This is a genomic window from Planomicrobium soli (assembly GCF_003014655.1).
Taxonomy (GTDB): Bacteria; Bacillota; Bacilli; order Bacillales_A; family Planococcaceae; genus Planococcus; species Planococcus soli_B.
The window spans coordinates 288,357-403,495 of the sequence record NZ_PYAT01000002.1; the positions used below are offsets into that span (position 1 = coordinate 288,357).

Annotated in this window: 106 protein-coding genes, 1 tRNA gene, 1 rRNA gene and 1 pseudogene (1 of these 109 only partly in view); 24 read left to right on the top strand and 85 right to left on the bottom strand. The window is 45.4% G+C overall.

The features are described 5' to 3' along the window. On the bottom strand, window positions 1-779 hold the 5' portion of the coding sequence (locus tag B0H99_RS03590) for an RCC1 domain-containing protein (protein ID WP_106532262.1). 97 nt of this gene lie to the left of the window's left edge; 779 of the gene's 876 nt are visible here — the first part of the coding sequence; it begins with the start codon at window positions 777-779; the stop codon falls past the left edge of the window. A gap of 163 nt (window positions 780-942) precedes the next feature. On the opposite strand from B0H99_RS03590, the gene B0H99_RS17750 reads away from it, so the two are divergent. The 3 genes from B0H99_RS17750 (at window position 943) to hutG (ending at window position 2,462) form a co-directional block, all read left to right on the top strand. Further along, a complete protein-coding gene (locus B0H99_RS17750; protein WP_181313558.1) occupies window positions 943-1,101 on the top strand; it encodes a hypothetical protein in 159 nt (52 codons plus the stop codon). Between the two features lie 23 nt (window positions 1,102-1,124). Further along, window positions 1,125-1,388, top strand: a complete 264-nt coding sequence (locus tag B0H99_RS03595) for a hypothetical protein (protein ID WP_106532263.1) — start codon at window positions 1,125-1,127, stop codon at window positions 1,386-1,388. Window positions 1,389-1,526: 138 nt separating this feature from the next. Next, a complete protein-coding gene (gene hutG, locus B0H99_RS03600) occupies window positions 1,527-2,462 on the top strand; it encodes a formimidoylglutamase (protein ID WP_106532264.1) in 936 nt (311 codons plus the stop codon). A gap of 73 nt (window positions 2,463-2,535) precedes the next feature. Here the strand turns inward: hutG and B0H99_RS03605 are convergent, their stop codons facing one another. Further along, window positions 2,536-3,030 (bottom strand): aspartyl-tRNA synthetase, encoded by a 495-nt coding sequence (locus tag B0H99_RS03605; RefSeq protein ID WP_146137239.1) that lies wholly within the window; start codon window positions 3,028-3,030, stop codon window positions 2,536-2,538. Window positions 3,031-4,080: 1,050 nt separating this feature from the next. Here B0H99_RS03605 and B0H99_RS18195 point away from each other — a divergent pair. Further along, window positions 4,081-4,383, top strand: coding sequence for a TIGR04104 family putative zinc finger protein (locus B0H99_RS18195; RefSeq protein ID WP_106532266.1), 303 nt, complete (start codon window positions 4,081-4,083; stop codon window positions 4,381-4,383). A gap of 261 nt (window positions 4,384-4,644) precedes the next feature. Here the strand turns inward: B0H99_RS18195 and B0H99_RS03615 are convergent, their stop codons facing one another. From B0H99_RS03615 to B0H99_RS03655, 9 genes are all read right to left on the bottom strand, one after another. After that, on the bottom strand, window positions 4,645-6,264 hold the full coding sequence (locus B0H99_RS03615; protein WP_106532267.1) for a glycoside hydrolase family 13 protein: 1,620 nt from the start codon (window positions 6,262-6,264) through the stop codon (window positions 4,645-4,647). A 593-nt stretch (window positions 6,265-6,857) separates the two neighbouring features. Next, window positions 6,858-8,477, bottom strand: a complete 1,620-nt coding sequence (locus B0H99_RS03620; protein ID WP_106532268.1) for a glycoside hydrolase family 13 protein — start codon at window positions 8,475-8,477, stop codon at window positions 6,858-6,860. 13 nt (window positions 8,478-8,490) lie between these two features. Beyond that, entirely contained in the window at window positions 8,491-9,510 is a 1,020-nt protein-coding gene (locus B0H99_RS03625) for a LacI family DNA-binding transcriptional regulator (RefSeq protein WP_106532269.1), read from the bottom strand. Window positions 9,511-9,525: 15 nt separating this feature from the next. Further along, entirely contained in the window at window positions 9,526-10,341 is an 816-nt protein-coding gene (locus B0H99_RS03630) for a carbohydrate ABC transporter permease (protein WP_106532270.1), read from the bottom strand. Further along, window positions 10,341-11,201, bottom strand: coding sequence for a carbohydrate ABC transporter permease (locus B0H99_RS03635; RefSeq protein WP_106532271.1), 861 nt, complete (start codon window positions 11,199-11,201; stop codon window positions 10,341-10,343). Before B0H99_RS03635 ends, B0H99_RS03630 begins: the two co-directional genes overlap by 1 nt. Window positions 11,202-11,294: 93 nt before the next feature. Next, window positions 11,295-12,596: an ABC transporter substrate-binding protein gene (locus B0H99_RS03640; RefSeq protein WP_106532272.1), complete on the bottom strand. Its 1,302-nt coding sequence runs from the start codon at window positions 12,594-12,596 to the stop codon at window positions 11,295-11,297. A 278-nt stretch (window positions 12,597-12,874) separates the two neighbouring features. Continuing rightward, a complete protein-coding gene (locus B0H99_RS03645) occupies window positions 12,875-13,216 on the bottom strand; it encodes a hypothetical protein (protein WP_106532273.1) in 342 nt (113 codons plus the stop codon). Window positions 13,217-13,385: 169 nt separating this feature from the next. Then, window positions 13,386-14,981 carry a glycoside hydrolase family 13 protein gene (locus B0H99_RS03650; protein ID WP_106532274.1) on the bottom strand — a complete coding sequence of 532 codons (1,596 nt, stop codon included), beginning with the start codon at window positions 14,979-14,981 and terminating at the stop codon, window positions 13,386-13,388. 149 nt (window positions 14,982-15,130) lie between these two features. After that, window positions 15,131-17,161, bottom strand: coding sequence for a penicillin-binding transpeptidase domain-containing protein (locus B0H99_RS03655; protein WP_106532275.1), 2,031 nt, complete (start codon window positions 17,159-17,161; stop codon window positions 15,131-15,133). 247 nt (window positions 17,162-17,408) lie between these two features. Between B0H99_RS03655 and B0H99_RS03660 the strand changes: the two genes are divergently transcribed. Next, complete coding sequence (locus B0H99_RS03660; protein WP_181313559.1) at window positions 17,409-18,266, top strand: CPBP family intramembrane glutamic endopeptidase; 858 nt, start codon at window positions 17,409-17,411, stop codon at window positions 18,264-18,266. 15 nt (window positions 18,267-18,281) lie between these two features. On the opposite strand, the gene B0H99_RS03665 is transcribed toward B0H99_RS03660, so the two are convergent. Continuing rightward, on the bottom strand, window positions 18,282-19,058 hold the full coding sequence (locus B0H99_RS03665; protein ID WP_106532277.1) for an alpha/beta fold hydrolase: 777 nt from the start codon (window positions 19,056-19,058) through the stop codon (window positions 18,282-18,284). 265 nt (window positions 19,059-19,323) lie between these two features. On the opposite strand from B0H99_RS03665, the gene B0H99_RS03670 reads away from it, so the two are divergent. Beyond that, a complete protein-coding gene (locus B0H99_RS03670) occupies window positions 19,324-20,160 on the top strand; it encodes a DUF817 domain-containing protein (RefSeq protein ID WP_106532278.1) in 837 nt (278 codons plus the stop codon). Between the two features lie 511 nt (window positions 20,161-20,671). Here B0H99_RS03670 and B0H99_RS03675 read toward each other — a convergent pair. Genes B0H99_RS03675 through B0H99_RS03690 form a run of 4 tightly spaced genes read right to left on the bottom strand, consistent with a single transcriptional unit; the run spans window position 20,672 to window position 25,060 of the window. Then, the gene (locus B0H99_RS03675) at window positions 20,672-21,016 is read right to left on the bottom strand and encodes a hypothetical protein (protein ID WP_106532279.1); all 345 of its coding nucleotides are present in this window, start codon (window positions 21,014-21,016) and stop codon (window positions 20,672-20,674) included. Continuing rightward, a complete protein-coding gene (locus tag B0H99_RS03680; RefSeq protein WP_106532280.1) occupies window positions 21,013-22,866 on the bottom strand; it encodes an ABC transporter ATP-binding protein in 1,854 nt (617 codons plus the stop codon). Before B0H99_RS03680 ends, B0H99_RS03675 begins: the two co-directional genes overlap by 4 nt. Further along, the gene (locus B0H99_RS03685) at window positions 22,863-24,587 is read right to left on the bottom strand and encodes an ABC transporter ATP-binding protein (protein WP_106532281.1); all 1,725 of its coding nucleotides are present in this window, start codon (window positions 24,585-24,587) and stop codon (window positions 22,863-22,865) included. Before B0H99_RS03685 ends, B0H99_RS03680 begins: the two co-directional genes overlap by 4 nt. 5 nt (window positions 24,588-24,592) lie before the next feature. Further along, the gene (locus B0H99_RS03690; RefSeq protein WP_181313560.1) at window positions 24,593-25,060 is read right to left on the bottom strand and encodes a MarR family winged helix-turn-helix transcriptional regulator; all 468 of its coding nucleotides are present in this window, start codon (window positions 25,058-25,060) and stop codon (window positions 24,593-24,595) included. A gap of 217 nt (window positions 25,061-25,277) precedes the next feature. Between B0H99_RS03690 and B0H99_RS03695 the strand changes: the two genes are divergently transcribed. Further along, a complete protein-coding gene (locus B0H99_RS03695; protein WP_106532282.1) occupies window positions 25,278-25,892 on the top strand; it encodes a DUF7010 family protein in 615 nt (204 codons plus the stop codon). 69 nt (window positions 25,893-25,961) lie between these two features. Here the strand turns inward: B0H99_RS03695 and B0H99_RS03700 are convergent, their stop codons facing one another. The 4 genes from B0H99_RS03700 to B0H99_RS03715 form a co-directional block, all read right to left on the bottom strand. Continuing rightward, a complete protein-coding gene (locus B0H99_RS03700; RefSeq protein WP_106532283.1) occupies window positions 25,962-26,897 on the bottom strand; it encodes a phosphotransferase family protein in 936 nt (311 codons plus the stop codon). Window positions 26,898-27,019: 122 nt separating this feature from the next. After that, window positions 27,020-27,271, bottom strand: a complete 252-nt coding sequence (locus B0H99_RS03705) for an RNA polymerase sigma factor (RefSeq protein ID WP_106532284.1) — start codon at window positions 27,269-27,271, stop codon at window positions 27,020-27,022. A 159-nt stretch (window positions 27,272-27,430) separates the two neighbouring features. Further along, the gene (locus B0H99_RS03710) at window positions 27,431-28,318 is read right to left on the bottom strand and encodes a TIGR01777 family oxidoreductase (RefSeq protein WP_106532285.1); all 888 of its coding nucleotides are present in this window, start codon (window positions 28,316-28,318) and stop codon (window positions 27,431-27,433) included. A 298-nt stretch (window positions 28,319-28,616) separates the two neighbouring features. Then, on the bottom strand, window positions 28,617-29,642 hold the full coding sequence (locus tag B0H99_RS03715) for an asparaginase (protein ID WP_106532286.1): 1,026 nt from the start codon (window positions 29,640-29,642) through the stop codon (window positions 28,617-28,619). Window positions 29,643-29,805: 163 nt separating this feature from the next. Between B0H99_RS03715 and B0H99_RS03720 the strand changes: the two genes are divergently transcribed. After that, on the top strand, window positions 29,806-30,315 hold the full coding sequence (locus tag B0H99_RS03720) for a GNAT family N-acetyltransferase (RefSeq protein WP_106532287.1): 510 nt from the start codon (window positions 29,806-29,808) through the stop codon (window positions 30,313-30,315). Window positions 30,316-30,355: 40 nt separating this feature from the next. Here B0H99_RS03720 and B0H99_RS03725 read toward each other — a convergent pair whose 3' ends face one another. From B0H99_RS03725 to B0H99_RS03740, 4 genes are all read right to left on the bottom strand, one after another. Then, window positions 30,356-30,802, bottom strand: coding sequence for a DUF4385 domain-containing protein (locus B0H99_RS03725; protein WP_106532288.1), 447 nt, complete (start codon window positions 30,800-30,802; stop codon window positions 30,356-30,358). Between the two features lie 468 nt (window positions 30,803-31,270). Beyond that, a complete protein-coding gene (locus B0H99_RS03730; protein ID WP_106532289.1) occupies window positions 31,271-31,762 on the bottom strand; it encodes a GNAT family N-acetyltransferase in 492 nt (163 codons plus the stop codon). 276 nt (window positions 31,763-32,038) lie between these two features. After that, complete coding sequence (locus tag B0H99_RS03735) at window positions 32,039-33,022, bottom strand: ornithine cyclodeaminase family protein (protein ID WP_106532290.1); 984 nt, start codon at window positions 33,020-33,022, stop codon at window positions 32,039-32,041. 27 nt (window positions 33,023-33,049) lie between these two features. Next, window positions 33,050-34,354: an MFS transporter gene (locus tag B0H99_RS03740; protein ID WP_106532291.1), complete on the bottom strand. Its 1,305-nt coding sequence runs from the start codon at window positions 34,352-34,354 to the stop codon at window positions 33,050-33,052. Window positions 34,355-34,520: 166 nt separating this feature from the next. Between B0H99_RS03740 and B0H99_RS03745 the strand changes: the two genes are divergently transcribed. Then, window positions 34,521-35,036: a helix-turn-helix domain-containing protein gene (locus B0H99_RS03745; protein WP_106532292.1), complete on the top strand. Its 516-nt coding sequence runs from the start codon at window positions 34,521-34,523 to the stop codon at window positions 35,034-35,036. A gap of 38 nt (window positions 35,037-35,074) precedes the next feature. Here B0H99_RS03745 and B0H99_RS03750 read toward each other — a convergent pair whose 3' ends face one another. The 3 genes from B0H99_RS03750 to B0H99_RS03760 all read right to left on the bottom strand — a co-directional run bounded on the left by B0H99_RS03750 (window position 35,075) and on the right by B0H99_RS03760 (window position 38,893). Further along, window positions 35,075-35,530, bottom strand: coding sequence for a GNAT family N-acetyltransferase (locus B0H99_RS03750; protein WP_106532293.1), 456 nt, complete (start codon window positions 35,528-35,530; stop codon window positions 35,075-35,077). A 216-nt stretch (window positions 35,531-35,746) separates the two neighbouring features. Further along, entirely contained in the window at window positions 35,747-38,059 is a 2,313-nt protein-coding gene (locus tag B0H99_RS03755) for a glycoside hydrolase family 3 C-terminal domain-containing protein (RefSeq protein ID WP_106532294.1), read from the bottom strand. Between the two features lie 69 nt (window positions 38,060-38,128). After that, the gene (locus B0H99_RS03760) at window positions 38,129-38,893 is read right to left on the bottom strand and encodes a class I SAM-dependent methyltransferase (RefSeq protein ID WP_106532295.1); all 765 of its coding nucleotides are present in this window, start codon (window positions 38,891-38,893) and stop codon (window positions 38,129-38,131) included. Window positions 38,894-39,330: 437 nt separating this feature from the next. Here B0H99_RS03760 and B0H99_RS03765 point away from each other — a divergent pair, with 437 nt between their 5' ends. From B0H99_RS03765 to B0H99_RS17985, 4 genes and pseudogenes are all read left to right on the top strand, one after another. Further along, window positions 39,331-39,612 carry a hypothetical protein gene (locus B0H99_RS03765; RefSeq protein WP_106532296.1) on the top strand — a complete coding sequence of 94 codons (282 nt, stop codon included), beginning with the start codon at window positions 39,331-39,333 and terminating at the stop codon, window positions 39,610-39,612. Between the two features lie 180 nt (window positions 39,613-39,792). After that, a complete protein-coding gene (locus B0H99_RS03770; protein ID WP_106532297.1) occupies window positions 39,793-40,107 on the top strand; it encodes a hypothetical protein in 315 nt (104 codons plus the stop codon). A 271-nt stretch (window positions 40,108-40,378) separates the two neighbouring features. Beyond that, complete coding sequence (locus B0H99_RS03775; protein WP_106532298.1) at window positions 40,379-40,627, top strand: hypothetical protein; 249 nt, start codon at window positions 40,379-40,381, stop codon at window positions 40,625-40,627. A 305-nt stretch (window positions 40,628-40,932) separates the two neighbouring features. After that, window positions 40,933-41,412: pseudogene (locus tag B0H99_RS17985) on the top strand (SMI1/KNR4 family protein); the annotation flags it as partial. A gap of 1,447 nt (window positions 41,413-42,859) precedes the next feature. Here B0H99_RS17985 and B0H99_RS03785 read toward each other — a convergent pair. Both B0H99_RS03785 and B0H99_RS03790 read right to left on the bottom strand, forming a co-directional pair. Further along, window positions 42,860-43,321: a hypothetical protein gene (locus B0H99_RS03785; RefSeq protein ID WP_106532300.1), complete on the bottom strand. Its 462-nt coding sequence runs from the start codon at window positions 43,319-43,321 to the stop codon at window positions 42,860-42,862. A gap of 264 nt (window positions 43,322-43,585) precedes the next feature. Further along, entirely contained in the window at window positions 43,586-44,137 is a 552-nt protein-coding gene (locus B0H99_RS03790) for a GNAT family N-acetyltransferase (RefSeq protein WP_106532301.1), read from the bottom strand. A gap of 150 nt (window positions 44,138-44,287) precedes the next feature. On the opposite strand from B0H99_RS03790, the gene B0H99_RS03795 reads away from it, so the two are divergent. Both B0H99_RS03795 and B0H99_RS03800 read left to right on the top strand, forming a co-directional pair. After that, on the top strand, window positions 44,288-44,614 hold the full coding sequence (locus tag B0H99_RS03795) for a four-helix bundle copper-binding protein (RefSeq protein ID WP_106532302.1): 327 nt from the start codon (window positions 44,288-44,290) through the stop codon (window positions 44,612-44,614). Between the two features lie 90 nt (window positions 44,615-44,704). Beyond that, window positions 44,705-45,241 (top strand): TVP38/TMEM64 family protein, encoded by a 537-nt coding sequence (locus B0H99_RS03800; protein WP_106532303.1) that lies wholly within the window; start codon window positions 44,705-44,707, stop codon window positions 45,239-45,241. Between the two features lie 3 nt (window positions 45,242-45,244). Here the strand turns inward: B0H99_RS03800 and B0H99_RS03805 are convergent, their stop codons facing one another. From B0H99_RS03805 to B0H99_RS03885, 18 genes are all read right to left on the bottom strand, one after another. Further along, window positions 45,245-46,228: a BadF/BadG/BcrA/BcrD ATPase family protein gene (locus B0H99_RS03805; RefSeq protein WP_106532304.1), complete on the bottom strand. Its 984-nt coding sequence runs from the start codon at window positions 46,226-46,228 to the stop codon at window positions 45,245-45,247. A 296-nt stretch (window positions 46,229-46,524) separates the two neighbouring features. Beyond that, window positions 46,525-47,259, bottom strand: a complete 735-nt coding sequence (locus tag B0H99_RS03810; RefSeq protein ID WP_106532305.1) for an SIS domain-containing protein — start codon at window positions 47,257-47,259, stop codon at window positions 46,525-46,527. 18 nt (window positions 47,260-47,277) lie between these two features. Then, window positions 47,278-48,015 carry a creatininase family protein gene (locus B0H99_RS03815; protein WP_106532306.1) on the bottom strand — a complete coding sequence of 246 codons (738 nt, stop codon included), beginning with the start codon at window positions 48,013-48,015 and terminating at the stop codon, window positions 47,278-47,280. 12 nt (window positions 48,016-48,027) lie between these two features. Next, the gene (locus B0H99_RS03820; protein WP_106532307.1) at window positions 48,028-49,020 is read right to left on the bottom strand and encodes a phosphotriesterase family protein; all 993 of its coding nucleotides are present in this window, start codon (window positions 49,018-49,020) and stop codon (window positions 48,028-48,030) included. Between the two features lie 75 nt (window positions 49,021-49,095). Beyond that, complete coding sequence (locus tag B0H99_RS03825) at window positions 49,096-50,391, bottom strand: PTS ascorbate transporter subunit IIC (protein ID WP_106532308.1); 1,296 nt, start codon at window positions 50,389-50,391, stop codon at window positions 49,096-49,098. Window positions 50,392-50,451: 60 nt separating this feature from the next. Continuing rightward, window positions 50,452-50,724, bottom strand: a complete 273-nt coding sequence (locus B0H99_RS03830; RefSeq protein ID WP_106532309.1) for a PTS sugar transporter subunit IIB — start codon at window positions 50,722-50,724, stop codon at window positions 50,452-50,454. Continuing rightward, window positions 50,724-51,164, bottom strand: a complete 441-nt coding sequence (locus B0H99_RS03835; RefSeq protein ID WP_106532310.1) for a PTS sugar transporter subunit IIA — start codon at window positions 51,162-51,164, stop codon at window positions 50,724-50,726. Before B0H99_RS03835 ends, B0H99_RS03830 begins: the two co-directional genes overlap by 1 nt. Window positions 51,165-51,201: 37 nt before the next feature. Next, a complete protein-coding gene (locus B0H99_RS03840; RefSeq protein WP_106532311.1) occupies window positions 51,202-53,310 on the bottom strand; it encodes a BglG family transcription antiterminator in 2,109 nt (702 codons plus the stop codon). 566 nt (window positions 53,311-53,876) lie between these two features. Next, a complete protein-coding gene (locus tag B0H99_RS03845; protein WP_106532312.1) occupies window positions 53,877-54,143 on the bottom strand; it encodes an HPr family phosphocarrier protein in 267 nt (88 codons plus the stop codon). Between the two features lie 192 nt (window positions 54,144-54,335). Beyond that, on the bottom strand, window positions 54,336-55,058 hold the full coding sequence (locus B0H99_RS03850) for a GntR family transcriptional regulator (protein WP_106532376.1): 723 nt from the start codon (window positions 55,056-55,058) through the stop codon (window positions 54,336-54,338). Window positions 55,059-55,063: 5 nt separating this feature from the next. Continuing rightward, window positions 55,064-55,804, bottom strand: coding sequence for a glucosamine-6-phosphate deaminase (gene nagB / locus B0H99_RS03855; protein WP_106532313.1), 741 nt, complete (start codon window positions 55,802-55,804; stop codon window positions 55,064-55,066). Continuing rightward, on the bottom strand, window positions 55,801-56,970 hold the full coding sequence (gene nagA / locus B0H99_RS03860) for an N-acetylglucosamine-6-phosphate deacetylase (RefSeq protein WP_106532314.1): 1,170 nt from the start codon (window positions 56,968-56,970) through the stop codon (window positions 55,801-55,803). The genes nagB and nagA overlap by 4 nt, the downstream gene beginning before the upstream one ends. Before the next feature lie 59 nt (window positions 56,971-57,029). Beyond that, a complete protein-coding gene (gene nagE, locus B0H99_RS03865) occupies window positions 57,030-58,964 on the bottom strand; it encodes an N-acetylglucosamine-specific PTS transporter subunit IIBC (protein WP_106532315.1) in 1,935 nt (644 codons plus the stop codon). A 197-nt stretch (window positions 58,965-59,161) separates the two neighbouring features. Continuing rightward, window positions 59,162-60,754: a beta-N-acetylhexosaminidase gene (gene nagZ, locus B0H99_RS03870; protein ID WP_245894374.1), complete on the bottom strand. Its 1,593-nt coding sequence runs from the start codon at window positions 60,752-60,754 to the stop codon at window positions 59,162-59,164. Window positions 60,755-60,985: 231 nt separating this feature from the next. Further along, window positions 60,986-62,194, bottom strand: a complete 1,209-nt coding sequence (locus B0H99_RS03875; protein WP_106532316.1) for an RtcB family protein — start codon at window positions 62,192-62,194, stop codon at window positions 60,986-60,988. A 20-nt stretch (window positions 62,195-62,214) separates the two neighbouring features. After that, window positions 62,215-62,346 carry a hypothetical protein gene (locus tag B0H99_RS18125; protein WP_281258858.1) on the bottom strand — a complete coding sequence of 44 codons (132 nt, stop codon included), beginning with the start codon at window positions 62,344-62,346 and terminating at the stop codon, window positions 62,215-62,217. Between the two features lie 132 nt (window positions 62,347-62,478). Then, a complete protein-coding gene (locus B0H99_RS03880; protein WP_106532378.1) occupies window positions 62,479-63,948 on the bottom strand; it encodes an aldehyde dehydrogenase family protein in 1,470 nt (489 codons plus the stop codon). A 376-nt stretch (window positions 63,949-64,324) separates the two neighbouring features. Next, complete coding sequence (locus B0H99_RS03885) at window positions 64,325-65,065, bottom strand: SDR family oxidoreductase (RefSeq protein WP_106532317.1); 741 nt, start codon at window positions 65,063-65,065, stop codon at window positions 64,325-64,327. A 217-nt stretch (window positions 65,066-65,282) separates the two neighbouring features. Between B0H99_RS03885 and B0H99_RS03890 the strand changes: the two genes are divergently transcribed. Continuing rightward, window positions 65,283-66,308 carry an NADP-dependent oxidoreductase gene (locus B0H99_RS03890; protein WP_281258859.1) on the top strand — a complete coding sequence of 342 codons (1,026 nt, stop codon included), beginning with the start codon at window positions 65,283-65,285 and terminating at the stop codon, window positions 66,306-66,308. Window positions 66,309-66,501: 193 nt separating this feature from the next. After that, on the top strand, window positions 66,502-66,972 hold the full coding sequence (locus B0H99_RS03895; RefSeq protein ID WP_106532318.1) for a hypothetical protein: 471 nt from the start codon (window positions 66,502-66,504) through the stop codon (window positions 66,970-66,972). 188 nt (window positions 66,973-67,160) lie between these two features. Here the strand turns inward: B0H99_RS03895 and B0H99_RS03900 are convergent, their stop codons facing one another. The 4 genes from B0H99_RS03900 to xylA form a co-directional block, all read right to left on the bottom strand. Next, entirely contained in the window at window positions 67,161-68,159 is a 999-nt protein-coding gene (locus tag B0H99_RS03900; protein WP_106532319.1) for an LLM class flavin-dependent oxidoreductase, read from the bottom strand. A 298-nt stretch (window positions 68,160-68,457) separates the two neighbouring features. Next, window positions 68,458-69,441 (bottom strand): aldo/keto reductase, encoded by a 984-nt coding sequence (locus B0H99_RS03905; protein ID WP_106532320.1) that lies wholly within the window; start codon window positions 69,439-69,441, stop codon window positions 68,458-68,460. Window positions 69,442-69,526: 85 nt separating this feature from the next. Next, complete coding sequence (gene xylB, locus B0H99_RS03910) at window positions 69,527-71,026, bottom strand: xylulokinase (RefSeq protein ID WP_106532321.1); 1,500 nt, start codon at window positions 71,024-71,026, stop codon at window positions 69,527-69,529. Window positions 71,027-71,058: 32 nt separating this feature from the next. Continuing rightward, window positions 71,059-72,393 carry a xylose isomerase gene (gene xylA, locus B0H99_RS03915; protein ID WP_106532322.1) on the bottom strand — a complete coding sequence of 445 codons (1,335 nt, stop codon included), beginning with the start codon at window positions 72,391-72,393 and terminating at the stop codon, window positions 71,059-71,061. 263 nt (window positions 72,394-72,656) lie between these two features. Between xylA and B0H99_RS03920 the strand changes: the two genes are divergently transcribed. Continuing rightward, window positions 72,657-73,289: a YesL family protein gene (locus B0H99_RS03920; protein ID WP_106532323.1), complete on the top strand. Its 633-nt coding sequence runs from the start codon at window positions 72,657-72,659 to the stop codon at window positions 73,287-73,289. Between the two features lie 139 nt (window positions 73,290-73,428). Here B0H99_RS03920 and B0H99_RS03925 read toward each other — a convergent pair whose 3' ends face one another. The 3 genes from B0H99_RS03925 to B0H99_RS03935 all read right to left on the bottom strand — a co-directional run bounded on the left by B0H99_RS03925 (window position 73,429) and on the right by B0H99_RS03935 (window position 76,533). Then, window positions 73,429-74,250, bottom strand: a complete 822-nt coding sequence (locus B0H99_RS03925; protein WP_106532324.1) for a carbohydrate ABC transporter permease — start codon at window positions 74,248-74,250, stop codon at window positions 73,429-73,431. A gap of 15 nt (window positions 74,251-74,265) precedes the next feature. Further along, entirely contained in the window at window positions 74,266-75,144 is an 879-nt protein-coding gene (locus B0H99_RS03930) for a carbohydrate ABC transporter permease (RefSeq protein WP_106532325.1), read from the bottom strand. A 90-nt stretch (window positions 75,145-75,234) separates the two neighbouring features. After that, a complete protein-coding gene (locus B0H99_RS03935) occupies window positions 75,235-76,533 on the bottom strand; it encodes an extracellular solute-binding protein (protein ID WP_106532326.1) in 1,299 nt (432 codons plus the stop codon). 279 nt (window positions 76,534-76,812) lie between these two features. Between B0H99_RS03935 and B0H99_RS03940 the strand changes: the two genes are divergently transcribed. Together B0H99_RS03940 and B0H99_RS03945 are read left to right on the top strand one after the other, a co-directional pair. Next, a complete protein-coding gene (locus B0H99_RS03940) occupies window positions 76,813-78,009 on the top strand; it encodes an ROK family protein (RefSeq protein WP_106532380.1) in 1,197 nt (398 codons plus the stop codon). Window positions 78,010-78,264: 255 nt separating this feature from the next. After that, window positions 78,265-79,875 (top strand): glycoside hydrolase family 43 protein, encoded by a 1,611-nt coding sequence (locus B0H99_RS03945; protein ID WP_106532327.1) that lies wholly within the window; start codon window positions 78,265-78,267, stop codon window positions 79,873-79,875. An 80-nt stretch (window positions 79,876-79,955) separates the two neighbouring features. Here B0H99_RS03945 and B0H99_RS03950 read toward each other — a convergent pair whose 3' ends face one another. The 12 genes from B0H99_RS03950 to B0H99_RS04005 form a co-directional block, all read right to left on the bottom strand. Beyond that, window positions 79,956-80,786 carry a hypothetical protein gene (locus B0H99_RS03950; protein ID WP_106532328.1) on the bottom strand — a complete coding sequence of 277 codons (831 nt, stop codon included), beginning with the start codon at window positions 80,784-80,786 and terminating at the stop codon, window positions 79,956-79,958. Between the two features lie 19 nt (window positions 80,787-80,805). Continuing rightward, on the bottom strand, window positions 80,806-81,417 hold the full coding sequence (locus B0H99_RS03955) for a hypothetical protein (protein WP_106532329.1): 612 nt from the start codon (window positions 81,415-81,417) through the stop codon (window positions 80,806-80,808). A 94-nt stretch (window positions 81,418-81,511) separates the two neighbouring features. Continuing rightward, window positions 81,512-82,327: a DUF6920 family protein gene (locus tag B0H99_RS03960; RefSeq protein ID WP_106532330.1), complete on the bottom strand. Its 816-nt coding sequence runs from the start codon at window positions 82,325-82,327 to the stop codon at window positions 81,512-81,514. A gap of 126 nt (window positions 82,328-82,453) precedes the next feature. After that, the gene (locus B0H99_RS03965; protein ID WP_106532331.1) at window positions 82,454-83,125 is read right to left on the bottom strand and encodes an HAD family hydrolase; all 672 of its coding nucleotides are present in this window, start codon (window positions 83,123-83,125) and stop codon (window positions 82,454-82,456) included. Window positions 83,126-83,206: 81 nt separating this feature from the next. Beyond that, the gene (locus B0H99_RS03970; protein WP_106532332.1) at window positions 83,207-83,950 is read right to left on the bottom strand and encodes a GntR family transcriptional regulator; all 744 of its coding nucleotides are present in this window, start codon (window positions 83,948-83,950) and stop codon (window positions 83,207-83,209) included. 75 nt (window positions 83,951-84,025) lie between these two features. Next, window positions 84,026-84,841 carry a PfkB family carbohydrate kinase gene (locus tag B0H99_RS03975; protein WP_106532333.1) on the bottom strand — a complete coding sequence of 272 codons (816 nt, stop codon included), beginning with the start codon at window positions 84,839-84,841 and terminating at the stop codon, window positions 84,026-84,028. A 14-nt stretch (window positions 84,842-84,855) separates the two neighbouring features. Then, complete coding sequence (locus B0H99_RS03980; RefSeq protein WP_106532334.1) at window positions 84,856-85,758, bottom strand: carbohydrate ABC transporter permease; 903 nt, start codon at window positions 85,756-85,758, stop codon at window positions 84,856-84,858. A 1-nt stretch (window position 85,759) separates the two neighbouring features. Further along, on the bottom strand, window positions 85,760-86,644 hold the full coding sequence (locus tag B0H99_RS03985) for a carbohydrate ABC transporter permease (protein WP_106532335.1): 885 nt from the start codon (window positions 86,642-86,644) through the stop codon (window positions 85,760-85,762). 70 nt (window positions 86,645-86,714) lie between these two features. Next, complete coding sequence (locus B0H99_RS03990; RefSeq protein WP_106532336.1) at window positions 86,715-87,992, bottom strand: ABC transporter substrate-binding protein; 1,278 nt, start codon at window positions 87,990-87,992, stop codon at window positions 86,715-86,717. A 65-nt stretch (window positions 87,993-88,057) separates the two neighbouring features. After that, the gene (locus B0H99_RS03995; protein ID WP_245894376.1) at window positions 88,058-89,107 is read right to left on the bottom strand and encodes an SIS domain-containing protein; all 1,050 of its coding nucleotides are present in this window, start codon (window positions 89,105-89,107) and stop codon (window positions 88,058-88,060) included. A 368-nt stretch (window positions 89,108-89,475) separates the two neighbouring features. Beyond that, the gene (locus B0H99_RS04000) at window positions 89,476-89,685 is read right to left on the bottom strand and encodes a hypothetical protein (protein WP_106532337.1); all 210 of its coding nucleotides are present in this window, start codon (window positions 89,683-89,685) and stop codon (window positions 89,476-89,478) included. Window positions 89,686-89,784: 99 nt separating this feature from the next. Further along, window positions 89,785-90,300, bottom strand: coding sequence for a YehS family protein (locus tag B0H99_RS04005; RefSeq protein ID WP_106532338.1), 516 nt, complete (start codon window positions 90,298-90,300; stop codon window positions 89,785-89,787). Window positions 90,301-90,542: 242 nt separating this feature from the next. Here B0H99_RS04005 and B0H99_RS04010 point away from each other — a divergent pair, with 242 nt between their 5' ends. Further along, complete coding sequence (locus tag B0H99_RS04010; RefSeq protein ID WP_181313563.1) at window positions 90,543-91,451, top strand: alpha/beta hydrolase; 909 nt, start codon at window positions 90,543-90,545, stop codon at window positions 91,449-91,451. Window positions 91,452-91,551: 100 nt separating this feature from the next. On the opposite strand, the gene licT is transcribed toward B0H99_RS04010, so the two are convergent. The 5 genes from licT to B0H99_RS04035 form a co-directional block, all read right to left on the bottom strand. Continuing rightward, window positions 91,552-92,382 (bottom strand): BglG family transcription antiterminator LicT, encoded by an 831-nt coding sequence (licT, locus tag B0H99_RS04015; RefSeq protein WP_106532340.1) that lies wholly within the window; start codon window positions 92,380-92,382, stop codon window positions 91,552-91,554. Between the two features lie 247 nt (window positions 92,383-92,629). After that, window positions 92,630-94,087 carry a 6-phospho-beta-glucosidase gene (locus tag B0H99_RS04020; RefSeq protein WP_106532341.1) on the bottom strand — a complete coding sequence of 486 codons (1,458 nt, stop codon included), beginning with the start codon at window positions 94,085-94,087 and terminating at the stop codon, window positions 92,630-92,632. Between the two features lie 279 nt (window positions 94,088-94,366). Then, window positions 94,367-94,696, bottom strand: a complete 330-nt coding sequence (locus B0H99_RS04025) for a hypothetical protein (protein WP_106532342.1) — start codon at window positions 94,694-94,696, stop codon at window positions 94,367-94,369. A 123-nt stretch (window positions 94,697-94,819) separates the two neighbouring features. Continuing rightward, window positions 94,820-96,259 (bottom strand): 6-phospho-beta-glucosidase BglA, encoded by a 1,440-nt coding sequence (gene bglA / locus B0H99_RS04030; protein WP_106532343.1) that lies wholly within the window; start codon window positions 96,257-96,259, stop codon window positions 94,820-94,822. A gap of 13 nt (window positions 96,260-96,272) precedes the next feature. Next, window positions 96,273-98,168, bottom strand: coding sequence for a beta-glucoside-specific PTS transporter subunit IIABC (locus B0H99_RS04035; protein ID WP_106532344.1), 1,896 nt, complete (start codon window positions 98,166-98,168; stop codon window positions 96,273-96,275). A gap of 170 nt (window positions 98,169-98,338) precedes the next feature. Here B0H99_RS04035 and B0H99_RS04040 point away from each other — a divergent pair, with 170 nt between their 5' ends. Next, complete coding sequence (locus tag B0H99_RS04040) at window positions 98,339-99,040, top strand: GntR family transcriptional regulator (protein ID WP_106532345.1); 702 nt, start codon at window positions 98,339-98,341, stop codon at window positions 99,038-99,040. A gap of 169 nt (window positions 99,041-99,209) precedes the next feature. Here B0H99_RS04040 and B0H99_RS04045 read toward each other — a convergent pair whose 3' ends face one another. The 7 genes from B0H99_RS04045 to groES all read right to left on the bottom strand — a co-directional run bounded on the left by B0H99_RS04045 (window position 99,210) and on the right by groES (window position 108,013). Continuing rightward, entirely contained in the window at window positions 99,210-99,428 is a 219-nt protein-coding gene (locus tag B0H99_RS04045; protein ID WP_106532346.1) for a hypothetical protein, read from the bottom strand. 220 nt (window positions 99,429-99,648) lie between these two features. Beyond that, window positions 99,649-101,904, bottom strand: coding sequence for a phosphatase PAP2 family protein (locus B0H99_RS04050; protein WP_106532347.1), 2,256 nt, complete (start codon window positions 101,902-101,904; stop codon window positions 99,649-99,651). Window positions 101,905-102,364: 460 nt separating this feature from the next. Next, entirely contained in the window at window positions 102,365-103,225 is an 861-nt protein-coding gene (locus tag B0H99_RS04055; protein ID WP_106532348.1) for a glycerophosphodiester phosphodiesterase, read from the bottom strand. 260 nt (window positions 103,226-103,485) lie between these two features. Then, window positions 103,486-104,460 carry a tRNA dihydrouridine synthase gene (locus B0H99_RS04060; RefSeq protein WP_106532382.1) on the bottom strand — a complete coding sequence of 325 codons (975 nt, stop codon included), beginning with the start codon at window positions 104,458-104,460 and terminating at the stop codon, window positions 103,486-103,488. A 273-nt stretch (window positions 104,461-104,733) separates the two neighbouring features. Beyond that, complete coding sequence (locus B0H99_RS04065; protein WP_106532349.1) at window positions 104,734-105,597, bottom strand: metal-dependent hydrolase; 864 nt, start codon at window positions 105,595-105,597, stop codon at window positions 104,734-104,736. 288 nt (window positions 105,598-105,885) lie between these two features. After that, the gene (gene groL, locus B0H99_RS04070; RefSeq protein ID WP_106532350.1) at window positions 105,886-107,517 is read right to left on the bottom strand and encodes a chaperonin GroEL; all 1,632 of its coding nucleotides are present in this window, start codon (window positions 107,515-107,517) and stop codon (window positions 105,886-105,888) included. Window positions 107,518-107,728: 211 nt separating this feature from the next. Further along, on the bottom strand, window positions 107,729-108,013 hold the full coding sequence (gene groES / locus B0H99_RS04075; RefSeq protein WP_106532351.1) for a co-chaperone GroES: 285 nt from the start codon (window positions 108,011-108,013) through the stop codon (window positions 107,729-107,731). Window positions 108,014-108,205: 192 nt separating this feature from the next. On the opposite strand from groES, the gene B0H99_RS04080 reads away from it, so the two are divergent. Continuing rightward, window positions 108,206-108,961, top strand: coding sequence for a CPBP family intramembrane glutamic endopeptidase (locus B0H99_RS04080; RefSeq protein WP_106532352.1), 756 nt, complete (start codon window positions 108,206-108,208; stop codon window positions 108,959-108,961). Window positions 108,962-108,991: 30 nt separating this feature from the next. On the opposite strand, the gene B0H99_RS04085 is transcribed toward B0H99_RS04080, so the two are convergent. Beyond that, entirely contained in the window at window positions 108,992-109,624 is a 633-nt protein-coding gene (locus tag B0H99_RS04085; RefSeq protein WP_106532353.1) for a redox-sensing transcriptional repressor Rex, read from the bottom strand. Between the two features lie 132 nt (window positions 109,625-109,756). Here B0H99_RS04085 and B0H99_RS04090 point away from each other — a divergent pair, with 132 nt between their 5' ends. After that, on the top strand, window positions 109,757-111,697 hold the full coding sequence (locus B0H99_RS04090) for an ABC-F family ATP-binding cassette domain-containing protein (RefSeq protein ID WP_106532354.1): 1,941 nt from the start codon (window positions 109,757-109,759) through the stop codon (window positions 111,695-111,697). 363 nt (window positions 111,698-112,060) lie between these two features. On the opposite strand, the gene tsaD is transcribed toward B0H99_RS04090, so the two are convergent. The 6 genes from tsaD to rrf all read right to left on the bottom strand — a co-directional run bounded on the left by tsaD (window position 112,061) and on the right by rrf (window position 115,010). After that, window positions 112,061-113,083, bottom strand: coding sequence for a tRNA (adenosine(37)-N6)-threonylcarbamoyltransferase complex transferase subunit TsaD (gene tsaD / locus B0H99_RS04095; RefSeq protein WP_106532355.1), 1,023 nt, complete (start codon window positions 113,081-113,083; stop codon window positions 112,061-112,063). Continuing rightward, the gene (gene rimI, locus B0H99_RS04100) at window positions 113,076-113,531 is read right to left on the bottom strand and encodes a ribosomal protein S18-alanine N-acetyltransferase (protein ID WP_106532356.1); all 456 of its coding nucleotides are present in this window, start codon (window positions 113,529-113,531) and stop codon (window positions 113,076-113,078) included. The genes tsaD and rimI overlap by 8 nt, the downstream gene beginning before the upstream one ends. Next, the gene (tsaB, locus tag B0H99_RS04105) at window positions 113,524-114,222 is read right to left on the bottom strand and encodes a tRNA (adenosine(37)-N6)-threonylcarbamoyltransferase complex dimerization subunit type 1 TsaB (RefSeq protein WP_106532357.1); all 699 of its coding nucleotides are present in this window, start codon (window positions 114,220-114,222) and stop codon (window positions 113,524-113,526) included. Before tsaB ends, rimI begins: the two co-directional genes overlap by 8 nt. After that, on the bottom strand, window positions 114,219-114,671 hold the full coding sequence (gene tsaE / locus B0H99_RS04110; protein WP_106532358.1) for a tRNA (adenosine(37)-N6)-threonylcarbamoyltransferase complex ATPase subunit type 1 TsaE: 453 nt from the start codon (window positions 114,669-114,671) through the stop codon (window positions 114,219-114,221). The genes tsaB and tsaE overlap by 4 nt, the downstream gene beginning before the upstream one ends. Before the next feature lie 136 nt (window positions 114,672-114,807). Continuing rightward, window positions 114,808-114,880: transfer RNA gene (locus B0H99_RS04115), tRNA-Asp, on the bottom strand. 14 nt (window positions 114,881-114,894) lie between these two features. Beyond that, window positions 114,895-115,010: ribosomal RNA gene (gene rrf / locus B0H99_RS04120) — 5S ribosomal RNA — on the bottom strand. Window positions 115,011-115,139: the final 129 nt, after the last annotated feature.

Here is a 115,139-nt window from a genome sequence, read left to right on the forward strand (position 1 = left end):
CCAATTGTATGAGCACAGCCTGCCGATACTGCCACGATGTCCCGCCAATGACTCACATCGCATTGCCCTGCATTGTTCTGGCCCACCGCTACCACAGTGCCATCCTTTTGAAGCCCAATTGTATGATTGCTTCCCGCTGAGATTGCCCTAATATTGCGCCAGTCACCTACTTTACATTGGCCGTCCTTATTCAAACCCACAGCCGAAACCGTGCCAACGGATTTTAAACCGACGGTATGAAGGTAACCCGCTGAAATCTCTACTATATCGTTCCATTCATGTACGTTGCACTGGCCATACCGATTATTGCCTGCACTCGTCACCGTACCGTCCAATTGGAGCCCGACAGTATGCCAGTCACCCGCCGATACCGCCGCAATATCACGCCAGCCGCTCACATTGCATTGGCCTTCATTATTTCCCCCTATAGCCACTACGCTGCCATCTGAACGAAGCCCCACGGTACGACGCCAACCAGCCGCGATCGACGCCATTTCGAGCCAGTCGTTTACATCGCATTGGCCATATTTATTCCAACCTGCCGCCTTTACTTTCCCATCCCTTTGAAGCCCAACCGTATGAGCATTACCCGTATGTGCGCTGCCTGCCGCTACTGCTACCATGCCGCTCCAACCGCCCACATCGCATTGGCCATATTTATTATCTCCTACAGCGGTAACCGTGCCATCCATTTGGAGCGCAGCAGTATGGCGGTACCCCGCCGCTATGGAATTTTTGGGCCATCGTTTCATCTCTAACGCCGCTTCACTGCCCCTCATATTTTACCTCCTTAAAAGCAATGTATTTTTCCATAAGCCTTCTAGTTTGAGAGACTTTCTTTATTTATGATTAATCTACCACATAGACATGAAACTCTCATGATAGTTTAAAAATGAAACGTTTTTCTCCTTATTTCGTATTCTTACTAAGGGGGTTTTGATTATGTCTGAAAGCTTATTTATGTTATTGCCAATTCTTTCAATTTTGTTTACGCTGATTCCGATTGCAGTTGGAATTTATGTGCTTTTCGCTTTTTTGAAACAAGGGAAAGAACGCAATGCGCTGTTAAGAGAAATTGCGGAAGAACTGCGGAGAAAATAAATTTATAAGAAAGAGGTGCTGGTATGGGATTGATCCGTTTTTTGTTTTTCAAGAGAAAATGCTTAGTTCATTCAGCGTTCGGGAACAAGATGTATTTTGAAGCAACAAACAAATTAAACAACCATGGAGTGCCATATGATGCGGTAAGCCGCTTAAGTGCTAATTCGCAATCGGCTTTTGGCGGCTCTACTTCTAGCTTTGTAAGTTTCAAGGAAAGCCCAACGCAATACGATTTTTACGTAGCTAAAGAAGATGAATACCGTGCCCAGCAAGCTCTTCATCGTTGAGCTTGCTTTTTCATTTTAATAGGCATGCCTATGATCAGAAGTTTCAGCAAGATTGTTTTAGGGATTAGTAAAGAGAGCCGAAATTCATTACAATAAACTTAACAAAAGCATAAATTTCATTGATTCGGGGTGTTGGGTTTGTATAAGTTACCGAAAAAGCATTTTTGGCACGGACGCGTGGATAGCGAAACCGACCGCGACAGTTTCCGTTTTCATCAAACAATCGAATTTATGGATACCACTGAAGTTCCGGGAGGCGCATTTTCCCTGATCGGCTTTGAATGCGATGAAGGAGTGCAGCGCAATGGCGGGCAAGCGGGCGCCGCTGATGCGCCGAACGAAATTCGCCGCCAACTTGCCGACCTCCCCTATCACCTTGGCGACCGGCAGACCTTTGATGTCGGTTCGGTAATGTGTAAAAATAACGACCTGGAAAAAGCCCAGCGCGAACTTGGCGACCACGTTAACCTGCTGTTCGCAAGCGGCTCATTCCCTATCATTTTAGGCGGTGGGCACGAAACAGCGTACGGTCATTATCTAGGGCTGCGCCGTTTTGCCGGACCGGATGCAAAGATTGGCATCATCAATATCGATGCGCATTTTGATCTGCGCCAAGCCGATCGCCCGAATTCTGAGACAATGTTCAGGCAGATTCTTGAACAGGACAGCCAATCGGGCTATCTGGTTCTCGGCATCCAGCCGCTCGGCAACACGAAAACACTTTTTAACCAAGCAGAAAAACTGGGCGCATCGTACGTTCTTGCAGAAGCCCTCACTTTGCTGGAATTGCAGAACACGCAAAAACTGATTGATGCGTTTTGCGAAGATTATGATCATGTCATGGTTACACTTTGTATGGACTCCATCACATCGCTTTACGCGCCAGGCGTCCTTTCCCCGTCCCCGTTCGGGCTCGATCCAGCGGTGGTGCGCCGGCTATTGTGGCATATCGTCTCGAATGAAAAAGTCCGGAGCTTTGATCTGTCAGAAGTTGTTCCTAATTTAGATGACAATGGCAAAACAGCAAAGCTCGCCGCTTATTTGGTGGCAGAAGTAATGGCTGCTTTTCATTGATTACTTGCCCAATCCTTGATTGGGCATTTTTTCATTTTCATACAAAAAACATCGCAATTTGCGATGTTTCAAATTAATTTGAAAATGGAGATGTATCTATTTCTTCATTTGTGCTTCGATCAACAAGGCTTAAGCTTGTTAGATTTGAGAGATCATCAGTTTCGTAATACCAAAGGTACAACCCATTCCATTCTTGATTTTCTGATTCATCAGGCAGCATAAGCTCTAGATTAATGGTTATAGCAGGGACGTTATCAACCATAATTACGCGATTGTCTCCGCCTTTCATTAATCCAAAGATTATTTCGTCTCCATGAATTTGATAACCACCAACTCTTTCTTTGGTAATTATACTGTTCATTGAACTCCAAGTACGAAAATCCGTTTTCCAACCAAAAATGTTTTTGTAAACCATAACTGCACCAAGATTATTTTGGTTATCAATGAAAAAGAACAAAGCTTCATCTGGCGTCTTATATGTTGGAATTAGAACTAACTCCTCACTTTCAGCTAGTAGCGCTTCCTGAGGCTCTTCATAAGAAATCTTACTTTCTGAAATAGACCACATGCAAAACAATGTTAGTAATATTATGCTCAATACTATTAACAAAATGAACAATTTAGGGTTTCTTTTTATAATGGTATCCTCCTTTCTTTATCCTTAAATTCAAAAATTGTATTACCATTTAATTTCCTTCTTAGTTTCATTTTACCTTAATGTTCTATAAACACTATTTGTTTTTAGTCATTTGTTGCCTTGTCTTCAGGATATACTCACTTATAAGAGTGACCAAGTTCTGAGGTTCAAAAACCCTGCTTAAATAGACGCTAAAGGGTAATTTATTTTAGATAGTTATATCGGATTTTGCGATTCAAAATTAAACAGCTTATTAAAATGGCTGGAGGTTTTTTTAAAGATAGGTGGAGGTTGGCGTAGCTTGTAATAGAAGAAAATCGTTTGGAAAAATTTTCTTCATGAAGTTTTCAAGTTCTTACATGAAGTATTGAGATTTCTATATGAGTTTTTGCGCTTCTTATATGACGAGTCCAGCTTTCTTCATGAACTTTTCTTTGTTCTACATACCTTTCTAGAAAAGCGTCTCTCCCAAAGTCTAAGATCAATACGGAAGCTGTTCGCCTAGCAAACAGCTTTTTATTTATTGGAGCCACTTCTATAGAAGAAAGTTGGCTGGAAAAATTTGCTTCATGAAGTTTTTAGAGTCTTACATGAAATTTTGCAGTTTCTACATGAACTCCTGCGCTTCTTACATGACGAATTTAGCTTTCTACCTGCACTTTTCTTAGTTCTTCATCACTTTCTAGAAAAGTTTCTCTCCACAATCAAAAAAAGATCAATACGGAAGCTGTTCGCCCAGCGAACAGCTTTTTATTTTTGGCGTTGCTATCTATAGAAGAAAGCTGGCTGGAAAAATCTGCTTCATGAAGTTTTTAGCTTCTTACATGAAGTATCGAGGTTTCTACATAAACTCTCGCATTTCTTACATAATGAACAAAGTTTTCTACCGAATATGTCTCCTCGAACAAACTTTCCTGTAACTTTTTTCCACCTCGTTCGTATCTATACTTATAGAAACAAAAACTCTTTGGAGGTGTTTCCATGCCGATTTGCCAAAATTGCGGCCATACATGGAGCTGGAGAACAACTTTTAAAAAGTCATTTACGTTTAGTACTGGCATGACGTGCCCAGCTTGCGGTGCGACACAATATCAGACAGTGAAGTCCAGAAGGCAGACGAGTTTGTTGAGTGTTATTATTGCTCCAAGTATAATTCTCTCATCCCACTATTTCAGCTTATCTTTTAAGAGCCTTATCATGCTTGGCCTTCCACTTACTATTGGAATCGTTGCTATTCTTCCATTTCTATACAAGTTTTCGAATGAAGAAAAGCCCCTGTGGTGATGGGGTTAAAGCTGTTCGCTTATGCGAGCAGCCTTTTTTGTTGGAATATGTTAGCTGGCAATATTTGCTTCATGAAGTTTTCGCATTTCTACATGAACTTCCCATGTTCCAACATGAACTTTCCCCCTCCCTTCATGCATTCTTCGACCGCCATTATGAACTTCCCCCTCCCTTCATGCACTTGCGCTCCCCCTAGCCAATCACACCCAAACAAAAAACCAGCACCTCCCCAAAGGGAGGTGCCGGTTATCTATCTTCCGTTCATTTAGCTATTTTATAAACCCGTGCTTCGTACGGGAGTAATTGAGTAGAATTCACGTCTTCATAATTGGCCAACAGCAAGGTGGCGTCTTCCGGCGCATCCCATTCGCAGGCAAATTGCGCCAGGTTGGAAACGACGAGCACTTTTTCGTTTTCGTCTTCCCGCGTGTAGGCGTAAACGGCCTCATGGCCAATGTCATGAAGTTCGTAGGTTCCGTAAACTAGAACGTTCATTTGTTTACGGAGCCAAATCATCTGCTTATAGAATGATAGCACTGATCGTGGATCTTGTTGCTGTGTTTCGACGTTGATCTTGTCGTGGTTCGGGTTGACCATCAGCCATGGCCATGCATCGGTGAAGCCTGCGTTGAAGCTTGCGTCCCACTGCATCGGCGTCCGGGAATGATCGCGGCTTTTTGCCTGAAGCAACGTCATGATGGCTTCGTGTTTCATACCGCCCGCCAAATTGTTGTGGTATAAATTATGCGCCTGAATATCGTTGTAATGATCAAGTTCCACAAGCGGCGCGTTCGTCATGCCGATTTCCTGGCCCTGGTAGATAAACGGCGTCCCTTGCATGAAAAAGTACATGCAGGCAATTGCCGTGGCGCTTTCCCGCCAGTATTCAGTGTCATTCCCCCATGTCGAGACGACGCGCGGCTTGTCGTGATTTTCGATAAACAAGGCATTCCAGCCATTGCCTTCGACGCCTTTTTGCCAGCGCGTCAGCACTTCTTTCAATTTCGGCACATTGATGCCTGTCTTTTCATCAGTATCCCAAAGCCCTAAGCTTTCGAACTGGAAGACCATATTGAACTTGCCGTCTTTTTCGCCGATCCATTCTTCGATATCCCCGACATGGACGCCGTTCGCTTCGCCGACCGTCATAATGTCGCGATTTTTCAGCGTTTTGTCGCGCAGTTCAGCTAACAGCGGCTGTATGCCCTTAACATTCATCATTTTCTCCCATGCCGGGGCATATAGTTTTTGTTCAGGGTCAAAAACGTCAGTGTAATCTTTTTTGATGTGGCTGATGGCATCTACGCGGAAACCGTCGATTCCTTTATCGAGCCACCAATTGACCATATCGAATAATGCTTCACGCACTTCCTCGTTTTCCCAGTTCAAATCCGGCTGTTTTTTCGAAAACAAGTGCAAGTAGTACTGTTTTGTTTCTTTGTCGTATTCCCAAGCAGAACCGCCGAAAATGCTTTCCCAGTTCGTAGGGTCGTCGCTCCAAATGTACCAGTCCCGTTTCGGGTTGTCTTTCGATGATTTCGATTCGACAAACCACGGATGCTCGTCACTCGTATGGTTGATCACCAGATCGATGATGAGCTTCATATCTCGTGCATGCACTTCCGCAAGCAAGCGGTCGAAATCTTCCATTGTTCCGAATTCTGCCATGATGTCCTGGTAATCGCTGATATCATAGCCGTTGTCATCATTCGGCGATTTGTATACCGGGCTTAGCCAAATAACGTCGATCCCTAAATCTTTTATATAATCCAATTTGCTTGTCACACCGTTAATATCCCCGATGCCATCCCCATTGGAGTCTTTAAAACTGCGTGGATATACCTGGTAGGCGACTGCTTCTTTCCACCATATTTTCTTCATACCGATCCCTCTCAAAGACCCGTGGCGAATTTCCCCTTCAATCAAGCGGCCTAAACCGAAAATTGTGCCAGAGATGCCAAGTCGTCTGTTATTTTCTATAGTACGAAAAGGTTTGTTCCTGCTATGGGCGCCTGCTTCTTGCTGCCCCATAGTTTTGGAAAAACAATTTGCAAGATGCTAGTGTAGCAGAGTTCGCCAGAATAACCTACAGATTTTATTAATTTTTTGTGTCAATACGTAACTTCCTGTCCAACATTCCCTCCTTTCCCTCAAAAAGGTTTCCTCTTGTATAACCTATGTTGGGTACAAGAAAACCCCGAAACAGACACTTTTTTAAAAAAGTTTCCGTGACTCGGGGTTTTTGTTATTTCTGGATTTTGTTTTAGGTTATTCAGGTCTTTTCTCTTTTAAAACGTCAAATTCTGCTTGCTGCCAGTCCTAACTTTCACCAGCGCCGGTTGCTTTTCTTTCCTCTATTATACACCTGGAAACGATCATACGTTCCCTTTCCAACCTGGAAAATCGGTTTATTTTCGCTTGAAAAGGCTATATGTGACAAAGGTTTGAACATCTTTTTTATTAAGAGCCTTCTTCTAACGCGCCAATTTGTATACGCGGGCTTCATATCGCAGCAGCTGGTTCGGATCGATTTCCTGGTAGTTTGCCAACAACAACTCCCCGTCTTCCGGTGCGTCCCATAGGCAAGCGTGCTGCCCGAGATTTGCAATAACAAGGATCTGCTCGGTCTCGTTTTGCCGCGTGTAGGCGTAAATGGATTCATGGCCGACGTCCAGCAATTCATAAGTACCGTAGACAAGGACGTCCATTTGCTTGCGCAGCCAAATCATCTGTTTGTAAAACGACAGGATTGAATGCGGATCCCTTTGCTGGGCTTCAACGTTGATGGTTTTATAGTTCGGGTTGGTTCTTAGCCACGGCTCCGCGGACGAAAAACCGGCGTGCAAGGAAGTGTCCCACTGCATTGGTGTCCGTGAATGATCGCGGCTCGTTGCCCGAAGCATCGTCATGATGGCGTCGTGCTCCATGCCTTCCGACAGGTTGTAGTAATAAAGATTGTGCGCATGGACGTCGTTGTAATGATCGAGTTCTTCGAATGGCGCGTTCGTCATGCCGATTTCCTGCCCCTGGTAGATGAACGGCGTTCCCTGCATGAAAAAGTACATGCTGGCAAGGGAAGTCGCGCTTTCGCGCCAGTATTCCTTGTCGTTGCCCCATGTCGAGACGACGCGCGGCTTGTCGTGGTTCTCGATGAAGAGAGCGTTCCAGCCGATCCCTTCGACACCTTTTTGCCAGCGCGTTAATACATTTTTCAACTCTGGTACGTTAACGCCTGTTGTTACGTCGAGATCCCATAAACCGAGATCCTCAAATTGAAACACCATATTAAATTTACCGGTGTCTTCGCTGACCCAGTCCTCGATGTGTTCGACAAATACCCCGTTCGCTTCGCCGACTGTCATGACGTCGCGCTTGCCGTAAGTCGAGTCGCGGAGTTCAGCAAGCAGCGGCTGGATGCCGTCGACATTCATCATTTTGTCCCAAGCTTCGACGTACGGTTTGCCTTCCGAATTTTCCATATCAGTGAAATCTTTCTTGATGTGGCTGATGGCGTCGACGCGGAAACCGTCGATCCCTTTATCCAGCCACCAGTTGACCATATCGTAAAGAGCCGTGCGGACTTCCGGGTTCTCCCAGTTTAAGTCCGGCTGTTTTTTCGAAAACAAGTGCAAGTAATACTGTTTTGTTTCTTCATCCCATTCCCATGCCGGCCCACCGAAAATGCTCTCCCAGTTGGTCGGCTCATCGCGCCAGATATACCAGTCACGCTTCGGACTATCGATTGATGAACGCGATTCGATGAACCATGGGTGTTCATCGCTCGTATGGTTGATGACCAAATCGACAATCAGTTTCATCCCGCGTGCATGCACTTCCGTGAGCAGGCGGTCGAAATCCTCCATCGTCCCGAATTCCGCTAAAATCCCCTGGTAATCGCTGATGTCATAGCCGTTGTCATCGTTCGGCGATTCGTACACCGGGCTGATCCAGATAACGTCAATGCCAAGGTCTTTCAAATAATCCAACTTGCTAGTTACACCGTTGATGTCGCCGATGCCGTCCCCGTTTGAATCTTTAAAGCTTCGCGGATAAACTTGGTAAGCGACCGCTTCTTTCCACCATATTTTCTTCATAGCCCGATTCCTCTCAACGACCTTGGCAAGAACCCCGTTCAATCAAACGGGAAGACACCGTGATTTGTCTTGGAGCTGCCTGTTCGTCAGTTATTTTTTCCAGCAGTAGGTTTGCCGCTTCAAAACCCAGTTCGTAGATGCAGATGTCCACAGAAGAAAGCGGCGGTTTCAAATGTTTCGATAAGGCGTGGTTGTTAAAGCCGATAATCGATACATCTTCCGGCACGCGGATCTGCAAATCCTCCAGATAGCCGATCACTTCATACGCCACCAAATCATCATGGGTGACGATGGCAGTCGGTGGATCTTCAAGATCGAACAACCGGCGGATCGCTTTTTTTCCGTCCTGCTGCATAGCATCTTGCTTGACGATATATTCTTCTTGGAAAGAGATTCCGTTTTCAGCAAGCGATTCTTCGTAGCCTTCTAGGCGGTCCAGAGATACAACAAAATCGATGCCGCCGGCAATAAAGGCGATGCGCTTATGCCCCATTCCGATCAAATGCGACATGACTTGCTTGGTGATGCTGATGTTATCGTTGTCGACATAGGATATGGTATCTGCATTTCTATGCGGCCGGCCGACAACCGAGAACGGCAAGCCGCTTTTCATCAAGTAATCCATGATCCGGTCGCCTACCCGGGAATACAGCAGGATAATGCCGTCCACCCGTTTTCCTTGATCCATTGCCACCACTTCGTCATAAATCTCTTCTTCCGTAGCGCCCGTAGATAAATAAATTCCGTACTGGCTATTATGGGCGCTCACCGAAATGCCGCGGAGCACTTCCGGAAAGAACGGATTTTGAAACGCCAATGTTGTGGAGTTCGCCATAATGACGCCAATGGTGCGCGTTTTTTGCGCCACCAAGTTGCGCGCCTGGAAGTTCGGGTAATAGCCCAGGCTTTCCATCGTCTCCCGCACTTTTTGCTTTGTCTTTTCACTGATCCGGGGATTGTCGGCAATCACCCTCGACACAGTTGCGGGCGAAACTTCCGCCTGCTTTGCAACATCTTTGATCGTAATTGCCATATTCTCTCCTCCCTGTTATTTGATGGCTCCGTCCGATACCCCTTTAATGATGGCACGTTGAGCGAAAAAGTAAAAGATGATGACCGGAACAATCGCCAGCGTCAGCCCTGCCATTGCGAGATGCCATTGCTTTGTGTACTCGCCGAAGAAGAAGAACATCTTCAGCGGAATCGTTTCTTTGCCTGGCTGGTTGATGACCAGTGACGGCAACAGATAATCGTTCCAAATCCAGATGATGTTCAGGATCGCCACAGTGACCGTGATCGGTTTTAACATCGGGAAAATGATGTGCCAGAACACTTGCCAGCGGTTTGCACCGTCGATTGTCGCTGCTTCATCAAGCGACCGCGAAATATTGTTCAAAGCGCCGTGATAAAGGAAAATCGATAAACTGGCGCCAAAACCGATGTACATGAAAATGAGCCCGGCCTGGTTAAGCATTTCAAAGCGGCCGAATACTGTAACAAGCGGAATCATTACCGACTGGAACGGAATCAGCATCGCCGCTACGAACAAGTAAAAGAACACGGAACTGAATTTGCTTTTTGCCCGGGACAAAGCATACGCGCCCATCGCCGAAAACAGGACGATCAACAGGACGCTCGTAACCGTAATGAACAGCGAGTTGAACAGCGTCCGCAAAAAGTCCAGCCGTTCATAGGCTTCAATGTAATTCTCAAAATTCCACAAACCCGGCAGCGCGATCGTGCTCGTGAAGATTTCCCGCTTGGTCTTGAACGAATTGACGAACATGAGATAAAACGGAGCCAGCCAGAGAAGCGCAAGAACCAGGCCGATAATCTCCATTTTGAAATTCCATTTTCTCCTCATTACATCTCCACCTCCCGGCGTTTATTCACATACACTTGAACAAGAGCTACAAGTGCCACAATCACGAAGAAGATGACGGCTTTCGCCTGAGCGTAAGCGAAAACGTTTTGCGTAAACGCCGTCTGGAAGATTTCCATCGCCACCATTTCAGTCGAGTTGTATGGTCCGCCCCCTGTCAGCGACAAGTTCTGGTCGTACAGCTTGAACGTATTTGACAGCGTCAGGAACATACTGACGGTGAATGCCGGGGCAACCAGCGGAAAGACGATAAAACGGAAGCGCTGAGTTGAAGAAGCTCCGTCAATTTCTGAGGCCTCCAGCAATTCTTTCGGCATGCCTTCCAAATACGCGATGTAGATGACCATGATATAACCGGCCATCTGCCAGCTCATCAAAATCGTCAGTCCCCAGAAACCGGTATTCGTTGTAGACAGCCAGCCTTGCAGGCTTTCCATTCCGATAATCTGGCCGACGCTCGCAAAAACTTTGATGAAGATAAACTGCCAGATAAATCCTAAAATCAAGCCGCCGATCAAGTTCGGCATGAAAAAGACCGTTCGCAGCAATTTGCTGGATTTTACGTGGGATGTTACGAGCAGTGCCAAGGACAGGCCGATCACATTGATCATGATGACTGAGACGACCGAGAACTTAACGGTAAACCACAACGCGTCCATAAAACGCTCGTCTTTAAAGGCGTTTGTGTAATTTTCAAAGCCGACAAAATTGCCGGTAACAATGCCGTTCCATGACGTGAACGAATAGTAGACACCTAGAAGCATCGGTACGACAACCACCAACGTTAATGCAATTAAGACCGGGGCTAGAAACAACCAGTAAGAGTAACTTTTTGTGCGCATGTACAGCCCTTCCTTTCCTATAGAAGAAAACCGGTGAAACAGGTAAATTTAAAACAAAGCAGCCCGCAGGCTGCTTTGTCGGTTGGCTCGGTGTTAGTTACTCCGGTTCTTTTCCCAAGCTTGTTTAGCCGAGTCGATGACTTCTTCCCAGCTTGCTTCATCGCTCAGGTATTTTTGGATCGAAGCGCCAACTTCGCCTTCACCCCATCCAGTCGGATAGCCCATGAATACCCAGCCGATTGTGTTTCCGGCTTCAGATGCATCATAAATGGCTTTCGACATTGGATCTGTAATTTTCGATGTGTCATACCCTTCATATGCAGGGATGAATTTAAAGTCTTCAACAACCGCTTTTTTCCCGGCGTCAGAAGTGTATAGCCAATCCAGGAAATCTTTCGAAGCTTGAACCACTTCTTCGTCTTTCGCCGAGTTTACGCCCCAGTACATTGGTACGCCAACCGGCAGTCCGCCTTCTTCATAGCCTTCAACCGGAATCGGCATCATGCCAACGCCGCTGTCCGCAAGTTCCTGGTCGATCCCGGCGATAGAGCCGTATACCCAGTTTCCTTGCTGGATGATCGCCACGCGCTCAAGCGAGAACAATTCTTCCACTTGCTGTGAGTAGTCCAAAGAAACGGTCGGCTGGACAGAATAGTCGTTTTGCAGATCAAGGATTTTCTTGAATGCGTCTCCGTATTTGAATTCCACTTTATCGGCTGCAAACGTATCCAACACGTTGTGGTTGAATTCAGGCGCCAGGAACGTGTTCGATAAGTGAAGGCCGGTTACCCAAGCTTCTTTCGCTGGAAGTGCGAATACCGCATCCAATCCAAGTTCTTCTTTTTTCGAATCCAGTGTTTTCACTGCCTCTTCCAAGCTGGCGAAATCCGTGATGGAAACCGGATCGATTCCTGCTTCTTCAAAAAGGCGGGTATTATAGACAAAACCATAGCCTTCTTGGTTATATGGAAGGCCAAGCACATTTTCCTCCACCGTCACGCCGTCAAGTGTGCCATCAAGCGCCGCTTCTGCAGCCGCCGTATCGCTCAAGTTCGATAATTTATCTTTCCAGTCTGCCACATCCTGCGGTCCGCCGATATTGAATATTGCCGGTTCATTGCCGGAAGCAAAACGGGAACGCAGCGCCGCGCCGTAATCTTCGCCGCCGCCGACAGTCGTGATGTCAATGTTGACGTCCGGATTTTCTTTCTCGTAAAGTTCGACCACATCTTCAAACTGGTCTTTAAATTCCACTTTAAATTGGAAAACGTCGACCGTGACTTTTTCGCCTTCTGACTGCGAAGCTTCTTCTCCCCCGCCTCCACAGCCTGCCAATATCCCCGCTGTTACAAACAATGACGCTAAAAGACCTTTGCGAACCTTGAACTCCTTCATCTCGAAATCCCCCTTTGAATGTTTGTGCAATCGTTTGCACAATGTGGCAAATAAAAAAAGGAAACGGTTTAGAAAGCGCTTCCAGTTCTGATTTGATTTGATCGTATCATAGTGTAAACGTTTGCACAATATACAAATTAAAAATTTCTTAAAAAAAGATTAATAGCTATTCTGCAAAACAGCTTCGCTATCCGACAGGAATCTCCGCTGTTTTGCTCTATTAGCTTCTAGTTTATTAGCAATACAAAGCCGCTAAACTACAATTATTGTTCACTTTTTTACCATTCTCTCCACTCTTCAGTAATATCTTCTTCAGATGTAAAACCAACTATTTTTGCACCTTCCTCTATAAACTCCACTAATTCCTCTCTTTCCATTGTTTCAATAAAATAATCATAGTCGTCGTTTAATTCATTTAATCTTAAAACAACTTCTTTGACGCATCCTAAAATAGCTTCCTTTGTCGACGCGTCTCCTAGCCCTTTTAACTGGTTTATGTAAGAATCCAAAACATCATTCGTTGCGCTGATATTTTCATCGGTGAAAATTTCATCTTCTTCATCCATTCTTTGTTTCCATTCTACCGTTGGCTTGCTTTGTATAAGTTCTTCAAAAGTCATGATTTCATCCTCCAAGTATAATCAATATTAGTCTTCAACAATGCCTAAGTTTAAAGCATTTGTTAGCGCCGGCGCGTCCAAGGGCTAGGCGCAGCAAGAAGACAAACGATCTTCCCGGCTTCTTGCTTAAGCCATGCCCAAGACGTCCGAAGCGGTATGCAGACGTTAGTTATTTCACTTCGTCATAAAAAGCGACGGCTTCATAAGGGCGCAGTTCCAGTTCTTCTTCTCCTGCTGGCGGCTCGTAATTGCCGATCAGAAACTCACCCGACGGCCGCGGCAAGGTTCTGGAGTTGGCGGAGAAGTTGCAGTATACGGTCAGGGTATCATCGCCGCGCTTTCTCTCGTAGGCGAAAATGTCTTCATCTTCCCGGTACAACAGCGTAAAGTCGCCAGTTGTCACAATGTCCAATGTTTTGCGGAACGCAATCAATGCCCGGTAATAAGTGTAAACCGAATTCACGTCATGCCGTTGCTCGGCGTTGATCTCCGGATAATTCGGATTGACGCTCAACCACGGCGTGCCAGTTGTGAATCCGCCATTCGGTTCCGCCGACCATTGCATCGGTGTCCGTGCATTGTCGCGCCCCTTAGCGTAGATCGACTGCATGATATCTTCATGCGAAAAGCCCAGCTCAATCCGTTCTTTGTACATATTGTGCGTCTCAACGTCCCGGTATTCGTCTATGGAATCAAACCGGACATTGGTCATGCCAAGCTCTTCCCCCTGGTAAATGTACGGTGTGCCCTGCATAAAATGCAGGCAGGTCGCCAGCATCTTCGCTGACTCCTCGCGAAATTCTTTGTCATTGCCAAAGCGCGAAACGACGCGCGGCTGGTCATGATTGTTCCAGTACAGGCTATTCCAGCCGACTGTATGGAGGGCATGCTGCCATTTTTCTTTGTTTTCTTTCAGGTCGATGAGGCGCAGCGGCTTAAGATCCCATTTCTCGCCTGCCTGATCCAACTCCATATGTTCGAACGTGAAGATCATATTAAGCTCTTTGTTAGCCGGATCTGTATAAATGACTGCGTCTTTTGTCGACGCACCCGGTGTTTCGCCAACTGTGACGATGTCGTAATGCGACAGCACCTTTTCGTTCATTTCCTTCAAATGTTCATGGACTTTCGGGCCGTTCATGTAATGCATGCTGCCGTTTCCTTTATCATCATCCGGGAACAGCGGGTCTTTCGAAATCAAATTGATGACATCCATGCGGAAACCGTCGATGCCTTTATCGAGCCACCAGCGCATCATGCCGTATACCGCTTCCCGGACTTCCGGGTTTTCCCAGTTCAAGTCGGGCTGCTTTTTAGTGAACAAGTGCAGGTAATAACGCGCCCGCTTCTCGTCGTATTGCCAGGCCGAACCGCTGAAGATCGACCGCCAATTGTTCGGCTCATCGCGCCAAATATAGAAGTCCGGTTTCGTCTGAAACCATTCGTGCTCATCCGATGTATGATTGACCACAAGATCCATGATCAATTTCATTTCCCGGTTGTGGACTTCTTCGAGCAATTCATCAAAGTCGGCCATGGTGCCAAATTCGCTCATAATTTCATGGTAGTTGCGGATGTCATAGCCATTGTCGTCATTTGGCGAATCATAGACCGGCGACAGCCACAAAATATCAACCCCTAGCTCTTTCAAGTAATCCAACTTTTGGATAATGCCTCTCAAATCCCCGATTCCGTCACCATCTGAATCCATGAAACTGCGCGGGTAGATTTGATAGACCGTCGCTTTTTTCCACCATTCCTCCATGCTATCCCCTCTTTTCCTCGAACTTTCGTCATTCTAACATAAGACAGAACATTTTAGGAATTGAAAATAATACAAGATTAATATAGATGCAGCAAAAACCCCCGGTCTGCCCCTTATCGACCTGGCGCAATCCGGAGGTGCCGTTTTTTTCATTCGGCTGTTTTCTTGAAGACGTCCGCCGCCATTTTTGCTACGATGTCGCTGCTATCATCACCAATATCTTCGATCATCATTGCGAGGATAAAATCTGGATCCTCTTCGTTATACGCAACAAAATAGCCGTTGTTCTTTCCTTTGTCCCGGGTCGCCGCTTTGATCTCCGCCGTCCCGGTCTTGCCGGCAAGCGGGAGGTTTTTCAAGTTGGCCGATTTTGCAAAGCCATCGGTGACGACGTTGCGCATGCTGGTCCGGAGCAATTCGGCGTTTTCCTCGCTAATCAGCTCTTTTTTCCATACTTGTGCTTTTTCGTCTTCTTCAAATAACACCGGTTTGTATATTACCCCACCGTTCAATAACGGCTCGTACATCGACGCCAAGTGCAGAATATTCGTCAGCATCTGCCCTTGCCCGAACGATGTATCGGCGAGTTGCCCTTCTGACGTGATGTGGCCGTCGTTTGAAATTTGCGAAGTGGCCAGGCCCAAGCCGTCAAACGGCAGCTTCTCCCCGAATCCGAAGTTCTCGAGGCCCTCTACCAAAGCATTGCGCCCCAAATCCAGCGCTTGCCGCGCAAAGTAGATATTGTCCGAATAGACGAGCGCGGTATTCAAGTCGACAGGATTTGGTGCATCGTCGTGCAAACGCGCCACACGGAAGCTGCCCCATGTCGGCTTTTGCCAAGTCTTCCCGTTAATTTCCATGCCTTTGTCCGGGTCGAGCGTCCCAGCTTCCAAAGCTATCGCCGCAACCATGGGCTTGATGGCAGAACCTGGAGCGTAAGACGCTGCAAAGCGGACGAACAGCGGATTGAGCGGATCGTTTTGCAGCTTGCCGTAGCGGCTGCCGCTCATTCCTAAAATAAATTCGTTGGGGTTATAGGCAGGCGAACTAGCAAGCACGAGCGTTTCACCCGTATCCGGATTGACGGCCGCACTCGTTCCCGCTTTGCCATCCATCGCTTGATAGACCGCTTTTTGCAGATCGGCATCGATTGTCAGCTTGACCGTGTCACCTTGTTGCGGCTCTTTTTCGGCAGCGGCAATCTTTTCTGCTCCGCCCCCCGCTTTTTCAATGACAATCCGCATGCCTTCTTCGCCGCGCAGACGCTCTTCAAGCGAACGCTCCAAGCCTTGCCGCCCGATCATGTCGCCTTCGTGATAGCCTTCGCCTTTCAGCTCTTCCAGCTGCTCCGCAGTAATCGGTCCGATAAAGCCGGATAGATGGGAAAGCGCTTTGCCGTATGGGTATTCACGGAGCGGAATTTCCCGGCGCTCGGTTCCCGTAATGGCGAAAATCTTATCAAGCGTCTCTTTATTGCTTTTCGCCACTTTGCCGATCGGCACGTAATGGCCGGGGCGTACCCAGCTTTGATTCAGCTGACGGTCTATGGCATCAGCTGTCGTCTTCAATAGCTTTGCGAGTTCCTCTTTTTTGCCCTCGTCGAAGTTGCCGGGCACCACGCCAATTTCATAGCCCGTGCCATTAACGGCAATTCCTTTGCCGTTTCGGTCCATAATTTCACCGCGTTCGGGTTTGGTGATTTCGGTTTTTACTTGATCGCCTTCTTCAAGCTGGGGAAAAATGAACGACGGATCCCACTCCACAAACCAGTCATCGTTCTCATAAAGCAGCGTCAGCGTTTTTTCGAATTGCACCGGCCCTGCTACCGTCGAGATGTCGACCGCAATCGGAAAGTCCGCGAACTCTTCCCCGCTTTTTTCATTCGGCTTCGCATAATCGATCGAGATGCTGGTTGCATCCAGTTCTTCTTTCAGTTGTTCCTGCCAGCCGACGAAGACCTCTTCCCCGTATGCTTCCTTTGTCCCCTCATTCAAATAATTATCGTACATCTCCTGAAAATTTCCTGCCCGCCATAAACTGACGTATTCTTCAAATCGCCCCTCCGGCGAAGATCGGGCTTCCGCTTTTTCTTGCTCTTTTGGCGCCACTTGTTCTTCCGGCTGGCAGCCTGCTAAGAGAATCACTGCTACAAAAAATAGACCGATCCACGTTTTAATCATGGCAGCCCCTCCGCTTTTCTTTCAGTGTATCATTTGACAGAATTTTTAGAAATATATAACGTGATTTTATGCGTTTCCTGTTATAAAATAAGTAAAAGCTTTGTTGTATAGCCGTTTCACAGTTTATCGCTTATTCGGATGAGTCCTAATAACTTGAGAATACTAGACGATTTTTCCCGTTTTCTCGCTCTTCAGCTTTTGTCTTTCACAACAGATAAGAGAGGCGGTGCGGCAGATGTTCGAAGAAATGCCCGCTCGGCATTTATTTGGATTTCTTGCGTTGGCGATCAGCGTTTCCATCATCGCCATGTTCGAGCTTTCCGCAAGCGACCAAATGATCGAAGTGGTTTTTCAACTAGTCCTGTATGTTTTTGTGCCTGTCCTGTATTTCAGCTATTATTTCCATAAGCAAAAAACCTCTGTTAAAAATGTGCTGTTCCTCCACGGACTCCGCCGCTGGGTGCCGGTTGTCGCCGGCCTCGTCTGTTTGTCGTTCATGTTTTCTGCAGGGATGCTGTGGTTCCAGATGTATATCCTGTTGCCGGTCGCGCCTTGGCTTGTCGACTTTTTTACCGGGTCGATCCCGTTGCCCGGCAATACGTTGTATGCGGTCTTTACCCTTGCCATTATTACGGTGATCGGGCCGATTGCTGAGGAATTCATTTTCCGAGGGGTATTGTTAAAGCGGATTATTGCCAAGACGACGATGTGGAGCGGCGTGTTTATCTCAAGCCTTATTTTCGGCATGCTGCACGCCGATATCGTCGGCGCGTTTTTGTTCGGCGTCCTTTCTTCGCTGCTATTTTTACGGACCGGCAACCTGCTTGTCCCGATTTTATTCCACTCCCTGAATAATTCGGTCGCGTCTTATATGATGTTCGTGCCCGGCGCCCGGCCGGACTGGCTCTACATCATCAATAGCGCGGAAGTCTATTCGGAAGCCGGGCCATACGCGACGATGCTGGTCTGCAGTGCGTTTGCCATGCTGTTAGCCATCTGGGGGCTGTCGCGCGGTTTGGAGAAAAAGCTGAGGGATGAACAATTCACCAAGCTGTTGGAATCGTATAACGAACCAGAAAAAAACGAGCTTAGAGACCCTCTCTAAGCTCGTTTTTCTTTATCACGCCATCAGAAAATCCGTCACCACTTCCAAAAAGCGTTCGCGTTCTTCAACGTTCGGCGCGTGGCCCGAATCTTCAAATTCAACAAACACGGCATCCCCAATCAATCCGGCAAGTTCGCGCCCGCGCTCCGGCGGATTCAAGCCATCGTGCGTGCCGCTGATGACAAGCGTCGGGGAAACGACGGTCGGCAAAGCCGAACGGAAATCGAAGCCTTCAAGCGCTTTATTGGCAGCGGCCTGCTGGACGATGGTCAAGTCCGGATCATTGAGTCCCGATTCTTCCTGCCATTCTTCCACCGCAGCGATGTTGTGGAACATGTATTTGAACAAATGCTTTTGCTGCTGCTGTTCGTCCATGCCTTCAATTTCATCGGCGTAACGGTTGAACAGTTCCATCGTCGATGACGTTTTTCCGTTCGACTTGGAAACGACAAGCACCAATTTCTCGACCCGCTCCGGATGCGCAAGCACCACGCCTTGCGCGATATAACTGCCCATCGAAACTCCGAGCACATGCGCTTTTTTGATATTCAGGTGATCAAGCAGCGCAATCACATCTTCAATATGGTCATTCAGCGTAAAACTCAACGGCTTGTCGGAACGGCCATGTCCCCGGCAATCATACGTGATGACCCGGAAATTCTCCTGGAAATAATCCACTTCCTCCTGAAACGCCCGAGCGTTTGCGGTCAAACCATGGATCAAGACCAGCGGCGTTCCTTCCCCCGCTTCTTCGTAATACAACTCCACTCCATTTGCATCAAACTTCGGCATACCTCTTCCTCCTTTTTCTGAATAAAATCGGTCGAATGCACATCAAGCTTTTTCTTGCTCTAATCCTATACCCCGTTTGGCCAGAGATACTTTGGGAAGTTTGGACGGTTTTTAATTTCAACTAAGAAACTTAAGTAAAATTTGTTTCGTCTTAAATTAAAACAATAACGCGCCGTTTGAAAAAAGATTGCTATTCGGGTTGTCTTTTGCCTGAAATCCGAGTGCGCGCTCAGCCAACCGTTGAAGCGCAACAGGAAGTGGAGGTTTGTTGCCAATGAAGAATCTGTTTTTGTTCGGTTATCTGCAAGCCTTATCCTGCATTTTTCCGGTCATCATTTTCGGGGCACTCGCTGTTTCAAAGCTTATTGAAATCCCCGGATTGCCCCGGTATGACTTTATCCTGCTTGTTTGTTTAGCGGCCCAAGGGTTCATGCTGGCATCGCGCCTCGAAACGGCAGATGAATTCAAAGTGATCTGCTTGTTCCACGTAATCGGCTTGGGGCTGGAATTGTTTAAAGTGCATATGGGATCGTGGACGTACCCGGAAGATGCTTACAGCAAATTTTGGGGTGTCCCCCTCTACAGCGGCTTTATGTACGCGAGTGTCGCAAGCTATATTTGCCAAGCATGGCGGCGGCTCGACCTCCACATTTACGGTTGGCCAAAACCCGTTTACGCTATCAGCATCAGCGTACTGATTTATGCAAACTTCTTCACGCACCACTTTTCGTACGACATCCGCTGGGTGTTGAAAGCTTTATTGTTTGTCGTTTTCTATAAAACGGTTGTCATGTTCCGTTTGAGCGGCAGCGTCTATAAAATGCACGCAATTTTAGCGTTTTTGCTCGTCGGCTTTTTTATCTGGATTGCCGAAAACATCGTCACGTTCTTTGGAGCTTGGCAATATCCGGACCAGCAAGCCGCCTGGTCGCTCGTGCATATCGGGAAAATTTCCTCCTGGTTCTTGCTGGTCATCATTAGCATCATCATCGTAGCGCAGTTGAAACGGGTGAAGAGCGGGCTCGCGCAAAGTGCAGAAAGCAAAGCAGCAAGATTTCCCGGCTTCCGTCGAAAAATGGTGTCTTTGGAGGGTGAAAAATGAATAGGATGAGTAAGCTGATCGCTTAGGCGATCAGCTTTTTTGTGGATTAAGAAGATTGGGTTGGGATTGGGAGGAATGATTGATACTGGTTGGGAGGAAATATTTTCTTCATGAAGTTTTGTCGTTTTATCATGAAGTATGATGGTTTCTTCATGAAATTTTTATCTTCTTACATGATGTATCAAGCTTTCAACATGAACTCCTAGAAGTTCTTCATCACTTTCTAAAAAAGTGACGCTCCAAGACCAAGATCAAAAGACATATGGAAGCTGTTCGCGCGGCGAACAGCCTAAGACCGGCTGGCGTCGCTTGGAACAGGAGCAAGCAGTTTGGAAAAATTTGCTTCATGAAGTTTTCGCATTCTATCATGAAGTATCGTCGTTTCTACATGAACTTTTCACCTTCTTACATAGTATCGATCTTTCAACACAAACTTTTCCCAGTTCATCATCACTTTCTAAAAAAGCGGCGCTCCAAGACCATAGATCAAAAGACATATGGAAGCTGTTCGCTACGCGAACAGCCAAAGACCAAAGTTCAAACCCCATAAGGTTGCTTTTCGCCTTGGCGAAAAGCCATCTATACGTCTTTTATCTTTTCCCTTCGAGATAAGGTTCTCTTCTTTTATTCTTATTCGCATCGACACCAGAATAAGGGTGTCGCTTGCAGGTGGAGCGAACCGTTTGCCAAAATTTGCTTCATGAAGTGTTCGCATTCTATCATGAAGTTTCGCGGTTTCTTCATGAACTTTCACGCCTCTTTCATTACGAACCAACCTTTCTACACACACTTTCACAGCTCCTACATGAATCCCAACAAAAAAAGCTAACCCAAAAAGGGTCAGCTTTTTTCTCATCCAGCCACTTTTTCAGCAAACTGGCTGTTATATAGTTCTTCGTAAAATCCTTTTTGCTCGAGCAATTCCGCGTGTGTGCCTTGTTCGATCACTTTGCCCTGGTCCATGACGAGAATCAGGTCAGCGTCTTTGATGGTCGACAGACGGTGCGCGATAACGAAGCTTGTGCGGCCTTTCATCAAGTGGTTCATCGCTTTTTGGATAAAGACTTCAGTGCGCGTATCGACGCTTGATGTTGCTTCATCCAAAATCATGATCGGCGGATCGGCGAGCACAGCGCGCGCGATGGTCAACAACTGCTTCTGGCCTTGCGAGATGTTCGATGCTTCTTCATTCAAAAGCGTGTCGTAGCCGTCCGGCAAGGTGCGGATAAAGTTATCGGCATGCGCCGTGCGTGCGGCGGCAAAAATTTCTTCATCGGTGGCGCCGTTTTTGCCGTAGGCGATATTGTCTTTGATGGTGCCGTTGAAGAGCCACGTATCCTGCAGCACCATGCCAAAGTTTTTCCGCAAGTCGTCACGCGACATGGCGCGTGTATCCAGCCCGTCGATTTTAATGCTGCCTCCGTTCAATTCGTAGAAGCGCATTAACAAATTGATGAGCGTCGTCTTGCCGGCTCCGGTCGGTCCAACGATGGCGACCGTTTGGCCAGGAAGAACATGGATGTTCATGTTCTCGATCAACAGCTCTTCGCCATAGCCAAAATCGACATCTTCAAATTCCACGGAACCTTCTGCACGCTCAAGTGTAACACCTGTCTGTTCTTTCACTTCTTCCTCTTCGTCGAGCAGTTCGAACACCCGCTCCGCCGCAGCCACCGTCGACTGGACGATGTTGGCGATGTTGGCCGTTTGTGTGATGGGTTGCGTAAACTGTTTGGAATAGGTGATGAACGCTTGGACATCCCCGATCGAAATGGTGCGCTGCGTCACCAAAATCCCGCCGACGACTGAAATCAATACATAGCTGATATTGCCGATAAACATCATCATCGGCATGATGATTCCGGAAATAAACTGCGCTTTGCTTCCGGCTTGATATAGTTCTTCGTTGACTGCGTCAAACTGCTCGCCTGATTTTTTCTCATGGCCGAATACTTTGACGACTTGGTGGCCGGTGTACATTTCCTCAATATGGCCATTCAGCTCGCCGAGGGTTTTTTGCTGCTTGGCGAAATACTTTTGCGAGCGTTTCAATACCGGTCCGATCACAAAAATCGACAGGGGCAATGAAACCAGCGCAATCGCCGTCAACAGCGGTGAAATCGACAGCATCATGATGATGATCCCGACAAGCGTGACAATCGAGGTGATAAACTGCGTCAAACTTTGCTGGAGCGTGCTGCCGATCGTATCGATGTCGTTTGTCATGCGGCTTAATGTTTCGCCGTTAGGCCGGCCGTCAAAATACTTCAGCGGCAGCTTCTCGAGTTTTTTATTCACATCTTCGCGCAAATCAAAGACGGTGTCCTGCGCGACGGTCGACATGATAAATTGCTGGATGTAACTAAACAAACTGCTGATTACGTAAAGTCCTGCAAGCAGCAATAAAATTTCGCCGATGCGGCCAAAATCGATTGATGCACCGGGCGTATTCGTAAATTTGCCGTATGCTCCTTCGAACAGTTCCGTGATGGCGATACCCATGATCTTCGGACCAACGATCATAAAGATTGTACTGAGTATGGCTGCTCCAAATACTGCAAGAAGTTTGTTGCGCCGCGGTTTCAAGTAGACGAGCAAGCGCCGCAGTGTTCTTTTGAAATTTTTCGGCTTTTCGCCTGGCACCATCATCATGCCGCCAGGACCGTGCCCGGATCCGCTGCTGCGTTGAGGTTGTTTTTGGCTCATGCGATTTCCTCCTCTGTCAGCTGGGATAGCACGATTTCACGGTAAACTTCGTTGGTTTCAAGAAGATCTTCATGCGTGCCGATGCCTGCAATTCGACCCTTTTCCAAAACAATGATGCGGTCTGCGTCGACGACGGTGCTGACGCGCTGGGCGACGAGCAGCACCGTTGCGTCTTTCGTTTCACTTTTCAATGCTGCGCGAAGCCGGGCATCCGTTTTGTAATCGAGCGCCGAGAAGCTATCGTCAAATATATACAAATCGGGTTTCCGGATCAATGCACGCGCAATCGACAAGCGCTGCTTTTGCCCCCCTGATAAGTTCGAACCGCCTTGTTCGATTTCCGATTCATAGCCTTCTGGCATCCGCTCAATAAATTCTGCAGCTTGCGCAACGTGCGCTGCGTGTTCGATTTCCGCTTGTGTAGCGTCTTGTTTTCCGAAACGGATATTGTCCACAATCGTGCCCGTAAAAAGAATCGCTTTTTGCGGCACGAAGCCGATTTTCGAGCGCACTTCATCTTGCGAAGCTTCGCGGATATCAACGCCGTTCACACGGATCACTCCGCTCTCAATCTCATAAAAGCGCGGAATCAAGTTAATAAGTGTCGTTTTTCCGGAACCTGTCCCACCGATGATCGCCGTCACTTCCCCCGGCTTTGCCGAAAACGAGATATTCGACAGTGCCGGTTTTTCGGCTCCCGGATAGCTGAACGTCACATTGTCGAATTCGAGTGTGCCGCGTTCACGGTCCGCTTTTTTGATTCCATTATCAACAAAAGAAGGCTCCATCTCGAGCACTTCGTTAATGCGGTTGGCCGATACGGCCGCACGCGGAACCATGACAAACATGACCGAAGCCATGACGAGTGCGAACATGATCAGCATGACGTACTGGATGAAGGCCATCAATTCACCGATCTGTAGAGCGCCGGCATCGATGCGGATGCCGCCAAACCAGATAATGCCGACAACCGTCAAGTTCATGACGAGCATCATGACCGGCATGATGAATGCCATAATTTTGTTCACTTTGATCGATACGTCTGTCAAATCGCGATTCGCTTTGGTCATGCGCACCTGCTCTTCCGTTTCCCGGTTGAACGCGCGAATGACGCGGATACCCGTCAAGTTTTCCCGCAGCACCAAGTTCAGGCGATCCAGGCGGTTTTGTACTTCCTTGAACAGCGGCATCCCTTTTTTGAAGATCAAAATGATCGAACCGGCAAGCACCGGCATTGCCGCCAAAATGACGAGCGACAGTTTAGCATCCTGTGAAATCGCCAGGATCAAGCCACCGACCAGCATGATCGGTGCGCTGATGACCATGCGCAGCATCATGATGACCACTTGCTGCACTTGGGTGATGTCGTTTGTTGTCCGTGTGATGAGCGACGCCGTTCCGACTTTATCAAATTCCTGCAGCGTGAATTTCCCGACGTGATTGAACACCCGGCGACGCAAATCGCGGCCAAGGCCCATCGCTGTTCTAGCCGAATAAAAACTTGCGGCAATCGAAGCGATGACCCCGGCTGCAGACACCAAAAGCATAATGCCGCCGATTTCCCAGATGTATGCAGTGTTCCCGGTAACCACGCCATTGTCGATAATATCCGCCATTAATCTCGGCAAATAAAGGTCTGCCATGGATTGGATGAAGACCAGTAGGACGACAGCTGCAATCAGCCACTTATAAACAGTTAAGTTTTTCAGAATTTTAATCATGTTAACTACTCCTCTATTTCAATCGCTTCAAGCAAAGCAGCGATGCGTGAATGAGTCGTGAGCAGGCTATCAACTTCCCGCGAGTCCAGTGCATCCAGCACTCCTTCAAATATGCGGAGAACACTTCCTTCTCTCAAGTGAAGCTCTTTGATAAATCCGATTCCTTTCTCGCTTACCGACAGAAGTACTTCCCGGCGGTTGCCTTCCACTTGCTGACGCTCAAGCAGCCCTTCTTTCACCAAACCGTCAACGGCTTGGCTGAGCGTACTTTTCGGCAAAAACGTTTTCTCGCCGATTGTTTTCTGCGTCATTGCGGATTCGGAAATCAACGTGATTAAAACCGTGTATTGCGGCACCGACAGGCCGTTGTCCGCTGCCGATTTCTGGACAAAGCGGTACAAGTTTTTTTGGACGCTTGCAAACGACTGCAAAAGCTCGACCGAGCGCATGATGCTTTGATTTTCAGTTGGCACCTTCTATTTCCTCCCCACAAGAACAGTTCTAAATGGAACTGTTCGCTATTGATCCTTTAAATTTACTCCTAAAGATTCCTTGAGTCAACTGGGACCGTTCACTTATGCACAAGCATAATTTCCACTGCATGTCTTCACGGCTTTTCGTGTAACTTTCTTCCCTTTGGTCCGTATTAATACAAAGCATTCATCTAAAAAAGAAAAGGGGCTGCTGTCTATGGTTAACCAAACGGTTTATAAATCCGATGTAAAAGGGATAGCGAACGGCATTACTTTTTTGGGTTTCTTTGGAACGGTGTGGGCAAGCGTCGGCATTATCGGACTGCGTGAACTGGGCAGTTATTGGCTTCTTGGAATAGCTGTTTTTATCGGTATTTCTCTCTTTGTGATGGGAATGCGTGTATTCGCTTCAGCAAAGCGCGCACCTGCTCGCAAAAGCCCAGAAAGCCGAAAACGTGAAAAGGCTCTCCAGCTCGGTTTTAACCTTACATTTCTAGCCGAAATTTTGTTGATTTGGCTGGCAGCCTTTCTTCTATCTAGAAGCGGTCATATGGAGTGGTTTTTCCCTGTCATGTGCTTTATCGTCGGAGCACATTTTTTTCCGTTAGCTTATCTTTTTCGCGAGAAAACGCATTTCATCACAGGTACTCTTTTATGTCTGCTTGCCGTTTGCACGGTCCTCTTTCTTCCTGAAACTGCAACCCTCGGTTCCTATCAAATCACCGTCTGGGCTGCTGCTGTCGGCTTTGGCGCTGCCTTGATTTTATGGGCAACCGCTTATTTTATCTGGCTTTCCGGCTTGCCTCTGATTAAACAATTACGCGGGGAATAAAATAAAATCTGCAGAAAGCGAAAAGTGTTCGCTCCTGCAGATTTTATTTTATTCATTATGCATTTTCAGCTATTTATTTTTTAGCCAGTCTGCTGTCCACCTATCAATTTCCTTCTTATCTTCTTCAGTCATCCTTGCTTCCAAATCCCGTTTCAACCGCTCACCGCTCCATGCATAAAACAAATTCATGGAGTCCCACTGTTCAAACGGACCGGCCAATTCTGCGTATCCCTTTCTCCAGCCCCATTCAAAGTCCGCTAAAATTTGAGGATGCAGCTTGAAATTTCTATGGCCCGCCAACTGAAAGATTGAAAAAGTACGGGCAATGTCAAAACGGCAATCGCCAAAAGTGGCATTTGCCCAATCAAGGACTACTGTAACGTTCCGGCCATCGGTCAATACATTTAATGGATGATAATCGAGATGAAGCAAAACAGCTTTTGAATCAATCCTTGGGATAGCCGACAAAATTTCTGCTTCTTGTCTGGAAGGCGTCAGCCAGGAGCGCGGTTCCCCGTGGCAATCCGGAATTGCAGCCTGATTGATCCGGGCTTGGATTTTGCCGAATCCCATCCCCAATATTTCTGCATTTTCGGGACCTTCCGCAAGCGCCTCTAAAATCGTCTGCCCTTCTCCCCATTCCATCAACATTACCGCCCAGCCATCAATTTTCTGGATTTTTCGGACTTTCGGGACCGGCACGCCGTTTCTTGCGGCAATATCCATCATCTTCTTTTCCTGGATAAACTGATCGTACTTTTGTGAGGGCAAAAGCCGCAATGCGTATGCAGCTCCCGGCGCAGTTATTCTAAACACCCGGCTATCAAACCCACCTTGTATTTCTACGCATGATTCAACTGAGGAAAGCCCCATTTTTTTAAGAATGCCCGTAGTTTCAAGACTTGTCGGCCGAATGGGTGATTCGGTGATTTTTTCAACAGTAAAAGGTATGAGCCGGACTTTTTTATGGCGCAATTCCTTGAACCGTTCGCTGTTCTTATCCATCTTATTGCCTCCTCTTTCCAATTACGCTGAATTTTAATAGCTTCAGTGTAGGCGGCTGCATGATGGGCGTCAATTTTAGCAAAAGAAAACACCTTGCGGGGCAAGGTGTTAAGAGCATTCACTTAAGGCATAGTATCAATGCAATTATAGCAATATTCGACCATAATCAAAGGCAATTTCTTGTTTTGGAACTTTTCCGGGGATGCCCAGACGTCATTGAATATACGGCTGACTATCTCCTCACAGATAGCTTGATCTGGAACAGCGCGATAAGAGATTTTCCATAGCAAGCGAGAATAACGATCATATAACTCGCTTAATGCCTGGTGTTCCCGATTATAAATTCTTATCAACAAAAGCTCATCTGTAGTCAACTTGCCACCCCCACCCTCAAATTACCCGGGCGAAAAGAACTAAAACCTCGAAACTAGGATTTTATCGAATTTCCAATGAATATTTTGATTTTTTTCTGTTTATATTACTTAACATACATCTTTCTAGTGCGAATAACCTATTCGCAATTGTTGATGAGGTCAATGCATAAGGTGAGTTAATGCTTTATCAATCGTATCGTAGCGGAACTCGAAACCTTCTTTTTGCAGTCGTTCCGGCAGAACCCATCGGCTTTTCAGCACCAGTTCCGTCTCGGTGCGGATCATTGCAGCTCCCATTTCAAGAATCCAGGATGGCGCACGGAAACCCATAGGACGTTTTGCTTGTTTGCGCAATTCCTCCATCAATACCTGATTTGATACTGGATAAGGAGCCGAACAGTTAAAGATTCCGTTAAGATGGGGACGGTCTTGAAGAAACAGGACGGTGCGGTAAAGATCTTCAATATGGATCCAGCTGAACATTTGGTCTCCTGGCCCTTGCACACCGCCAAGGCCTAAACGCACCAAATTCAAATAAGGCGTCATGACACCGCCATTTTCTCCTAAAACGATAGCGGTCCGAAGTGCTACTTGACGCGTCCGCGGCAGCTTGAAAGAGAACAGCGACTGCTCCCAGGCTTTTGCAACTTCCACGGAAAATCCCGTCCCAATTTCCCCGGTCGATTCAGTCATCGGCCGGTCTTTCGCATGCCGATAAATCGTCGCCGAACTGGAGTTGATCCAAAGCGGCGGTGCGTTTTCACACGCATACATCGCATTTCCTAAAATCTGCGTCGTCTCAATCCGCGACTCCAAGATTTCTTCTTTATTCCGTTTGTTGTAACGGCAGTTTACCGACTTGCCAGCCAAGTTGATCAACATTTCCGCTCCGTCCAATGCGGCTACAATGCCCGTATGGTCAAGCCAAGATAAATGCTTGTCCTTTCTGGAGATTATGTGTACATCATATCCATCTTCCAAAAACCTTTTCTCAAAATAGCGGCCAATAAATCCTGTCCCTCCGGCGATTACCACTTTCCGTTCCACGCCATCCCCTCGTTTCCAGTATATTCATACTATACTTAACGTTTGAGTAGAAGAAAAGTTACAGGATTTGGAGATTTCTTAGTTAAAATACCTATCTTTTTTTCCAATTTCGCAAGAAGGCTTTTTGTTTATCATAAAAAATTGTGGACTAGCAACAGCTCTGAAACGAAAATGAGTTCTATTCAACTAAATTGGTTTTTTTATTTTCTGTTAGTTGGTTATTAAACAGAGAGAATTATAACCATAATTATCAGCTTCGGTGAAAGGTAAAAGTCAGCCGCTTCCGACTGGTTTTTCATCATTTAGACGCTGCAATATGTTCTTTTAACGTAAATGCTGGACGCAATTCGCCGATTTTTTCTTTCCGGGCGTTTTCAAGCGGCGGGTAATGGTAATCGCGCAATTGTTCTTTTTGTTCATCTGTCAGCAGGCCGAGTTGGGATAGCACTTCCATGGCGACCGCGGACGTCGCACGGGCATTGCCATCTTCGACTTTCAAGGCGATACCGAAACCCGTTTCTTTGTCGCCGATGCAGTAGACGCCTTCCGCACCTGCTTTGGCAAACATCCGACCGTTCAGGATGCGCATGAAGTCGGTACAAAAACGGTCTGTCCCGCCGACCATTTCAGGTTCCGCCATCATTGCTGCTGTAACCCGCTCGACCGCATTCCGGCGCCTTTCCGGTAAACCGCTTGGATTCGCCATTTTTGCAAAACTAAGCGCCAGGTTTTCAATCGGCACGCCATGCACCGGCACGCCGCAGCCATCGACGCCGATGACAATTTTGCTCTCCTGCACTTCCGTCAACTCGCTGATCACTTGAAGGATGCGCTGCTGGACCGGATGGTCGAGCTTATAGTAGTCTGCTGTCGATTCGTTCATATGCTTTGCTGTTGCCAGCATGCCGCTATGCTTGCCGGAGCAATTGTTGTAAATCTCTGTAAGCGGCTCGCCCGACTTGATAAGCGCTCTATACGCCGCTTCCCATTTCGGGTTGTGGGTGCCGCACTTCAGATCCGCTATTGCCAACCCGGTTCTGTCCAGGATTGCCTCCACCCGTTCTGTATGCTGCTCTTCCCCGTTATGCGATGCACATGCCAATGACAAGTCCGCATCACTAAACCGGTAATGGTCGGCTGCCCCTGTTTCCACAATGGGAATGGCCTGCAGCGGTTTCATGGATGACCGGGCGTAAATCACTTTCTGTGGATCCCCTACGCTATACAGCAACTCATGTTTTGCATTGACTACAGCTACATGGCCTCTATGTAGACTTTCAACAAGCGCTCCTCTTGTAACCTCCACCACTGCTTCTGCTGTCATTGGGCACCTCTTCTTTTTTATTTTTGGACGAAACTCCATTGGCAATAAAAGAATTTGGATTGTTATGATAATTTTAATTCATCCTCAAAGGGATTGCACTTTATTTTAGGGAGACTAAATAATTTGCGGTATACTTTTCAATAAAAAGACAAGTGGTGAGAGCATGATCAGATTAGCGAGCGGAATGGATGCAGAAGCGATAATGAACATCAACAACGAAATAACCATGTCGGAAGCCACAACGAAGTTTTTTATTTCTTCTCCAACCGAATTGGCCTACAAGGTCGACGAACAAAAAGAGAAGATTGAAAAGGCGCTTGAGAAAAACAATTTGTATGTGGTATATGAAACCGAAGGGCAAGTGGTCGGTTTTCTGGTCTTCAGGCGCTATGAATATGCCCGTTTGAACCATGCCGGTGCGATGGGAATGGGCATTAAAGAAGGATATAGAAGCCAGGGCATCGGCACGCAACTGATCTGCTTTTTGATTGAATGGGGCAAGCAGCAGGAGAACCTGGAAAAGATCTGCTTGGGCGTCGTTTCAGTCAATGAACGGGCCATCAATGTGTACCGGCGATTAGGTTTTGTCGAGGAAGGCAGGCAGCAGAATCAAATCAAGTACGAAGATGGTTCTTATAGTGACGACATCATGATGGCTTACATGCTGAAGTAAAATAGCAATGCCCCAGTCCGATTGCGGCTGGGGCATCTTTTCATCCAAATTCTTTTTGGTGCTTTTTCTTGCGCGCCAAGTAGTCCTGGTCTTCCCGGATCTCGTCCCACTTCTTTTTGAAGATCGCCGCAGACTCGGCTTTTACCGGATCGATGTTGCGCTCCTTGATGGTGCCGTCCTCGTTGTATTTGCGGCCGCCTTTGTAATTCGTGTAGCGCCGCGCGCGCGTATAGCCCATCTGGATGAACTTCCGGGCCATATCCATTCCCACAAAATCATCCTGCTTGCGGTACTCTTCGAACATTTCATAAATCTTGTCGCACGATTCCTGAGCAATCTCCGGCGTCTTGAAACGCCAATGCGGCAAGATCTCGCCCTTATAAGGCTCTACGAGCAGCACTCCCTGCTCGCCTTTACCTACCCGGTACAGTTCCGGATGCTTCCGCAGATCTAAATTTTCATAATCCAAATCGTAATCAAATGCCATTTAAATGCACCCCTTTTTGGTGCTATACCCGGTTTTAGGGTGGTGCATGCAGGTAGAAATGAGGAAAGTGTGTGTATGAGGGACGATTCGTCATGTAAGAACACCAAGAGTTCATCTAGAAACTTCCATACTTCATGTAAGAACCCGAAAACTTCATGAAGCAAATTTCCTCAACCCGCTTGCTCTCACTCCAAGCGACGCCTACCAGCATTTAGCTGTTCGCTGCGCGAACAGTTCCATATAGCTTTTGATCTTTGCTTTTGGAGAGTCGCTCCTTTAGAAAGTGAAAAAGAACCGGGGAAATTTCATATAGAAAGCTGGGTTCGTCATGTAAAAATACTAAGAGTTCATGTAGAAACTTCGATACTTCATGTAAAGACCCGAAAACTTCATGAAGCAAATTTTTCCAACCGCTATCTTCCAAACGAAAAGGCTGTTTCGCTTAAGCGAAACAGCCCTTACTCTATCTTATCCGATCTCCCAATGGATCAATCCGTCAGCCACATGCGTCTGTTTGAATCCAGACTTTTCGAGCACCTTGATTGAGGGTTGATTTGTCTCAAGGCAATTGGCGATGATTTTTGTGACCGCCTCTTTTTGTTTCAGCCACTCCACTAATCCTTTGACCATTTCGGTCGCATAGCCTTTATTGCGGAAACTTTCTGCAATGCCGTACCCGATTTCAACCACGCCATTAGCGTCCGGACCGCCTTTGCAGCCAATTTCACCAACCAGCTGCCTTGCTTCCCAGTCGACCACGATGCGGCTCCACTGGCTCGCTTCCGGGGTTTGCGTCAGCTTTTCTATCTTCGCTTCCAGCTTTTTCGCGTAGGCCGGGCTAGGCCATTCTTCGGGTACATGGCTTCCGATCATTTCTTCTAGTTCGTTTCGTCCGTTTAGAACAGCCTGTACTTGCTTGAGCGTAAATGGCAATAAATTCAGTCGTTCCGTCCTAATCATGTTGCTCCCCCTAAAAATAATGGTCTATAGGAGATGGATCGCTCGAGCGAATATCTACTCTCCTGTGTTTTACTGCTATCGGTGGAGAGTCGCTTAGAAATACGGGAAGCTCATGAAGAAAGTGAGATTCGTTATGGTACCTTTTCAAAAGTTCATGTATAAACTGCAATACTTCATGTAAAAACCGAAAAAATTCATAAAGAAAATATTGGCAATCCTTACTTCAACTTCTCTAAGAAAACTATAAAGCAGGAACGCCTGCGCCCCGTTTTCTTTCTACATCTCCACGTCTATTCCGACGCCAGTTTTTTGCGCTTTTGCGTAAACACCCTTGGCCACGGCCAAATCGAAATAAGCGGCGCCAACCGATTTGAAGAACGTGATTTCCTCATCTGATTGCCTCACTTTAGACTCGCCGCCTGCAAGTTCACTTAAAGTGCCATAGACTTGATCAAATGACCAAATTCCGTTTTTGGCACTATGGATCAATTCGCCGGCTTCGCCTTTTACTCCGTCCAAGTCGTCGACAACAATTTTGTCAGCGCGCACTACCGTTGCCTCGTCCACTTCGCGCATACGCGGCAAATAAGAACCTACTCCGTTTATGTGGGTGCCTGGCTGCAAATCGGCCCCTTTAAAAACAGGTTTATTTGAACGTGTCGCACAACAAATAATATCCGCCTTTTTCACAGCTTTTGCAACATTGATTTCCACTTCCCACAAAATTTCTATGCCAAACTGGGTTAAGCTCTCACCAAAAGCCTGCGCTTTTTCGGATGTCCGGTTCACCAGAATGATTTTCTCGATCGCCCGCACGGCAAGCACACCAAGCACTTGTTCAAATGCCATCGCCCCCGTGCCGATAACAACCAGTACCCGGCTTTCTTTTTTCGCCAATAAATCGGTCGCAATGCCGCTGAGCGCTCCGGTGCGCAGCCGCGTTAAATAGGATGCGGCCATCAACGCTACGTGCTCTCCGTTGGACGCGTCCGTCAGCAAAATCATTCCTTGGGTCGTCGGCTTTCCTTGCGCCGGATTTTCAGGGAAGATCGTGACCACTTTAACGCCCGCCACATCCCCCGCCAAATCGGCGCTTGGCATGTATAAGGCCGATGCTTCCCGTTCTGGAAACTCGATGACTGTGCGATGCGGGTTGGCGATTTTTTCTTGTTCTTTCGCTTTCAAGATAGCCATTACATCGGCAATAGCATCGCTCATTTTATAAAACTGCTGGATTTGCTTTTCATTGATTGTTAACATTCAATTCCTCCTAAAAAAAGGAGCCGCTTATGCGCGGCTCCCTTTTACTGCTAAATCTTGTCCGGCGTGCTGTTGGCCACGGTCTTTTACCGCCCAAATTGCCACTAAGGAAATGAGGGATGTGAAGACGATGTAGAGCGCGACTGGAATATATGAATTGTTAAATTCGGCCAAAAGAGCCGTTGCTACAAGCGGCGCTGTTCCGCCCGCTACTGCCGCCCCAATTTGATAACCGAGCGAGATTCCGGTATAACGGACTTTCGCTTCAAAAATTTCGGAGAACATGGTTCCAAGTACAGCTGTAATCGGTGCCCAAATAATGCCTAGTCCGATAACCGTTGCAATAACCAATAATACCACAGACCCTTGTTGGATCATCCAGAAGTAAGGAAACGCGAACAGCCCCATCGCCACTGTTCCGATGATGTACAATTTTTTGCGTCCTACTGTATCTGACAAATTCCCCATGATCGGTATTAAGATCGTCGTAACGACTGTTGCTACCATAACAGCTGTCAATGCGTCTGTCCGCGAAAAACCTAAGCTGGTTGTTGCGTAGGACACGATGAATGTACTGAAAATATAGAACGGTGCCGTTTCCACCACTTTTGCGCCGATAGCGATCAACACTTCGCGCCAGTGATATTTCAGTGTATCAGCAATCGGCAACTTTGGAATTTCTCCGGATTCTTGCACTTGTTTGAACGCCGGTGTTTCATCAATTCCTTTACGGATCCAAAGCCCGAAAATAACAAGGAACGCACTCAAGATGAACGGCACACGCCAGCCCCATGTCATGAAGGAATCATCAGGAAGCAGGGTCATGATCCATAATGCGACTGTTCCCATGAGCATTCCGATGGTAACACCCATTTGCGGAATACTCCCGAACAATCCCCGTTTTTCTTTTGGCGCATACTCAACCGCCAAAAGCAAAGCGCCTCCCCATTCGCCGCCGATTCCTAATCCTTGGACTAAACGAAGCGTAATCAATAGAATCGGCGCCCAGATGCCGATAGCTTGGTAAGTTGGCAATAAGCCCATGCCAAATGTGGCAATCCCCATCAAGCTGAGTGTTAAGACCAATGTTTTTTTACGGCCGATACGGTCGCCGATGTGGCTGAATATTATGCCGCCAAATGGCCGAATGAAAAATGCTAAAGCGAATGAAGCATAGGCCAGCAGCAAACCGACAGTCGGATCTTCGTTGACAAAGAAGAGCTGATTGAACACGAGGGCGGCAACTGTTCCATATAGAAAATAGTCGAACCACTCGATTGAACTTCCTACTAAGCTGGCAATTAAAACTCGTTGCGTTTGTTTTTTGTTCATCATCCATCCCCCTAGCAAAATTGAAGTGACACTTTAATTTCTCCCCTTGCTACATTTTATTCAGTTTGAAATTTTCTGTCAATAGGATTTTTTCTTCTTATTTGTTGCCGGCAGGGGAATTGAGTATCATAAAAGAGAAATCATTAAAGCAAGGCGGGGAATTAACATGGCACAGGACTCGATGGGTGTAATATTGAAGAATCTCCGCAAAGAGCGGAAATTGACTTTAAAAGCGCTTGCAGAGCAGACAGGAGTTTCCATCAGCTTTCTCTCTCAAGTGGAACGCGGAAAATCGAGTGCCACGCTTGAATCGCTCAGAAGGTTTGCCGATGCGTTGGATGTTAACCCTGGGGTTTTCTTTGAAGACGGCATTGAACAGGATAAGCTGGCGGAGCGTAAAACATTTTTCCACTACAAAGACCTTTCCCATGGCGTAAAACCTACTAACTTATCACCGATACTAGTGACGCTTTATCCTGGGGAAAGTGATTGGAGTCCATTTTCACATCAGGGCTTTGAGTTCTTATTTGTATTGGAAGGCATGCTGACGGTTGAAGTCGACGGCAAACGCTCTCAGCTCAGCAAAGAGGAATCGGTATTATTCGATGCCAGCAAAAAACATTACTGGGCAAACTACACCGAAAGCAACGTTCGTTTTCTAGTGGTATCTTCCAAAAGTTGATGAGCCAAAGTGGACCGAAAAAAGCTTGAGGAATCTCCTCAAGCTTTTTCTTCCGGCAACAGCAGCTCATACGTGTAAAACCCTTCATCCCGTTTGTATCCCAGTTTCTCATATAAACGCTGTGCGGTATGATTGTCGACCGCTGTACTTAAGCTCAAGCTTTTTGCACCTGTTTCCATCGCGTATTCTTTCGCTTTGTTGAGAAGTTGCTCCCCGACGCCGCGCTTTCGTGCTTGGGCCGCGACATACAGATCGTTCAACAGCCATAGCCGTTTCATTGAAACCGACGAAAACAATGGATAAAGCTGTGTGAACCCAAGATAACTGTTCCCGTCTTTCGCTGCGAAGATCGCCGAGTCTCCGGATTCCAAACGTTCTTTTATGTAACCCCGTGCCGCTTCCAAATCCGATTCCTGTTCGTAAAACACCCGATACAAATTGAACAGTTCCGCTACTCCGTCCAAATCTTCCATTGTTGCTCGAATCACTTTCATTTTCATTCGCCCCTTTTCAACTATTCTCTATGTTCATCATGGCAACTTGCCAGCCGTCTTATTCTTCGGCGTTATGCCTCAAAAAAGAACCGATTTTGTCAAACCGATTCCTTCACGGTAGAAGCATTCAATTTTCTCGAATCTCTCTGTGGGCAAGCAACCTTAACCACACGACTTTCGGGTTGCCGGTTCATATTTATTGGTTTTCCAGGTTTTTCATCTTTTTTCAGCAGCAGACAAGCCGTAGACCTGAATTTTGTTCAGCTCATCGATAATATACTGCAGCTCTTCTTCAGTAATGCTGCCTTTTGTGAAATAGACAAGCGCACGCAGCGGCATGTTTTCGGCCAGCGCTTCCATCATGGTTGCCATCTCTTTGTTTTCGTCCATGGAATCCAGGAAAGAAGGCGTTTCGTTCATCTCTTTGATCAACTTTGTAGCTGGCTCCGCCAAAAGCGGGTCGGCCATCAATTCGCCGATGGTCGTATTGCGATTGACATTTTGGTTGATCCTTACAGTGCTTTGGACTGCCACTTTATGCTTCAATTCAATTTGGGCTGACGATTTTCCTATCATGATTTCGTATTCACCCGTTTCTACGTGCCAGTCTTTGATCTGGGTATTGTAATAAGTGAACGCCCGTTTATTCAAAGTAAATGTCACCACTTGCTCTTCTCCCGGCTGGAGCTCCACTTTTTCGAACCCCTTCAACTCTTTGCGCGGACGGCGGACCGTGCTTTCCAAATCGCTTACGTATAATTGCACAATTTCTTTGCCGGCCCTGTCTCCCGTATTCTTAACAACCACTCGGACGGTCAATTCGTCGGTGTCTTTTATCGAGTTGCTGCTGACTGTCATATCGCTGTAGTCAAACTCGGTATAGCTTAAGCCATAGCCGAATGGAAACAGCGGCGGCCGTTCTTTCTTATCGTAATAACGATAGCCGACGAAAATTCCCTCTTTGTATTCGACCAGATTGCCGTCTCCTGGAAAATGAAGATAGGACGGATTGTCACTCAATTTCTCCGGGAATGTTTCCGCCAATTTGCCGCTTGGGTTGGTGTAGCCGAATAACACATCCCTCAATGCGCTTCCCACCGCTTGCCCGCCCAGATAACCTTCCAGTAAACCTTTTGTTTTATCGAGCCAAGGCATTTCGACCGGAGCCCCGTTGCTCAGCACCACCACCAGGTTCGGCTGCACTTTCGCAATTTCTTCTACTAGCATCTGGTGATCGGCAGGGATTCGCAAATGCGTCCGATCATAGCCTTCGGATTCATAGCGGTCAGGCAAACCGATCATCAACACGGCATAATCCGCCTTTTTCGCCGCTTCAATTGCTTCTTCAATCAGCCGGGTGTGGGGTAGTTCTACATGCAGATCATATCCGTCCGCATAAATAAGCCTATCTTCCCCGCCAAGCTCACAAGCCATTTCGTCATACAGGTTATCAAGGTGGAATGGATTAACATGCGAGCTTCCGCCGCCCTGGTATCTCGGGTGTTTCGCAAAAGCACCGATCAAGGCAATTTTTTTGTCTTTTGGCAGCGGCAAGATATTATCATCATTTTTCAATAGCACCATGCCTTCGGTAGCCGCTTTTCTGGCAAGTTCATGATGCAGGCGCTTATTGAATGTCGCACCCTCTTTCTTCTGGCTATCGGCATGGAAAATCAATCTCAGCAGCCGTTCCACTGTTTGATCAAGCAATGTCTGAGGAAGTTTCTCATGCTCAATAGCATCAAGGAGCTTTTTCTCGCCGAACCCCAGGCTATTGGGCATCTCGAGGTCAAGGCCTGCCGCCAGTGCTGCATCGCGTTCGTCGATTGCTCCCCAGTCGGACATCACGATGCCGCCAAACCCCCATTCTTTCCGCAGCACTTCTCCCAGGAAAAAATGGCTTTCTGAGACGAACTCAAAGTTCACCCGGTTATAGGAAGCCATAACGGTCCAAGGTTTTGCATGTTTTACTGCATTCTCGAAACTGGCCAAGTATATTTCCCGAAGCGCACGTTCGTCGATGATGGCGTTTGTTGTCATTCTCCGATGTTCTTGGTTGTTTGCTAAATAATGCTTGATGGATGTGCCGACGCCTTCGCTTTGGACGCCGTGGATATAAGCGGTTGCCAATTCCGACGAAAGATATGGATCTTCCGAATAATATTCGAAGTTCCGGCCGCATAACGGCGAGCGCTTAATGTTGATCCCAGGCCCGAGAAGCACGGCGATTCCTTCCGCTTGCGCTTCTTTTCCAAGAGCAATCCCCACATCCCGCATCAATTCTTTATCCCAGGAACTCGCTAGCGTTGCACCCGCCGGAAAACATGTGGCAGGTTCGCTTGGCCCCAGTCCCATATGTCCATCTTCGCCAATCTGTTTGCGTAAGCCATGCGGCCCATCTCCCACACGGATTGATGGAATCCCCAATCTCTCGATTCCTCTAAGGTGCCAAAAATCCAATCCTGTACACATACTCACTTTTTCTTTCAAGGACATTTGCGAAACTATAGCTTGGATATTTCTCTCCATACTGAACAACCTCCTGCTGCTGAATGGCTTCAAGAATGGTGGTATTTATCCAATGGCTGCCGGCGCTGCTTATCCTTTTTTGTTCGCGGTTGCTTCGAACGTAATCGTCTGGCCGCTGCGGTTCGGGTACTCCCCGAACTTATAATCTGTTGAGATAACAATTTGTTCAAATCCAATGTGTTCGAGAATCATCCGGAATTCCTCCACGCCATACCATCGCAGCGGGTAGCGTTCGAGTTCCGTCTGAATCAATTTGCCGTTGCGCCATTTCTCGTAACGCGCTTGGGAAATCCGATATTGCTTGATCGGGTCCACTTCGACGATTTGCGACTCTATTGTAATTACATCGCCGTTTTCAGTGTCCCACTTGCGGATCGATGGTCTGTCGAGTTCCAGTTCACTCGGTAAAAACACATCCACTATCAACTTTCCGCCAGCCGCTAAATGATGATGGAAATTCTTTAAAGCCTGAAGTGACTTTTCCCGCTCATGCAACAATAGAAAGGTGCCAGTCGGAATAACGATTGCCCCGTATTTCTCATCGACTGAAAAAGTCTCCATTTCTGCTTTGAACAAATTCGCCGCCAGCCCCCTCTTCCTGCAATTTTCCCGGCAAATCGCCAGCATATCCGAAGATACATCAAAGCCGTCCACTTGAAACCCTTTTTCAAGCAATGGCACAAGCAATCGCCCTGTTCCTGCAGCAGGTTCCAAAATGCGCCCTTTGCATGAAGCCAAACGCTCCATGTAAAATTCAACATCTCCGAACGAACTGCCGACTGGTTTATCAAGATCATAAACTTCTGCCGATAAACTGTTGTAATACCCTAACAAAAAAGCTCCCCCTCTGTACAAAAACACTTGTCGAATGATTCTGTTTATTCTTTGATTATCCTCTTATTTAACCCGATTATCCAGACATAACTCTGAAAAGACGGTACTTTCTTTCCCGTGTTTCCCGAACTTAATGCTCTGCGTTCACGATTTGTTCAACGATCCATCCATAGAGTTTAGCAATTCAAGCAAATGAAAAAGCAACGGATATCCGCTGCTTTAGACTATAGACAAAGTCTAGAATCGATGAATAAAGTTGTATAAAACCAACCAGGCCGGCCACTTCGCTTTCCGTGGGCTCGGCTTCAGTCTCCTCGACGCTAAAACCCTGCTCCTGCATCGCTGCGCTAGCTTCGTCGCAAAATAAGGCCCAAACTACCTTTGGGCCTTATCTGTCTGCGGGGCCTTCAGCTCGAGCGGTTCCCACAGGAGTCTTCGTGGCCGGCCTGGTTGGGCATCTTGCTTGGATTGAAGAAAGATTTCAAATTACTGCTTCTACTACAGAAGCAGCTGATGCAAGACGCTTATCTTCCCACTTTGCTCCAGGCCCCGGAGCGCAAGGCGGCGACTCCAGCGGGACAGCGAAGTGCCGAAATCCACTCGGGACTTGTTCCGAGTGGATTTCGGCGCGAGCCCGCGGAAAGCGTCCGCCTGGAGCGAAGGGGCCGGGTATGATTCCTATAAAATGCGTAGCTTATTTCATAGGCTATGTTAAATAACTCTGTTGTTTTTCAGCCTAAGATTCGAAGAAGAAAGGTGCAAAGCAAATCCCCGTGATAAAATGAAAGTGCGTTTCATTGTGAATCAGCGAAAGATATCCAACTTGTGAAAAGTCAGCTTATGATGAATCATAAACAGTATTTTTAGCAGGTCTATGACAAAAACTAGGAGGATATTTCATGAAAAAAGTATTAATCTTTTTTTTAATTTCACTTTTTACTATTGGAATGCTCTTCGGTGCGTTCAAATTGTATAGTGAACACAAAGAAAACGAAATGGCTGCCTTTCATTATGCAGCAGTAGAAGTGCTGAAATCGTACGATGAAAGTGAGCCATTATTCCACGGAGGCACAAGATATGATTTTGGTCAAGGGAGGTATATGGTCATCGTCAAGAATCAGCAAGGAAAAAAATATTATTATGAAGTTTTGATATCCGATGAACGAGCTCTTGTTGAAATACTTGACAATACTTCTTATATCCCAAGTTCTTAAAACACTCTTGCAAAGCCTGTACTTATCAAGTTAGAACAGGAAAAAAGTAATCAAGAGGGAATTAGTTCAACAATTATCAACGGGATTATTTAACATAGCCTTAAATTAAAAATTAACCATATTATTTAACATCGCCAATTTTTAAACACTATCTAAATGCCATGATTGTCTCTTTTACGCTATTCCACCACACTAGTGAATAAGTTTTATGGGATAATCACCTCTAAATTACATTCGATTAATTCAAAACTAGCATGAGAGGGTGACCAAATTGAATGAACCATACGAATTCAAAGTGGCTTGGTGCAAGATTTGTGATCAAGGTTGGTTAACCATCGTAAAAAATACGGTCACAGCTAAATATTGGGTCATGTGTGAAGAATGTGAATCCGAATGGAGCCATCCGCTACATGCTCAGCTAAATATAAACGTCAAAGAACATAACGAGCATTCAGTAAGGACTCCTACAAAAGAAGAAATTCTGGAATCGGGATGGGCAGATTATAATGTTAAAGTATAAGATAGCTGGACTCCGTGGGATAATCTAAATGAATCTAATTCTTCTATACCGCTCGCGGTTATTCAATATCTCAGAAAGCATAATGCTTCACCAGCACTATTCAACTGAGCCTTGGCTCTTAAGGGGAGAAGAACGCATCACTCTTCTCAATGCGATTTATTAAGACAAATGAATACAAAAGTTATTTCTATTTTATAGAGTTATTACATGTGATTTTTTCTTCAACTAACAGACAAGTTAACAAAAATTGACTAGTAATACCTAAGTAAAAAGGAACATAATAGAGAATACTTCAATAAATTTTTATGGAGGTCTTAAGCGTGAAGGATATTTGGCAAGAAGGTTCTGAAAATGGAAAATTGGAACCGCTATCAGATGAGATAGTAAAAGAGGCAGAAAAATTATTGAAAATTAAATTACCTACTTCCTACATAAGTATCTTAAAACAACAAAACGGTGGATATATCAAATTTAATGCCCATCCTTCAGCTGCACCAACATCGTGGGCTGATGATCATGTTAATGTTGAAAATATATTCGGAATCGGAACTGGGAAAGAAAAAGGAATATTAGAAAGTGAGTATTTGATTCAAGAATGGGGATTGCCGAAGAATGTTGTCTTAATTTCTGGAGATGGACATTCATGGATTGCGCTTGATTATCGGAACAGTAAAGCAGATCCTCCTGTCATTTATCTAGATGTCGAGCAAAATCAAGAAATAAGATTAGCAAAGAATTTCGAAGAATTTATCAATGGGCTTGTCAATTACATTGAAGAAGAGAAAATCTATATATCTGATACTGACCTATCTGAAAAAGAAATAAAAAATTACTACGCTCAAATAGATGAAGTGATACAGGGGGGAACACCGAAAGAAATTGATAGGTTATTTACGAGAATTCTTTCAACTAATAATGAATTGATACGTTATATGGTCGAAAAAATGAGACATCACGAAAAGCCAAAAGTTCATTTTTATTTACTTCTTTTTTTAATGTCCTGTGCTCAAGGGGACAATAAAGGAATGATAGAAGATCACTATCTACTTCCTGTTTTGCATGAACTTTCTAAGAGTAAGAATAAAGATGTTGAAGAGTTTGCTTTGTATTCTTTACATCAATTACAAACCAGACTCAATACCTAATTAATTCAAAAGAAAACTTTAAAGTTTATATTTAAGAATGACGAAGGTGAATTCTTGGTGGATTTTTTGCATATAGCAGGTTCAAAGGAGATATTTCATAACAGAACAAAGCCTGAAGCGGATAGCCGCTTCAGGCTTTGTTTAGTAAACCACCTGTGCACGCCTGCATAAAGTTATTATATTATTCCCTGTCTGGTATAGCTTCAATCCTGCTAAGGCCTTTTAATTTCCCTCTAAATTACCTGAAGCGGTTGCGTCCATTTCATTTGACCTCAAAACCTTGTGGTTCTCTCTTTTTCACGTAACCCCATCTTCATTATTGACCACTGCCATAAGCTTATCAAACTCTTTGTCATCCATATGCTCGAAAATTTCACGGATGACAAAATCTGCAACTCCATCTGATCTCAAGTATTTAATGCTGGTTACTCGATTGTAAAATATGCGTTAGCATGTTTCTTATAGTCAATATAGCGCAAGGCGATGGCGTACTTCAATTCGACGAGAATTTCATTTAGTTTGGCTATGTTAAATAACACTCTTGATATTGCTTTTTAATAAAGACCCTTGATTCCATAAGGGAGTATTCGCATTATAAAAACGCCTTCTTCCGAAGGCGTTTTATTGCACGCTTGAATTCTTCATAGTGTCAAATTGGTCACTATTTGAAAAAAGCTGACTCAAATTGTATTCAACTGTACTTATGCTTCCTTCACCAAAGGAGCGTTGTAATTCTTGTTTGCTACTGATTCCAGGTTCTCGCTACTCTATTTATAAGCACTTCAAACATCGAATGTGGTCATCTTGAATGGTCCATCCGTCCTCTTTGTAATTCAAAGGCGAATGGCAAAAACTACATTCAGTTGGCCAGCCTGCCTTCCTCCACTTAGCCAAAACTTCTAAATCCAATGCATGGCATGTTGCCGTCCATTCGAAATTATCCATTCCAAGTAAAAAACTTAGCTCGCCTTCTACTTCTCTACCATGTCTTCCATAATATGGTCCGCTTGATCTCCTGTTATTTCTTTGTTTATGATTTCTGTCAATATGTCTCTCATTTAATTCTCCTTTTTGCTTATAAGTTCCCTTATTTAATTTGTCGCAATTTAATGTTCTTACAGTGGACAACGATTTTCATTTCGGAAGCGAGAATGATTTCATGTGAGAGGAATTCCTCATCATAGGGAGTAATTTCATCCCACATCCAATCATCAAGCCCTCTCAACCCATCCCCAGAGATAGTAGTAGAACCCCAATATGTATGCCTGGTCAGATCATAGTCAAGCAAAAACTTTTTGACTTCTTCCCAAACGATTTCATGCCACTCCCCATCGCTGTCCATTAAACGACACTCAAGCGAAATGGGCAGCTTTTCTTGTTCAACCTCTTCATTAAATTCATTTTTTATTCCCAAGAAGTCGATTTGGGCATCATGAAATTGATTGTTGTACGTCATTCTATGGACATTTTCATCTAATCGGGATTTTAGATGGTGCAGTTGTTCTCTATACCCATCAATATCATTTTTATCGTTAGTAAAAAAATTCATTTTCATTACCATCCATTCATTGAAATTGTATTAAGAACAGCTGGTTCGAGACAGAAAACTTTGATAACCTGAATGCCTCATACGTTTCACAGACGGAAAACAGGCAACTTTCAACCATCATCTTAGAAACGGTTTCATTATAGAATAAAGGTTCCTAAAATTCAATGAATGCTGAAAAATCAACAGTGTTGCTTAACATAGCCATTTCATAAAATAAACCAGTATTCTTTCGTCTACAGTAAAAGCAGCGGAAATCCGCTGCTTTTACTGTTGATCCTTATTCCATTCTTCCGCCAACATGCCGTAGACTACATGATCGACGTAATGGTCATAGAGCCACTCGGCTTGCCGGATCGCGCCTTCTTCTTTAAATCCAAGGCGTTCCGGAATAGCACGGCTTTTTCTGTTTTCTGCAGCGACCCGGATTTCGACTTTGTTCATTTCCAGGATGTTGATGGCATAGTCCGTCAAAGCCCTAGCCACACGTGTCATGATGCCTTTGCCTTGGTACTCCTGTCCAAGCCAGTACCCGATCTTCGCCGTTTTGTTCGAATTGGTGATTTCGTTGAATCCTGCTACTCCCGCAATTTCTCCTTTATAAAGAATGACCGTGTTCATGCTTTTGCTTTCGACAAAATTCGTCCGGCCCATTTTGATAAAGTCTTCGGTGTCTTCAGCTTTTTGCGTGTAATCCAGCCAAGGAAGCCATTCTTTCAAATAGTCCCGCGATTGGTCGGTCAGCTCAAAAATCCGTTTGGCGTCCCGCATTTCAACCAGCCGCAATGATAAGTCATCGTCAATCTTATGTATAAACATCAAAATCCCTCCTTGTCTCCTATAAATATCCTAGCATATACGGCATATGGCACGCATATTATTTTAGCAAGAGAAAACCGCTCCCCGTTTAGAACAGAAGGGAGCGGGAAGTTAAATTATGTATTCAAAATTTGAAATGGAGGTTTTAAAATGGTTCCCGAACAGCAATTCGAATTTATTCAAAGCTTGCAAAATTGCATGGTCGCCTGCAACAACTGCTTTACTGCTTGTCTAGCCGAAGACGATGTCAAAATGATGGCTCAGTGCATTCGGCTCGATCGGGAATGTGCAGACATGTGCGCATTTTTGGCACAGGCTGTCTCCAGAAAATCGCCTTTTGTTTCGGAACTCGCCACAGTTTGCGCATTCATCTGCGATGCTTGCGGCAATGAGTGCAAAAAGCATGACCACGAACATTGCCAAATCTGTGCGGATGCATGCTTTACATGTGCAGAAGCATGCAGAAGTATGATGTAATGGAACAAGAGAGCCAGAATCGCCGGGATTGCGCAACAGCGGACGAGCCTCCGCTAGTGCGCAATCTTTTTTTAGAAAGGAACGGACAGCATGAATGTATCCCTTGCTGCAGAATTTATATTGCTGCTTTTATTAAATATGGCGGTCGGTGCGTTCGGGTTCTTCCCGAGCTTTTTTGTGACGACCCTTAACATCAATTTGTTCGGCTTGTCCATCGGCACATTCCTGTCGTTGTCAGGCGAGATTTTCGGTGCGATTCTCGGCTTTTATCTCTACCGGCTGGGCTTTACAAAAATGAACCCGGCTTGGCGATCCCACCGTTTTTGGCTAGTTCTGGAAAACCAGCCGGCTAACCGTGTTTTCTGGTCGGTCATCGGGTTGCGCTTGATCCCCTTTGTACCATCTGGACTGGTGACCGCTGGCGCCTCGTTGACCCCTATATCCCCTTGGCGCTTTGCAATCGCAAGCACGATTGGCAAAATACCGGCCGTTTTTCTGGAAATCGCTGTTGCCTACGGCTATACGCAAAGCCTTTCTGCTGAGTACCAGTACGGCATAGTCGCTGCAGTTTTGGTCATTTCTCTGGTTGTTTGGCTGCTGCGGAAACGAAAATCCGGCTTGAGGTAAAGGTTAAACATTTACTTCCTGCTCAATCTGCTCGTTGATGCGGCGGACAAAAGTGGCTTCCGGTGTTATCCCTTGCGCCTTTAATCCGGCGACAACCGCTCCCGCTACCGGAGCGATCTGAGTCGGCCGGAAGACGGCGTTCGGAAGCTCACCTTTCGTTAAATCTTTGAATATGCTGCTGAAAAGCGGCCAATCGGAAAATACGCCTCCCGCTAAAACAATTGTTGTCGGATGATCCGGTCTGAACAATTGCCGATGGCAGGTGTTTATGCTGCGAAGCATCTCCTCGCATGCACCGACCAAAATATCTTGTGCAACATGGTCCGAAGCAGCCGCTTCTTCCACTACCAATGGTGCAAGCGGTGCAATGACAGCACGGGCGTATTCCTGTCCATACACCAGGCTGATGATTTCCGTGGCTTTATCGACTTGGAAATGCTCTAATAGCCTGCCGGTCAATGAAGTGGCAGGGCCGCGCTGATCGTATTCCTTGAAAACCGCCCGCAGTGCCGCTTTTCCTACTGCAAATCCGCTTCCAGCTTCGTCAAATAAGAAGCCCCAACCGCCTGCCCGAACTTCTTTCTGCTGTTCATTGATCCCATAGGTAATAGCGCCGGTCCCTGAAATCTGAACGATGCCCGCTTCGCCGATTGTTCCGGAGTATAACGCATTGATCGCATCGTTTTGGACGATCAACATCGTCTCTTCCGGCAGATAGCCTCTGAGCAATTCGGCTACTTCCGACGTGCGCTGGCTTTCATCGACACCTGCAATTCCAGCGAAACAGATTGCGACCTGGTTGTATATTTCTTCGTTCTGTTGTTTCAATCCAAGCAATAAGTCTTTCATCACTTGTTCGAATCCCCGCTGCGATAATGTATTGGGATTGCTTCGACCAGTGGCCGCTTGCATGTAAATATTCCCTTTTTCATCCGCCACAATTCCAGACGTTCTTGTGCCTCCACCGTCGATCCCTAATACGTACATATTGCTGTTCCCACCTTTTTTTCATTCAATTGATTAGTTAGAGTGTTATTGAGATTCTATCATTATACTGGGTATCAATGGAATTTTAAATGCCTGCGCCCGGAGACTTTCCGGGGCAGGCTTTTAGTTTGGAATGGATTTTGAAGTTAAGAGCTGGGCATGCGCGCCTTTTCCTGCGGACGAACGCCCAAGCCCCCTTGCCCGTGCAAAAGCACGGGCTGCGGAGTCTCGATCATTCGTTATTCCCGGAGAGTGGCACGATTCCCATTTCATTTTTTTAAAATTTACCAATAAACTCAAGACAACAACGGAATTCGTTCCTGGTATTTTTTCACGAGTCCGTTGTTATGGTCGTCTGCTCCATCGATATTGCCGCTAAGAAAAATAGGCGGTTCTATCCCTTTGTCCGCCATCAGTTGGATCGCTTCCGCAAAAATGGCGTTCAGAATGACTGCACCGACGGCTGTGGAGGTCGGTCCAAATGGCACTTTCACTTTTTCGTAAGAAAGGATGGCATCCCCGCTCACCGAGTGATTGTCGATGACCAGGTCGACCGAGTTGAATAAATGTTTGCCGCTCGTATGGCGCGAAGGCTGGCTCTGTGAATATTCCAATGAAGTCAACCCGATCACATAAGCCCCTTTTTCACGCGCAAACTGGGCAACGTCGACCGGCACAGGATTGCGGCCCGATGTCGACAGCACGAACACCACGTCGTCCTCCCTGAAATCCTGTTCGGTTAAAAACCCTTCAGCATACTGGTTTTTCCGTTCCAGCTGCGAAGACGTTAAGGCGCCTTCATGCAGCATCAGCGGTTCCACAAAAATCGGCTTCATGGGAACCAAACCGCCTGCACGGTAAAACACTTCCTCGGTTAAAATATGCGAATGCCCGCAGCCGAACAATTGGATGATGCCGCCCTTTTGGATGGCTTCCGCCACTTTCCGGGCCGCCTCCAGCATATTGGTTTTTTCGCTCTTCTCCACTAACTCGATGCGCTCTTTTACTTGGTCGAAATAATCGTTCAGCATGCTATCAGCTCCTGCTTTTTAATTTTGCTTAGGTGCAGTTCTCATGTTATTGATCAGCGCCATCATGTTCTCAAGGGCTACGCTAATGATTTTTTCACCTTTTTCTTTTGTTGCCAGCTTTGCGTCTCCCAATACAGCTGAACGTGTAAATTCCTCCCAAGGGGTTGGCGTAACATCAGCGCTCGATGGAATAACCGGTATATCGGTTATCGCTTTCGACATATCAACAAATTCTTCCGCCAAATAAAGCATGTATGACGTTTCGATTTCACAAGCATGAAAATAACTTGCGTGCGCCGATTGCGTTTCCCTTACTTCATCTGTTATTTGCTTTACCCCAGGGTAAAACAAATAAAGCACTTTGAATTCCGGAATGTCACTGTAAAGCTTCCGCGCAGCTTCTTTTAAGGCAACAGCATTGCCCAAATGGCCATTGATCATCACGAACATACTGAACCCCTGTTGGTGCAGGGAAATCCCGATGTCCACCAGCAGACCAATCAGCGATTCATTGCTGACATTGATACTTCCAGGAAAGTTTTTCAAACTCCAGACTTGGCCATACGGCAAAGTCGGCAAAACGAACGCTCCCGTTTTCTCTGCGACTTTTGCCGCTAGCCTCTCTGCCAAGTAATTGTCTGTGCCCAGTGGAAGGTGCGGCCCGTGCGCTTCAACAGCGCCGATCGGCAAGATGGCCACTCCGCTTTTTTCAATTTTTCCTTTAACATCATATGAATTTTCGTTTTGGAAAATCAACACCTTCATCTCCTATCGATTGAACGTAAAGCAGCGAGCCGGATTTTCGACAAAAAACTTATGGACCAGTTTTTCGCCGTCAAACCCCTGCCGGTTTGCATCATCAATAAACCGCGGCACCCACTTGGCGATGATGTATTCCAGTCCCAGCCCATAATCGTAATGTTTATAGTAGGTTTTTCGGGCCGTGTCTCCACTGACTAAAACCTGGTTTTCAAATCCCCTTTTGACCAACTCCAAAATACAATGGATCCTTGTGCTTTCCGGCGCGTATTTGATTTTGGCGATGCCATCAAAACTTAGGTAAGCTCCAGTTTTAGCTACTTGTTCGTGATAATACGGATCCGGATTCCGGTCCATATGGCCAAAACTCATGTAGGAGAGATCGACTCCTTCGCTTTGCAGAAGTTCGATTTGTTCGAGTCCCATCGTCCCCGCTTCGGTATGGGAATGCAACGGCGCCTTTGTCTCCAGATGAGCTCTTGCTACTGCCCGCAGCGTTTTTTCTTCCAATGGCGTAATGCGGTTGTAGCCGGTCCCGAACTTCACTTGCCCTGCTTTATACGGCGTCCCTTCCAGCCCTTCCTCTACTTCTTTGATGACAAAATCGGTCAATTCGTTGATGCTTTTTGCTTCAATCCATTCACTGTATGTTCGGTAATCGCCTATGATCGGCTTCAGCTCTTCTTTGATAGTTGCGTCCCATAAAAAGCTTTTGTTGAATCCCGCCGTTCCGACAATATGGATATCCAGTTCTTCAGAAATTTCTTTGACTGTTTGGACATCCCGCCCGTAATCGATTGCGGTCGCATCTACAATCGATCGGCCGCCGTGATTTTTAAAATCCAACACATCCAGCTTTGATTTTTCTTTATCGTCCAGCAATAAATCATCCGCGTCCCTCTCTACCCAATAAGCTGGCCGGCAGACAATGTGTTCATGGGAATAAGTAAATCCCAATTCCTCCGGTTTGATGTCCCCCCGCAATGTTCGTATGAAACCCATAACTTGCCTCTCCTTTCACTCGTACATTTTCATAAACAAGGAAAAGAGGCGGAAAAGCGCCTCTTTATGCATTTATTATAGGAGTAGTTGAGCCAGCAAGCGGATGACAGGTCCGAGTATGAACATGTCGGAATCCGCCGCCCACATTGCCGTATCAGGAATAGTGCCCGCGAGCAGCATTTTTACCGCTATGAACTGGCCCCATGCCACAATGGTCGCTGTAATGAATCCGCCCATAATCGCACCGCGCACTCCACCGGTTAAATTTCCGAATACCCCGGCGGAAGCAGAATGGAAGAAAAGGACGATCATAGTCGGAACAAACACATAGCCTACCGAATTCCCTAGAATGACCAGCCAGATTAACGCCCCGACAAAAGCACCTAGAAATCCGAGAATTACGGCATTTGGCGCATATGGAAAGACAATCGGGTTATCTAGTGCGGGCCTTGCACCAGGAACAATTTTAGTTGCAATCCCTTTAAAGGCGGGAACAATTTCGCCGATAAACATGCGGACCCCTGTCAAAACAACAGCAATTCCTGCTGTAAAGGTAAATGACTGGATAATCGCATAAACGATGAAGTTCTGGTTTCCAGAGCTTGCCAGCAATTCTTGCGCTCCTGGCGTGTCTTTGAAAGAGATGATGATCGCTCCACATAGAAACAATAATCCCATCGTCAATGCCGTTATGACGTTGGAATCCCTCAGGAATTCCAATCCTTTTGGAAGATTGATTTTTTCGGAATCATTTTCTTTGTTTCCGTACAGTTTTCCTCCCCATGCAGAAAGAAGAGCAACAGAAGCGGAAGTATGCCCTAACGCTATATTGTCATTGCCGATGATTCTGCGCATAAACGGCTGTGTAAGTGCCGGCTGGACTGTCCAGTAAATCCCCATAATAATCGACAGGAACACGACCAGGCGCCAAAAAGAAACATCAGGAGAGGTGTGGACAGCGATACCGGCGAAAATGGTCGTTGTCCAAAACATCATATGGCCGGTCAAGTAAATATATTTTAGCTTGGTGAATCGTGCCAATAGAACATTGATCAGAAAACCTAACGTCATAGCCAACGTGACAGCGCTTCCATATTCTGTGTTAAACAGCTCCTGGCCCATATACTGCCCCAAGGTTTCCCCTTGAAGATTAAATACTTCTTTCCAGAGCGGTTCAAAAACGGTCAACGCGCCTACGATGATGGAAGCGCCGGCACTGATGATCAGAAAACCGATTATGGCCTTGAACGTTCCACTTATTCGCTGGCTGGCTGTCTTTTTTTGCAGCAGCAAACCGATTAAGACGATAATCCCTAATAAAATAGCGGGCGTTCCAAATACGTTATCCGCTAACCAAAAGATAATCTCCATTGTTATATCTCCTTTTCGTTTGTCCTGTCCTTCCGCCCATATCTACACGATCTTTTGGCGTTACTGCTCGATGTTTTGATCGATTGCTTCGTTTATTTCGTTCATATCGAAATAGTTATTTACGACAATGATTTTTCCGGCATGGCCCTGCAGACTTTCCGCCAGTTCGTTGCTTGTAAAGATGTAATCGGCATCCATGCTTGAAGCCGCTGAAACGTCAATGTGCTCAACATCCGCTGTTACTCCTTTTTCGCCAAGCGCTTGCTCCACGTTCATCCGCAGGATCAAACTTGTCCCTTGCCCTAGCCCGCATACACATAAAATTTTTAACATTATTCATTCCTCCTAATCATTTTTTGTATTTCTTCGTAGCTTGTGGCTGTTTTTAAATTTTCGACGTGGACCGGATTGCTCAGCAGCATGACCAGTTGCTTCATCATCGCCAGGTGTTCGTCACTTGAAGACGCACCCAAAGCAAAGACCAGTTGAACCGGATCATTTGCGGCGCTTCCGAAAGCGATCGGCTTTTGGAGCCTGACAAAAGATGCGGATGCTTCTTTGACTCCGTCTTCCGGCCGAGCGTGCGGCAAAGCAATTTGCGGCGCGAGAACAAAATAAGGTCCATTCTTCTGGTAAGATTCCAGCATGGCTTCCACATACCGAGGTTCCGTCAGCTCTTCCGAGACAAGCAGGCCACCTGCCACACGTATGGCCTCTTCCGGAGAATTCACCTCGACATCCAAAGCGATAAGGTTTTTCTCTAAAAACTTCATATCCATATTCCTTTCTATAGTTCATGTAGTCCATAGCTTAATGAAGATGGGTTTCAAGGAGTTGATAAATAGCTTCACGAGAACTTGCTCTAAGCAACTCGGCTTTAAGCTCTGTGTCATTCAGTATTTTCACCAATTGGCCGAGAGCTTTTAAATGGCTGTCCCCATCTATAGGGGCTAATACAACAATCACACGGACTTGATGCTTTTCCTCATCAGAAAATGGTACTTCTTGTTCGACGCGCAGCAAACTCATTCCGATTTTCTTTACACCGTCTTGGGGACGGGCATGGGGAATGGCCACTTTTGGAGAAATGACGATATAAGGCCCCATAGTGTTTACCGCGTCAATCATCGCCTGGACATATCCCTCTGTGATGAAATCCCCTTCTATCAACGGCAAAGCTGCCTGTCGGATGCTTTCCTTCCAGTCTCCGACCTGTTCCGCCGTTTGGATAAACTCTTTCTTTAATAAGTCTTTCAACTCGGGCTTCATGGCCTCAGCAATACTCTGCGGCTGATAAAAGTATTGCCGCAATTCCCTCTGTAAATTTTGCATATCTTTGATATCTGCATATTTGCGGACAATATCCAGTACGGCTTCTTCCGAATTGCGCGATTGGGGCGTTGCTTCCATCAAGGCATTCACTTTTTTAAGCAGGTTTTCTTTCTCTGTTTCCGCCAGGATCGGACTCACAACAATAACCGGCCGTTCTTTTTCAGCAATAGGAATGGTGGAAATAATAAAATCAGCGTGGATTTGAGTTTTTTCATAATCCCTTAACGACACACAGCCGATAATGTCGACTGTTGAAAACAACTCTTCAAGCTGATGCTGAAGCAAACGGGATGTGCCAACTCCAGACGTACAAACAAGAAGCGCCCTTTTTCGGTTAGCGGGTTTAGCGCCAGTTTTCTCCAGCCAACCGCCGAAATGAGCAGCAATCAGTGCAACTTCATTATCGTTGACCGGTTTTTCCGTCGCCTGCTCCAAGTGAACTGAAACCTTTTTACTGAGCTGAAAAATATCCGGGTATTTTTCCTTGATCGAATTGGTCATATGTTCCTCCGCTTCAATTCCGTAAAGAATCCGGTAATAAGCGGGTTTTACATGAAGCAGCAAATTAGCTTCAACTTCCTCGCGGTTTTCAAACAAGATGCAGGCGTATTTTTGGAAATCCGTCACCATATGCGAAACGACACGGGCAAGAATTTGTGAATCATGGCTGCTCCCGTTTTCAAGCCGGGACTCTGAAAACTGCACCCTGGAACTCAATAAGTGCTTGGTGATATAGAAAATCTCATCTTCCGGAAATTCCACTTCCAACAACACCGCCAACTTTTCACTCATTCTTTTCGCTGCGGCATATTCTTTTAAATCGCTCAGCACCTCTTTTTCAATAGCATCCACTTCAACTTTTTTGCCTTGGACAAGCCTTCTGCCGAACAGCAATAGACGGAAAGACAAGCTATGAAGAAATTCATCCGTAAACTGGACATTCAATTCCTGCTCGCTTTCGGCAACAATGCGCTCTACGGCCAGCATCTTCTCAAACCCCAAAAATTCCAGACTGTCGTTGTTGGACAAAATAGCAGGAAGCTGCGCCAGCAAGCTTTGCCAACTTTGCTTTGGCAATGCATGCTCCAGATAAAATACGAGCGCTTTCCTTTTGTCCTCTTCTTTGCCTTTCAACAAATAACCCGATTTCCGGTCGAACTCCAGCTCGAGATCAAATCGTTCCAGCTCTTTTTTCAACGCTTTTATGTCATTGATCGTAGTGTTCCTGCTGACACGCAGCTTCTCCATCAAATCTTCCAAATACATTGGTGTATTCCTGATCATCAAATAAATAGTCAGCCAGGCCTTCCGTTCTTTTCCGGAATACTCGTAATGCCAAGTTTTCAATACGCCAAGTTTCTCAGGAATATGAGTTGCCGCTTCTTTTCCCAAGTGAAAACCTGCAGATCTTACATGTTGCACAGCCGGCAGATTATTTTCTTTTAACCAGTCGTTTATCTTATCAATATCGTAATAAATGGTGCGCCGGGAAATATTAAATTTCTCTATTATCTCTTCAAGCGGAACATATCCCTGTGTCTGCGTCAGATAAGACAGTAATGCGTGACTCCGCTGATCCAATGCCATTTTCTGCTCACCTCTCTTCTATTTGAAAGTGCAAAGATAGATATCAGATAATTACAAAAGTTTTATTAATTTAAGTATAGCTTGGGTATATCAGAATGTGGAGGCCAAATGTTGTCTGCCTAATTATGCAAAATTGGACTTCAGCTTTGGATCTTATAATGGGAGATCAAATCCTTCTGGGTATGAGGTTGCAGTGGGTGGAAAAATTTTCTTCATGATGTTTCGATGTTCTTATATGAACTTTTTAGCTTTTAACATGACCTTCTGAAGCCGCTTCATGAACTTTCTCACTCCTTACATGCCAGATCAACTTTTCTACACAAACCGTCCTCGTTCCCCAATAAAAAACGCCCACTTCCCATTTCCGGAAAGTAGGCTGCCAATATTTTCTTCATAAACTTTTTCTATTCTTACATGAACTTTTAAGCTTTTAACATGAACTTCTAAAGCCGCTTCATGAACTTCCTCACTCCTTACATGCCAGATCAAGCTCACTTCCTGCACCGCTATAAATAAAAAACGCCAACCCCTATTACCAAGGAGTTGGCGCTTTCATGAAACCTGTATTATTGAGCGATGTTTTGAGAAACCAAAACTTCGTCTACTTTAGCCATAAGTGCATCTTCGTCAGAACCATCTGCAACGATTTGGATTTCTCCGCCCATTGCGATTCCAAGTGACATAACACCCATGATTGATTTCATGTTGACTTGCTTTTCTTTATACCCTAGTTTCACGTCTGCCGCGAATGGAGATACCGCTGCGACTAGTGCAGACGCTGGGCGTGCGTGAAGACCTTCAGGGCTTGTGATTTTGTAGCTTTTTTCTACCATGTTACATTCTCTCCTTTTGGTGGCTTCTTTCTAGTTAAACAGCCAATGTCTTTAGAATAGCATTGACCGCTTCTAAAAGTCTATTTTACAATCCTGATAATATTAAAAATTTGTCTGATGCGTGAACAATCCGAGTGGATTCTTAACCATTAAATCCAAAAGAGCTGAAGAAAATCCTTCAGCTCTTTCCAATCAACGCTGGATTTCACTGGTAAATTTATAGCGGTCGGCACGGTATGTGCTCCGTACCACTTCAAAAGGCACTCCGTTGCTTAGTTTACTCACACGCTCGATGACCAATACGGCAAACGGCGTTTCCACATGGAGCAATTCGGCATCTTCCCTTTTAGCCAGCGCCGCTTCCATTCGCTGGACGGCGCCGCTGATTTTCAGCTGCGCTGACCCTTCAACGTATGAATAAAGCGATCCTATCAACACTTCTCTCCCCAGTTCAGGGAAAAGCGTTACCGGCAAATATGTCCGTTCGATCGCCATCGGGATTTTATCCGCATATCGAATCCGCTCTACGAAGAAAATTTCGTCGCTTTCCTCAAGCTGCAATTCCTCGGCAATCACTTTATCCGGCTTTCTTTTTTCAAACTTCAACAATTCATTGCTTGGCTCCATGCCCCGCGACAACATGTCTTCTGTAAAACTGGTCATGCCGCTTAGAGGCTGTTCGACTTTCGCCGCAGCCACAAATGTGCCGCGCCCTTTTTCCCGATACAGCAAGCCTTCGTTCACCAGATTCGTAACTGATTGGCGAACGGTCATCCGGCTGACGCCGAACGTTTCTGTCAGTTCCCGTTCAGACGGAATAGCTGTACCAGGAAGAAATTCGCCTTCTGAAATCCGGCTTTTCAGCTGTTCTTCAATTTGCGCATAAATTGGAATTGGCGACTGTTTATCTACCACCTCAATCACCATCCTTTTATATCCACTAGTCCGTAAGCTTCCCGGTCCACCATAAGCGTAACGTTGTCATGGTTCCACAAAAACGAAGCCGGGAATTCTTTTGTCACTTTTTTCTCAAGCAACGTTTTCACCGCTTCCGCTTTGTTTTTGCCGGAAGCCAATAGAAGAATTTCCTTGCTTTTCAAGATGGAACGAATGCCCATCGTGATGGCATGGGTCGGCACTTCATCAATGGAGCCGAAAAAGCGCGCATTGTCTTCACGGGTAGAATCCGCCAATTGAACACAATGCGTTTCTTCATCTTCTGCAGTTCCCGGTTCATTAAAACCGATATGGCCGTTTGTGCCAAGCCCAAGTATTTGCAAGTCAATCGGTCCGATTGAATCAATCAACCGCTCATAACGAAGGCATTCCTCTTCCACCGAACCGGGCTTGCCGTTCGGCAAATGCCGGTTTGCTTCCGGAAGATCGATGTGCTTGAATAAATGTTCTTCCATAAATGTATGGTAGCTTCTTGGATGCGCCGGGTCCAGCCCTAAATATTCATCCAAGTTGATCGTTTGAACATACCGGTAAGACATGCCGCGTTTTTTGACGCCTTCGCTCATTTTCTGGTAAAGGCCGATTGGCGTCGAACCTGTCGCCAACCCTAAAACCGAAGCTTTTTTTTCTGCCAGCTGCTCCTCGACCCGCTTTGCTGCTTCTTTGCTCAAGGTGTCAAAGTTTTCATATACGTGGACGTTCATGACAACTCCTCCTTCGAATATGCGATGGTTCCTCTGCAGATGGTCAGTTGCACATTGAACTGTTCGTCGAGAATGGTGATATCCGCGTCTTTTCCTTTTTCAATGCTGCCTTTTTGCTCGAGCCTAAGTTCTTTCGCCGCATTAGCCGATGTCATTGCCACAAGTTCCGAAAGCGTGCAGCCGGTAAGTTCAGCCACATTCTTCACCGCTTCGTCCATCGTTAATATGCTGCCAGCCAGCGTCCCGTCCGAAAGCCGCGCGTCCTTTTCCGTGACCCGGACTTCCTGCCCCCCCAGGTCATACATACCCGGTTCAAGTCCTTTTGCCCGCATGGCGTCGGTGATAAGCATCATTCGGCCTGCTCCTTTTTGGCGGAAAGCGAGTTCCACTGATTTAGGATGGCTGTGAATGAAATCAGCGATCAGTTCCACTGTCAGTGCATTTTCCAACAAAGACGCGCCGACCACGCCTGGATTCCGGTGGTGGAGCGGGCTCATCTGGTTGTATAGATGCGTGACATGGCTCGCTCCCTTTTGCACCGCTTCCTGAACATTTTCAAATGTTGCGTCGGTATGTCCGATTGACGGAACAACTCCGCTTTTGGCTATAGCTTCGATAAAGTCCAGCCCGTTTTCCACTTCAGGGGCAACCGTCACCAGTTTGATGCGGTCGCCGCTTTTTTTCTGCCAACGGCTAAATTGCTCGATTGACGGCTCCGTTATGTGTTCAAGCGGCTGAGCGCCTGCCCTTTTTGTTGAGATGAACGGCCCTTCCAAATGAACGCCAAGCATTTCCGCCTGTCCTTCACTTGCTGCGAACCGGCTGGCATTTTGCAGCGCTTTGCTGATCGCGCTTTCTGACTGCGTCATGGTTGTCGCCAAAAAGCTTGTCGTCCCCTCTTTTGGCAAAGCTGCTGCTATTCCAGCCAGTGCTTCTTGAGTTGCGTCCATCGCATCAAAACCTGCCGCACCGTGGATATGCACATCAATGAACCCTGGAAGTGCGTTCCAATTTTTATTCGCGGCGTCAATATGAATGTCGGCATTTCGGTCAATTCTTGCCGCCACTTCAATAATCTTGCCATTTTCTATAAAAATATCACCAGTGAACGTGCCACTTGCAGCATCAACAATCGTTATCGCAGAAATTAAAATAGTGTTAGCCACGTTAGCCTCTCCTTTGGAAAACCAGGAAAATCACAAAGGATCTCCTGGTTTGTTTGTTGTTATTGAACCTTGATGATAGAGGTTGTGCCTTGGCGTTGATTGCCGGTTTTTAGAACATCAAGTTTTTGATCGGTCAAGTTAGTGAAAACAATCGGCGTTACGGTTGAAGGCGCATTTGCCCCGACAAAGTCCATATCAACTTTCAACAACGCATCACCACGCTCTACCAGCTGACCGTCTTCAACAAGCAAGTCGAATCCTTGGCCTTTTAAATTCACCGTATCCAAACCGAAATGGATCAGCACTTCAACGCCCGTATCCGTTACAAGTCCGATAGCATGCTTTGTCGGGAAGATGCTGACGATTTTCCCGTCAACCGGCGAATGGATCGTATTTCCTGATGGAACAATCGCAAACCCTGGACCCATCATGCCTTGGGCAAACACTTCATCCGGCACTTCAGAAAGCGGAATGATTTTCCCGTCGACCGGCATCACAAAATCCTCCGGCAAGATTTCTTTTTTCATCGGCAGTTCTTCTTTCGGAGCTGTTGCGTTAGAGTTGAAATCGATGTTCTGATCTAACGGTGGATTCCCGCTCGCAATTCTATTTTTCATGGCATCTGCCAAAAATTCAACTGCTGTTCCGATAACAACTTGAACATTCGTTTTGTTTATTTTCATCAAACCGCGAGCACCCGAGCGCTTCAATGCTTTTTCGTCTACCCGGTCCGCATCTTTCACCCTTAAGCGAAGGCGGGTTGTGCAGTAATCGACCGCTACGATATTATCGGTGCCGCCAAGCGCCGCAATCGTCTGGTAGGCTCTTGCATCTGTTTCATCTGTTCCGCTTGTTCCGTGCTCTGTGCTGTCTCCTTCTACCATATCTTCGTCTTCATCTTCGCGCCCTGGCGTCTTTAAATCCAGTTTGACGATCAGGAGATAGAAAATGGCAAAGTAGATGGCGCCGGTAAAGAGGCCCATCACCAGAAGCATCAGCGGATTTTCCGCAAGGCCGAAATTCAGCACATAGTCAATGGCACCGGCTGAGAATCCGAAACCATGGCGGATGTCAAAGGCAAACGCCACCATCATGGCAACTCCCGTAAGCAAAGCATGGACTACATATAAAACTGGGGACAAGAACATGAACGAGAATTCGATTGGTTCAGTGATTCCGGTTAGGAAAGACGTAAAAGCAATACTGACAAGCATTCCGCCGACAGCCGCTTTGCGCTCTTTTTTTGCTGCCATGTACATTGCAAGACAGGCTGCCGGAAGGCCGAACATCATAATCGGGAAGAAGCCCGAAAGGAATGGCCCCGCTGTCGGATCGCCTTTTAGGAAACGGTTGATTTCTCCGCGCACGACTTCGCCGCCCGCATCGGTAAATGTTCCAAAATCAAACCAGACGATGGTGTTGATCACATGGTGCAAGCCCGTCGGCAAAAGCAAACGGTTTAAAAAGCCATAAGCACCGACACCAAACATGCCGGCGTTTAAGATCCAGTCACCTGCTGCGTCAATGCCTTGTTGGATGGGCGGCCACGCATACCCCAAAAGGCCGGCTAAGACGGTCATAGTTGCTGCTGTGATAATGGGGACAAACCGCCTTCCTCCAAAAAACGCCAGCCAGGCGGGAAATTTCACGTTATAGAATTTGTTGTAAAGCAATCCGCCGACAATCCCCGAAAGAATTCCGGCAAATACCCCCATATTGATCGATTCGTTGATCGTCGCGATGGCCGCAGTCAAAACTAGATAAGCGATCGCGCCAGCAAGCGCTGCTCCACCGTTGCTGTCATGGGCAAGGCCGAATGCGATGCCGATGGCAAAAATGATTGCGAGGTTGTCGATGATTCCAGCTCCGGCTGCAGATAAAAACGGGATACCAAGCAAATCATCCTGGCCAAACCGTAAAAGCAAGGCCGCCGCAGGAAGAGTAGCAATCGGAAACATCAATGATTTTCCTATTCGTTGCAAAAAGTTGAACAAAGGACTTCCACTCCTTTTCATATATTTAAGTTCACTATAACTAAGACCTGTATAGTTGTCTATACCAATTTAACGTTTTTTTGAAAACCCTTACACTTGTTATCAAAAGTCTTTCCTATGTCCTTCTTAAATAAAAAAAGCTGAACAGCAAAGTTCAGCTTTTCTCCATACCAAACTATTCTTTTAACAACTCTTTTTCAGGTTTCGGATGATCGAATGGGCTGGATTAGCGTTACCGGAAGCTTTCCTTTGATTTCCGTTTTTCCCGCCAGCACTCTAGCTACTACATCTAAAGCAATCGGCGTAAATTCATACGTGCAAATCCGGCGGTTTGCTTCTGGAAATAAAGCCGCGTCGTAAGGTGCACGAGTGACAACAACGTCTACGGGTTTGCCGCTGTCCATCAAGTAGGCGACAAGTTTTTGCTGCTTTGGAACTTTGAAAGCATTCGATGTGAGCACTACGATGTGATCAGCGGTTTTTGCTTTATCTGCAAGGGCAGCTTCCGCTTCTTCATAACGCGATAAATCAACTTCAAAAGCTTGAACGTCCCCATGAATCCTTTTTAGTTTTTCTGCTAATGCAGAATTGGCAATATGTAAATCTTCAACTATGGCAGAATACTCGTCTGATGGATAAACCATAAGAACCTTATCCTCTGCTTGAATAGGCTTACCGTTTTCTCCGACTAATGTGATGCCATCCTGATAGATTGGTTTCATTTCTTCATAATGTGCTTGTGATCCAATAAAAGCTTCTATTCCATAGCTCTCTTCGATATTATCCCCAGACGCATTGCCGGAAATCATGCTTTCGATCCGCCCAGTCGATTGATCAATTTGCTGTTCTGGAATGTTGCCTTTTTCTACAGCATCTACTAATGCAAGGATAGCTTGTTCCTGTACGGCGTGACTATGCGATACCAATACTAAATCGACTCCAGCTTCCACCGCTTTCACACAGCCCTTTACCGTTCCAATACCGTTTATAATGGCATCCATCTCCATGCAATCTGTAACAATGACGCCATCAAATTCCAGCTCCTCCCGAAGCAGCCCCGTAATCACCGAGCGTGATAATGTAGCTGGCAGATTCGGTTCTTTTTCCAGTGCCGGAAAATAGACATGGGCGGTCATGACCGCATCTGCTCCAGCGGCGGCACCTGCCTTGAATGGCACAAGCTCCACTTCATGAAGCCTTTTTAAATCATGGGCGATGACTGGCAGATCACGATGGGAATCCACCGCGGTATCGCCATGTCCCGGAAAATGTTTCAGTGTCGACATAACGCCCGCTTTTTTCATTCCCCACATGAACTGTTTGGCCATTTCTGCGACGCTTTCAGCTTCTTCCCCAAAAGAGCGGACTCCGATAACTGGATTTTCGGGATTGTTGTTGATATCAGCAACAGGTGCCAGGTTCCAATTGATTCCCAATGCTTTGAGTTCTTTCCCTGTTAAGGCGCCTGCCTGGTAAGCATGCATTGGATTCTGGGTCGCGCCGAGCAGCATTGCACCGGGAATGGCTGTGGTTCCTTCACTGATTCTGCGTACGGTGCCGTTTTCCTGGTCAATACAAATGAGCAGCGGCGTCTTATAACCGGCTGCTTTCGCTTCCTTCTGCAGATTTCTGGTAAGTGCTAAAATTTCTGAAGTGGTTCCGATATTGCGGACAAACAATATGATGCCAGCAATATGATAAGTATGAATCAGGTGTTTAATTTCCTTGGATACAACCTTGCCATGGAACCCGGCAATAAATAAACGACCAACTTTCTTTTTTAGCGTCATCTTCATCCTCCTCAGATCTTCTAGCAAATTAGCCAGAATGGAATTGTCCAAGCGCAAACGCAGTCCGATCACCCAGCTGCCTTAGTGCCCTCCTACTTTTTTATTTGTTAAACCTATTATAAGTTGTTCCACCATTTCTTCAACTCCACTTTAATGATCCTGCTGGTATGTCTATAGCTTTCTCTAAAAAAGGCGGAAAAAGCAATCGCTGCTTTTTCCGCCTTTCTTCATTTAATCTTTATACGGATCCAACTCGTTGGCACCAGCCATACAGACGCCAATCGGCTTCAATACATGCAGCACCTCGATCGTTTCTTTATGGGCATCAAGCACTGTCTGAAGCTTCCGGTAAACGAACGGACTTTCGTCGGTGCCCGCTCCTCGCAGTTCGACGCCGTACGATTTGACGGCCCGGTACATTTGCTTTTCGGTGATTTGGCCGCCTGAACGCTGGCGGGTTTTCCAGTTCATCTTGCCGGCTGCCTGGGTACGGCTCATGATGCGGCCGGCCCCGTGCACGGTGCTGCTAAATGCGTTGGTCGTTGCTTCGGTGTCTTTTCCTTGGACAATAACGGAAATATCGCCCATGCTGCCGCCAATGAAGCCGAGCTGGCCAGCTGCTGATGGTGTCGCCCCTTTTCTGACAACAATGGTGTCTTCGCCGAAATGATTTTCTTTCCAGGCGAAATTGTGGTGGTTGTGGACTGAGAATACAGGCTCAGCGCCTAAAATCGACAGCACTTGGTCAGCCACGTAATCCCGGCCAGCGTATGCATAGCGGCCGGCCAGCGTCATCGCACGGTAATACATGTCGCCGACTTCCGAATCCAAATCGAGCAAGGTCGGCGCTTGTTCCATGCTTTCGCCCGGAGCTTTGCCGGAAAACTCGCGGCCGTTCGCCAAGTTCAAAAATCCGCTGGCTGTTTTATGGCCGAAGCCCCGGCTGCCGAAGTGATTCGCCACCCAGACTTCCTGCGTATCTTCGTCGATGAGCAGGTCGACATAGTGGTTGCCAGAACCGACTGTCCCAAGTTGCTCGATCGCCAGCTTTTTCAATTTGTCATGCTCTTGTTGGCCGATCTGTTGGTAAACGTTCCAATCGGGATCGTCAAACAACTCGTGGTCGACCCGTTCCTTGTTTTTGCGGCCAATGCCAAAGGAAATTTTTGCGTTGATGGCATCCATGATCTGCGGCAAATCCTTTTTAACGTCAGTGTATTTCAGGTTTGTTTTCACGGCTTTGTTGCCGCAAGCGATATCGTAGCCGACACCAGACGGCGAAATCTGGCGGTCGTAAACCACTACGCCTCCCACCGGCTGGCTATAGCCGTAATGGCCGTCCGCACACAGCACCCCTCCCAACACTTGGCCGGTATTTAAGCAGTTCTGGAATTGCCGCAATGTTTGTTCTTCGTGTTCACCAAAAATGGTCGTTTTCATCCTGTTCCTCCCAACAATTCTTACGAAACGTCTTTTACTATTCTTACGATTACCCTCGGAATGAGCATGGTAATCTCCCGTAAAATAACCCATGCTTCAATAATGACTTCCGGTATCCACGACCGGTCTTTCTTCTTTCGCCCTATTTCCATGTAAATCCCTCCGTTTCTTCTTCACTTGTTATTCCTTACGAAACTTTCCGCTAAAAGTTTCAACTGCCGGCAAAAATAAAAAGAGTTCAGCCCCTGGCTCGAAAGCCAGGGGCCGAACTCTTTTTTCCTTCCTTATTTTAATCCTTCAATAAACGGACCGTAATCGCGCGGAGTATGCTGGACCGAAATCCACTTCATCGTCGTGAATTCCTCCAACACCCAATCCCCGTTGAAACGGCCGAGCCCGGATTCTTTCTCGCCGCCAAACGGCACATGGGCTTCATCGTTGACCGGCTGGTCGTTGACGTGGATCATTCCTGTATAAACTTTATGCGCAAGCTTCGTGCCGCGTTCAATATTGGTGGAATGGATTGCCCCGCTCAAGCCATACGGGAAAGCATTGACCATATCTGCCGCTTCCTGGTCGCTGTCAAACGGAATCAATATAGCGACAGGCCCAAAGATTTCATTTTCGGCAATCGGCATGCTGTTTGTTCCGCCACCCAAAACGGTCGGCTGCAAAACATTGCCATCCCGCTCTCCGCCCAGAAGAACTTCTGCGCCTTGTTCGACACTTGCTTTGATGTCGTCCATAATGCGGTCAACTTGGCCGCTGTTGATAAGCGGCCCGACATGCGTATCTTGGTCGGCCGGGTTGCCATATTTCAGTTTCTTCGCCCGTTCGACAAACAACTTGGCAAATTCATCATAGCGGTCCTTGTGGACAAGGATTCGATTGGTCGCCATACAGATTTGCCCTTGATGGTAAAACTTACCGAAGAGCGCTGAATCGACTGCGTAATCAATATCGGCATCATCCAATACTAAAAAGGCATTATTGCCTCCAAGTTCCAAAGCGGTTTTCTTCAAGCTGCCGCCTGCCAGTTCGCCAATGTGCTTGCCGACCGGCGTTGAGCCGGTAAAAGAGATCAAGCGAGGAATCGGGTGTTTGACGATGTCGTCCCCGATTTCCGATCCGCGGCCGACAATGACATTCAGCAACCCTTTTGGCAAGCCCGCCGCTTCGAAAATGCTGGCGAAGATCAAGCCGCCTGTGACCGGCGTATCCGTCGCCGGCTTAATGACTACGCCGTTACCAGTCGCCAGTGCCGGAGCAACAGAGCGCATCGCCAAATGGAACGGGAAGTTCCAAGGACTGATAACGCCGATAACGCCAATCGGGTTGCGGTAGATGCGGTTTTCCTTTCCAGCTGTTTGCGACGGCAGGATTTTCCCTTCCATCTTAAACGGGAACGTCGCCACTTCTTTTACAACGTTCAAAGCCGCGCCGAATTCAGTCGCCGCTTTCATATACGTGCTGCCTGCTTCTTTGATCAGCCAGTCAATGATCAGTTCTTTGTTTTCGCTCATCACGTCTACAACTTTTTCCAAAACCGCGCGCTTGTTTTGTGGAAGTTCATTCACCCATTCCGCTTGCGCTTTTGCCGCAGCTTGATAAGCGCGATCCAAATCTTCTTTGTCCGCCGCTTGAATGGTAACGAGTTCCTCTCCTGAAAACGGATTCGTGTTTTTCATCATATTTTCGCTTGATCCATTTTGCCATTGTCCATCAAAATAAAGCTTTGTAAAGTCCGTGTTTATCATTCGGTAAACCTCTCCTTTTGGTCTGTATAAGTTGAACTAACAATCTTTCACTATTGATATTCCACAAAACAGCTGCGAAGCCATTGGGCGAAGTTTTTTCGGTCAATGGCTTTGCGACGAAGCGCGCAGCGATGCAGGAGCATATGTTTTTAATGCCGCAGGCGTCTCCGCTGTTTTGCTCCATATCTAATATAGCCCTGCAAAAACTGTTAGAGTTTCCTGGTTTCAATGAGCTTACCCAGCGCCGGCGCGTCCAGGGGCTAGACGGAGCTATGAGACGAGTGGTCTTCTCGGCTCATAGCGGGAGTCATGCCCAAAGCGCCCGAAGCGGTATATGAAATGATGATTCTTAAGTTCAACTTATCTAGCATTATTAGTTTGGCTGTTGCCGTGGCCGAATCAGGATTTCATTAACGTCTACATGCGCCGGCTGCTCTACCGCATAAACGATTGCCCGCGCAATATCTGTCGCTTGCAGGGGTTCCATGGCGCTTCTGCTTCTGAAATTAGAAAGAACGTCTTCGTCGGTTATCGTATTCCGAAGTTCAGTCTCAACCGCACCTGGAGAAACGATTGTTGCGCGGATATTCAGCTGAGGGTCGATTTCTTTCCTTAATCCCTCTGTGATGGCACGTACCGCAAACTTCGTTCCGCTGTAAACGGCGCTTCCCGGTGATACGACATGTCCTGCAACTGAGGCGACATTGATAATATGCCCTTCTTTTTGTTCTTCCATATGAGGAAGAACAGCCGCAATCCCATACAGGACCCCTTTAATATTCACATCAACCATCCGGTCCCATTCATCGATTTTCAATTTGTTCAAATAAGACAGCGGCATCAGCCCAGCATTGTTGACAAGAACATTGATCTGCCCGAAATGCTCAAGGGCCGCTTCTGCCAATGCTTTCATCTCAGCGGCAGAAGTCACGTCGGTCACTTTATACTCAGCCCGTCCGCCCGCTTTCTCGATTTCTTTTTTCAACTCGATCAAACGGTCTTCCCGCCGGGCCGCCAGCATGACGCCAAATCCTTTTTTCGCCATTTCTCTAGCCGTTGCTTGTCCAATTCCACTGCTCGCACCTGTAATGATTGCCGATTTCACTTTCTCCATCTACAGCCATCTCCATTTCTGTCAGTAGACTTTAAAAATTCATGCCACTCTTTCTGTACCCTTCTCTGAACGGGGCTAAAACTAAAGGGGATCCACTCAAAACTGATATGGGAGAACTATCCATATCCGTTGACCTTCTTTCTTCCTGAGTGTTACGCTTTGCTCGAGTGCTCCGTTCGTTTGTAAAAATTAATAAATTATTTGAGGAGGAATTGCATTGGTTCCAACAAAGCAAAAAGAAATCCATTTGGCGAACCGCCCGAAAGGCATGCCAACGAACGATGATTTTGAATTTGTCGAACAAGACATCCCTACACTTGAAGAAAACCAAGTTTTACTGCGCACGCTCTATCTATCGGTCGATCCGTATATGCGCGGACGCATGCAGGATGCCAAATCCTATATTGCGCCGTTTCAGCTGCATAAAGCGATTGTCGGCGGAGGAATAGCGGAAGTGGTCGAATCGCGATCAGAAAAATTCAAGCAAGGCGACATTGTCACCGGAAGCTTGAAATGGGCTGAATACAGCCGGATGAGCGACCAGAAAGTCCGTAAAATCGATCCAGCTTCAGCGCCTGTTACAACGCATCTGGGTATTCTCGGCATGACCGGGCTTACTGCCTATTTCGGCTTGCTTGATATCGGCAAACCGCAGCCTGGTGAAACGGTCGTCGTTTCCGGAGCAGCGGGCGCTGTCGGTTCGGCAGTTGGACAAATCGCAAAAATTAAAGGCACCCGCGTCGTCGGCATTGCCGGCAGCGACGAAAAAATCGCTTTCTTAAAAGAGGAACTCGGATTTGACGAAGCGGTCAATTATAAAAAAGAAACATTTGCCGAGGACTTGGCAAATGCTGTGCCAAACGGAGTTGATGTATATTTTGACAACGTCGGCGGTCCCGTCACCGATGAAGTGTTCAAGCTGTTGAACACGAATGCCCGCATTCCTTTATGCGGAGCAATTTCTTCTTATAATAAAGAAGAAGATCTCGGCCCTCGTCTTCAATCCTATATGATAAAAACGAGCGCATTGATGAAAGGCTTTACCGTCGGCAATTACGCGGCCGACTTTGAAAACGGTTCGAAACAACTTGCCGCTTGGCTCCAAGAAGGCAAACTGAAATACGAAGAAACGATTGTTGAAGGCTTCGACAAAACTCCGGATGCGTTTCTCGACCTTTTCAAAGGAACCAATATTGGCAAACTGCTCGTCAAAGTGGCTGACCCGGAATATGCCAAGTTATAACGAGATAAAAAAACCCGTCATTTTATGACGGGTTTTCTTCTCATATGATTTTGTTACAGGCTTTTTAGTAATTTCTTTTAAAGAAAGGAATTAGCGGTGATTTTTCTGAGTTTGGATTATAATGGAACATAACAAACCCATTCTTGGTCTATGTCACGAGTACACAAGTCTGAATCCACTTGGAGGAGATGTTATGACCGAAGAACAGTTGCTGGATGTAAAAGATGACCGCACTTATTTTGTGTATCTTACGAACCGGCAAAATCCATTTTCCATGTTCGAACGGAACATAGCAGATATTTTAGAACGGATGCATGATGAAATTGAGACAGGCTCCACCAACCTTTGGGTCATGAAACGCATCGGCATTGTCCATTGCCCGGAAACCCTATCTTATTTTCCGGATAATGAATTGATCGTCGAAGGTAAAACCATTTACGACAAGCCGCAGGAACAACCTTATTTAACTTTCTTATTCTCCAAAAATGTACCGGCTTCTCCAAGTTTGCTTTCCTCGCATGAGGCGATTGCTCATCATGCGTCGTTTGAAAACGCAGCCGAATTTTCTGCAGAAAAAATTCAATCGATGAAGTTGCGCCATCCGGAACTCGAATTCTCAATCTTGTGCGCTAAACTGCTTTATGACATCGATTGGCATCAATAAAAAGGTGAGCGCTGGCTTGTTTTTCAACAAGCAGCAGCTCACCTTTTTGTGTAGTCGCTTACCAAAATTTTCTTCATGAAGTTTTTTTGTTCTTTCATGAAGTTTTTCCGTTCTTACATGATTTATTAAAGCATTCACATGAACTTTCAAAACCGTTACATGAACCATTTCACTTCTAACATGATAAACTACAACCGAAACGCTTGTGCCAAGAGTTCAATCTCATTCATCCGGCTGTCTGCTCCGGCAATGCTTGGAATAACCGTAATCTCATCCGCTGCATAGATTGCAGCGATTCGCTCGATTTCCCCTTTAACATATGCAGCATCTCCAACAATCATCCGTTTTCGGTTGCGAGTTACTCTTTCTTGTTCCGACGCACTGAAACCTCGTTTCTTCGCCGTTTCAATGGATGGGTAATACGGCGGCGGTGTAGCCGACTCCACAAACAGCAGCCATAAGTCGAACGCCTTGGCGAGATCTTCCGCCTGCTCCGCCGTCTCTGCGACAATTGCAAAAACCGCAATCATCACTTTCGGCTCATCCAATAACTTAGATGGTTGAAAATGCTTCCGGTAAGCATCGACCGCTTCTACGCCCGCAATAGACGGCTTAGCGAAATGCGCATAAGCAAATGCCATCCCGTTGGCTGCAGCGATTTCCGCACTTTCTCCGCCGGTTCCAAGCATCCACATCTCCGGCGCCGTTTCCGTAATCGGTGTGGCAATCAATTCCTGAAAGCGATGCTCGGTTATTTTGTCGTCGGTGAAATATTTTTGCAGATCCTGCACTTGCTGCTCGTAGGAAATCTTAATTCCTTTCGACTCGTTCAGCGCCTGGTTCACTATCCGGAAACTCCGCGAACGCCCGATTCCAAGATCGATCCGGTTCGGATGGAGCGCTTCAAGCATCCGGAAATTCTCCGCTACTTTATACGGGCTGTAATTCGGCAGCATCACGCCGCCAGATCCAATGCGGATGTTCTTTGTTGATGTCGCCAAATGCATCATCAGCATTTCCGGCGTACTGCCCGCAACAGAAAATACCTGGTGATGCTCCGCCACCCAAAACCGATGATAGCCAAGAGCCTCTGCCCGCTGCGCCAGCTGCGTCGTTTGCAGCAGCGCCTCTCTCGCCGTTCCGCCCTCATCAATCGGGGAATAATCCAAAATATTCAATACAACCATAATGTCCTCCTTGCTGGTTCCACTCGTTTATCGGATACATACATTCTCAAGAATAAGTGTATCACTCCTAAACAAAATAAAAAGCGATGCAACTTTGCGGAACAGCGAAGCGGCTGCCAATATTTTCTTCATAAACTTTTTTTACTCTTACATGAACTCTTCTATCCCCTACAAGCATTTCCAATGCTCTTTCATGACGAACCAAGCGTTCTACGTAAACTCCGCACTATCACACATAGCCATCCTACTAAAAATCAACAAAAAAAGCCGACTCCATATAGAGTCGGCTCCATCCATCTTAATAAGGCCCGCGAATTTCCGGACGCACTTCTGCAGCATAAAACTGTTCCAGCCGCGCAAGCTCTTCTTCCGAGAAAGGCGCTGCATTCAATGCCTGCAAGTTGTCTTCCACTTGCTTAACATTTTTGAATCCTGGAATAACAGAAGAAACTGCTTCATGTTCCAAAATCCATTTCAGCGCGGCACGTGTGCGGTTGCCTCGCTCTTCTTCAATCCACGCCAATTTATCGCTCAATTCGACGCCTTTTTTGAATTCCAATCCGGCAAACGTTTCACCGACATTAAAGGCGGCTCCGTCGCGGTTGAAATTGCGGTGGTCGTCTTCTTCAAACTGCGAATCCACTTTGAACTTCCCAGTCAGCAAGCCGCTCGCCAATGGAACGCGCGCTAGAATGCCGACCCCTTTTTCCTGGGCTTTAGGGAACAGTTCTTCTATCGGCTTTTGGCGGAACATGTTGAAGATCACCTGGAGGCTGCTGACATTCGGGTTTTCCAAGCACAACAAGCCTTCTTCCACCGTTTCAACACTAACGCCGTAATAGCGGATTTTCCCTTGTTCTTTTAAACGGTTTAATACGTCAAACACTTGTCCGTCTCTTAAAATCTCAATCGGCGGGCAATGAATCTGGAACAAGTCGATTTGTTCGCGCCCGAGCCGTCTCAAGCTATCTTCTGCATATTTCGTGACGCTTTCCATCGAATACGTCGCAGGATCGTAAATGTCCCCAGCCCGGCAGAATTTCGTCGCAATGTGAATTTCGGAATGTTTTCCTTTTGTCGCTTTTGCAAGCAGTTCTTCGGCATGGCCGTCTCCGTAAACATCCGCCGTATCAAAGAAGTTAACGCCATTGTCCATCGCATAATCCAGAGCCCGCAGCGATTCCTGATCGTCTGTCGAACCCCACGATCCACCGATTGCCCATGTGCCGAAGCTCAGTTCACTTACCTTCATGTCCGTCTTGCCGATTTGGCGATAATTCATTTTCCGCACCCCACTATTTTTATTTGAATAGATTTCATTATGGAATAAGAGCCTCAACACCAGTTGAGGCTCTTATTCTATATCCTTATTTACGGAATTCTAAAAGTTTTTTGTTCAACTCTTTCGTTTGTCCGTATACGTTTTGGTAAATAGCGAACAGCTTCCGGTAAGCCGCAACGGCTTCTTCGTTTGGCTGGAACTCTTTATCTTCCTGCAAAAACGCATCCGCACAGGCTTTCAATGAATCAAACCACTGGCAACCATAAGCAGCAAGCATCGCCGCTCCCATTCCTGGGCCTTGTTCAGTTGTTAAGCGTACAATTTTCGCATTGAAAATATCCGCCTGCATTTGAAGCCAATCCTCGTTTTGTGCACCGCCGCCGATTGAGACAATCAAATCGATCCCTTTGCCGTTTTGGCGGAAGAGTTCAATCGATTCGTTCAATGAGAACGTGATGCCTTCAAGAACTGCACGGGCAAAGTCCTTTCGCTGATGGGAACTGTCCATGCCGATAAAGCTCGCGCGGATTGCCGCATCTGCATGCGGTGTCCGTTCCCCTACTAGGTAAGGCGTGAACAGCAAGCCGTTCGAACCGGCAGGGACCGTTCCGATCTCACCCAATAAGCCGTCGAATGATTCATCAGGCGCGAACGTCTCTTTGAACCACGACAAGCTGTAACCTGCTGCCAACGTGACTCCCATTGTATAAAAAGCGTCCGGAGCACCATGATTGAAGTAATGGACCTTGCCGCCAAAGTCTTTATCATCATTCGCCTCATAAGACAACACCACACCGGATGTCCCGATGCTGCAAAGCGTTTTTCCGTCTTCCAAAATCCCTGCTCCGATTGCGCCGCACGCGTTGTCAGCTCCGCCAGCAAATACGCGCGTCGATTCTGCAAGGCCGGAAGCGGCCGCAAATTCAGCCGTCACCGTTCCTACTTCCTCATGCGAATAAACAAGCGGTTGGCAAAGCGCTGGATCTAATTCAAGCAGTTCGCAGAGTTCCGTACTCCACTCTTTTTTGCTGACATCAAGCAGCAAGGTCCCCGCAGCATCGGAAAGTTCCATCTGCAGTCGGCCCGTCATCTTATAACGCAAATAATCTTTCGGCAAAACAAAGGCTTTTGCTTTGCTGAAGATTTCGGGTTCAAATTGCTTGACCCATAGAATCTTCGGCAGCGTAAACCCTTCAAGTGCCGGGTTTTTCGTAATTTGCAATAACCGCTCTTCACCAACCGCTTCATAGATCTGCTGGCATTGTGCGGTTGTCCGCGTATCGTTCCAGAGAATCGCCGGCCGCAGAACTTCATTGTTTTCATCCAGCAAAACAAGTCCGTGCATCTGCCCTGAAAAACTGATGCCTTCGATATCGCGCACATCACCGTCAAAATCCTTAAGGAGCTCAACCAGCCCGGAAGTTGTTCCATCTACCCAGTCTTGCGGATTTTGTTCGCTGTACCCAGTTCGTTCTTGAATCAATGGATACGCTTTTGATACGCTTTTCACCACGGCTCCTTGCTTATCGACGAGCAAAATTTTAACCGCGCTTGTTCCCAGATCCACTCCGATTACATACTTCATAATGACCGCTCTCCTACCGTTGAAAACTTCTTTTAGCGTACGTTTGCAGTTGCGAAAGCTTGCAGTAAATACTGGTTGATCGTTGCTTTGATCAATTCAAGACGCCCGGATGTTTGTTTGATGTTAGTCAAGTCTAAAGCGTACGCTTCAAGCTTGTGGAAATCCGTGTTTCCAGAAACAATATCAAGGCCGATGCCTTCTTTGTATGTTTTGTAGCGCTCATCTACAACATTCTCCAAAACTTTATCATCAATCAAGCTTTGTGCAACGCGCAGACCTACTGCAAATGAATCCATACCTGCAATGTGCGCATGGAACAAATCTTCCTGCTCGAACGATCCACGTCGAACTTTCGCATCAAAATTCAAGCCGCCACGGCCTAGTCCGCCGTTTTTAAGAATTTCGTACATTGCAAGCGTTGTAGTCCAAAGGTCTGTCGGGAATTCGTCTGTATCCCAGCCAAGCAATGGATCACCTTGGTTTGCGTCTACTGATCCAAGCATGTTGTTGATGCGTGCATAGTGAAGCTCGTGCTCGAAAGTATGGCCTGCAAGCGTTGCATGGTTTGCTTCAATATTAAATTTGAATTGGTCTGCAAGGCCGTAATTCTGCAAGAATGCGTGGGCTGTAGCCACATCGTAATCATATTGGTGCGTAGTCGGCTCTTTTGGTTTTGGCTCGATCAAGAACTGAGCGTCAAAGCCGATTTCTTTCGCGTAATCAACAGCCATATGATAGAAGCGGCCCAAGTTATCCAATTCCAATTTCATGTCTGTATTCAAAAGTGTTTCGTAGCCTTCACGGCCGCCCCAGAAAACATAGTTTTCAGCGCCAAGTTCCTTGCCGATTTCAAGGCCTTTTTTCACTTTTGCCGCAGAGTAAGCAAACACGTCAGCATTGCTTGAAGTTGCTGCCCCGTGGACAAAACGCGGGTGCGTGAAGTTGTTTGCCGTATTCCAAAGCAATTTCGCTTTGCTGTCTTTCATGTAATCTTTGATCATGCCGACAACCGTATCCAAGTTTTGGTTCGATTCTCTTAAATTGCTGCCTTCAGGTGCAATATCTGCATCGTGGAAGCAAAAGAACGGAACGTCTAATTTGTTATAAAACTCAAATGAAGCTTCTACGCGTGCTTTTGCCAAATCCAACTCACTGTACTTGTCCCAAGAACGTTGCATTGTGCCAGCCCCGAAAGGATCTGAGCCGTCCATCGTAAACGTGTGCCAGTAAGAAACTGCATAGCGCAGGATTTCTTCCATTGTTTTGCCGCCAACTTTTTCTTCTGGATTGTAGAATTTAAATGCGTAAGGGTTTTTTGAAGTTGCCCCTTCAAATCTGATTTTGTCAACATTCTGGAAATATGCCATAATTTTTGCCCCCTAAGATTGGTTAATTTCTTTGATAAATATAGAGAGATACGTGAATACGAATGAAAAGGCTTACAATTAAACTATAACAACATACCGTTAGTTTGTCTATTAGTTGAACAAAGTTTTCTAATTAATTTAAACGAAGAATTTATGCTAGCTGAAATAGTGAACTTTTTTGCCGGCTTAGTGTATGCTTTTATTGAATCCTTCTCGTACTATTGAGAAGGCGCTAAAAATCAATTGCAAGGATGGGTCTTTAAATGAATGCTACAAGCAGTTTTATTTATACTATTTTGGAGTGGATTACCCGCTTTGCTTATTTGAATCTTTTGTGGGTCATCTTTACACTCGCTGGTGGAATCCTATTTGGCTTTTTCCCGTCCACAACCGCTATGTTCGCCGTTAGCCGGGAGTGGCTAAGAGGCAATACCGATAAACCGGTATTCCAGACGTTCTGGAGTTATTACCGCACCGATTTCTGGAAAAGCAACCGGCTTGGCCTGTTTGTCGCAGCCATCGTTTTTCTGATCGCACTTGACATTTTCTATATCCAAGGCAGTGCCGAACTTTTATCGTGGACTTATGTTCCCTTGTTCGCCTTCATGCTGCTGTTTGTGTTATTTCTGTTCTATCTTTTTCCTAGCTTTGCCCATTACGACATCAAAGTGCGGAACATTATCAAAAATTCCTTTTTGCTCATGCTGATCAATCCCATCAACAACTTATTGATTCTCCTGACGCTGGTACCGCTCTACTTTCTCATGAGCTTTGTTCCCGCCTTGGCCGTCATCTTCGGCGGAAGCTTGTATGCTTTCATCACTATGTGGTTCGCTATGCACGCCTTCAACAAAGCCAACAAAACTAGCGGACAGGCAGAAGGTTTGTCTGAATAGAAGAATGTCGGAAAGGGCAACCGCTCGCTTTCCTTTTTTCCGCCTGCAGAAAGCTAAGCATTCAAATCATCTACACAAAAAGGCTTCACACAATAGGGGCACATCCCCTACTACGTGAAGCCTTTTTATTATGCCTTGATCATCCTTTAACCGCGCTTGAAGAAATTCCTTCAACCACTTTATTGCTGAAGAAGATGAAGGCGATGATAATTGGCAGCACGCTGATGATCAGCGTTGCCCCGATTGCGCCCCAGTCGGTCATGTATTGGCCGATAAAGTTCTGGATCCCAACTGTCAACGTCTTGTATTTCTCTGAAGAGATGAACGTATTCACGAACACGAACTCGTTCCAGTTGTAAATCATATTGATGACGATTGTTGTTGCCATAATCGGCGTCGTCATTGGCAAGATGATCCGGAAGAACATCCGGTTGACCGAACAGCCGTCAATAACCGCTGCTTCTTCGATTTCATGCGGCAATGTGTAATAAAACCCTAAAAGAATCATCAGCGTAATCGGCAAGTTATAAGCTGTATACGTCAAAACGATTGCCAACGGATTGTCGATCAAACTGACGCTCAGGAACATGCTGTAAAGCGGAATCAATGCCGAGTGGATCGGAATCATTAAGCCTACCATGAACAAACCAAGAACCAGCCCGCTTAATTTCCAGCGCATACGCGTAATAGCAAAAGCGGCCATACTTGCAAATAATACCGTTAAAATGATGGCTACAACAGTAATCCATACACTGTTGAAGAAATACGTGGCAATTCCGCCATCCCAAACTTTCTGATAGTTTTCCCATCTGAATTCGCTTGGCAGCGAGAATGGCGATCCGGCAAAAATTTCCGCGTTGCTTTTCAGCGAGAACATGAACAGCCAAATTAACGGGAGGATTTGAAATAATGCCACTGCAATCAGACATGCGTATAGAAAAAAATAACCAATGCGATTCATCAAACAAACCTCCTCTTAATATTCAATTCTTTCTTTAGTAGTGGTAACTTTGCGGATAATTACCGTTACAATCAACGTAATGATCAGCAACAAGAAACCGATTGCGCTTCCGTAGCCGAAGTTGTAGCTCGAGAACGCCAATTTGTACATATACGATGCCATAACTTCACTGGCGCCGTTAGGTCCGCCCGCAGTCATAACATAGATGAGATCAAAGTATTTCAAAGATCCGACAATCGCGAGGACGATTGTTACACTCACCACTTCTTTGATCAGCGGCAATTTGATGCGCAAGGCAATCTGTGCCGGTGTTGCTCCGTCAATTCTTGCCGCTTCAATCAACGATTCGGGAATATTTTTCAAAGCTGCATAATAGATTAAAATATAGAACCCTGCATACTGCCACAAAATCGGAATGAAGATTGCATACAGCACGATAGACGGATTTGCCAGCCAAGCCGGCGGGTTCTCTACACCGATCATCATCAGAAATGCATTCAGCATACCGTTTGACGGATTGTACATTTTCACCCAAAGCTGCGCGATGGCTACAGAAGACAACAGCATCGGGATAAGGTAAATCTTTCTAAGAAAATCAGAGCCTTTGATTTTTGAAGCTAAAATGAACGACACCAGCAGATAAACCGCTAAACTCAATGTCGAGAATACAGCCAATAGGAATGAATGCAGCGCACTATTCCAGAACAGCTTGTCTTGGAGTCCAGTAATATAATTTTCCAACCCAATAAATGTTTTCTCACCAATGCCGTCCCAATCCATTAACCCGTAATATCCTGACAGGACCAATGGGATGAAGATCAATATGGTAATCATGAGCAGGGCCGGCGCAATATAAAATGCGATAAACAGCTTATTAGACATGACTTTGTTCATTACATTCAACCCCATATCCTTAGAAAGTAGAAGAGGAGAGTCCAAATTCAGGACGTCCCCTCTTATTTAATCTGGCTTCAAATTGCTATTTTACTGCTTTGAAAGAGCTTCTTCGTGCTTCTTCGCAAACTCTTCAGGCGTCATCTGTTTCCCGAAAAGTGCCTGGATCGAGTCAAGGTGAGTTTGTGCCACTCCCGGGCTCATCTGAACGTCAGCGAACAATGTGATATTGCTGGCGTTGTTAAGTTCGTTCAGGATATCTTTATACATTTGTGGAAGTTCCAATGATTCTGCATCCACTTTTGTTGCTGGGATTACGCCAGCTTCAGTAACGGCTTTTTCGCCCCACTCTTTAACAAAATAAGCTGCGAAATCTTTTGCTTCTTCTTTTACATCGGAATTTTCAGCGACGAACAAACCAACTCCAGGTCCTCCGACAAAGCTCGTCATATCGCCTTCGCCTTTGACAGTCGGGAAGTTCATGTATTTAACAGAATCTCTGAACTCTTGTGGAACATCTTCGTTGGTAGTGAAGTTTGGAAGATCCCATGTGGCGATCATGTACATTGGCGATTGTCCGCTCATGAACATGCTCTTCGCTTCTTCATCAGCAAGTCCGTTAAAGCCATTAACGAACACGCCGTTGTCTACCATATTTTGAACTTCTTTAGCCGCTTCAACTAGTGCCGGGTCTTCAAAGCTGCCAGAACGGTCGATTGCTTTGTTCAATGTATCAGCCCCGCCGATGCGGTCAGCCAAGTACATATACCACATTGACCCGGTCCAGGAATCTCTGTTCCCTAAAGCAACCGGCTGGATGCCTGCTTCTCTGAATGCTTTGGAAGCTTCAATCAACTCTTCGTAAGTTTCCGGTACTTCAATATTGTTGTCTGTGAACATTTTTTCATTGTAGTAAATGGATACGATGTTCAATTCCAATGGCAGGCCGTATGTTTTATCTTCAATTGCATATGCTTCTGCAGTACCAGGAACAAATGCGTCTTTCAGATCCGACTCAATTACATCGTCAAGCGGCGCAAACATGTTGCCGCCCACGTAAGGCTCAAGGAATCCTGCCGACCAAGTCAAGCCAACATCCGGCAATTCTTTCGATGTTGATAAAACACGCAATTTATCTTTATATTGTTCGTTGCTTAATACTTCCAGATCTACTTTAACGCCTTCATTTTCTTTTTCGTAATCCGCGATAATATCGTTTACCACGTCATAATGTTTTTTCGAACTGCCTTCAGGCCATAAATGCATGAACTGGATTTCTTTTTCCCCACTTGCACTTGATGACTCCTCTGACCCCGATGAACAGCCAACCAACATGAAAGATGAAACAACAGCAGATAACAAAACTGTGAGCGTTTTCTTCTTAATCATCATCTTTTCCCCCAATGCATTCTAGTGTTACAACAATATTCTGATTGTTGTATGCGTTTTCATTATAGCAAAGAGAATTTTGTTAGTCTAGTGGATAAACAAAGTTTTTTTAGTTATAATTTTTATATAGAATTTATTGCAGGTTGAAAAAAGAAAAGGCAGCGTTATTCCTTCCTTTGCAGGTAATAGATCCTATAGTAAATTTAATTGATGTTATTAACTCTTCGTTTTGTTTGTTAGAATGAAGAAAAAATAGAGAGAGGGCTGGTCCGAATGAACATGAAAGAAAATAGAACGTGGAACCATCACGTCGTCAAAGAAGGCAACAAATCTTTGGTTATGGAAATGATCAAAAACGAATCCCCTATTTCCAGAGCCGCAGTCGCAAGCCAAACCGGCCTCAATAAAGGAACTGTGTCTTCTTTAGTTGCGGATTTGATGGACGACCATTTGATCTATGAATCGGGGCCTGGCGTATCCAGCGGCGGCAGACGACCTGTCATGCTGCTGTTCAACGGTTCGGCCGGCCATTCTATCGGCATCGACCTCGGCGTCAACTATTTACTTGGCATCTTGACTGACCTGGAAGGCAACATCATTGAAAAGAAAGAACTGAATTTCAAAAACCATTCTTATGAGGAAATTGAAAAGAAGTTGTTTGAAGTTATTGACCTATTAACTTCGATTGCTCCGCCAAGCCCCCACGGCATTATCGGAATTGGAGTAGGGGTGCCAGGAATCGTGGATACAAATGGCAGTATTCTGCTTGCCCCTAACTTGAACTGGAAAAACGTCAATTTAAAAACAGTCATTGAAACCAAATACAGGCTGCCGGTCATTATTGAAAACGAAGCAAATGCAGGCGCTTACGGCGAGAAGCAGTTTGGCGTCGGCCAGGAAAGCGAAAACATCATTTACGTAAGTGCGGGAATTGGAATAGGCGTCGGCCTTATCTTGAACGGTTCTCTATATAAAGGCGCAAACGGTTTTTCAGGGGAACTTGGCCACATGACAATTCAAGTGGACGGTCCGGTGTGCCGCTGCGGAAACCAGGGCTGTTGGGAACTTTATGCCTCTGAACAAGCTTTGATTGCCAAAGCTGCGCAATTGAACTTGCCTGTTCCCGCCAAACAGGAATTGGAGCTAACTACTTTGATTTCTCTTGCTGAAAATGGCAACCAGGAAATCATCACGTTATTTGAGGAAGTCGGAGATTTGCTGGGTGTGGGCATCAATAACATCATCAATACGTTTAATCCGCAACAAGTCATTATTGGCAACCGTTTGGCCTCTTCTAACCGCTGGCTGGAAGAATCGCTGAACAAACGCGTGTCTAAACAAGCTCTTTGGTTCCAGCAGAACGACTTGCAGATCAGTTTTTCCGAACTGTCCACGCTGTCAGCAGCCCTTGGCGTTTCAGCTTTTTCTATCGAGAACTTCATAAGCGTCCGGATGCAGCCGAAAAGTTTTGTTTAACCCTCCCTTGTCTTTCATTGAAAGATTGGGTACTTGAATATACTTTGTTTGCTTATTGAACTAAGTAGTGTATTATCAAAGTTAACGCTGTAAAAATTTCTGATTTTTGATTTTATTGACAGAAAGTTTCTTAGAAACTTTCTCTATAAAATCAAGTATCGGTTTTTTTACATTGGGCTCTCATCTTACGCTTTTTTGAAAGCACTTACATAAGCGGTTGGCGGAAGATGAAATCTTACATAAAGGGTGACTCCAATGACAACTATTCAAAATCCAATTTTGCCGGGCTTCAATCCAGATCCAAGCATTTGCCGTGTAGGAGAAGACTATTATATCGCGGTTTCTACCTTTGAATGGTTTCCCGGCGTCGGCATCTATCATTCGAAAGACTTGAAAAACTGGCGCTTAGCTTCCCGGCCGCTCAACCGCTTAAGCCAACTGAACATGATGGGCAATCCGAATTCCGGCGGCGTATGGGCACCAGCCCTTTCGTACAGCGACGGCCAGTTCTGGCTGATTTTTACGGATGTAAAAGTGACGGAAGGCCAGTGGAAAGACTGCCACAACTATTTAGTGACTTGCGAAACGATTGACGGTGACTGGTCGGAGCCGATTTACTTGAACAGCTCAGGCTTTGACCCTTCCCTTTTCCATGACGAATCAGGCAAAAAATACTTGGTCAATATGAACTGGGACCACCGCATGGGCAATCATAACTTTTACGGCATCGCATTGCAGGAATACAGCGTGGAAGAGCAGAAAATGGTCGGCAAACCGGAAATTATTTTCAAAGGCACCGATGTCATGCTGACGGAAGCGCCGCATCTTTACAAAATTGGTGACTATTATTATTTACTCACAGCTGAAGGCGGCACGAAATACGATCATCAGGCGACTATTGCGCGCTCAAAAGATTTGCACGGGCCGTACGAAGTGCATCCGGAAAATCCCCTGATCACGTCGTTCTTCTCGCCGAGAAATCCGCTGCAAAAATCGGGACATGCATCCATTGTCCACACCCATACAGATGAATGGTTCCTGGTCCACTTAACAGGCCGTCCGTTGTCCCGTGCCGGTCAGGCGCTCCTTGATCCGCGCGGCTTCTGCCCGCTTGGCCGTGAGACTGCCATTCAGCGCGTGGAATGGAAAAATGATTGGCCGTTTGTAGTCGGAGGCAACCAGCCTTCGCTCGAAATTGAAGGACCGGCTATCGAAGAAGTTCAATGGGAGCCGAACTTCCCGGAAAAAGACGAATTTGACTCTGAAACCTTGAACCTGCATTTCCAATCACTGCGCATTCCATTGGAGGAAAACATCATTTCGTTAAAGGAGAATCCAGGGCATCTGCGCATCCGCGGAAGAGAATCGTTGACGTCGAAGTTCACGCAAGCGTTTGTCGCAAGACGCTGGCAGCACTTCCACTTTACAGCGGAAACGAAAGTCGCGTTCAACCCGGACACTTTCCAGCAAGCAGCTGGCCTGGTGAATTACTACAACACAGAAAACTGGACTGCCTTGCAAATCACCTGGCATGAAGAAAAAGGACGCATCTTGGATATCATGACGTGTGATAACTTCGCTTTCGACCAGCCGCTTCAAGGAAATGAAATTGTTATTCCAGAAGACGTAGAGTATGTTTACTTGAAAGTCGACGTTAACGCGGACATCTATCAATACTCGTATTCATTCGATGGCGCTAACTGGAACTTGATCCCGATCCGTTTCGGTTCACACAAATTGTCGGATGATTATATCCAAGGCGGCGGCTTCTTCACCGGCGCATTCGTCGGCATGCAGTGCCAAGATACATCCGGCCAGAACCTGCCTGCTGATTTTGATTATTTCACGTATAAAGTAAACGAATAAAAAGAGAGCGGCTTATTGCGAGCCGCTCTCTTTTACTTTTTATTATCCTCCCCCAATTCTTATCTGGAGATTTTTCAAAATCATCCTCGTTCCAACCGTTCGCTTTCCTCCACCAAATCCAGTCTACGCATTTCTTTGAGGATCATCTGTTTCAAGCCGGGATCGTCTTCTGTATGAAAGAAAAACTGGGCATCCCGGATAAACGCCAACCGGCTTTCTATTGGAGCGCGTGCAAAAAAAGCTTCAGCTTGCTTTAAATCTACAGGTACATCCTTCTCTACCTGAAAACGCTCTTGCTGGCTGGTTGCGTTATTCATTGGCACTACGCCAAGCCCATCATGAGTAGCAAGAACGGTCTTCTTCGCCCGATCTTCTTTCACTTCTATTTCAACATATTGGTATACATCTTCAATTGTCCGACAGCCAAGTGACTCTTTCATTTTTTCAATTACCTTATTGGTTACCGCTTCATATTCAGGGTATTCTCCTTCTCTTTCCTTACTCTCCTTAAAAAATTTCTGATAATGTGCCCGCTCGCTCATAAGAAGAAAATTAGAAATGGCAACAGCACTTTTTAGAGTATAAAGAAGATCTACAAATTCAGCAGCATTTTTCGCTACTAGCTTGATATGATCGCCATAATCTGTCGGACTGAGACAGACGACAAAAGCATTTTCCAAATCAGGCACCGTCCCAAAATCACTTAACAACCCATAATGGATACCATCAGATCCAATATGGCCAAAAACGATTACATCATAAGGAGTTACATTATACGCCATCTCGTTATCCGTCCACATGAAGCTAAATCCTGCATCGAGCGATAACCCTTCTTTTTCAAGTGCAGCGTCAAAGTTCTTCAACTTTTCTAAAGTAACTGGCAGCTTAGCGTACTTGCCGTAATTGTCCATGTCAAGTTCTCCTCATTGTCTATTCTAAAACCATCAAACTCTCTTTAAAAAGCTCTTTCAGCGTGTCCAGCGGCTTGACGCCTCTGTTGTACTTGTAGCGTTCGAATTCGATTTCACCAACATGCATGCCGACATTGTATTCACCGATTGCGCTATCAAGGAGCACAAGCGCCAAGGAAATATACTCTTCTTCCTGTTCCGCCGTTAGTCCTTTTATATAGAGGCAGAGATGGATTAACTGTGTTTGTTCGCCTATTTCGTGGGAATAGAAAATATCATCCATCGTCAATTTTACTCCGTTGCACTCCGCTGAAAAGTCATCGTTTCTCGCTTGCCGAAACGGAATGATTTCAAAACCAGGCAATTCAGGTGCCGCTTTTACAAGATGAACCACATCGTCAAATGCTTCCACAATGCCATCTGCACTGACGATGAACTCTCGTTTTCCATCTACCAACTCTGAACTGAACTCCCAAGCCAAGTCGTCATTTACTTTACGGATTTTCTTGTCCAACTGAGTTAACAGCTTTTCTGTCTTGTCATCCGTTAGTTCATAATATGATTGGCCGTTGGCTTCAAACCATTCCCAGAATGCCACAACCTTATCTTTTCTCTTCGGCAACCAATTCATCTCATCTACCCCCTAAGACTAGAATGGCTTTTTTCTATCATAAACCTTTTATCTGAATAATCCATCAACTTTTCTGGTATTTATTCATTTTATTTCAAGTAATTTCTACATCATGCACGCTAAATTTATACCAAGTAAATGGACCTTCTTCAAGAAGCCACGTTATTTCGATTTCCGCCGGTATAGTAAAACCATCCACATTCATTTGCCGCTTGATTTCTGCAACGCAAGGAAAGCGTTTCGCCTCGTTTCCATTATCTTTAAATCGAAGAGCGGTGATTCGGATCAATTCTCCTTGTTCATTTATATGGAAAGTTGCCGATCCCGTTACACCATTTATAGACATTGTTGCTTCCGCTGCTGTACCATCCTCTTCTTTCCACACTAAATAAGGAAGAAGCGCAGCTGTTGGATACCAGGCCATTTCCATCAGGAAGCGCTGGAGAGCTGATTCGTTTGTTTTTGCATCCCCTTCCACTTGCGCCAGTGGAACAAGTGCCGCCATTTTGATGAGCATTTGCGCTTTTCCATCCTTAAAGCTGTCCTTGCCGATCACTGGCATGAACGGGTTCATTTTCATCTTCACTGTCCAAACGAATGAAGGCGGGAGGGTTGTAATCACTTGTTCCGCCTCCGCTTTTGTCCACTTTCTTTGTTCGGGCTTCAGCTTCATCCATCCGGTCTGCTTTAATCGCACGCACTTGATCCCTTGTCTTCCAACCGCTCCGCTGTTCTTCAGCCAACGCTGTACGGGTGCCGGAAGAGTTTCAAATTCAGCAAATGGCGGATGGGTACTGGAGCTTGCCAACAAGTCGGCGATAGCTTTGTCGCTTTGAGCCGTGAAATTCCAGACAGACTTTTGATAAAGAACAGCCAAAACAGCTGCAAAAATTCCCAAAATTCCTCTCATCGGTTTTCCTCCTCTGGTCGAGCCGCATGGATTTTGGCATAGAAAAACTCCCCGTATCGTGTATAGAATCTATACGACACAGAGAGCGGTTTTCCCTTTAGATTTATCTCAGCAAATATGTACGGATCATTTTGGAACTTTTATGTTGTTCACATAATTCAATACTTCATTTAGCGTCATGTCAGCCATTGAGTCCAACCGGTGCTCAACATGACAGAAATCCATGGTATGCGTCACTGGGTTCGGTACGATGACGCAATTCATTCCTGCACGTTTTGCAGCCAAGGCGCCATTTGCGGAATCTTCGAATACGAGGCATTCCTCGGTGGACAAGCCAAGGCATTCTGCTGCTAAAAGATAAAGGGCAGGATCGGGCTTTACGTTTTCCACGTCATCCGACGTTTTGATGCATTCAAAATATTCATAGAGCCCCAATTTTTTCAGATTGCTGGTGACCCATTGGAAATTCGAACTAGAAGCCAAGCCGATTTTCAAGCCCTGTTCTTTTGCGGCCTTCAAATAATCCTCCACGCCTGCACGGGCTTTCTCCTCAGCCATTTTCGCATGATACTTTTTGCTGAACTGTTCCCGCAAAACGTCCTGCTCCACTTTTCGCTCCAGCAGTTCTTCCAAATAGTCAAGGGCAGAAAAACCGGAATGGGTGCCGATTTCCTGCTGCCAGCGGGCTATCGGCAGTTCTGTACCATGTTCAGCAAATATTTCCTGATAAACGGTAAACTGATGAGTTTCCGTATCAAAAATCAATCCATCAAAATCAAAAATGATTCCTTTAATCATCTCTTCATCTCCTCTTCCTTTATGGACTATCGGCAAAAATGACAAAAGCACCCAAATTCAGGTGCGGTAAATGAAAGCTGGCTAATCGGTATAATCCGACTCGATGTAGAATTTTACCCGGTCTCCAGCCAAGTAGTATTTTGAGTAATGGACAGGCTGGTCCGTTTCCCCATAGATGATCTTTTTGACCAGGATGACCGATGAGGTTTTGTTGATGCCTAAATACCGGCAAATATCACTTGAAGGATGAACATATTCAATTTCTTTTTTCACTTTTGTAAATTTGATCTTATACTTTTCCCGGATCAACTGAAACGTCGAGGCGCTGTTTGTCAATAGCGGCTCGATGTCGGGATAGACGCTTAGCGGCAGATAAGCATAGTCCACACTGAACGGGCCTTCCGCATCTTTTACGACACGCACCAATTCCAGAAACTCGGTTTCTTTATAGGAAAAAGCTTTCGAAATATCATGATCGTCTACAATAACCCGCTTGTACAAAACCTCTTTATCAATATTGTTTTCTTCTGTAGACAATCCTTCTGTAAACCCTTTCAGATTCAACAAATGCAAATCTTTTTTAGAGGCTTTAACGAATGTTCCCTTGCCTCTGATTACTTCGATAAACCCTTCTTCGCCCAATTCTTTAATGGCTCGACGAATGGTGATTCGGCTGACGTTGAAAATCTCGCACAACTCGGATTCGTTCGGCAGTTTATGTCCAGCTTTCAAATTGTTGTTTTTGATCAGCTCTTTAATGCCGGCTTTAATCTGTTCATACAACAATACAGGACTTTCCGCGTTCGCACTATTGTGATTGTTCATAGCTTCTCTCCTATAGGTGTATTTTAATGATGCTGTTTTTTTAACTTTACAGGAGGAGAGACTTTTAAACAATTTTTAGAAACTTTTCGGATACCCGAAACCTCCGTATATCCCGCAAGTTGTTTCAGCTGATTTGGTCGCTTTTTCAAGAGCAGCTTCCGGACTTTCCCCATTTATATAATTCACTAAAAACCCGCCGATTAAACTGTCTCCTGCTCCCATTGTATCGACAACTTGAATCGGGTTCAGTTTTTGTTCGATCCGCTCCCCGTTGCAGACAAACACGGCTGGCAGGCTTCCTCTTGTCATTGCAAACACTTCAAAATTGAACGCTTTTACTTGTTCGATGAATCCGTCCAATTCATCGTTGGCCAAATCCGCAGCCGAAAAGAAGGCATAGTTGATGTGAGGGGCAATCGATTTTACATAGTCGATCTCCAGTCTGTTCGAAAAGTCGAAAGATACGTTCACGACATTCGAAAGTTTTGGCAATTCGCTCTCCATCGACGAATAGCAGCTCACATGGCAAAGATCGAATTCGGAGATGTACTCCAATTCTTCAGGAACCAATTGAAGCTTCAGTTTATGCTGCACTGTATTTTTAGGCCCTCCTACGAATACGCGATCACCTTCATCGGTCAGCGACACTTGCGGCTGCCCGCTCAAGCCTTCTGCAGTTCGCGAAAATCGGAAATCCACCGCTTCTTCCTTCAATGCATATTGGATGTGCTCCGCCTTGTCGTCAGTACCGAAAATTCCGATATAGGCGGCACTTTCTGCTCCGTTCTTTTTGGCGTTTACTGCGACATTTACGCAGTTCCCCCCTGGATAATACGTTTGCTGATCCAAATAGCAATCCACCACATTATCTCCAACAGCTATCAACTTCATTCTTTTTCCTCCTCTTACCCTTTGACGGACCCTTCTGACAAACCTCTTACTAAGAATTTTTGCAGTACCACCAGCAAGATCACCATCGGAATCGACGCAATTACCATCCCTGACAGCAATACTCCCCAATCCGTTCTCAGGGCGTCTTTGAAATTCATCAAACCTGATGGGATCGTCTTCAACACTTCCGAATCAATAAAAACGGTCGCAAACAAAAATTCGTTCCAAGCGAAAAACGCAGTCAACACAACCGTGGTCAAAATAATCGGAATCGACAACGGCAGATAGATTCGCGCATAAATACCAAATTCACTGCAGCCATCAATGATTGCTGACTCTTCCAGCTCTTTAGGGATGCTCAAAAAGAAAGCCCGGATCAAAATGATGGTCAGTGGCAATCTGAACGCTACATAAGTTAAGATCAGTGCCCATCTGGTATCGATGAGACCGAACCAACTTAAAATTTCGAACAATGGGATCAGCGCAACTTGAGGGTTCATCATAATGCCGCCAATGATGAAAATCAGTGCCGCATCAATCCATTTTGAACGGTATCTTGACAAGGTGAAAGCTGCCATCGATCCGATTAGGACAACCAATACAATAGTCGCTAAAGTGACCAGTACACTATTGAAAAAATAACTGGATATCCCCATCGACCAGGCAGTTGTATAGTTTTCGAAATGCCAGACCGACGGAAGCCCCCACACGTTGTTGTAAATTTCATCATAGCTTTTGAAAGAAGATACGACCATCCAGAACAGCGGATAAAGAATAAGAAAGGCAAACAACAGTAATCCGAGAAGAACTGCGTACTTCGAGAGACCGCCAGTAATGTTGAGCTTTGCTTTTGAGCGCGGCTTGCTGGCCGTTCGATCCCGTTCTAAAAAATCTCCTTTGATATCCGTCTTGACCATCCTAATCATCCTTTCCTGTTCCGGAAACTCGAATTTGAATCAGTGCAAAAATAGCGGATAAGACAAAAATCAAGGTCGCGATAACTGAAGCATAACCCATATTGTCTTTTCCGAACCCTTGCTCGTACATCAACACCGACAGGGTCGTCGAACTAAAACCTGGCCCTCCACCAGTTAAAATGAACGGTTCGTTGAACACGAGAATTGATCCTGTAACTGTGATCAACACGTTTACAAACATGGTTTCTTTCACTTGCGGAACCGTAATATTGAAAAACTTTCTGATCTTCCCCGCTCCATCTATATCAGCCGCTTCGTACAAATCTTTGGGAATTTTTTGGATTGCTACAATGAACAACATGGTGATAAAGCCGATGCTTTGCCATTGGGACATGGCGATGACCGCATATATCGCTGTTGTAGCATTTCCTAACCAAGGCACGGCTAAATTTTCTAGACCAATTAATTCTAGGAAACTATTCAAAAGCCCCATTTGCGGGTTGTAAACAAATGTGAACAATAAAGCGATTACTGAAATGGAAATCATGACAGGCATAAAGTAAATTACGCGCAAAGCGGGTGCGATTCTTCTAAACACTTTGTCTTCCAAAATCGTTGCAAGGACCAACGCGAAAAACACTTGGAAGAAAACGGAGATAACAGCGTATTTCACATTGTTGATAAAAGCCGCCACGATCACCTTATCTTGAAGCAATTGCTGAAATGAAGCGAAGCCGACAAACTCTTTTGTAGGGGAGAAAACACTGAATTGGAAAAAGCTATTGTACAAATTCTGGACCAGCGGAAAATAAATGAAGAGACCTAAAAACAATATACTCGGCAAGATAAACAAGGTTGGTATTAGCGGGATTTTTCTGGCGGTCATACATACACCTTCTCTCATTATAATAAGTCCTAACATTCCAAGAACATTAGGACTTATTTAGTTTTTCCGTTTACTTGTTAAGTTTTTTCGCTTCTTGCTGGACTGTTTTCATAATGTCTTCCGGAGTGGATTGGCCGGTAGCCAATTCTTGTCCACCGCGCATGAACACGTCAGCGATGTTGATGTTCACTGCGTTATCAAACCATGGCGCTGTTGAAGTAGCGTTGGTTACCAGTTCGTAAGCTTCCTGGCTTGTCGCGTTGACGTTATCAGAAGTGACAGCCCCTTTGACTGCGTTAAGCTGTCCATCCGTTTTCGTAAATTCAGCAGCTGTTTCTGCAGAAGTCAGGAACTTCAAGAAATCGATTGTTTCTTTAGGCGCTGTTTTGCTGACCATCCAGCCTTCCGGCGCACCTGTCAATGCAGTCGGATCGCCTTTGCCATCTTCAACTGCCGGGAAATCGAAGAATCCAAAATCAACTTTGCCTGCTTCTTGCACCATCTTGATTTCCGCAAATTGCATATACAGGACTGGCACTTCTCCAGCAGCGAACATATTGCGGGCCGCTTCATGATCCATCGCAGTGGAAACGTCGCCCATATATCCCGTCAACTGTTTGAAGATCTCCAAACCTTTGATATAACCAGGGTCTGTAAACTCCCCTGTTTCCGCTTTATAGTCTTTTTCCAGCACTGCCGGATCAACCACTCGCTTAAAGATTGTTCCAAGATAGTGTGAGATTGCCCATGTGTCAGTCAAACCTTCCACTAGTGGCTGTTCAAAGCCCGCTTGCTTCAAAGAATCAAGCGCCGCAATAAATTCGTCGTATGTTTTAGGAACGGCAATATTGTTTTCTTCAAAAATAGCTTTGTTATAGAAAAATGCTTTTCCATCAACTGTAAACGGGACACCATAAGTTTCTTCGTTGAATTTGAAGCCTTCGTACTGGGATTCGATGATGCTCGATGACCATTCCGTGTCTTCGCTTAAGACATCATTTAATGGCATGATTTTTTCTGATGATACCAGATTTTCAGCAAATGAATAGGACCAGGAAGAAAAAATGTCCGGCAAATCATTGCTGGAAACCAAAACTTTGATTTTTTCCTTATAAGAATCGTTCAGAACCGAATTCACATTGATATGAACATCCGGGTTCGCTTCCATATACTCTTTAATTTTTTCATCGTAGAAAGATTTGCGGGGCTCATTTGGCCAACGGTGGAAAAAGTCGATCACGACTTTTCCCTCTTCATTGCTGGCGGTAGTTGTATTACTCGAATTACATGCAGACAAAACTGAACTGAGGAGAAGCAAAAAAATTGAGAACAACAGCATCTTCTTCATTTCATAACCCCCTTCAAATAGTGAAGCCTTCGTTTCGGAAAAAAGTATGGAGGAACTCTACCCGCTTAGTAGTCCATTTTCCACATGTATCTTCTGACGGACAATGGGTGGCCAGTATGTTCTGCTAAGCCGTCTGCGTACAATCGCAGTACAAAGCCTGTGATCGCCGGGCCGAAGTATTCTTTCAAGTCTTCGTCAATTCCATCGTAATTCAAAGTTGCGATATCCACCACTTCAACTTTATCGCTGAACTTCTCGACAAAATCGATTGCGCGCTGATCAAGCGGACGGCTGGATCCTTCGCCTTTCACGACTAAGAAAGGAACATCGTAATCTGTGATTTCAAATGGTCCATGGAAGAATTCGCCTGAATGGATTGCGTTTGAGTGAATCCACAACATTTCCATCAACAGGCAGCTTGTGAACGAATACGCGTGGTGAATATACGCACCGCTTGCCATTGTGTAAATGATTTTTTCGCGTTTGTTTTTCTTCCCAAACTCGTTGGCGGCTTCTGCAAACTGCTGTTGATTTTTTTCGATCAGGTTTCCTAAGTTCGGCAACTGATTTACAACGCGCTTGTATTTTTCGTTAGGCGATAACGCATTTAATAGTTCAAAGATCAATGTATAGAAAATGCCAGCTTCGCCATCAATAGCGTCTGAACCATCTTTATAGTTGTAATGAACAAGATGCTCAGCAGCCTGAGCTAGCGGAGATTCGGCCTCCATGGAAATTGCTACAGTCACGGCGCCTTTTGCTTTAGCAAAGCTTGCTGCTTCTACAGTTTCCGGAGTTGTTCCTGAATGGGAGCGCAAAATCACCAAGCTGTTCTCACCAAGTGATTTAGGAGCGCGGTGGATGAACTCGTTAGAAGTATATACAAAGCTTGGAGTTTCAATTTCTTTGCTTAAGAAGTATTCTCCGAAAGATAATGAGGCCATTGAACCGCCACATGCCACAAAGTATACATTTTCGATTTTCTTGGCATTTACTGCATCAATTACTGCCGATATTTGAGCCGCATGTTCCGGTTTCATCTCTACCCCTTGAACACTTTTAGCTTCTGTTGTACCTACCGCTTCTTCGATTAATGTTCCTTGATCTTGTTTCATTCTAGCACCTCCATTATTTATAACGTCATATGACGTTATATTAAATAATATTATATGTCTGACTATTTGAAATAGTCAATACTTTTTAAAAATAAATTTCATATAGTGTAGAAAGCTTGATACAACAGGCTTTTAAAGATGAAAAAACATGTTCGTTAAACAGGAGACACAAGAAAACCCCGTATCAGAAGACATGATGTCTAACAATACGAGGTTATATCACCGGTTTGGATTCTATGATCTCTTTCGGTCACTTTTTTACTTTTACATGATTTAATTCGTTTTCTACATGAACTGTTGAACTTCTTACATGACGAACCAAGCTTCCTATCGGCACTTTTCGGATTCTTTCAGTGAAATCTATTCACCTACCACAGAAAATAGCTTGCGCCGTAATACAAGCAGCCGATTACAATAAGCGCAACAATTGTATTCACCACGACCGGTGGAACTTTCAGCATGGACAAAACTGCTCCAACAAGCCATGCAGTTGCTCCTATTCCGATCACAAAGATAAACATGGCGATAGCCATTTCGTTATACACAGAAGTATCAATCTCCGAAAAATCGATTTTCATCTTTTCTCCTCCTGCAGTCAGTAGTGGAAGAAAGAACCGTTTCAAGAAAATAAAAACGCAACCCTTACTGCGACAAGGATTGCATCTCTATCTACTTTCTTATTTCCGGTACTTAATGGCCAAGCCTTTCAAGAAGTTCCGCGCATACCGGTCTCCGCAAATGCTGTAATTCTTATGTCCCTGCTTTCTCAGCATCGCGCTCATCTCGCTTTTCGTTACCGTCACCCCGGCAAGCTGCAGAATCTCCAGCATGTCTTCGCCCGTCAGCTGCAAGGCAATCTTCACTTTCTTCAGCAGCAAGTTTTTGGAAGGCTCGTTTGTCAGCGGCGGTGTTGCTGGCTGTCCGGGCTTCGGCTCTTGCCAGCCGCGCTTGAAAATGATCAGTCCGTTCAAGAACGATTCGAACATGGCATTGTCCGCTTTGATATGGTCCTCGTTTACAGGTTCATCCCAGATTCCATCCGCTTCGTCATCACTCTCCGGCGATTTCGTCAGCACCTTCAGCACTTCTTCTTTCGAGAGGTCAATCCCGCCAAGCTTGAAGATTTCCACCATATCGTTGTTTTTTATATCCAATGCATAGCGCAATCTGATTAATAAATCGTTGTTGTCCATAAAAGAACCTCCTGTTGAACTTAGTTATATCTGATAGTGATTCATCCTTAATGATAGCACATATGAAAAAGGTTATTCTCCAGCTGCAAGCGAAAAAATTTCAATGGAAAAAGGCATTGATCTTCAGTATGTAGAATAAAACAGCTAGCGGAAAAAGTAACAGGCACTGTACCATTAACTTTTCCGCAAAGAACAAAGGGGGATTTCTTGTGGAAGAAAAAGTTCATCCGGATTTAAAAGCTATGTTCTCAGTTTTGCCAGCAGCACCGCTTACTCCCGAAACGCTGGAAATGGTAAGAAGCACGTTGAACGAAATGACCTTGGCCAACCCAAAACAACATGATGCGGTTTCAACAATAGATAGATTCATACCTGGCCCTCCCGGCAATCCTGAAGTCCGCGTCAGAATATATGAGCCGGTCTCGAAACATGAAAAGATGCCAGGGCTCCTATGGATACATGGCGGCGGTTACATAATCGGCATTCCGGAAATGGATGATGCATTGTGCCAGCGATTTGCACTAGAAGCTGAATGTATCGTCGTATCGGTCGATTATCGCCTTGCACCGGAAACGCCTTTTCCGGGACCTGTGGAAGACTGTTATGCAGCGTTGAAATGGTTTGCTGAACATGCCGATGAATTGGGTGTTGATGCTTCCCGTATCGCAGTGGCCGGCGCCAGTGCCGGTGGTGGATTGACAGCAGCTGTTTCGTTATTGGCCAGAGAACGAAAAGGCCCGGACATCTCTTTCCAGATGCCTCTTTATCCAATGATCGATGACCGCATCATCACCAAATCAAGCCATGAAATATCCGACGAGCGCGTCTGGAATAAAGAAAAAAATATTCATGGCTGGTCAGCGTATTTGGGATCGAGTTACGGAGGACAAGTCTCGCCATTCGCCGCTCCCGCCCGCGCTGAATCGCTCGAAGATCTTCCGCCTACTTATACATGTGTCGGCGACTTGGACCCTTTCCGCGATGAAACCCTGGAATACGTGACCAAACTAGCGCAGGCCGGTGTACCGACAGAATTCCATCTTTATCCCGGCTGTTTCCACGGATTTGATATGCTGGTGCCCGATGCCGGAATCAGCCAGCATGCTGCTGCACAATACGTGGATGCTGTAAAACGCGCGTTCCAAAAATAAAAAACACGCTATCGGTCCCTTAAACCGATAGCGTGTTTCCTTTAGTTGATGCCAAGTCTTTCCGCATAAAATGGAGCGAAGCTTCTAGTCAGCTTGCCTCTCATCTTTTGACAACCCGTTCAATATGTATTGTCAAATAAAGCATTTCATCGTTGGTCAATCCATGGCCATATTCCTTCTTGATGTATTCCTTGATTTTTTCCGTGCATCTTGCCGCGTCTTTGTGCTTTTCCTTGACCATATTGAACAAGTAATCATCCGAACCTTCGTAATGCGTTCCTTTGAAAATGCGTTGGGCGAAAAATTTCAGGTGTGTGATAAAGCGCATATAATTCAAGGAATCTTCTTCAAATTCCACTTTGAAATGATATTTGACAATAGTAATAATTTGGTGGATAAACTTTGTAATGTTCAGGGTGTTCGACACATCTTCATTCATCTCTGCGTTGATCAAATGGATGGCAATAAAACCTGCTTCGTCCTCGGATAAAGTGACATTAAACTTTTCATTTATATGCTCTACCGCTTTGACGCCGACGAGAAACTCTTCTTTATAAAGCTGTTTAACTTCCCATAACAAGGCATTCTTGATTTCAATGCCGTCACGCAACCGCTCCAGCGCAAAATTGATATGGTCTGTTAAAGAAACATAAATGTTTTCATTCAATTTCTTGTTTAGCGTATTTTTTGCATACGTTATAATTTCTTCAACAACCATCATGAGATCAACCGGCACTTCCCGAAGGAGCATTTTAAAATTATCGGATGTTTCTTTGTTTTTTAACTCAAATACTTTTTGGATTTTTTCCTGATCTACTTCTTCGCCCGTTTTCTTCTGAAAAGCAAGGCCTTTCCCCATTATCACCAGTTCTGAACCATCCGACTGCAGCACGCTAATCACGTTATTATTAATAACCTTGGCTATTTTCATGGTTTCACCCCTGTTCTTTCTCTATCCAATACAAAGAACCCAAGCCGCACTAATAAGGATAAAATCAATGTGATTTTAACCGGTTAGCGACTTAGGTTTTGCCTGCATTATCAGTAACAATCCTATTCACAGCCTATTAATTTAAACTTAGTATATCTGTGCCTTCAAGACTTGTCAACGCTTCCAAAACCGTCTTTTCCACACAAAAAAACGGAAATCCCGAAACCAGGGATTCCCGCTTTTTGCCTTAGCTGTTCAAAGGACTTTTATGTTCCAAATCTTGTCCGTTCGATTTGATCACATTCTTGTACCAGCCGAAACTTTTCTTTTTGATTCTTGTTAACGAACCGTTTCCTTCATTGTCCCGATCCACATAAATATAGCCATAGCGTTTTTTCATTTCTCCGGAGGAAGCACTGACAATATCGATCGGCCCCCAGCTGGTATAACCGATAATTTCAACGCCGTCTTCGATCGCTTCACCCATTTCAGCGATGTGCTGTTTCAAGTAATCGATTCGGTAATCGTCATTAATTTCACCTTCTGGCGTCACTTCATCAACTGCGCCCAGGCCGTTCTCCACAACGAATAGGGGTTTTTGGTAACGGTCATACAATTGGTTGGCGGTAATGCGGAAGCCTTTCGGATCGATTGGCCAGCCCCACTCTGACGCCGCTAAATAAGGGTTTCTGATAGAGGCGAAAACATTGCCGCCTGTCACGTTTTTGTTGACTTCCGGATCTGCACTTGTTGCGCGGCTTGAATAATAGCTGAAGCCGATATAATCCACTGTATGCTCTTTTAAAATCGCTGCATCTTCATCTTCCATCTCAATGGAGATATCATTGTCTTTGAAAAAGCGCTTCGCATAGCCAGGATATTCCCCGCGTGACTGCACATCAATGAAGAAGTAAGACTCACGGTCTTTCTCCATCCCCTGGAAAATATCTTCCGGATTGCACGTATAAGGGTAGACAGTTCCAGCAGCCAGCATACAGCCGATTTTGGCATCCGGAATCATTTCGTGGCAGGCTTTAACAGCCAATGCACTGGCAACCAATTGGTGATGGGCTGCCTGGTATTGGATCTGCTTTTTGTTTGCCCCTTCTCCGAAAGCAAGTCCTGCACCTAAGAATGGCAAATGAAGCAGCATATTGATTTCGTTAAACGTCATCCAATACTTTACTTTATCTTGGTAACGCGCAAACACTGTTTTTGCATAAGTCTCAAACAAACCGACAAGCTTGCGGCTCCGCCAGCTGCCGTATTTTTCGATCAAGTTCATCGGCACATCAAAGTGGGCAAGCGTTACAACCGGTTCAATGTTATTTCGGACCAATTCATCAAACAAGTCGTCATAGAATTGCAAACCCGCTTCATTCGGTGCTTCTTCTTCTCCGGTCGGGAAAATGCGCGACCAGGCAATTGAAACGCGAAGAGCCTTAAAGCCCATCTCAGCAAACAAGGCGATATCTTCTTTATAGCGGTGGTAGAAATCGATCGCTTCATGCGCCGGATAAAACTCGCCTTCCTGAGGAGTGAAAGAAGAAATGTTTCCTAGCATAGCGTCCATTCTTTTTTTCCCTGTCGGCAGTAAATCGACAATTGTTAAACCTTTGTTTCCTTCTAGATACGCGCCTTCCGTTTGGTTGGCAGCAATTGCCCCTCCCCATAGAAAGCCTTTTGGAAATGTATAATTCGACATAAAACCGCTCCTTTCAAATTGTGGACCAAAGAATACTGAGGAATTCCCCCTTCTTTTTGGCATGTAAAAATAAAAAACCCGGACAAATATGGACACACGGGTAGTGTGAACAAATTGGTCCAGGTTATGCCCTTAACGGTAACATTCCTCAGATATAATATAATCTAAATCTAGCAGTTCTTGTTAGCGCTGTCAATTTGGCAATCCCTTGCAAGAACTAGACGCGCTCTCCTAAGCCGGCAGGTCTAATCAAACATAAGCAGGCAGACTGACCCGCTTTCATTCTTCTATCCCTTCCAGCAGCAGCCGGATATTGGCGATATCATCCGCATGCTCTTCTTCGATAGCTTGTTTTTCTCTTTCCAGCACTTCAATGCCCATTTTGGCAAATTTCAAATGATTGCTGTATTCCTCGAATATTGTTCCTTGGCTCTTGCCCTTTTCTATCGCTGAATAAAACTTTTCCAAAGCAAGAAGTTTAGTCAGTTCTTTGTCGACATTTATTTGCTCTTCAGTGCTGATTGGGAAATCGTATGGGGTGTTGATTGTATAAATTTCATCGAGCGCTTTGTTCAATTTCTCATGATGCTCTTTCAAAAATTCATCCATGATTTCACCTCCTCTTTATCTATTCCATAGAGGAGGTGGGTTTTCCTGTCGCCTTGCACCAAACAAAAAACGGACAAGGATTCTGTTTGATACAGATTCCTTGTCCGTACTTATTGATTGATTTTATAATTCTTCGCCATTCGTCTGAATAACTTTTTTGTACCATTCGAACGAATCTTTCTTGGAACGCTCCATAGACCCGTTGCCTTCGTTATCGCGATCAACGTAAATCATGCCGTAGCGTTTTTTCATTTCGCCTGTTGTGAACGAGACGATATCGATGATTCCCCATGGCGTATAGCCCATCAAATCAACGCCATCATACGTGACTGCTTGTTCGAGTGCTTCGATATGGGATTTTAAATAATCAATTCGTTGAGCGTCATGGATCGAACCATCTTCTTCAACTGTGTCGATTGCGCCAAAGCCGTTTTCAACAATGAACAATGGAACCTGGTAGCGGTCGTAGAAACGGTTTAGCGTATATCTCAAACCTGTCGGATCGATTGCCCAGCCCCAGTCGCTCGATTTGATGTACGGATTTTCCACGCCGTTGCGCAGACCGCCGTTTACAATGTTTCCTGTATTTTCATTTTCCACATCGCTTTTTACAGTTGTGGACATGTAATAGCTGAAACCTAGGTAATCAACTTTACCATTTAAAAGAATTTCATCGTCCCCTGGCAAAAATGGAATGTTATAGCCTTCCCGCTCGAATTCCTTCAGTGCATAGCTTGGATAATAACCGCGCACGTGGACGTCCGGGAAGAAATAGCGCTGCCTCATTTCTTCTTCCGCTAGCATCACATCAGCCGGATTTGAAGAGTATGGGTAGATCGGCACGTGGGAAACCATGGCTCCAATCAGGAAATCCGGATTGATCGCTTTTCCTTTTGCCACAGCCAATGCGCTCGCAATCAGCTCGTGGTGCCCTGCTTGATACATCACTTCTTTTGCGTTTTCGCCTTCTTTTACAATGACGCCTGAATTTGTCCATAAGAATAGCGGGTTATGGACATCCATTTTGTTGTTGATCTCATTGAACGTCATCCAGTATTTCACTTTGCCTTTATAGCGGTCGAAGCAAACTTCGGAAAACTTGACGAAATAATCCACTACTTTACGGCTTCTGAATCCGCCATATTCTCTTGCCAAATGCAGCGGCATCTCGAAGTGGGAAAGTGTGATAACCGGTTCGATCCCATGCTTCAGCAATTCGTCAAAAACATTGTCATAAAATTGCAAGCCTTCTTCGCACGGCTCCGCTTCGTCGCCTTTCGGGAAGATACGGCTCCAAGCAATGGATGTCCGCAAACATTTTAATCCCATTTCGGCAAACAATGCGATATCTTCTTTGTATTTGCTGTAGAAGTCAATCGCTTCGTGGTTCGGATAAAACTTATCCGCTTCAATCGTTTCTGTAATTTCTCTTGGCACGCCGTGTGCGCCAGCTGTCATAACATCTACAACGCTCGGCCCTTTTCCGCCTTGGTTCCAGCCGCCTTCAAATTGGTGAGCGGCTAAAGCGCCGCCCCATAAAAAATCGTTTGGTAATTTTGCCATGTGATCTCTCTCCTTATTTTACGACTGTCAGCAATTTTTCGCCGACAATGCCGTCTAAGATATTTTCAACAATGATTTCTTTATAAGAATGTGTATTCGTGATAATGAGTGGCGTTGTTGTTTTGATGCCTTCTCTCTGAATAGCTTCTTTGTCGAACGTGATAAGCAAATCGCCTTTTTTGATCTTAGCGCCGTCTTCCACATGCAGCGTAAACGGTTTACCGTCCAGTTTCACGGTATCCAAACCGATGTGGGCAAGCAGTTCAACACCGGAGTTCGAACGCAAGCCGATTGCATGTTTTGTAAGGGCGATCATTACCACGGTTCCGTCGAACGGAGCATATAGTTTGTTGTCGAGCGGCTCAATAGCAACCCCTTGCCCCATTGCACCGGAGCTGAACACTTCGTCCGACACTTGTGAAAGCGGAACGATTTGGCCTCTTAATGGTGTAGCGATAGGTTCTTCATTTTCATAAGTACTAGCCGTTTCAGACTGGTCTTGTTCTTCTGCCGGATCTTCACCAACCACTTTTTTCACCGTATTTTCGCCAAACCCGAAGATTTGGATCAAGACGATCGGCAGAATAATGGCAATCGCTGCACCGATCAAGATTCCCCAAATAGAGGACGGGTATTCCGGACTGATTCCGTTGACAATGGTCAATGGTCCCGGCAATCCTGCATAAGCGAAATAATAAGGATTGAAGAAACTTGCTGTCATGGCTCCAACTGCGCCTGCGATGCTGCCGAAGATAAACGGTTTTTTAAACTTTAAGGTTACTCCATAAATAGCGGGCTCAGTGATCCCGAACAATCCGGTCACACCAGCTGACACACCTAATTTCTTTGTTTCCTGACTCTTCGCCTTGATGATAACACCTAGTACAGCGCCAATTTGCGCAATTACCGCAATCGTTTGGTAGGCCTGGAACGAATCACGGCCGTATAAGTCAAAGTTCGCCAATACCATTGGCGTGATTCCCCAATGGACGCCGAAAATAACAAGTACTTGCCACAATCCGCCGATAATGGCTCCAGCTACAATCGGTGCGTTTTCAGCTAAGAAGTTATAGCCATTCGCGATTCCGTTTGCCCCCATCGTTGAAAGCGGGCCAAGCACTAAAATGGTTAATGGAACCATAATAATTAAACATAGGAACGGAACAAACAATGGACGAACGATTTCGTGTATGCGTTTATTCAAGAAGCGTTCTAAATAAGACAAGAGCCATACTAGAATCAGAGGCGGCAATACAGATGAAGTGTACACCGTCTGAGATAGCGCCATGCCTAAGAACGTAATGTTTTCTCCCGCTGCAATTCTTCCGGCCATCTCTGCCCAAGTCGGGCTGACCAGCGCAGCACTAGCAGCAACAGCTATATATGGATTGGTTTTAAAGTGGTTCGCTGCTGTTATAGCAATGAAAATCGGTAAGAACGTAAACGGCGCCCATGAGATGAAACTGAATACTTCATAAGTGCCTGTTCCTGAAAAACCAGGGAATAGCAAATTGATTAAAATCAGCAAGCCCTGCAAGATACCGGCTGCTGCCAGGATATAAACAAACGGCGCAAAAACAGCGGACATTGTCGCAATAACACGGTTTACAATGGTTCCTTTGTTTTCACTTACGTCGTTCGTTGTATCGAGCTTGACTAAACTTGAAAACTCTTCAAAAACTTCTCCGACGTGCTGGCCGATAACAACTTGAAATTGTCCACCGGTCTCCACTACTGTGATAACACCGGGCATTTCTGAAACAGCTGCTTTAGCTTCCGGCTTGGAACGTTTTAGAACAATTCTCAATCTTGTTGCACAGCGCGTAGCACTTACAACGTTCTCTTCCCCGCCTACAGCTTCCAATATATCTTTTGCAAGTTTAGAATAATCTCTGATTTTCGCGGCCACTTTTAGCCCCCCTTTTTTGTCTACGTTTTCATTATAAATTGTACCGGTACAATTTATCAAGTACGAAACAAAATAATTAGCAATTAATAATTTGATTGGGTGAGCTTTTGAATAGCATATGTTATAATTTTGTTATTCTATTAGCCAAATAAATCGAAGAGGAATGCCATATGTTAAAATACCAGCACATCGCAGATGCACTTGAGAAGTACATTGAAGAGCACGAACTTCAACAAGGAGACAAGCTGCCCGTATTGCAAGATTTGATGAACCAGTTTGGAGTAAGCAAAAGCACGGTCACGAAAGCGTTGGAGTTGCTGGAGACAAAAGGGGTAATCTTTCAAGTTAGAGGAAGCGGAATTTTTGTAAGAAGGCATAAACGAAAAGGATACATTAGCCTCCTTTCCACTAAAGGTTTTAAAAAGATTTTGGAAGACTTTCAGATAACGTCAAAAGTAATCGAATTGGATATACGGAAACCGACGACCGAAGCCGCTCTCAATTTGAATGTGGGGCTCGATGAAGATGTCTATTACGTAAAAAGGATCCGTTATATCCATGGGCAGTCGCTCTGCTTGGAAGAATCGTATTTTAATAAATCAGTCATCACGTATTTGAACAATGAAATTATCAATGAATCAATCTTTCATTACATCACCGAAGGGCTGGGGCTGAACGTCGGTTTTACGGATATGTTCCTTCACGTCGATAAGTTGACCGAAGAAGAAGCGGACTATTTAGGATTGGAAAAAGGCGATCCAAAGCTATACGTTGAGTCGATCTTCCATTTAACAAATGGCCAGCCATTCGACTTTTCCAAAGTGACGTACAATTATGTGCAGTCGCAATTTTTTGTCCAGGCGGTTTTGTAGAAGATTTAGTAGAGCTTTAGAGTTGTGGCTGACGGTCATTTCGGGGGACGCTTTCCGCGGGCGGTCCGTAAGCCTCCTCCATTCCCATCAGCTAGTTTTATAGAGACTCTAAAAAGTGCATAAAGAAAAAGCACCAATTCCCTCATACCGGAATTGGTGCTTTTCTTATTTACTTCGCACCGCGTGATTCTTTTGGCGGTTGGCATACGTCGCATTTGCGTTGGTTGTTTTTGTTGAACTTTGTAAATGTTTTTTCAAAATTGTTGCCGCAAGAGCATTTGAATAGCAGCTTTTGAGAGAAACCATGGTATTCCGTTGACAGCAATTTGCTATCGGAGTTTTTCTCGACAAATTTTTGAATCTCAGCGTATGTCCATCGTTTATTCATTCTGTTACACCTCTATATTTTATTGGTAGGCGGAGGCTAAGCGTCCGTTCAATTATGAGCAAAAGTCGTAATTATCCTAAGTGCCTTATTATAGCACGGGTAGAGGTATAGTGAGAAATCTAATTTAACTCTATCTTACAAGAGGAATTGAACCCTTCTTTATCTCTTTCTGATTATAAAAGCTGCCGACACCAGTCGACAGCTTCCGAATTGCCAAATGCTATTTTTCCGCTTTAATATGTGCGGCAACACTATCATTTCTATAAGTCACAGTCACTTTGTAACCGTCAGCCGTTACGTTGTTGAACTTGCCTTTCACTTTGTCGGCAGTCATCAGCGTAATATTGTTGCCCTTTCCGATTTCATAATCTGAGAGGTCCAAGTTCAAGTTTCCACCTTCAAGATATACTAAACCATCCACATTTACTTGGCTATTGCCGTCACTCATTTTTATGTCTAGGTTTCCGGCTTCCATCGTTAAGTTGCCGTTCAACTGTAACGGTCCATCCGCATCCACTAGAACTGTACCATTTTCTACATACAGATCGCCTTTTCCGAAAGCGGTCGCAGAAGCAGCTTCGAGCGTTCCGCCCTGGAGCAAGGTTCCGCCTGAATAGCTGTTGTCTCCTGTCAACGTAAGGGTTCCTGTCCCTTTCTTTGTAAGCATACCGCTGCCAGTAATATCGTTTCTCCACCAGTCATGGGCATTGAATCTTCCTTTTGAAGCATCCATATCCACTGTTACATTGCTTAGGAACGCACCATAGCCATCAGCCGCTGTGACCAGATCCAGTCTTCCCCAACCGTTCGACTCGTCGATTACCGGATAGCCCGATTCGATTTCTGTCGTGTACAATACCTCTCGACGCTGCTCATCCGTCAAATACGGCTGGCGCGTTTCCAGTAAAACTTCCGCGCCTTTAGGAACAACAGGTGCCAACCCTTTTGCACCGGTTTGCGGCAATCCATAAGTCAGTTTTTCACGATAGAACGCTTTGTTCGCTTCGTGGTCTTCCCATTTTTCTTCATCGTATGCACTTTCAAAGGTATATTCCTCTGTTACCGTATGCGCATATTCGTACAAGTCCATTCCTTTTGATTTGGCCAATTCGCCGAATACTTCTCCAGCGTTTTCATAAGCTTTATCCAATACCTCTTGGTTTTCTGCAAGGTTGTATGCATAGGCAGTCATGGCAGTGGACTGGATTCTTGCGCCGATCACATCAAGCGGCGAGTGCATACCGGCCACGATTCGGTTTTCCCCCATTTGAGCGGCTCTTGTTAAAAATTCTGCATACCGCTCCGGTGTCGCATAAGCAAATCCGAATGTCGACAAGTAGGATGCACTTGTATGGCCGCTTGGGAATGCACCATCCTTTCCTCTGCCGTCTTCCGCTTTTCTTTTCACATATTCCAAAGCTGGAATGACTTCCACAGCTGTTTCATATTGTTGGAAATGTTTTTCCCCTGTTTCTTTTTTACCGCCTGATGGCAATGCTTCTGATTTGTTTGTGCCGCTGCCAAGGATTTCCCAAACAGGCAGTCCGTTCGCATCAACAATTTCTTTTACTTCGCCATTTGAATTCATCCGGTAGGGTCTTGGAGAAGAATAGAAATACTTCGAAGGGTTTGACGAAGCTGGGCTCCGGAACCGGATCAAATGCACCAAATCCATTGCATCTGATAGTCTAGTTCCCTTCCATTGCCCCATCCCTTGGCTCTGGTCTTCAGCCGTCTCTTCTTCCAATACTTTATTCATATCCTCTGAAGATCTTACGATGCTCGTTGTCGGGTTAACGATGTCTGCGTATGTATTTGCGAGTGGCCCGTAAGCTTCCATCATGCTGTAGATCTTGTCTCTTTGGTCATCGTAATAAGCCGCTAGCGCCTCTTCATCTGTTCTGTTTTGCGTCACGTCTTCCACGTATTTTATGTTGGCTTTCCATGTCGCTTTGTCTCTGATTTCTTCGTTTGCATAGGTTTTCTTTTCCGCCACAACTTTGGTCTTGTCGTTTTTATAGCCGTCAAAATAAACGGTAGGGCCGTCATCGTAGTTTGCACCCTTACCGTTTGCCCCTGGTTTCGTTAACGCTGTTCCGTCTCTCCAATCCTTTTGGTTCAGCGACCAGATGGAATCAAAACCATCCAAAATATGAATGAAAGGATTCGTCGCAGCGATATTCTTTAAAATAGGATCATTGGCATTTCCGCCATAATCTATTGCTGATAACTCTACTTCAGGAGCATCCACGTTTACTTCTTCAGAAGTCCCTTGCGGCTTTGAAGGTTTTGAACCCCCTTCTTTTTTCGAAGCTTTACTGGACTTGCTTGGGGATTCAACATGAGAGCCTTTGCCATGGCTTTGGATTGAAACAGCCTCATTTGCTACGGGCGTAGCAGCTTGAACAGGAAGTACAGAAGAACCAACGGATAGCGCTAGAAGTACTGCTACTGATTTCTTTTGAAAGTATTTCATACTTTTTATATTTCTCCTTTTCTGCTGCAAATTTTTAAATGCTTTATCTTCTCGTTAATCCACTATTCAAACCCTTAGGTACAATCTAAGAGATTGGATAATTATTAACCGCACAAATTTTAGTATAGAAAGTATATGTTAGTAGAATGTAGGAAGACTGTTAAAACTAAGTAAATTTATGGATTACGGTTAAAACTTTCTACCACAGTTTTTATAAGTATATCTACTGATTTTTTCAATTTCGGATAACACAATAAGCCCGCTACTAAATGTAACAGGTTCTCTTAAGAGGAAGGAAAGAAAGATTAACATTAATAATGACAATTAATTTGCTAAATAAAAAAGCATCGGTTTTTAGCACCGATGCTTTTTTCAAATATGTTTCATCGTAAAAAATCATGTATCCTGCTTCACAAAAATCAGAATCAAAAATGTTTTGCTTAGTTTTCCTAGCATTATATTATTGATTTTTTACAGGATGGTAATAGACATGCTCCGTATAATCTGTAATGATTCCATCTACACCTAAATCGAATAGACGAAAAGCTTGTTCTTGTGATCTTGAAGTGTAGGGATAAATTTCCATCCCAGCTTCATGAACATCACTAACTAATTCCTCTGTCACAATGTTCATAGTTGGATTGAAATAATCAGCATAAGCAGCGAATTGAGCTAATTGCTCTTCCGTTACATTTGCCCAACCTGCTCCAGCTAGAACGCCATGAGGGAGATTCGGCAAAAGTTCTTTGGATTTTTTCATGGATTCATGGTTAAAGGACTGCATGATAACTTTCCCGTTATTAGATTTATTCATATTTCTTTCAATCAAAGCATCCGCAATTTTCTCTTCTATTCCAGGATAAAGCTCTGGCGCCTTCAGCTCTATCAAAATACCGACCTTTCCACGAAACGCATCTAATACTTCCTCAAAGGTAGGAACCTGTTCACCAGCATAGGCTTCACTAAACCAGCTGCCCGCATCCAACTGCCTAATTTCCTCAAATGTTAAATTGCCCACTTTGCCAGTTCCATCTGTCGTACGATCTACAGTGGTGTCATGAATAACGACAAGTTCCCCATCTTTTGTCATTTGAACATCAATTTCAATATAGTCTGCTTTCATTTCAAACCCTTTTTGAAAAGCGCCCATCGTATTCTCAGGTGCATGTCCAGAAGCTCCACGATGCGCTACATTTATCATCTTTTGCTGTTCCTGTTTCGAAATGACCTTGCTTACTTCTCCGTGTTCAGCAGCAAGTGCAGGTCCAGTAAAGGTAGTCATCGCGATACTTACTGCTAAAATAGTACTCATTCGTTTCATTTAACCACTCCTTAGTTAGTCTCGACTTTATTATAAGTATAGAATATGTAGTGGTTATTAATTAATCATAAATAATTGTAAATAATTAGTATATTAACTTATTATTCCATTTGAAAAATATAAAAATAACCACCTCTCTAATTTACTGAGAAGTGGTTATTCCTATAGGAGCAACTTATAAATAAGACAACTTCACAAAATAGCCTGTGAAGAAAATTACAATACGCCGCCCATAGGGTTTACATTATGCAGGCCTGATTTCACCCAACCGCAATTCTCTGCTCAAAATCCTGCAGCAAAGCCCGCACTTCAGCCGTCGACTCCGTCTTCAGCAATTGGTTTCTGAGTTCATCGGCGTCCGGAATTTCACTGACATAAATCTTGAAAAAGCGGCGCAGCGGCCTGAATGGCAGCGGCTCTGATTCTGTTGAGTATTTATCATGCAAATCCAGTTGCAGCTTTAAGAGGTCGAGATATTCCTCGGCGCTGTGCTCTCGCGGCTCTTTTTCAAAGGCGAACGGATTCTGGAAAATCCCGCGTCCGATCATGACGCCGTCGATGCCATATTTCTCCGCAAGTTCCATGCCTGTTTGGTAATCGGGAATATCACCGTTGATGGTCAGAAGCGTATCCGGTGCCAGCTCATCTCTTAGGGCTTTGATTTCCGGAATCAGTTCCCAATGGGCAGGCACAGCGCTCAATTCTTTTTTGGTGCGCAGATGAATCGAAAGGTTGGCAATGTCCTGCTTCAAGACATGTGACAGCCACCCTCTCCACTCATCGACATAGCTATAGCCAAGCCGGGTCTTTACACTGACCGGCAATCCGCCCGCTTTTGCCGCTTGGATGACTTCCGCCGCGTTATCTGGAAAGCGGATCATGCCGCTGCCTTTACCTTTCGTTGCCACGTTCGGCACTGGGCAGCCCATGTTGATATCGATTCCTTTAAAGCCTTGCTTCGCCAGTCCGATGCTCATTTCCCGGAACTGCTCGGGTTTATTTCCCCATATATGCGCCACAATCGGCTGTTCATCTTCTTCATACGTCAGGCGTCCATCCACTTCGAAGATCCCTTCCGGATTGCAATAACTTTCCGTATTCGTAAATTCCGTAAAAAACACATCTGGCCGTGCCGCTTTCGCCACCACTTTCCGGAAAACCACATTCGTGACCTCTTCCATCGGCGCCAGTATAAAAAACGGCCGCGGCAAATCGCGCCAAAAATTCTCTTTCATGTTCAACTTTCAACCCTTTCATTGCAAGATGAAGGTCAGCCCTTCATACAAAAACTTTTACTGTATCTATATTGAAAATAAAAAATAGTTGAGTCATCTTATTTTTTCTTAACCTTATCCAGTTTACATGAATTTTGCCTTTGTAGAAAGTGTTGGGCTTTAGACAGCCCTTTCCCAATTTTCTTCAAAACAACAAGCGCCAACCTCTTATTAGAGATTGGCGCTTGTTGCATTGAATGATCTGAGAAGCAACACCATCATTAAGTGATCATACTACCTCTCAATATACTCATATAAAAACGACTGTCCATCACGGTAAAAACGTGGATCGTATAACCCTAACCGTTTCCCATCATCCACTACGACAACAAAAGGCGACCATTGGTAAAGTGTTTTTGCTTCAGGACGTTGCGAGAATAAATAATCAAGATCCGCATCTTCCTTAGAAACTAAAACATATTGTTCTTTTTCTTTTTGGAACAGATTGTCCTGAAAAATAGTCACGGTATCGTCCTGTTTCGCAATGACTGAATAAGTCCAAGGGACAAAATTAGCAGAAAGAGCAACCTCATCATATTTTTCATCATACTGGTTATAGAGGAGGAACCCTTGAGTCGTTTGAATAATAAGGTGAAGGGTCATGAATACCCACGCCATTCTAAAGTAGTAAGGCGACTTTTGCTTGTTTTTTCTCGATAAAATAAAGGCAGTCCCCATAATGGCCCAGAATACCAGATCAACAATAGGAATGGTTCCGAAGGTAATTCGAGTGTTTAGAAAAGGCTCTAGATAACCCGTCCCCCAAGCATTGAACAGATCACTTGTATTATGAATAACCACAGCCAGCCATCCGAGAAAGAATAACCTTTTATCCTTTGTTTTGAAAATGGCCATACAAATCAAGAAGAGTACGGCTGCCCATAAGGGTGTCAGGAAAATAGAATGCGTAATGCCTCTATGCCACATCTGATATTGCCCTGTAGTATCCCATAAACGAGAAATAACATCTATATCAGGAATCAAGCTTGCCCCTACCGCTGTCACCAAAAAAGCGCGCTTTTCCTTTTTCTCCATATTTTTTTTATCCACTGTTCCGTACAATGTTAATCCGAATAAGGTATGCGTAATTGTATCCAAAATGCTGCCTCCAATATTTTCTTATCCTTGTATTAATGATTGTACTATAAACAGCAAAATAGGAGATTAAAATAGCCTTCATCTTTAAGGCGTATTTTAGAATGTTCAGGTATGAATAGAAAAACATCTCAAATCGATATGCGGCAACCAAGAAACAATGGCAAACTCAAATTCCGAGCTTCCGTTATTCATTACAGCCTAAAGCCGATTTCTTCTACTCATTCTCCTATAAACAAAAAGCGCCAACTCCTTATAGGAAGTTGGCGCTTTTAATTTATTGTAACGAGATTACATCATGCCGCCCATGCCGCCCATATCAGGCATGCCGCCCATTGGTGCTGCTGGTTCTGGGATGTCTGCTACGACTGCTTCAGTCGTTAGGAACATTGCCGCAACAGAAGCTGCGTTTTGAAGAGCTGAACGCGTAACTTTAGTCGGGTCAACGATTCCTTCAGTCAACATGTTTACCCATTCGCCGTTTGCAGCGTTAAAGCCGACTCCAGCTTCTTCTGATTTCAAGCGGTGAACGATAACAGATCCTTCAAGGCCAGCGTTTGTCGCGATTTGGCGAACCGGCTCTTCAAGTGCGCGAAGAACGATTCGTACGCCAGTTGCAACGTCGCCTGTTTCTGTCTCAAGAAGTTCAGCAACACGATTGTGGACGTTCGCTAGAGCCGTACCACCACCAGCTACGATTCCTTCTTCTACTGCTGCGCGAGTTGAGTTCAACGCGTCTTCGATGCGAAGTTTGCGCTCTTTCAATTCTGTTTCAGTAGCTGCTCCAACTTTGATCACTGCTACGCCGCCAGAAAGTTTCGCCAAGCGCTCCTGCAGTTTTTCTTTGTCGAATTCAGAAGTTGTTTCTTCCAATTGGCTGCGGATCTGGCCAACACGGGCAACGATTTTCTCAGTGTCGCCAGCGCCTTCAACGATTGTTGTATTTTCTTTCGATACGACAACTTTCGCTGCACGGCCAAGCTGCATAATGTTTGTTGATTTCAGGTCAAGGCCTAGGTCCTCAGTGATCACTTCAGCGCCAGTCAAGACTGCGATATCTTCAAGCATTGCTTTGCGTCGATCGCCAAATCCTGGAGCTTTAACTGCTACAGCATTGAACGTTCCGCGAAGTTTGTTGACAACAAGAGTCGCTAGCGCCTCTCCTTCAACATCTTCAGCAACGATCAACAAAGGCTTGCTTTGCTGTACCACTTGCTCAAGCACTGGAAGGATTTCCTGGATGTTGTTGATTTTCTTGTCAGTTACTAAGATGAATGGGTTATCAAGGACAGCTTCCATTTTCTCAGAATCCGTCACCATATATGGTGATTGGTAACCGCGGTCAAACTGCATCCCCTCAACTACGTCAAGTTCAGTTGTGAATCCGCGTGATTCTTCCAAAGTGATAACGCCGTCGTTGCCAACGCGCTCCATTGCTTCAGCAATCAACTTGCCGACTTCTTCGTCTCCAGATGAAATCGCTGCAACTTGTGCAATCGATTCTTTTCCTTCGATTTCTTTAGAAATCGCTTTTAGTTCGTTTACCGCTGATGCTACTGCAAGTTCAATCCCGCGGCGAATGCCTACTGGGTTTGCGCCAGCTGTAACGTTTTTCAAACCTTCGCGAATCATTGCCTGTGCAAGAACCGTTGCAGTTGTCGTACCGTCACCAGCGATGTCGTTTGTTTTTGAAGCCACTTCCGCAACCAATTTTGCGCCCATGTTTTCAAAAGCATTTTCAAGTTCGATCTCTTTCGCGATTGTTACACCGTCGTTTGTGATAAGCGGTGAACCGAATTTCTTCTCAAGAACAACATTGCGCCCTTTTGGCCCAAGTGTTACTTTAACCGCATCTGCTAATTTATCCACGCCTTTCAACATCAAACTGCGTGCATCTTCGCTGAACTTAATCTCTTTTGCCATTGTTAATATCCTCCTCTGTCTATTGAAAAAATATATGTTTTTATATTTTCTTACGTAATGATATGAAGCAAACCCGCGAAGACTCCCGCGGGAAAGCGAAGTGCCGAAATCCACTCGAGCCTTAAGCTCGAGTTAGTTCGGCGCAAGCCCGCAGGAAAGCGGAGCCGTTTTGCTGAATATCACCAGATGTTAATCTAAGAAAGAATCAGTATTAGCCTAAAACAGCCAAGATATCGTTTTCACGTAGGATTAAATATTCTTTGCCATCGTATTTCAATTCAGTACCTGCATATTTCGAGAAGATGATGCGATCGCCCTCTTGGACGTCCAATTCAGTACGCTGGCCGTTTTCACGGATAAGGCCATTACCAACAGCGATTACAGTGCCTTCTTGTGGTTTTTCCTGAGCCGAACCTGGCAGCACGATACCGCTTGAAGTTTTTTCTTCCGCTTCGATCAGTTCAATAATTACGCGATCTCCTAAAGGTCTCAACAATTGAAACACCCTCCTCAAATAATTTAAATATTCTACATTAGCACTCTCATGTCTTGAGTGCTAACCCAATACTCAGTTTAATAAAATCCACCCTCTTTTGCAAGCAAGAACATTTAATATTTACATATCTTTGCGCTCTCGTTTTTAAAGTTCTACAATAGAAACAGAGATGAAAGACGAAAGGATACGGATATGACAACAAACAGCACCCCTACAAAAACAAAACGATCCGCCAAACGGACCCCGCTTTATGTGCTGCTTATTTTTATTGCAGTGCAGTTATCACCTATTTTAGTGGTCGTTCCTACATTTAATTATTTTAGAAACCAAGGGCTTGATGAAAATACAGCACAAATCTCCACTTCCGGCTGGCTATTGGTCATTACCATGGCTATCGGGTTTCTCATCACATTGTTCGTCATCGCCCGCGACCGAAAGTTTTTTGATATTTGGAAAGGTAAGAAAACGAGCTACCCTATCGCCATCGGTTGGGGCTTGCTCGGGTTTTTAATGCTGTTGGTCGGCCAGACACTTGCCGCTTATATTGAAATGGCTATGGGCATCGACCCTGGCTCCGCAAATACACAGACCATTGTCACGATTGCCGAAGTGGTTCCGTTAGCCATTCTTGCAGTGGTGTTATTCGGACCGGTGCTTGAGGAATTGGTCTTCCGCCGCGTTGTCTTCGGCTCGCTCAATCAGACAACCAATTTCTTTTTCGCCACCGCTATCAGCGCCCTGATGTTTGCCTTGGTCCACATGGAATTTAGGCACTTGCTCTTGTACTTCACAACCGGCTTGGTACTCGCATTCTTATACCAAAAAACAAAGCGCATCATCACACCGATCATTGCCCATATCATGTTGAACGGCTATGTGATGCTCATTCAATTGAATATGGACAAAATCGAAGATTTCATCAGACAGATGGAAAACATCCAGCCATAATAAAAACCTTTCCCAAAGCGGGAAAGGTTTTTATTGTTGCTTGATTTGATAAATCAGGGTTTGCAGTTCCACCGATAGGTCGATGGTCTGGACCCGTATATGGTCCGGCACGGAAATACGCACAGGAGTGAAGTTTAAAATGCCTTTAATATTTGTTTTTGCCAAACGGTCGGTCACTTCCTGCGCCGAGCGCGAAGGAACCGTCAAGATGACCAGCTCTACGCCATATTCCTTAATCTTTTCTTCGATTTCATCCGGATGGAATGTATCGATTTCGCTGATTTTTTCCCCTTCATGAGGACTGTTCGAATCAAACGCCACAATGATTTTCGTGTTGTGGTTTCGATGGAAGTTGTACTTCAAAAATGCGCTGCCAAGTCCCCCTACCCCAATCAACGCCACATTCGTTTCTTCATCCTGATCCAGCGTTTTCCGGAAGAAAATTAGAAGCTCCTGCACATCGTATCCATATCCTTTTTTCCCTAAAGCACCTAAATAAGAGAAGTCCCGCCGGATCGTTGCAGAATCAATTTTCATAGCGTCGCTCAACTCTTGCGAAGAAATTCGTTTTTGTCCGGCGTTCGCGAAATTTTGAAGGAAACGGTAATATAGCGGTAGTCTTTTAGTAGTGGCCAGAGGAATTTTTGCTGCTTCTTGTAACATACGCTTTTGCAACCTCCTGAGCTCGTCTTAAATCGCTTTCATCTTACATTAGCCAGGCCAATATGTAAAGGCTTGGCTAATTGCGTACACGCAGCGCATGGGCTACACTGATATAGAATAGAGGTGACCTATATGATCGTTTTACAAGTAAATCAAGTTCATAAATCATTCGGGGCGGATGAAATTCTCTCCGGCGTAAAATTGGAAGTCCAACACCGCGACCGCGTGGCATTAGTAGGCCGCAACGGCGCAGGCAAATCAACCCTGCTGAAAATCATATCCGGGGAATTGTCTTATGACAGCGGTGATATCATCATGCCAAAAGACTTGACCGTCGGTTATTTGGAACAACAATCCACATTCGAATCGACTGCCACCATATGGGACGAGATGATGTCAATTTTCGCTCATTTCCGTGAACAGGAAAACAAGCTGCGTGAACTGGAACGCCAAATGGCTGATCCACTTGTCTATAATGACGCTATCCAATACGAAAAAGTTCTGAAAGAATACGATCTTCTGCAAATCCATTTTAAAGATGCTGGCGGCTATCAGTTTGAAGCGGATACGCGCGCTATTCTGCACGGCATGAAGTTTTATCCGGACGACTATGATAAACCTATTGTCTCTTTATCAGGGGGACAGAAAACGCGTCTTCTCCTCGCAAAACTGTTGCTCAGCAAACCCCAGCTGCTTATTCTTGATGAGCCAACCAACCATTTGGACATTGAAACGCTGAGCTGGCTCGAGAATTACTTGAAGAACTATCCCGGCGCCATCTTGATTGTTTCGCATGACCGCTATTTCCTGGACCAAGTGGTAACCATCGTTTACGAAGTATCGCGCCATCGCGTCAAAAAATATACCGGCAACTACAGCCGTTATTTGGATGAAAAAGCGAAACAATACGAATTGGACATGAAACAGTTCGAGCGCCAGCAAAGCGAAAAAGCGAAACTTGAGGATTACGTTCAGCGCAACCTGGTTAGGGCCTCTACTACAAAAATGGCGCAAAGCCGCAGAAAAATTTTGGAGAAGACCGAGTGGATGGGAGCTCCGGACGGCGATGAGAAATCTGCCCGGTTCGGCTTCACTATTGAGAAGCAAAGCGGCAACGACGTCCTGAGCGTCAACTCGCTTGCTATCGGCTATGGCGAACAGCCAGTATCCCGCAACGTTTCCTTTAAATTATACCGCCAAGAAAGTTTGGCGCTTGTTGGCCCGAACGGCGTCGGAAAATCGACACTGCTAAAGACTCTTATCAAAGAACTAAACCCTCTGGCAGGCGACATTCATTACGGCACGGGCATTCAATTCGGTTATTATGACCAGGAGCAAGCCAACTTGAAAGGCAACAAACTCGTGCTCAACGAACTATGGGACGATTATCCGCATATCAATGAAAAGGATATCCGCGGCGTCTTAGGGCGCTTCTTGTTCTCAGGCGATGACGTGCTCAAGCCCTTATCCTCCCTTTCAGGCGGTGAAAAAGCCCGGGTGGCCCTCGCCAAACTAATGATGCAAAAAGCTAATGTCCTGCTTTTGGATGAGCCAACCAACCACTTGGATCTGGACAGCAAAGAAGTGCTCGAAAATGCGCTTTTGGATTATCCAGGGACTATTCTATTTGTTTCTCACGATCGTTATTTTATGAATCGCATCGCGACAAAAGTGGTTGAACTGACACAAGAGGGCACGACCGATTATTTGGGCGACTATGATTACTACGTGGAAAAGAAACTCGAACTCGAAGAACTAAAAGCCCTTGAATCGGGTCCGGTCTCACAAGTTGCTAAAACCTCTGGCTCTGCCTCTACTTCCCAAATTGACAAAGAAGCCAAAAAGCTTGAACGCCAGCTGGTGCGGCAATTGGAAGAAGCCGAACAAACAATGGAAAAGCTTGATGCACAAATTACAGAAATTGAAAATTTGTTGTGCCAGCCGGAAATTTTTCAAGACCATGAGCAAGTGCTGCCACTGCAAAACCAGCTCGAACAGTTGAAGGCAGCACATGAAGAGAAAATGGATGCATGGCTCGAATTGCAAGAGAAAATTGAAGAAGTTCAAAATTAATCGCATACTTCAGTATGCGATTTTTCTTTCCTATATGTAGGTCAATACCTTTTTGTAAAATAATTATCCTCCACAACTTTATCCACATTGTGTTTATTAATAGGACGCCTATCAACATAGTTTTACACATTATCCACAGGTAATTTAAATGTTATGCACAAAGTTTTCCCATAACCAGCACACAATATATAGGATAACCCTCTTTTTCAACCTAGTTATTAACAAACTATTCACAAATTGTGCATAAGTACAAATGTTCTCTATTGACATAAGAATCGATTTTTGCGTTCCAAAAAGAAGACATTATATAAAAAAAAGAAGCTTGAGGACCGGCTTTTGCAGGTTCCTCGAGCTTCTAATCAATTATTTAGTCCAAGAGCTTAGCTCCATTCCCGGACGTCCATTCATCTTCATTGTTCCGCGAATGCCTTTTTCAAACATAACTGTTCCGGCTGCTGCAATCATGGCTGCATTGTCCGTACAAAGCGGGAGCGATGGGATAAAGAAAGGAATGCTTTTTTCTTTAAAGGCTGCCTCCAGCGAAGTTCGCAATCCTCTGTTCGCGGCAACTCCGCCAGCAGCAATCACTTGGCGCACGCTGTATTGTTCCGCTGCACGCAACGCTTTAGTCGTCACCACTTCTACCACACTGTTTTGGAAGCCTGCCGCAATATGTTCCGGCTTGATGTCTTCCCCACGTTGTTTAGCATTGTGCATGTAATTTAATACGGCAGATTTTAAGCCACTAAAACTGAAGTCGTATGACCCTTCCTCAAGCCATACCCGGGGAAACTGGATGGCATTGTCGCTCGCATGCGCTAAACGATCTATGTGAGGGCCACCTGGGTAAGGCAAGTCTAACGTACGTGCCACTTTATCATAGGCTTCTCCAGCCGCATCATCGCGTGTTTCGCCGATCACTTCGAAATGGCCATGCTCTTTCATATAGATAAGTTCCGTATGGCCGCCGGAAATAACGAGAGCCAATAACGGAAACTCCATTTCCTGCTCCAGCCGATTTGCATAAATGTGGCCGGCAATGTGATGAACCCCGACAAGCGGCAGTTGATGCGCAAATGCAAATGCCTTTGCCGCATTTACCCCAACCAGTAAAGCACCAACAAGCCCTGGCCCTTCAGTAACAGCCACGGCACTTAGTTCGTCCGGTGTCATCTGAGCTCTCGCCAGCGCTTCTTCAATGACTAGCGTAATCTGTTCAACATGATGCCGTGAAGCAATCTCCGGCACTACACCGCCAAAGCGCTTATGGCTTTCGATTTGGGATGCTACTACATTAGAAACAATCTCCGTACCATTTTTCACAATAGATGCCGCTGTTTCATCGCAGCTGGTTTCAATTCCGAGTACATAAACATCTTTATTCATTAAAGTTCACCCACATAACTAAAGCATCTTCATAATTGTCCGAGTAATAACGCTTACGGATGCCTCCATTTTTAAATCCTAATTTACGGTATAGATTCTGAGCCACATGGTTGCTGACTCGAGCTTCTAATGTCATTAATATGGCGCCTTGTTCTTTAGCAATTTCCATTGCCGCTTTCATAAGGCGTTCTCCGAGCTTCTTGCCCCGTTCGTCTGGGCGAATGGCAATATTGGTCACATGGCATTCGTCCAAAACAAGCCACAATCCGCAATAGCCGACAATGCCCTTATCTGTTTCAGCAATTACATAATAAGCGTGTTGATTTTCCACCATCTCGTAAAAAAATGCTTCTTTCGTCCACGGCAACGAAAATGACAAAGTTTCGATATCATACACTGCATCAATGTCTGCAATTGTCATTTTTCTGAATGTAACTTCTTCATTCATGTGATTGCCCTTCCTGCGCTTTTATATAGTTTGCTTCAGCTTCCGTGATCCGGCGATATTCCGGAATCGCCTGGTGCACATCAACCGGCTCGCTTTCTTTGGCAAGCATAATCAGGTTAACTGCCCGTGGCAACCGATTTTGAGGCGCACTAAAAAATGCAGTGTCTCCCATTACATCATGAATCAGCTGTTCATGAATACTAACATCTATACCAGTAAATAGTACCGGTTTATTCTGCGCTTTTAATTGTTCCAGAAATTCTTTCAAGTCGCTATGTTGATCGGGAATAATGGGTGCCAAGCTAGCGCCATCATACGCTCCTACAAATGCAGTGCCGCGACGAGCATCCATAATTGGACAGATGAGACCGTTAAATCCTTGTCCATTGGCAGCCAACACTTTCAAGCTAGAGACCATATATAAAGGTATTTTAAGTGACCAAGCCAAAGTCTTGGCAATCGTCATACCAATACGGACACCTGTATAAGACCCGGGTCCTTCTGCTACTGCAATATGAGTCAAATCCGCTGGAGCTATTTTTGCTTTTGCCATCATTTCCTCAACCGCTGGCATAGCTGTTAACGAATGGTTTATTTTTAAGTTTGTTGTTTCTTCTATTAATACGATCTCATCCTTAACCAGTGCAACGGCAAGCGGTGAATTGGATGTATCGATTCCAAGATAAATCATAGTTTGAGCTCCTTGCAAACAGTTTCGTAACGCTGGCCAATTGGATACAGTACAATTACTCGCCCTGTTTCCGATTGTCGGGTGATGGTTATTTCCAACCGCTCGGCCGGCAAATAGTCTTGGATAAACTTTGCCCATTCAACTACAGAAACAGCATCGCTGGAAAACAGTTCATCAAAACCGATGTCTTCCTCACTGTCCTCTAATCGATAAACATCAAAGTGATTCAAATCTAGGTTTCCTGAATATTGCTTTAAGATGGTGAATGTCGGGCTATTCACCATCCGTTTTATACCAAGCCCCTTGGCAAGTCCTTTTGTAAATGTAGTTTTCCCTGCCCCTAAATCACCTTCGAGCGTCAAGATGTCTTGCGGCTGAAGAAGGCTGGCAAGCTTTATAGCAAACTCTTCCGTTTCTTCAGGAGCATCAACGTATATCGTGTATGTCATAGTTTAAGTCACCTCTATTGAGTCTGTCATAAGTTTAGCGAAGTTAAGCAAGTAAATCAAAATATATTATCTATAGGAGTTTCTAGACAAAAAAAATAAACACAGCAGAATCGCTGTGTTTACGGATGAAAAATAACGGTCCCGACCGGGATCGAACCGGCGATCTCCTGCGTGACAGGCAGGCATGTTAACCGCTACACCACGGGACCAAAAAAAAAAAACAGACCAGCGACGTCCTACTCTCACAGGGGGAGACCCCCAACTACCATCGGCGCAAAAGAGCTTAACTTCCGTGTTCGGGATGGGAACGGGTGTGGCCTCTTTGCCATCATCACTGGACTCTTTTTAGAGTGCTTGTTCACTCAAAACTGGCTACACGACGGATGAAACGAAACAAAATTGGTTAAGTCCTCGATCGATTAGTATTCGTCAGCTGCACATGTCGCCACGCGTCCACCTCGAACCTAT

What these genes read in the sequence shown, in the direction of transcription:
- B0H99_RS03935 (WP_106532326.1), bottom strand. Translation starts at nt 76,533, where the DNA reads ATGATTAAGAAGAAAACGCTCACAGTTTTGTTATCTGCTGTTGTTTCA.
- B0H99_RS03790 (WP_106532301.1), bottom strand. Translation starts at nt 44,137, where the DNA reads ATGTTTATACATAAGATTGACGATGACTTATCATTGCGGCTGGTTGAA.
- B0H99_RS03985 (WP_106532335.1), bottom strand. Translation starts at nt 86,644, where the DNA reads ATGACCGCCAGAAAAATCCCGCTAATACCAACCTTGTTTATCTTGCCG.
- B0H99_RS03620 (WP_106532268.1), bottom strand. Translation starts at nt 8,477, where the DNA reads ATGAAGAAAATATGGTGGAAAGAAGCGGTCGCTTACCAAGTTTATCCG.
- B0H99_RS03900 (WP_106532319.1), bottom strand. Translation starts at nt 68,159, where the DNA reads ATGGTTGTATTGAATATTTTGGATTATTCCCCGATTGATGAGGGCGGA.
- B0H99_RS03615 (WP_106532267.1), bottom strand. Translation starts at nt 6,264, where the DNA reads ATGAAGAAAATATGGTGGAAAGAAGCAGTCGCCTACCAGGTATATCCA.
- B0H99_RS03965 (WP_106532331.1), bottom strand. Translation starts at nt 83,125, where the DNA reads ATGATTAAAGGAATCATTTTTGATTTTGATGGATTGATTTTTGATACG.
- B0H99_RS03685 (WP_106532281.1), bottom strand. Translation starts at nt 24,587, where the DNA reads ATGATTAAAATTCTGAAAAACTTAACTGTTTATAAGTGGCTGATTGCA.
- B0H99_RS03730 (WP_106532289.1), bottom strand. Translation starts at nt 31,762, where the DNA reads ATGATTAGGACGGAACGACTGAATTTATTGCCATTTACGCTCAAGCAA.
- B0H99_RS03675 (WP_106532279.1), bottom strand. Translation starts at nt 21,016, where the DNA reads ATGAGAAAAAAGCTGACCCTTTTTGGGTTAGCTTTTTTTGTTGGGATT.
- B0H99_RS03905 (WP_106532320.1), bottom strand. Translation starts at nt 69,441, where the DNA reads ATGAATTATCGCCAAATCGGCAAGACGGACATGAAGGTAAGTGAACTG.
- B0H99_RS04005 (WP_106532338.1), bottom strand. Translation starts at nt 90,300, where the DNA reads ATGGACAACAACGATTTATTAATCAGATTGCGCTATGCATTGGATATA.
- B0H99_RS03820 (WP_106532307.1), bottom strand. Translation starts at nt 49,020, where the DNA reads ATGGGTTTCATACGAACATTGCGGGGGGACATCAAACCGGAGGAATTG.
- B0H99_RS04050 (WP_106532347.1), bottom strand. Translation starts at nt 101,904, where the DNA reads ATGAAATACTTTCAAAAGAAATCAGTAGCAGTACTTCTAGCGCTATCC.
- B0H99_RS03835 (WP_106532310.1), bottom strand. Translation starts at nt 51,164, where the DNA reads ATGAAGTTTTTAGAGAAAAACCTTATCGCTTTGGATGTCGAGGTGAAT.
- B0H99_RS03925 (WP_106532324.1), bottom strand. Translation starts at nt 74,250, where the DNA reads ATGAATCGCATTGGTTATTTTTTTCTATACGCATGTCTGATTGCAGTG.
- B0H99_RS03960 (WP_106532330.1), bottom strand. Translation starts at nt 82,327, where the DNA reads ATGAGAGGAATTTTGGGAATTTTTGCAGCTGTTTTGGCTGTTCTTTAT.
- B0H99_RS03940 (WP_106532380.1), top strand. Translation starts at nt 76,813, where the DNA reads ATGAAAGAAAATAGAACGTGGAACCATCACGTCGTCAAAGAAGGCAAC.
- B0H99_RS03650 (WP_106532274.1), bottom strand. Translation starts at nt 14,981, where the DNA reads ATGGAGGAATGGTGGAAAAAAGCGACGGTCTATCAAATCTACCCGCGC.
- B0H99_RS04040 (WP_106532345.1), top strand. Translation starts at nt 98,339, where the DNA reads ATGTTAAAATACCAGCACATCGCAGATGCACTTGAGAAGTACATTGAA.
- B0H99_RS04085 (WP_106532353.1), bottom strand. Translation starts at nt 109,624, where the DNA reads ATGTTACAAGAAGCAGCAAAAATTCCTCTGGCCACTACTAAAAGACTA.
- B0H99_RS18195 (WP_106532266.1), top strand. Translation starts at nt 4,081, where the DNA reads ATGCCGATTTGCCAAAATTGCGGCCATACATGGAGCTGGAGAACAACT.
- B0H99_RS03830 (WP_106532309.1), bottom strand. Translation starts at nt 50,724, where the DNA reads ATGTTAAAAATTTTATGTGTATGCGGGCTAGGGCAAGGGACAAGTTTG.
- B0H99_RS04020 (WP_106532341.1), bottom strand. Translation starts at nt 94,087, where the DNA reads ATGTCGAATTATACATTTCCAAAAGGCTTTCTATGGGGAGGGGCAATT.
- B0H99_RS03725 (WP_106532288.1), bottom strand. Translation starts at nt 30,802, where the DNA reads ATGGCATTTGATTACGATTTGGATTATGAAAATTTAGATCTGCGGAAG.
- B0H99_RS03735 (WP_106532290.1), bottom strand. Translation starts at nt 33,022, where the DNA reads ATGTTAACAATCAATGAAAAGCAAATCCAGCAGTTTTATAAAATGAGC.
- B0H99_RS03805 (WP_106532304.1), bottom strand. Translation starts at nt 46,228, where the DNA reads ATGTACGTATTAGGGATCGACGGTGGAGGCACAAGAACGTCTGGAATT.
- B0H99_RS03595 (WP_106532263.1), top strand. Translation starts at nt 1,125, where the DNA reads ATGGGATTGATCCGTTTTTTGTTTTTCAAGAGAAAATGCTTAGTTCAT.
- B0H99_RS03645 (WP_106532273.1), bottom strand. Translation starts at nt 13,216, where the DNA reads ATGACTTTTGAAGAACTTATACAAAGCAAGCCAACGGTAGAATGGAAA.
- rimI (WP_106532356.1), bottom strand. Translation starts at nt 113,531, where the DNA reads ATGAATGAAGAAGTTACATTCAGAAAAATGACAATTGCAGACATTGAT.
- licT (WP_106532340.1), bottom strand. Translation starts at nt 92,382, where the DNA reads ATGAAAATAGCCAAGGTTATTAATAATAACGTGATTAGCGTGCTGCAG.
- B0H99_RS03950 (WP_106532328.1), bottom strand. Translation starts at nt 80,786, where the DNA reads ATGGACAATTACGGCAAGTACGCTAAGCTGCCAGTTACTTTAGAAAAG.
- B0H99_RS03715 (WP_106532286.1), bottom strand. Translation starts at nt 29,642, where the DNA reads ATGACAGCAGAAGCAGTGGTGGAGGTTACAAGAGGAGCGCTTGTTGAA.
- nagB (WP_106532313.1), bottom strand. Translation starts at nt 55,804, where the DNA reads ATGAACGTCCACGTATATGAAAACTTTGACACCTTGAGCAAAGAAGCA.
- B0H99_RS03605 (WP_146137239.1), bottom strand. Translation starts at nt 3,030, where the DNA reads ATGTGGTCTATTTCAGAAAGTAAGATTTCTTATGAAGAGCCTCAGGAA.
- B0H99_RS03660 (WP_181313559.1), top strand. Translation starts at nt 17,409, where the DNA reads ATGCCCGCTCGGCATTTATTTGGATTTCTTGCGTTGGCGATCAGCGTT.
- tsaB (WP_106532357.1), bottom strand. Translation starts at nt 114,222, where the DNA reads ATGATTTATCTTGGAATCGATACATCCAATTCACCGCTTGCCGTTGCA.
- B0H99_RS03665 (WP_106532277.1), bottom strand. Translation starts at nt 19,058, where the DNA reads ATGCCGAAGTTTGATGCAAATGGAGTGGAGTTGTATTACGAAGAAGCG.
- B0H99_RS03770 (WP_106532297.1), top strand. Translation starts at nt 39,793, where the DNA reads ATGAAAAAAGTATTAATCTTTTTTTTAATTTCACTTTTTACTATTGGA.
- nagZ (WP_245894374.1), bottom strand. Translation starts at nt 60,754, where the DNA reads ATGACGCTAAAAAAGAAAGTTGGTCGTTTATTTATTGCCGGGTTCCAT.
- B0H99_RS03920 (WP_106532323.1), top strand. Translation starts at nt 72,657, where the DNA reads ATGAATGCTACAAGCAGTTTTATTTATACTATTTTGGAGTGGATTACC.
- B0H99_RS03800 (WP_106532303.1), top strand. Translation starts at nt 44,705, where the DNA reads ATGAATGTATCCCTTGCTGCAGAATTTATATTGCTGCTTTTATTAAAT.
- B0H99_RS04060 (WP_106532382.1), bottom strand. Translation starts at nt 104,460, where the DNA reads ATGAAAGAGAATTTTTGGCGCGATTTGCCGCGGCCGTTTTTTATACTG.
- B0H99_RS03640 (WP_106532272.1), bottom strand. Translation starts at nt 12,596, where the DNA reads ATGAAGGAGTTCAAGGTTCGCAAAGGTCTTTTAGCGTCATTGTTTGTA.
- B0H99_RS04010 (WP_181313563.1), top strand. Translation starts at nt 90,543, where the DNA reads ATGTTCTCAGTTTTGCCAGCAGCACCGCTTACTCCCGAAACGCTGGAA.
- B0H99_RS03970 (WP_106532332.1), bottom strand. Translation starts at nt 83,950, where the DNA reads ATGAACAATCACAATAGTGCGAACGCGGAAAGTCCTGTATTGTTGTAT.
- xylB (WP_106532321.1), bottom strand. Translation starts at nt 71,026, where the DNA reads ATGAAGTATGTAATCGGAGTGGATCTGGGAACAAGCGCGGTTAAAATT.
- tsaE (WP_106532358.1), bottom strand. Translation starts at nt 114,671, where the DNA reads ATGACATACACGATATACGTTGATGCTCCTGAAGAAACGGAAGAGTTT.
- B0H99_RS04080 (WP_106532352.1), top strand. Translation starts at nt 108,206, where the DNA reads ATGACAACAAACAGCACCCCTACAAAAACAAAACGATCCGCCAAACGG.
- B0H99_RS03625 (WP_106532269.1), bottom strand. Translation starts at nt 9,510, where the DNA reads ATGGCAATTACGATCAAAGATGTTGCAAAGCAGGCGGAAGTTTCGCCC.
- B0H99_RS03680 (WP_106532280.1), bottom strand. Translation starts at nt 22,866, where the DNA reads ATGAGCCAAAAACAACCTCAACGCAGCAGCGGATCCGGGCACGGTCCT.
- B0H99_RS03845 (WP_106532312.1), bottom strand. Translation starts at nt 54,143, where the DNA reads ATGGTAGAAAAAAGCTACAAAATCACAAGCCCTGAAGGTCTTCACGCA.
- B0H99_RS03795 (WP_106532302.1), top strand. Translation starts at nt 44,288, where the DNA reads ATGGTTCCCGAACAGCAATTCGAATTTATTCAAAGCTTGCAAAATTGC.
- B0H99_RS03750 (WP_106532293.1), bottom strand. Translation starts at nt 35,530, where the DNA reads ATGAAAGTGATTCGAGCAACAATGGAAGATTTGGACGGAGTAGCGGAA.
- B0H99_RS03875 (WP_106532316.1), bottom strand. Translation starts at nt 62,194, where the DNA reads ATGAAAACGACCATTTTTGGTGAACACGAAGAACAAACATTGCGGCAA.
- B0H99_RS03825 (WP_106532308.1), bottom strand. Translation starts at nt 50,391, where the DNA reads ATGGAGATTATCTTTTGGTTAGCGGATAACGTATTTGGAACGCCCGCT.
- B0H99_RS03980 (WP_106532334.1), bottom strand. Translation starts at nt 85,758, where the DNA reads ATGGTCAAGACGGATATCAAAGGAGATTTTTTAGAACGGGATCGAACG.
- B0H99_RS03885 (WP_106532317.1), bottom strand. Translation starts at nt 65,065, where the DNA reads ATGGAGAAAGTGAAATCGGCAATCATTACAGGTGCGAGCAGTGGAATT.
- B0H99_RS04055 (WP_106532348.1), bottom strand. Translation starts at nt 103,225, where the DNA reads ATGAAACGAATGAGTACTATTTTAGCAGTAAGTATCGCGATGACTACC.
- B0H99_RS03655 (WP_106532275.1), bottom strand. Translation starts at nt 17,161, where the DNA reads ATGATTAAAACGTGGATCGGTCTATTTTTTGTAGCAGTGATTCTCTTA.
- B0H99_RS03700 (WP_106532283.1), bottom strand. Translation starts at nt 26,897, where the DNA reads ATGGATAAGAACAGCGAACGGTTCAAGGAATTGCGCCATAAAAAAGTC.
- B0H99_RS03945 (WP_106532327.1), top strand. Translation starts at nt 78,265, where the DNA reads ATGACAACTATTCAAAATCCAATTTTGCCGGGCTTCAATCCAGATCCA.
- bglA (WP_106532343.1), bottom strand. Translation starts at nt 96,259, where the DNA reads ATGGCAAAATTACCAAACGATTTTTTATGGGGCGGCGCTTTAGCCGCT.
- B0H99_RS03695 (WP_106532282.1), top strand. Translation starts at nt 25,278, where the DNA reads ATGGTTAACCAAACGGTTTATAAATCCGATGTAAAAGGGATAGCGAAC.
- B0H99_RS03840 (WP_106532311.1), bottom strand. Translation starts at nt 53,310, where the DNA reads ATGGCATTGGATCAGCGGAGTCACGCATTACTGTCTTATCTGACGCAG.
- B0H99_RS03720 (WP_106532287.1), top strand. Translation starts at nt 29,806, where the DNA reads ATGATCAGATTAGCGAGCGGAATGGATGCAGAAGCGATAATGAACATC.
- B0H99_RS03810 (WP_106532305.1), bottom strand. Translation starts at nt 47,259, where the DNA reads ATGCTGAACGATTATTTCGACCAAGTAAAAGAGCGCATCGAGTTAGTG.
- tsaD (WP_106532355.1), bottom strand. Translation starts at nt 113,083, where the DNA reads ATGAATAAAGATGTTTATGTACTCGGAATTGAAACCAGCTGCGATGAA.
- B0H99_RS03930 (WP_106532325.1), bottom strand. Translation starts at nt 75,144, where the DNA reads ATGAACAAAGTCATGTCTAATAAGCTGTTTATCGCATTTTATATTGCG.
- B0H99_RS17750 (WP_181313558.1), top strand. Translation starts at nt 943, where the DNA reads ATGTCTGAAAGCTTATTTATGTTATTGCCAATTCTTTCAATTTTGTTT.
- B0H99_RS04045 (WP_106532346.1), bottom strand. Translation starts at nt 99,428, where the DNA reads ATGAATAAACGATGGACATACGCTGAGATTCAAAAATTTGTCGAGAAA.
- B0H99_RS03745 (WP_106532292.1), top strand. Translation starts at nt 34,521, where the DNA reads ATGGCACAGGACTCGATGGGTGTAATATTGAAGAATCTCCGCAAAGAG.
- B0H99_RS03740 (WP_106532291.1), bottom strand. Translation starts at nt 34,354, where the DNA reads ATGAACAAAAAACAAACGCAACGAGTTTTAATTGCCAGCTTAGTAGGA.
- B0H99_RS18125 (WP_281258858.1), bottom strand. Translation starts at nt 62,346, where the DNA reads ATGGAAATAGGGCGAAAGAAGAAAGACCGGTCGTGGATACCGGAAGTC.
- B0H99_RS03785 (WP_106532300.1), bottom strand. Translation starts at nt 43,321, where the DNA reads ATGAATTTTTTTACTAACGATAAAAATGATATTGATGGGTATAGAGAA.
- B0H99_RS03975 (WP_106532333.1), bottom strand. Translation starts at nt 84,841, where the DNA reads ATGAAGTTGATAGCTGTTGGAGATAATGTGGTGGATTGCTATTTGGAT.
- B0H99_RS03635 (WP_106532271.1), bottom strand. Translation starts at nt 11,201, where the DNA reads ATGCGCACAAAAAGTTACTCTTACTGGTTGTTTCTAGCCCCGGTCTTA.
- B0H99_RS03755 (WP_106532294.1), bottom strand. Translation starts at nt 38,059, where the DNA reads ATGGAGAGAAATATCCAAGCTATAGTTTCGCAAATGTCCTTGAAAGAA.
- B0H99_RS04090 (WP_106532354.1), top strand. Translation starts at nt 109,757, where the DNA reads ATGATCGTTTTACAAGTAAATCAAGTTCATAAATCATTCGGGGCGGAT.
- B0H99_RS04025 (WP_106532342.1), bottom strand. Translation starts at nt 94,696, where the DNA reads ATGGATGAATTTTTGAAAGAGCATCATGAGAAATTGAACAAAGCGCTC.
- groL (WP_106532350.1), bottom strand. Translation starts at nt 107,517, where the DNA reads ATGGCAAAAGAGATTAAGTTCAGCGAAGATGCACGCAGTTTGATGTTG.
- xylA (WP_106532322.1), bottom strand. Translation starts at nt 72,393, where the DNA reads ATGGCATATTTCCAGAATGTTGACAAAATCAGATTTGAAGGGGCAACT.
- B0H99_RS03630 (WP_106532270.1), bottom strand. Translation starts at nt 10,341, where the DNA reads ATGAGGAGAAAATGGAATTTCAAAATGGAGATTATCGGCCTGGTTCTT.
- B0H99_RS03955 (WP_106532329.1), bottom strand. Translation starts at nt 81,417, where the DNA reads ATGAATTGGTTGCCGAAGAGAAAAGATAAGGTTGTGGCATTCTGGGAA.
- B0H99_RS03995 (WP_245894376.1), bottom strand. Translation starts at nt 89,107, where the DNA reads ATGAAACAAGATCAAGGAACATTAATCGAAGAAGCGGTAGGTACAACA.
- B0H99_RS03990 (WP_106532336.1), bottom strand. Translation starts at nt 87,992, where the DNA reads ATGAAGAAGATGCTGTTGTTCTCAATTTTTTTGCTTCTCCTCAGTTCA.
- B0H99_RS04000 (WP_106532337.1), bottom strand. Translation starts at nt 89,685, where the DNA reads ATGAAAATCGATTTTTCGGAGATTGATACTTCTGTGTATAACGAAATG.
- B0H99_RS03895 (WP_106532318.1), top strand. Translation starts at nt 66,502, where the DNA reads ATGACCGAAGAACAGTTGCTGGATGTAAAAGATGACCGCACTTATTTT.